Raw genomic sequence first — 95,546 nt, forward strand, 5'->3', positions numbered from 1 at the left:
ACTTTCCCAGCAACAGGAGCCGTAACTTCTACTTTTTCGTTGGGTAAAGTTTCAATTTGTCCTGTGGTTTTGATGCCAATATCTAGCCGCTGGCGAGCGGCAGGGGAGACTTTAATTCCTAATCGTTTTGCTGTTTCGGCATCGACAGAAATAGCAGTAGGAGTTTGAGTTGTTTCGCCGCTGTGGTGAAATTCATCTCCGTGTCCCGCGTGTGCCAAAACGACAGCCGGAGAACTTAGCAAAATTAGGCTGAACAAAGTTCCAGAAAAGCTGCTAATAATTGCCGGACATTGAGCATATTTGTGGAATATCATCGTTGGCATTGTCCTTGAAATCAGGTTGAGTGCCACAGGTTTAGCAGTTGGTATTTTGCCAAGATAAGTCAGTCATACCCATTAAGTAAAGTTACTTATTAGCATTTTCCAAGAAGCGACCGCTAAGCAATGAGCAAGAGCTAGAAATGCTCTACTCAACCTAGTATTTCACGGTCAAATGAAATTAGGATGAAATTTCGCATCAGCAGCCCAGGTACCCACCGCCTGCTAAAATACCCATATAAGTTGCGCCTAATGACAAGCGATTGTGCTGTAGATTTTTTTCCGCTTTTTTTATCTCTGCTTGCGCTTCAATTTCGTTTGTCAATGCGCTCACTAGCTCATCTACGGCTGCATTTGATTTATAAGTGGTATTTAATTCCAAGCTATTCAATATCATAAACTACCCTCTCTATCTATATAGCTTTTTGCTGACTTATCTACTACTTTAGAGGTAGGGCTGAGCAATTGTCTACAGTATTCTTACGTAAGTTTCTACTACTTTAGAGGTAGGGTGGCTCAATTATCTACAGTATGTGTAGGTACTCTCAGGAAACTGAGGTGGAGTCAGACAAATTCTGACAGCCACAGTCGAGCTACATTACTTTGTCTACCAAGGTTGTCGCCACTTTTTCATTTGCTCAATTTGTTGTTTTGGTGAAGCAAGTATTTTCGGAACTCTTGAGCTACTGTGATTAATGTCACTCATTTTGGGGATTTATGTCACCTTTTGTTTAGGGTAGCTAAATTACTGTTTGTACCAAGCTTGCCGCCACTGTTTCATTTGCTCAATTTCTTGCTTTTGCGAAGTCAGAATTTCTTGAGACAATTTCTTCATTTCCGGGCGTTTTGACTTCTTCAAAGCATCTTCAGCCATCACTAAAGCTCCTTCGTGGTGAGGAATCATCGCATTGATAAATCGCAAGTCAAATTGGTCGTCAGCGGCCCCTAAATCCATGCTCATCATGCTTTGCATTTGTTCGGGAGTCATTGCCATCATGTGGCCCATTGAAGCGTGATAAGCCATCGGCGTACTGCTGGCTTTGGGATACCAAGCTTTTCGCCACTCTTTCATTTGATTGATTTCGCGGTTTTGAGCAGCAATTATCTCAGTGGCAAGTTTTTTCATTTCCGGGCGTTTGGATTGTTTAAGCACATCTTGAGCCATGTTTACAGCACCTTGATGGTGTACTGTCATGCCATCAATAAACCGCAAATCGTAGTCGGCATCCGCAGGGCCTAAATCCATTGACATATCGTGATTCATGCCATGATTCATGCCATGATTCATGCCACCGCCTTGGGCCACGTTTTGCTTGTTGTTTGCTTCGGTTGCAGCCGTAACATTTGGGGCGGGAGTTTCACTGGAAGGGGCTTTTGAACAAGCTGCAAGCACTCCACTGGTTAAAGCGGCTGTGGCGGTCAACGTCAGCGCTGCAAAGCCTGTTTTCAATGAAATTGATTTCATAGAGCTTATATCCTTAAAACTGCCATTTATTTTCAGTTTTTCATATATAAATGAAATTAGGATGAAATTTTTGCTGCGAACTTGTAAAGAATTATTGCTGTGCCGTCGATCGCACTCAAATTTAAGATTTACAGAACTCACTTGAACCTAATTATGTAGGGTACACAGTGCGCGCCTTACCCCTATGCGTAGGGTGTCAAACCACTTTTTTCATAATTCCTGATTTATTTTGCAATTCCCCTTGACTCTCCAGTTTACTGGAGACTTTACAATGGAGTTAATTCATTGATTGAGCAGAATAGTTTCTGCTGAAGTTCAAATTATGACTTTACAGCTAAAAGTTCCTAAAATGGCTTGTTCTGCTTGTGCGACTACAATCACAAAAGCAGTCCAAGCCATTGACTCAGCCTCAACTGTTGAGGCGGATCTCAAGACAAAATTGGTCACGATTCAAACCGCTAAGTCGGAAAGTGAAGTTAGGAAAGCGATCGCATCGGCGGGCTATCCAACTATTTAAAGACAAAGGGTAAAGTCTCATTGAGGATGGCATATATGGACAATCTCACACTTAAATTGCGGGGCATGAGTTGTGCTTCTTGTGCTTCCTCTATCGAACAAGCAATTCAATCTGTTCCCGGCGTACTTGAGTGTCATGTCAATTTTGGGATGGAACAAGCAACCATCCAATACGACTCCAAGCAAACCAACTTAGAAACAATTCAATCGGCGGTTGATGATGCGGGATACCAAGCTTTGCCACTTCAAGAAATGGCGGCGACAGAGGATGATTCCGAACAAGCCGATCGCAAATCTGAATCTCAAACCTTGCAGCGCAAACTCTGGACAGCAGGCATCATAAGCATCCTGCTAGTTGTGGGCGCTATTCCAGCGATGACCGGCTTGCACCTGCCATTTATTCCCGCATGGCTGCACGATTTTTGGCTGCAATTAGTCCTGACATCACCCGTACAATTTTGGTGTGGCAAATCGTTTTATGTAGGAGCTTGGAAATCTTTCAAACGGCGGGTAGCGACAATGGATACCTTGATTGCCTTGGGAACGAGTGCTGCTTACTTTTATTCTGTATTTGTGACATTTTTTCCCGGTTTCTTGACAGCCCAAGGTTTGACTCCTAGCGTTTACTATGAAGTAGCAGCCAGCGTTATCGCCTTAATTTTGTTGGGGAAAACCCTAGAAAATCGGGCGAAGGGAGAGACTTCCGAAGCCATTCGGAAACTCATGGGTTTGCAAGCAAAAACTGCTCGGATAGTTCGCAACGGGGAAGAGTTGGAAGTGCCGATCGCCCAAGTGGAAATTGGCGATGTCGTGCAGGTGCGGCCGGGAGAGCAAATCCCCGTAGATGGAGATGTTATTGAAGGCTTTTCCACAGTAGACGAAGCAATGGTTACGGGAGAAAGTTTGCCTGTTAAAAAGCAGCTTGGCGACGAAGTTATCGGAGCGACAATCAATAAAACTGGCAGCTTTCAGTTTCGGGCGACAAGAGTTGGTAAAGATACATTTTTAGCTCAAATTGTCAAGATGGTGCAGGATGCACAGGGTTCAAAAGCACCGATTCAAAAGTTAGCAGACCAAGTGACTGGTTGGTTTGTTCCTGTAGTAATTTCCGTCGCTTTAGCTACTTTTATTATCTGGTTTAACACGACGGGAAACTTCACTCTAGCGACCGTGACCATGGTGGGAGTCTTGATTATTGCTTGTCCCTGCGCTTTGGGTTTAGCGACTCCGACTGCTGTGATGGTTGGGACGGGTAAAGGTGCAGAAAACGGAATTTTAATTAAAGGAGCGGAGAGTTTAGAATTGGCTCACAAAATCCAAATTATTGTGTTAGATAAAACAGGAACTCTTACTGAAGGTAAGCCGACTGTAACTGATTTTGTGACAATTAAAGGAACGGAGAATAGCAATGAGTTAAAGTTGCTGCAATTGGCGGCGTCTGTCGAGCACAATTCCGAGCATCCTTTGGGGGAAGCTGTTGTTAGATACGCTCAATCTCAAGAGGTAAATTTGACGGATGTTAAGGATTTTGAGGCGATCGCAGGGAGTGGTGTGCGCGGGGTTGTAGGCGGAAAGTCGATCGCACTGGGAACGCTGAGGTGGATGCAGGAACTAGGCTGCGATACTGAATATCTGGAACTGCGCGGGAGAGCTTTGGAAGCTGCGAGAAAAACGGTTGTTTGGATGGCTGTAGAAGGCAAAATAGAGGCAATTCTGGGCATTGCGGATGCTCTCAAACCATCGTCCGCGCAGGCGGTGAAAGCACTTCAAAAGCTCGGTTTGGAGGTAGCGATGCTGACGGGGGACAACCGCGCGACTGCGGAGTCGATCGCCAAATCCGTGGGCATCACGCGCGTTTTTGCCGAAGTTCGACCCGACCAAAAAGCAGCTCAAATCCAAGCCCTGCAACGGGGAGGAAAAATTGTCGCGATGGTGGGAGACGGGATTAACGATGCACCGGCTTTGGCCTTAGCAGACGTGGGGATTGCGATCGGCACCGGCACCGATGTGGCGATCGCTGCCAGCGACATTACCTTAATTTCAGGCGATTTGCAAGGCATAGTTACAGCAATTAAACTTTCCCGCGCCACCATGCGGAACATACGGGAAAATTTGTTTTTTGCGTTTATTTACAACATCGCTGGAATACCGATCGCGGCGGGCATTTTGTTCCCTATTTTCGGCTGGCTGCTCAATCCAATTATCGCCGGTGCAGCAATGGCTTTCAGTTCAGTCTCTGTAGTTACTAATGCTTTGCGATTGCGGAATTTTAAACCAAAATCTATTGCCTAAATTTGGAGGAATTATAAAAATGTTACAGCCTAGTCAAATTTGGCGAAGTCTCGCGAGTTTAGGACTTGTGATGGGAATGACATCGGGAGTTCAAGCTTCCGAAATGTCCGTCCCGCATTCTACTTCTACGACTCAATTCCGCAGCATTGAACAGCCACTAGGTTTAAAAGTTGGCGTCACAATAGGGGGTTTAACATTAATTGGTTGGGAATTGTGGTGGTTTTTGTTCAGTAAAGCTAAAGGGCGGCAAGCTGAATCTATTCAGGGGATACAAGAGTTGACTATTACTGTAGACGGGGGTTATGAACCTGCCGCTGTAGTTGTGAAATCAGGTCAATTAGTCAGGCTCAATTTCTTGAGGCGCGACCCCAATAGTTGTCTTGAAAAAGTGTTGTTACCTGATTTTCACATTGTGCGAGAATTACCTCTAAATCAGGTAACGGCTGTTGAATTCACCCCTCAAAAACCTGGACGATACCTATTTACTTGTGGCATGAATATGTTTAGGGGTGTGGTGGAAGTACAAAGCTAAATCAAATAGACAGTTGTCAACCTGCGGCAATTTCGACGGTTGAGGCGCGAGTTTTTTCAGCAAGAAATCGCTAAAATAGATGAAAGCTTAAAAAATTTGGAGTGAGCTAAATGCAACTACTACACACGATGCTCCGAGTCGGCAACCTGGAAGAGTCCCTCAAATTTTACACCGAGGTTCTGGGCATGAAATTGCTACGAAAAAAGGACTATCCAGACGGTAAATTTACTCTGGCTTTTGTGGGCTACGGCGACGAATCAGACACTACAGTTTTGGAATTAACATACAACTGGGGCGTCACAGAGTATAATTTGGGGGATGCTTACGGTCATATTGCGATCGGCGTTGACGACATTTACGGTACTTGCGATGAAATTAAAGCTCGCGGCGGTAAAGTTAGTCGCGAACCCGGCCCGATGAAGCACGGTTCAACAGTCATCGCTTTTGTGCAAGACCCAGATGGATATAAAGTTGAATTAATTCAACTGGCAAATCAAGGTAGCAACACCCAGAAAGTAAGTGCGGCAACCGCATCTTAGAGATCGTCCTCCTAGTCCTGGTAGGGTGCGTCAGAAACAAACTTTTTGAGTTAGGTTGAAACTCTTTCTCTGACGCACCCTACTGAGGGGATTTAGGAAGTTTTCAACATTTTTAATGCGATCGCACCGACGGTACAAACTGCTGCAAGTAACTCTTTTGCCACAAAATAGCAAAACTGCTCCCTATTTGACTTAAACTATCAAATTTAGGAATTAATTTAGCTTCTCGGCGCTGGTCTAAAGAAGCGAGCGCCGAAAAGAATACAGCTAATACTAACAAAAATACCACCATCACACTAAAACAAATAGTCCAATAAACTAGAAATTCGCTTTGGTAGCTGACGGTGGATATCGAGTTAATTACTACATCAGATAAATATAAAAGCAGCCCTACTGAAAACCACACCCCGAATAATACCCACGTCCACTTAAACATATCTGTTGCAGTCTTGTTATTTTTGGACACAGAAAGTTCTAACTCTCTAATTTTGCTGTTAATATTTGAGGTGATTTCATACAAAGTATACTGCAAAGCATCTCTGATATAATTAAGTTCATTGTCTAGGTTAATGCACTGCTCGGAGGTGTTTTTGTATAAGCTCAGGTTTGTGAGTTGTTTGCGATGGGCAGCCAGTTTATTGTCGAGGGTGTAATCCCACTTTTCTAGCCGCTCTATAGTCAAATACAAAAGTTCCCTATTAGCATCTAACAAACTCTGGCAATATATGATTGATTTAACTAACTTGCTGAGATTGTTGATATGCTCGTCTAGAGTATTTTGGTATTTATTTTGTTTAGATGACAAGAAACTTGCGAGTTCGACATCCCGATCGCCGCACAGCGACAAAGCCTGACTATACATCTCGTCAATTTCTCTTTTACCTCGATACAGTGACGCTTTGTACTCCTCAATTTCGGGAATAGTCAGACATTCTAAGGGCTGATATCTTACATTAAATTTATATACGATCGCTGTCATAATCTGCGCCGCTTTTCGGTCTAGCTTGTCTTTGTAAGGTTCTAAAATAATAGCAGCTAGATTTTTGACTTTCGCTTCCGGGTGGTGCAGGAACTCAAAAATTTTGGCAAGTATTTTGGACAATTCCCAGTCATTAAAATTATTTTCGGCAACTTCCAAAAAATTTGTTACCGCTGCATCGTTTTCGACCCTCAATTTGTACGGACCCGTAACTGCGATCGCAGCAAATACTCGCTCGATCCAAAATAGATATTCTTCGCAATCCATTGACAGGCTCGGCAGCAGCCAATTCGGGCCGTACACCCAAAAATCGAGACAATTCTCATATTCCTTACTGCTGTCGCCCAAAGCAAATTTGTTGCTTGTTAACACTTTAATTTGCTCTTCTACAACCCGCCGCTCAATTTCCTCTGCATTGATTGTGATATTGACAGCACCTTCCTTGCCTTGCCCTGCTTCATCCAAACAAATTGACTTAATACTAACAGCCGCAGACCAGCGAATTAAAGGAGTCGATCCCCCTCGCGCTTCCACTTCTAACGCCGCCAGCAGATTTTTGCTAAAACCAGTGGCTCTAGCCGCTCTCTCACTTGATATCAGCCCCTCTCGCATCTTCCCAAAGGCCTGAATTGCCAAAGCGCGAAACAGCAAAGTCGGATGTGGTTTTCTGAGCGATTCCGGTATATTGGCCCTTAATATTCCGCTGTTCTGTACGCCCAAAACTTCAGCAAAAGGCTCGATCCCGCAATGTTGCAAAATTCGTTCAACTGTGTTTACTCTTTGCCAAGGTTGAGTATATTTAGTGAGAGCGATGATTAGCGCTGTACCACTGCATTCCATTGGCTCAGGGATGCTAGGGCGATCGAGTTTCCACATATTGCTCGTCATAATTTGTCCCCAGGACAATTACTAGATATGGACGCCGTTGTTTGATGCTAAATTCAGCATTACATTTACTGCTGCTTTTTGTCAATATTAGTCCTGGAGGCATAGGGAGTTATAAACCCGGTTTTACGGGTAAATTTCTCCTGACTAAACCCAGATTTTTTTGATAAACCGGGTTGAGCAATGCTAATGTGCGTCCCGAACTTAATATATAATTTTCCAGTAACCGGTGAAATGTCCAAATTTTAGGTTGGGTCAGGAAACAAAACCTATTATAGTCATTTGTTTGTGGGAATTTTTAAGATTTTGTCGCTCACCATTTGATCGACGATTAAGTCGCTAATAATTTGAGCGCCGTGGGAGGTAAAGTGCAAGCCATCATTATTTTTTACATAGCCTCGCTTCCCCGATTTATTAGCAACTACAGGTACAAATTTCCCGGCTTTTCCAAAAGTTTCCCACGTCGAAATATATTCAATTTTTGATGAAGATTTGCTGGCATTTTTATAAATATCGTTCATGACGGGAAAAGCTTGGAGATACGAAGATTTGTTAGGGATCGATTGACCGACCCAATACACTTTTCTCACCGATGACGCATCAAGTAAATTGGCATATCTTTCAACTCTTTCTTGATAAGCTTTTTGCCATTCTTTGGTCATAACAGCCCGACCTTTTCCTTGAGAATCAATGATATTTTGACGGTCATTTGCTCCAAACAAAACAATCACTACATCCGGCTGGTAATTATTAATAATTTGGCGAGTTCTAGCATACCAGTCATAATAATCTATCCGATTTAATCCAGTCGATACTTTGTAGTCAATTTTAGTATCGGCGATATTGTATTTTTTCTTAAGAGTGTACTGGAGTTGAATTCCTAAGTCGAACATTACGGAATCTCCAATAAATAAAAATTTGCGATAAGGTCGGGTTAGTTTTGGTTTAGCTGGGGTTGGTTTTTTAGCTGGGGTTGGTTTTTTAGCATTAGCAGGCTTTGGGGGTTCAACGGCCGCTTTTGTTTCGGTTTGGACAGGAGGAATTTCTGGTTCTTTGGGGAGGTTATCGAAGTTAATATCTTTAATTTTGCTCCAAAAATCTTGTTCGGATTTTCTGAAACCGTCTATTTCTATTTGGCGCGCGGCTTGTTTAATTTCTGCACTGGCGAAAGGAGTTGAAGCAAAGCTTTTCAGAAATAATGATAAGTTTGAAAATATTAAAGTGAGAATGACAGAAGTAACAATTAGCAAAAATTCCCGGTCTTTCATATTTCTTAGAAATTAAAGTAAATAAAAGGCGGAAGGGTACTCGGCCCCAACATCAAAATAGTATACACGAGCAGCGAAACTAAGACCACTCGAAAGAAAATGTTTTTTAATGACAATACTGTTTGCAATAGTTTCGAGATGCGATCGCCCCACAAGTTGAGCGCGCCGATGACTGCAATTACTAAATACAATTGCCAAAAGTTAAATTGAAAAGTTGCGACGGCAGGATGGACAATTCCTTCAAAAAAACTCACCGCAGTTTCCCAATTGGGAGTGCCAAAAAATACCCAGCTACAAGTAACAAAAGTAAATGTTAGCAGCCAACTGCAAAATTTAGCAAATCGGGGAAACGCATAGTCTAATTTAAAGTGTATAGCTTGGGGGATATCTTTACATAAATGGTTGACAATTAATCCTAAACCGTGAATTGCGCCCCAGAAAATAAAGTTTAAACCTGCGCCGTGCCAAAATCCACCGATCGCCATTGTCATCAGTAAATTTACGTACTTCCTCAACTTGCCGTATTTGTTGCCGCCCAAGGAAAAGTATAGGTAATCCCTCAGCCACTCGGAAAGACTGATGTGCCACCTTTTCCAAAATTCTTGCAGACTGAGCGATCGGTATGGCATATTAAAGTTGGCAATCGGTTTGAAACCCAGCAAACAGGAGATGCCGTTGGCTAAATCTGAATAGCCGCTGAAATCTACGTAAATTAAACAGGAATAGGAAATTGCCGCCAGGATTAAATCGATGCTGCTGTACTGCTGGGGGACTTTGAATGGCAAGTCAGTGAAGTTAAACAAAAAGCTCGATAAAGTATATTTTTTAAACAGTCCAGACAAAATCAAAACTATAACTTCTTCAATTTGATAGTCGTATTTTTTCCGTGAATTTAGCTGCAAATAAAATTCGCGAGATCGCGAGATTGGCCCAGAGGCAATTTGCGGAAAGTAGGTAATGTAGGCGGCATAGTCTATAAATTTTGGACAGGGTATTTTTTGCTGGTAGCAGTCGATTAAATGAGAAATCATTCTAAAAGTGTAGAAAGACACGCCGACGGGGGCGATTATTTGCAAAACTGGAAAGCTGGCTGGAATTTGTAGCTGGTTCAGTATCTCAAATAAAGAAGTTACAAAGAAGTTGCAATATTTAAAGATGCCGAGATAGGCAATGTTGAAAACTAAGCCGGAGATTAAAGCAATTTTTTTATACTTATTGTTGCAGAGAACGCGGAGAATGATATAGTTAGAGGCTGTAGAGAAAATGAGGAGCAAGAGAAAGTCGAAACTCCAAAATGAATAAAATAATAAACTTGAAATTAACAAGACAATTTTATACAAATTGACTTGGGGTTTCACAGAGACTATCGCGCTAAAAATAATTAGAAAAAAAAATAGAAATTGGTAAGTGGGAAATAGCATAAGTCTCAGCCGATAAAAAATCTTGTTTCTGGCAATATTTTTATAAGTACGACCAGCGAAACTATCCCGAAGGGAATCGCCAGAGTCGGTCTGACCTCACCAAATTTCGGGGTGGATTGCGGACTGTAAGCTTTTGTAAGAGGCCAATTATGCCACAACTTCCGCCCTAGTTAACCGCACTCATAAATTCATAATCCTGTTTAAAGATTATGATGGTTGTGAGACGATGTATTAACGGATAACAACAGGAATCCCCTTGATTGCGAGGAACCAACGTGCAGCCAACAGACCCTAGCAAATTTACAGATCAAGCCTGGGAAGCCATTGTCAAATCCCAGGATGTCGCCCGCCGCTTTGCCAATCAGCAGCTAGAGGTTGAACATTTAGCCATCGCCCTTCTCGAACAGCAAGGTCAGGCCAACAGCATTCTCAGCAAAGCTGGAGTCGATGCCCCCCGCTTGGCCCAGCAGTTAGATGCTTTTGCCAAACGACAGCCCAGAGTTGCCAACGCTGACCAACTATACCTCGGTCGCGGCTTAGAAGTTATGTTAGATGTTGCCGAGGCCACCAGGGCGACTTGGCAAGATAATTTTATCGCCGTTGAACATTTATTAATTGGCTTAGTAGAAGACGAACGAGTCGGTCGCAGGTTGCTGACAAAAGGCGACGGCCCGCCGGGCCGCCCCGGTTACGATCGCAAACCCCCAGCCGGTACGATCGATCGACCAAAACTCGAAGAAGCAATCAAATCTTTCCGCGCCACTGCTAAAGCCCAAGAAAAAAATTCCGAAACGAAAGGCAGCCGCAGCAGCGCTAAAGCCCAAGATCAAGATGGCGAAGCTAACTCCGACGCCCTCAGCAAGTACGGCCGCGATTTGACAGAAGCCGCCAAAGCCGGCAAACTCGACCCAGTAATCGGCCGCGACGAGGAGATCCGCCGCGTGGTACAAGTTCTTTCCCGCCGGCAAAAAAACAATCCGGTGTTAATTGGCGATCCCGGAGTCGGAAAAACTGCGATCGCCGAAGGTTTAGCCCAGCGAATTGTCAACGGCGACGTACCGGAATCTTTGAAAAATCGCCAGCTATTTAGCCTCGACATGGGCAGTTTAATTGCTGGGGCAAAATTCCGGGGCGAATTTGAAGAACGATTGCGGTCTGTTCTGCGGGAAGTCATCGATTCCGACGGGCAAATTGTCCTATTTATTGACGAATTGCACACTGTTGTCGGCACCGGCGGCGGTGGCAGTTCCGGTTCGGGAATGGATGCCGGAAATTTGTTAAAACCCATGTTAGCCAGAGGCGAACTGCGCTGCATCGGCGCTACAACTCTCGACGAATTCCGCAAGAATATTGAAAAAGATCCTGCACTAGAACGCAGATTTCAACAAGTATTTGTCGGCGAGCCCAGCGTTGAAGATACTGTTTCGATTTTGCGCGGATTGAAAGACCGTTACGAACGCCACCACGGGGTAAAAATTACTGATTCGGCCCTGGTAGCTGCTGCAACTCTGTCTTTCCGCTATATTTCCGATCGATTTTTGCCGGACAAGGCGATCGACCTGGTAGATGAAGCGGCCGCCCACTTGAAAATGGAGATTACCTCTAAACCTGTGGAATTGGAAGGCATCGACCGCCGGGTGATGCAGTTGGAAATGGAAAAATTGTCGATCGAAGGCGAAGGAAAAGGTGCTCTCGCCCCTGGGCTCGGCTTCCGCGTCGAACGCATCACATCTGAGATTGACATCTTAAAAGTCAAGCAGGAAAAATTGTCCTCTCAGTGGTTGGGCGAAAAGCAGTTGTTGGATGCAATCAATAAATTGAAAGCAGAAGAAGACCAACTGCGAGTGCAAATCGAACAGGCAGAAAGGGCTTACGATTTGAATAAAGCCGCACAGTTAAAGTACGGCAAGTTGGAAACTGCGGTGCGCGATCGCGAAGCGAAAGAAGCGGAACTTTTGAAACAGCAAGCTCAAGGTTCTTCCCTGCTGCGGGAAAAAGTTACTGAGGGCGACATTGCGGAAATTGTCGCTAAATGGACGGGCATTCCGGTTAACCGATTGTTAGAATCCGAACGCCAAAAATTGCTGCAATTGGAAAAACACTTGCACCAAAAAGTCATCGGTCAAGAGGAAGCTGTAACAGCCGTGGCGGCGGCAATTCGGCGCGCTAGGGCGGGCATGAAAGACCCTGGAAGGCCGATCGGCTCTTTCTTGTTTATGGGCCCGACAGGCGTCGGCAAAACTGAGTTAGCGAGGGCGTTGGCGGAGTTTTTGTTTGACAGCGATGATGCGATCGTCCGCATCGATATGTCGGAATACATGGAGAAGCACAGCGTTTCCCGGTTGGTAGGAGCTCCTCCCGGATATGTCGGTTACGATGAAGGGGGACAACTTTCCGAAGCAGTGCGGAGACATCCTTATTCGGTAGTGCTGTTTGACGAAGTGGAAAAAGCGCACCCGGATGTATTTAACATTTTGCTGCAAGTGTTGGATGACGGCAGAATTACCGATTCTCAAGGTCGAGTGGTTGACTTTAGAAATACCGTAATTGTGATGACTAGCAATATCGGCAGCGACCACATTTTAGACGTGTTTACTAAGAAGGAAAAAACCGTCAAAAAACCTGCGAGTCGGAAGCAGGAAACGAAAGATTTGTCAAGTCAAAAGACAGATTATAAAGTGGCTGCCGATGGTACTGTTGAGGTGTCGGCCCAGCGAGTCGATGTTGATACTGTAACTAAGAGTGAAAACAAGACTGAAAACAAGAGCGAAAATGAAAATTTATTGACTCAAGAACGGGAGACAGACCAAGAGTACGAACAGATGTTAAAACGGGTAATGACAGCCCTGCGATCGCACTTTCGGCCCGAATTTCTCAATCGGGTGGACGAGATAATTTTGTTCCACACTTTGAGCAAGGTGGAACTGCGGCAAATAGTCAGCATTCAAGTGAAGCGGATCGAGCGTTTGTTGGCAGAGCAAAAAATCACTTTGGAACTGTCTGATGCGGCGAAAAACCATATCACAGATGTCGGTTACGACCCGGTTTACGGCGCTCGTCCCTTGAAACGCGCCATCCAGCGGGAGCTGGAAAACCCGCTGGCAAACAAGATTCTGGAAAATGCGTTTGTGGAGGGCGATACAATTGCGATCGACTGCGAAAATAACACTTTGCAATTTCGCAAAAAAGATTCTCGCCCAGCGCTGACAGGTAACAGTTTGTAGTTGCCGAATAGTTTGGAACAGGCAAGATGCCTGTTCCACAAACAATCAATTTTCTTGTGGAACAGGCATCCTGCCTGTTATTAAAAATGGTGAAATATGTCAAGAATTAGAGATGGTGCGGCTACCATAGGCATCCAGGCTGTAGGCTGGAACCCGAACGCTGTAATCCATCTCTGTTGCCGTGATTGCTACAGCCAATTTTTCAAAAGATTCATCGTTCCAATTCCGCTCGTGGATGGGCTTTGACTGTTCCCCGAGGAAATATGCTTGAGTGCCAATTACTGAGGCCGCGACCCAACCGACGATTAAAAGAGCGATTACAATAGCCATATTTGCTTTTTCCTTAACTTTTGTTGCTTTATGTAAACTAATGTAACAAAAATTAGTAATAAACGTCAAGGTACTGTACTGTCGTGGCAACCGCCCGGCAGGTAGTAAATACCGCACCTAATCCTGAGTCTGGAGGGTGCGCTTAGTGTCAACAAGGGCTCGATCCCCCCTAGCCCCCCTTAATAAAGGGGAGGACAAGAGTGTTCTCAAAGTCCCATCAAGGGGGAGCTAGACTGGGCTACCAGGGTGAGATTCAGGCTTAAGTTGACACGCCTTGGTAGGGTGTGCACCGCGGACCGGTCTTTCGGGTGTGCACCGCGCATATGTATCGGAATTGTGAACCGTATCCGAAATAGCAAAACAGCTTGTTGAGATTTTATAGTTAAGAAATTATAAGTTTTGCGTTAATAAATTACGATTAAAAGTCTGCCGCTGGCATGAGGAATAGCTGCTAAATTATGAGTTATGATTTATCGGTTTGGATGGGAACTAACAAATCCCAATTACCAAATTTTAAGTACAAATTACCAATTACCAATCATCGCTACAAATCATGCCAAACTCAATGTTAAATGACGACCCCTTGTGGTTCAAAGACGCAATTATTTACGAAGTACCAGTTCGGGCTTTTGCCGACAGCAATGCAGACGGCATCGGCGACTTTAGAGGACTGACAGAAAAACTGGATTACCTGCAAAACTTGGGAGTAACAGCAATTTGGGTACTGCCATTTTTTCCCTCGCCGCTCCGAGACGACGGCTACGATACATCTCACTATACTACCGTCAACCCGATTTACGGCACATTAGAGGATTTTAAAGACCTTTTAGAAGCAGCGCACCAGCGGGGAATTCGAGTCATTATTGAGTTAATTGTCAACCACACTTCTGACCAGCACGCTTGGTTTCAGCGAGCGCGCCGCGCCCCGAAAGGCAGTAACGAAAGAGATTTTTATGTGTGGAGCGACACGCCGGAAAAATATCAAGATGCTAGAATTATTTTCCAAGATTTTGAAACATCTAATTGGGCTTGGGATGCGGTAGCAAAAGCTTATTACTGGCACCGTTTTTATTCCCACCAACCCGATTTGAATTACGACAATCCCGCCGTGCGCCAAGCCATCTTAGATGTGGTAGATTTCTGGTTGGCACTGGGAGTAGACGGACTGCGGATGGATGCGGTGCCTTACCTGTACGAGCGGGAAGGTACTAACTGCGAAAACCTGCCAGAAACTCACCAATTCCTGAAGCAATTGCGGCAGCACGTAGATGAGAAATTCCCGAACCGGATGCTGCTGGCTGAGGCGAATCAGTGGCCGGAGGATGCGGTTGAATATTACGCTGCTGGCGATGAATGTCACATGAACTTTCATTTTCCGCTGATGCCGCGTTTATTTATGGCTTTGTACATGGAAGATAGCTTTCCAATTAGCGATATTCTCCAGCAAACTCCGCAGATTCCCAATAACTGTCAGTGGGCTTTATTTTTGCGGAATCACGATGAATTGACGCTGGAAATGGTCAGCGATGAAGACCGAGATTATATGTATCGGGTTTACGCTCAAGATACTCAGGCGAGAATTAATTTGGGCATCCGCCGCCGCTTGGCTCCTTTGATGGGAAATAACCGCCGCCGTATCGAGTTGATGAATGCTTTGCTGCTGTCTCTTCCGGGTACGCCGGTGCTTTACTACGGCGATGAAATTGGCATGGGAGACAATATCTATTTGGGCGATCGCAATGGGGTGAGAACTCCGATGCAGTGGAGTGGCGATCGCAATGCCGGTTTCAGCCGTGCTAACCCGCAGCGGCTTTACGCACCGCCAATTGTTGACCCTGAATATCACTACGAATCTGTTAACGTGGACGCGCAGCGGGCGAATCCGAGTTCTCTTTGGTGGTGGATGAAACGCCTGATTGCAATTAGGCAGCGCTTCCAAGCATTCGGCCGCGGAACTTGCGAGTTTCTATACCCGGAAAACCGCAAAGTTTTAGCTTTTGTACGCACTTATCAAGACGAACACATCCTCGTAGTGGCTAATTTGTCGCGCTTCGTCCAGACGGCAGAATTAGACCTTGCGCCCTTTAAAGGTGCTGTTCCGGTGGAGATTTTCGGCCGCACGGAGTTTCCTGCTGTTGGCGAAGATCCTTACTTTTTGTGCTTGAGTCCTCACACGTTTTACTGGTTTACTCTTACTGTTAAACATGAAGATTTGGCCCTGCACGGTGTTCCCACAGACTTGCCTACTTTGGCGGTGATAGGCAATTGGAAAACTGCTTTTGCTACAAGTCAGTTAAGCGATATGCTGCTTAATATTTTGCCGGGATACCTGCGGCGCCATCGCTGGTTTAGCGGTACAGCTCGGACAATTCAATCATTAGAAATAAGTGAGATTGTACCGATTGAATGTAAAGATAGTGCGGGGGAGCAATCTCAAGTTTACATTCTGTTTTTGCAGTTGAATTATACTGAAGGTATGCCGGAAACTTACGTTTTGCCTTTAGGTTGGGAAGAGATTAAAGGCGATGTGGACGATCGAGCGATCGCGCGCCTCCACTTCCCAGAAACCAACAAGGAAGTCGGCGTACTATTTGACGCTGCCGGGGACAAAGGTTTTCTGAGCGCGCTGCTAGGGGCGATCGCCACTTCTCGCAGTTACAGAGGTGCTGCAGGTCAACTGCTAGGAATTGCCGACAGCGCATTCAGCTCCGAACAAGATTTATCGCAGCTCGACCCTCACCTGTTCAAAAAAGAACAAAGCAATACATCCGCAGGTTACGGCGACCGCTTCGTCCTGAAAATATTGCGAAAAGTCGAGGAAGGAATCAACCCCGAATTAGAAATCGGACGCTTTTTAACCCATCTCAACTCGATTCAACACTACGCTCCAATTGCCGGAGCATTGGAATATCACACACCAGGAAAACAAGTCCTTACCGTCGGAATACTGCAAAAATTAATCCCCGACAGCATAGACGCTTGGTCTTATACATTAGACACACTGCGCGACTATTTCGAGCAAGTAATGACCGTAGAAGCAAAGCATTCCGGCGAGAATTTATCTACTGCCCCCGAAAATTATTTACCGAGCGCTTTGACCGGACAAATGCCGCGAAACTCAAACTCGCTAGTAGCGGATTTATCCCTAGAAATTCCTGCATTAGCTCGCGAACTCATCGGCTCTTACTTAGCATCAGCCGAACTTTTAGGTCAGCGGACAGCCGAACTTCACCTCGCTTTAGCTGGTGACACAGAAAATCCCGCTTTTGCCCCAGAAAGCTTCACCTCTTTTTACCAGCGTTCCATCTATCAACACATGAGAAATCTGGCAGGAAGAACTTTGCTGGATCTGAAAAAACGGATGTCCAAACTGCCGCCCGAAATACAAAAATCGGCGCAAAAGCTGCTCAACCGCGAAGATTTGCTCATGGAACGTTTCAAGTCTATTTTGAACTTGAGAATCACGACCGATAGAATTCGCTGTCACGGAGACTTTCATTTCGGGCAAGTTCTTTATACAGGCAAAGACTTCGTAATTATTGATTTCGGAGGAGAACGCGATCGACCATTAAACGAGCGGCGGATGAAGAGGTCGCCCCTGCGAGATGTTGCGGGAATGCTGCAATCTATAAGTTACGCTGTTACTTTGGCACTCCGCAATGAAGTAGAAAGTGGCATGATTCGCCCTGAAAATCTTCCGGAGATGCAGCAGTGGGCGAACGTTTGGCACCGCTGGGTCAGCCTAACTTTTGTTAAGAGCTATTTGGCAACAGCAGCCGATGCAGATTTCTTGCCCAAATCTATACCGGAACTACAAGTTTTGCTGGATGCTTACATTTTGGAAAAAGCGGTTGGCGAGCTAGCCTACGAACTTAATTACCGCTTGGATTGGGCGCACATTCCGCTTCAGCGGATTGTAGAATTGCTGAATTTATAAGGGCGGGTTTATCTATACTCGTTAGGGTGCGTGACTTTCTAGCCACTCAAGTGGCAGCGAGATGCTGGAAAGTCACGCACCTTACATGATACGAAATCTGCTTGAACAACCATTTCCAGCGGCGAATATTAGGTAAGAGTCACAACTGATTCACGTATCTTTGCGATCGCTTTGATAATTTCTTGTCGATTCTTACCTAATTGTATCCATTTTGGAAGTCGACAGAACAGATTCTGATTCGACCAGCCATAAATTTCATGAGGTTTTCGTTCCCTCAACTTTGCCCGAACAAAAGCCTCAATAAATTCTAAATGTCGAAGATTGTAAGCCCAAAGCGTCTTACCGCAACAGGAAGTTTGAAGCCACAGAGGATAGTGGAAGTAGTTATCCTGTGCCTTACTATACCAGCTTTCAATATTCTGTTCAGACCAATCTTTTGAGGAACCACAAGTTGTACAGGAAAATCTCCGAGGAGCAAAGCTATCGACCTTATCAGGATCTATACAACGCACGATCGCACATGAACCACAAAAAGGGCATCTCACCAGAAATTCATTCTGGAATGAGTAGATGTCTTCACGAGTATCTTTAAATCGCTCCATACTTACGATTTTAAATAAAGAGATGTTTGATATAAAACTTGTTCTTGATGCGTTAACAACGTGCAGTCAGAAAGCGGGTAAGCCACACAAGTAACAGCGTAGCCAGCTTGTAATTCTGACGGCTTCAAAAACTTTTGTTCGCTTTGGTCGATTTCACCGCTCAGCAGTTTGACAACGCAAGCAGAACACTCTCCTTGCTTGCATCCGTTCGGCAAGCGGATACCGGCATCTTCTGCCATATCTAAGATATACTGGTCGTCTGGTACTGCGATCGTGCGATCGAGCGCGAGAGCCTCATTCACCAACCGAACTTGATAAACAGCCATTTCCACCTCTTATATTTGGATTGCTTGTATTCAACCAAAATAGATGATTACAACTTACAGAAAAAATCAAAATGTAGGGTGCGGACGGAGGATATGCCGCTATACATGATAGCTAAAAAACCCAGTATTTTCAAAACACCGGGTTTTTGACAAACCACAACCTCGATCGCGATACTAGACAAGTGCTTCTTGATAATCGAGATTTTCATCTAGATAAATAGCCCGAATATCCTCCGGCAAATTTGATTCTAAAGTTTGATATCCTTTTTGCAGCAAAGCCTTTACCTGAGCAGGCGAAATAGCTTCGCCTTCTGCTTGCAAATAAGCTGCTATTCGAGTTTCGCTCCAGCGGAAAGTCTGAGCCATCAACACCACTAAACGCGGCAGCGGCGCTAACAATTCCAAGGCTTGTTTGACGTAACACCACAGGGGAGGCGGAGCCGATTGCAAAGAATAGTGAATCGACTCAACAGGGGGCAATTGGGCTTGATTTATGCAAACTGCGGTGACATTAATCAGCCAGTTTTGGAGACTGAGATTTTCGCCATCAGACTCTTGGGTTTCGCGGCGCAAATCGAGGCCTCGGAGTTCGTGATAGATGTGCAGCCAAGTGTGGGCAAACAGGTAATCGCCTTGTACGGGCGATCGCACGGAATGGCGAATCAGGGAGTGTACAATTTGAGCGTAGCGACAAAAAATCGCCGTGAAGAAGCGACCCTGATCGGGATGGTTTTGAAACAGAGTCAATAATTCCTGGTCGCTGTGATGGAACAGGGATTTGACCACAGGATGGTTGAGTTCTGAAAAATTAGGTGTTTGCACAATTGTTATGGAAAGGTTTGGAGAATAAATGCGGGTGCAGCCCGATTCTACAACACGATATACATTTGATGCAAGTGTTTAAAAAATATGTTGATAATAAAGTCAAATTAATTATATAATTAAGTTGTAGGTGACGGTGAATAAACCTCAATTAGTAGATCGAATTTTATTTTTTCACCGTCACCTACAAAGGTTGTTTAAATGGTAAATTATTTGTATGTCTAGCATTAATACTGGTATCGAATGGACTGACAGAACGTGGAATCCAACGACGGGCTGCGATAAAGTCAGTCCGGGCTGCACGCATTGTTATGCCGAAGCATTAACAAAAAGGTTTCACACTAATTTTCCTAACGGTTTTGATTTAACACTGCATCGCGAGCGGCTGCAAGAACCCAAACGCTGGCGAAAACCGAGCCGCATTTTCGTGAATTCGATGAGCGATTTATTTCACGAAGAAGTTCCTTTTTCATTCCTTCAAGAAGTTTTTGAAGTGATTCGAGAAACTCCTTGGCACGTATATCAAATTCTGACCAAAAGACACGAACGCCTTCGCGAACTAGCAGATAAATTAGACTGGCATGACAACATTTGGATGGGAGTTTCTGTGGAAAATCAAAAGTACGTTGACAGGATTGATTGTTTGCGAAAAGTACCTGCCAAGGTCAGATTTCTCTCGTGCGAACCGCTTTTAGGTGCTTTGGATATTGATTTAAAAGGCATTCATTGGGTAATAGTTGGGGGAGAATCTGGACAAAAACACCGTCCCATGCAAGCAGAATGGGTTGAGAGTATTCAACAGCAGTGTGAGGAGGCTGAAGTAGCGTTTTTCTTCAAGCAATGGGGAGGTAGAACACCTAAAGCTGGTGGGCGACTTCTGGATGATAAAATTTGGGATGAGATGCCGGAAGCATGGGATAAACATCAAAGGCAATTTAATGGCTACACTTCCAGGATGAGTCGTAACTCAAATAAAGTAGTAGCACCTACTTTGGTAAAAATGTAACTGTCACCTTCTCTCCAAATGTAATTTCTCCTTTGTACTTCCTTCGTTTACTGGCAGGTGGATCTGCTATTATTTTACCTTGTTGTTCGAGTTTCTTAAGAGCTTCTTTGTAATTTTTACTAATGTAGCGCTTGCCAACATGATGCTGATTGTAAATTTGTTCCATAGTCATCGTCTGAGCGGCAAATTCATCCAACAACAAATTTTCAAGCTCATCCAGAGGACGGTAAAGCTCATATAAGAGGGGATATCTAGGTGGAGCGGGATTGTATTCAAAAGAAGAAACACCTTGTTTAGCGCTAGAGCTTTCTCCAGCCATGATTTCTTTCATGATTGAATAACCCAAAACATTTTTTGATACAAAAATTAAATGATGGGTAGTCCGATTACCGCCTTCATTTTTAAAGCAAAATGGGAGTACATATGAGCCACCTATTTCTTTCAAAGCCTGAGAGATAGCCTCCACAATTATTAACTCTCGCTCCTCTGGTTGCTTCGATTCAAGCTGTCCCCTAAGATTGTCGGCTCGTTCTTTGCCGAAGAGAGAATTCATGTGCTTCTCTACGGCTGTATTATGCAATCCCATGTTGATCCGGTTGTAGTTAAAGAAAAATATACAATCACAACCCCAATCTTTGATGACCGATCCAATTAGCGCAAGTGACAAGCCTTTATAACCCCAAGGGTCGATAAAGAATAGTGTAGGAATCTTAGTGATTTGTTTAATTGCTTGAACAATTTCTTCTCCAACCTCCTTATTTAAAAGTATTGGCTTATGGGTTAACCTGCCTATATCTGGGATGGATTCTATAGCCTGCTGGAGAGACTGAGTATTATTTGAGTCCTTATCATTAAACAACGTTACTAGCATTTGTGACATATCTGGCTCGGCAATAGCACGTTCCAAGATAAGTAATGGAGTAGACTTAGAACCGTTTTTATAGCGACCGGGCCCAGAGAACAAATCAATATAGGCAATTTTATTACTCCATTTCTTTGCTGTGGGTATAATTACCTTTGCCCAGGCCCAAAAGTATTTAGCAACTATTTCTGATTTTACTAAAGAATTATCTCTGGACTCATCAAAGAAAGAACTGTCAGCCATCACAGTCACCTCTACACTTTAGTTAATTTTACTGTGGCTAAACAATAGTACCATAACCTCCGCCCCCAGGAGTCTCAATGACAAACACCTCCCCCGGCTGCATTTCCACACTCGCCGTACTCCCCAATTCCTCAACTTTACCCTCAACCTTTTCAACATAATTCCGCCCAACTTTCCCCGCTTCCCCCCCATTCAAACCGCAAGGAGAAATTACCCGCCGCCCCGATAAAATTCCCGCCGTCATCGCCTCCCGAAACCGCACTCGCCGCACCACTCCATTACCGCCGCGATGATATCCATTCCCCCCGCTATTAGCTCGAATTGCAAAACTTTCTAACAACACTGGGAACCGCCATTCTAATACTTCGGGATCGGTTAAACGCGAATTAGTCATGTGAGTTTGAACCGCATCCGTACCATCAAAACTTGCACCCGCACCCGCACCGCCGCAAATAGTTTCATAATATTGATAGCGCTGATTTCCAAAGGTAAAATTATTCATAGTTCCCTGAGAAGCAGCCATCACTCCCAAAGCACAATACAAAGCATCGGTAATATTCTGCGATGTTTCCACATTTCCGGCAACTACCGCCGCTGGATAGCGAGGATTCAGCATACAGCCTTCGGGATTGATGATTTCGAGAGGTTTCAAACAGCCCGCATTTAGAGGAATATCGTCATCTACCAAGGTGCGGAAAACATACAAAACAGCCGCTTTGCACACGGCTGCGGGAGCATTAAAATTGTTGGATTGTTGAGCAGAAGTGCCAGTAAAATCTATTTTTGCACTGCGCGCAGATTTGTCAATTGTAATCGCTACCTTAATTTGTCCGCCACTATCCATCGGATAAGTAAACTCGCCATCTTGCAAAACATCAATTACCCGCCGCACTGACTCCTCAGCATTGTCTTGCACAAAGCCCATATAAGCTTGCACAGTCTCTAATCCATAATGTTCTACCATCTTGAGAAGTTCTTCTGCGCCGCGCTTGTTAGCAGCAATTTGTGCTTGCAAATCGGCTATGTTTTGAGCGGAATTGCGAACAAAAAAATTCCCCGCTGTCAGAAGTTCTAGTAATTCTTTTTCTCGAAAATTGCCCTCGCTTACTAACAATAAATTGTCAAGCAATACACCTTCTTCAGTTACTGTTGTACTGTTAGGAGGCATGGAACCGGGAGTAATGCCGCCGATGTCAGCGTGGTGTCCCCGCGAGGCAACATAAAACAAAGGAAGGGAGGAATCACCATCAAATACTGGAGTAATAACGGTGATATCTGGTAAATGTGTGCCGCCGTTGTAGGGGTTGTTAGAAACATAAACATCGCCGGGTTGAAGCGCATTGCCTTGTGCTAAAATTAAAGCTTCCACGCTTTCGCTCATCGAACCCAGATGTACGGGAATGTGCGGCGCGTTGGCAACTAATTTCCCGTTTTTGTCGAAAATTGCACAGGAAAAGTCGAGACGTTCTTTGATGTTGACTGAGGAACTTGTGTTTTGCAATGTGACGCCCATTTGTTCCGCGATCGCCCGAAACAAATTATTAAAAATTTCCAGCAAAACCGGATCGGACTTAACCGCAGATAAACGCGAATGAACGCGGATATTATCTGCGTCCATCTGCGTGCATCTGCGGTTCAAAATTAAATCATTATTTTCGGTGATTTCCCCTTCCCAGCCCGGTTCTATGATATTAGTTCCCGTAGCTTCAACAATCATAGCAGGGCCTTCTATGCAGTCGCCCGATCGCAAATCATCTCTCTGATAAACAGGCGTTGCCCGCCACCCGCCAGCAACATAGGTTTGCACAGTTGAAATTGGTTGCACAGGCAAAATGCCCGTGCCACCAGAGGGGGAAATTGTCGATGCTTCCGGCACATCCATTCTTTCTACAACTTCCACCGAAACCGCTTCCACAATCAGCGGTTTTTCGGGCATAATAAAACTGTAACGCTGTCGGTGGGCAGCTTCAAATTCAGCCTGCATAACCTCAATAGTGTCAGCAAAATCAACCGCCAAAACAGAGTCACTTCCCTGATATTTTAAGCGCAGCTTCCTAACAACTAAAACCTCAGGCTCATTCTCTGTGTTCTCTGCGCCTCTGCGGTTCAATTCCCTCTTCCCCTCAGCCTCCAATTGGGTTAAAATATAATGCAAATCAGCTAATAATTCTGCATTTAATAGTTGCTCGATCGCCCTTTCGCGAATAGCCCGCACATCAGCCAAACCCATACCGTAAGCCGACAATACACCCGCATAAGGGTGAATAAATACCCGTTTCATCCCCAAAGCATCGGCGATCGCACAAGCGTGTTGGCCGCCCGCACCGCCGAAACAGCACAATGTATACTCCGAAACATCGTAACCGCGCTGAAGCGAGATTTTTTTGACAGCATTTGCCATCTTTTCCACGGCGATCACCAAAAAACCCTCCGCCACCTGTTCCGCCGTCCTCTCGCCCCTAATTTCCCCCGCTAGTTCCCCAAATTTTTGCTTTACTACGTCAGGGGCGATCGGCAAATCTCCATTCAATCCAAATACTTTCGGGAAAAAATCCGGTTGAATTTTCCCCAACATCACATTGCAATCAGTCACCGTCAAGGGGCCGCCTTTGCGGTAGCAAGCGGGCCCAGGATTGGCCCCTGCAGACTCCGGCCCGACGCGGTAGCGAGCCCCGCCAAAAAAGACAATTGAACCGCCGCCGGCTGCTACAGTGTGAATTGCCATCACGGGCGATCGCAATCTCACCCCAGCAATTTCCGTCTCAAATTCGCGTTCGTATTCGCCGTTAAAATGGGCAACATCTGTGGAAGTTCCGCCCATATCAAAGGTAATAATTTTATCAAAACCTGCCTTTTTGCTGGTTTGAACTGCACCGACAATTCCCCCAGCAGGCCCGGATAAAATACTATTTTTTCCTTGAAATTGTGCGGCGTCCACTAAGCCGCCGTTCGATTGCATAAACATTAATTTAGAGGACGGTGCCCCGGTGCCCGCCCCAACAGCCTCGTTCCCAGGCTGTGCCTGGGAACCCATATCCAGAGGCTCTGCCTCTCTTAATTGACTGGTTACTTGTTCGACATAACGCCGCAAAATCGGAGATAAATAAGCATCGACAACCGCAGTATCTCCCCGCGAAACTAATTTCATCAGCGGGCTAACTTCGTGAGATACTGAAATTTGAGTAAAGCCAATTTTTTTCGCTATTTTAGCAACTTTTTTTTCGTGTTCCGAGTAGCGGTAGCCGTGCATGAATACGATCGCACAACTGCGAATTCCCTCATCGTATGCTTGCTGCAAAGACGGGATAAACTCGGGATTGACAGCAGTTAACTCCTCACCTTGAGCGCTGTAGCGTTCCGCAACTTCAATAACTCGATCGTACAGCATCTGGGGCAAAACAATGTGACGCGCGAAAATATTCGGGCGGTTTTGATAGCCAATTCTCAGCGCATCGCTGAAACCTTTAGTAATTAACAGAATTGTGCGATCGCCCTTTCGTTCCAGCAAAGCATTTGTCGCCACCGTCGTCCCCATTTTAATCGCTTCAATTTGTGCAGCGGGTATGGGGACATCTGCGGCAATTCCCAAAATGTCGCGAATTCCTTGCACTGCTGCGTCTGTGTAGCGTTCCGGGTTTTCCGACAGCAATTTGTGAATGACTAATTTACCGTCGGGGCTGTTGGCGACAATATCGGTAAAAGTGCCACCGCGATCGATCCAAAATTGCCAGCGAGTGCGATCGGGATAAGTAGGACTCATATCTCTTTTTTTTGATATTTTTGCTTGATTAATTTACAATTATTGACCCAATTTCTGTTCGAGTCAATTCATAAAATTCATAACTTTGGCTCATAAAAGTCATAATTTCTGGTCGCTCAAACTAGCGGGCGCTCGATGGTGTTAATTATAGATGTCGAATGCCCTGGACTAACCCCTGACAAACACCAGCCAGAAAATCCAAATCCACAGTCTCAATCCTATCGCTTTCTCGATGATAATGCGGATTTCGCATATTAGCAGTATCAGTCACCATAATAGCCGGATAACCATTATCCCAAAAAGGAACATGATCGCTGCGGCGAGTATCCGGCACAATTAAACCTCGATTCGGCACCGGCAGCCACTCGCAGGGCTGACCAGATTTGCGAATTTTGCCGCTCAAATTAATCAAATCGGGAACCGTCCGCAAATTGCCAATTAAAGCAATAAAATTGCCACTATTTGGATAAAAATATTTCAAGCCAGCGGGATAGCTTTGAGAATTAGGATTGTGGTTGCAATAACCCAACATTTCTAAAGAAATCATTAACCGGATTGACTCTTGCTGTTGCTTGTATTTAGCTGCATGATGACTGCTTCCTAAACAACCGTATTCTTCCATATCGAAGGCGACTAATTGCACTGGATATTTGAGCGGCCCAGATGCGATATCCCTTGCGAGTTCCAGCAAAACAGCAACACCAGTAGCATTATCATCGGCCCCAGGCGATCCGGGTACAGTATCGTAATGAGCACCAATTACGATCGGCGGCAACCGCTTATTAATCTGCTTTTCAAGACCCAGATTGTCTTGCTTCCCCCCCGAAGCTTGGGGTGATTCTTCTTGCTTCCCCCCCGAAGCTTGGGGAGGACTGAGGGGGGGTAAATCCAAAATTAAATTCTGATGAATTCGGCCGCGAACCGAAAAATCGTCAATTTCTACAGTTCCCCACTGTGCCAACTGTTCGCGGATGTATTGCTGAGCATAAAAATGCCCTTCGGATGCGAGGTATGGGTTGCGATCGCGTACAATTTGAATCAGATGGCTGTGCAAGCGTTCTTGGAGATTCATGCGATCGGAGATACAATGAGTACACTAAGATTATATGGGATTGAATTATGATTGGAGAAGTCAGAATCGGAAATTATAAGTCCATTCAAAAGCTGAAGCTAGAATTAGGACGAGTAACTGTATTGATCGGTGAAAATGGCTGCGGCAAGAGCAATATCCTAGAGGCGATCGCCCTGGCTTCTGCGGCTGCTAATGATAAACTTGATAACGAGTTCTTAGCTGCACGGGGCATTCGAGTGACAGAACCTCAATTAATGCGATCGGCTTTTGAAAAGGAAAATTCAACTAAAGATATCGGCATTGAACTTAGTGGAAATAATGCTGATATAAAATTTGTTTTACAAAATAACAACCAACCATATTCTAAATGGAGAAAACGTGAGAACAATTATTATACGACTTCAGAAAACCCTGTGGATTTAGAAAAAGCCTTTCGCCAACCAGAAAATAGTCTTTTAGACTACAATATTTTTTTGTCCAATCAAAATCAACATTATGTATCTACCATAACAAATTTCAAAATACCTATACAAGAATTTATAATTTACTCTCCTGAAAACCAAGCATTACGAACTTTTGAAAAAGAAGGGCAAATTCAACCATTAGGGATTAATGGAGAAGGCTTGTTTAAACTATTAAAAGTTTTGAATTCAGATAGCCAAGAGCAGCTTAATGAAATCAACAAAAAACTGCAATTGATAGATTGGTTTCAAGATTTTGAAGCTCCTCCCAATTTATCAAGTATTCAAAACTCTCTCCAAATTAAAGATAGATACTTAGATCCAGATTTAGCTTACTTCGATCAAAGAAGTTCTAATGAAGGCTTTTTATTCTTACTTTTTTACTTCGCTTTATTTATTAGCGATATCACGCCTAAATTTTTGGCAATAGATAACATTGATGCTTCTCTCAACCCCAGATTGTGTCGCAGATTAATGCAAGAATTAGTCGAATTAGCAAAAAAACACGACAAACAAGTTATATTCACAACCCACAACCCTGCCGTTTTGGACGGTTTGGATTTACATGATGATGAACAGCGGCTGTTTGTGATATACCGCAACCAATTAGGGCATAGTAAAGCTAGACGCATTCTAAAACCTGAACCTCTAGAAGGACAAGAACCTGTAAAATTATCAGAGGCGTTTTTGAGGGGTTATATCGGCGGACTTCCTAAGAATTTTTAATATGATTAGTTTTGGATTGGTTACAGAGGGACTTACTGACCAGATAGTTATTGAGAATATTTTAGCTGGATATTTCAATAGTCCAGATTTAGATATCAGACAACTTCAACCAGAAAGAGATAAAGACAATGAGAATAAATCCACATACGGCGGCTGGACTCTAGTTTTTGATTATTGTACGTCAATCGATTTTAAACAAGCCTTCCAATTTATTGACTATATCATTATCCAAATAGATACGGATGTTTCAGAACTTTATAATATCCCCAAGCAAGATGAAAACGGTGAATTAACTCCTGAGGAGTTAATTGAAAAAGTTATTGAAAAGTTTAGATGTGCGATCGGCGATGATTTTTACAGCGAATATCAACAAAAAATTATATTTGCAATCTCCGTACATTCTATTGAGTGTTGGTTGCTTCCACTGTATTATACCGACAGTAGAAAAGCTAAAATTACAAACTGCCTCGACACGTTAAATCGGGAACTGGCGAAAAAACACAATTTTACGATCGACGCTAAGGCTAAAAATCCTGAATATTATCGAATAATTTCAAAACCATATCGCAAGCATAAAGTTTTGATGAAGCATTACGCAGAAAATCCCAGTTTAAAAAATTTTATAGAAGAGATTAAAAGCAGAGACATTAAGATTGGTGATGAAGAGGATTGGTAATGAAGCAAGTTATTATGTCATATAATAGAAACATAGTTATCGGAGATTACCATGCAAGCATACAAACTTAGAGGTAAAATCGATGCAACTGGCAACTTGGTAGTTGTGGAACCCGTGAATATGCCGCCGGGAGATGTAGAAATCATCGTCTTGCAGCTACCTGATACGGTTAAACAAGCCAGCGCGTCAGAAAATGCGATCGAACCTGAAGCACCTAAAAAAAAGTTTAAAACTAACGTGAAGGCATTTCAAGGTTTATTCGATCGAGATGGTGTACCGGAACCGCTGGATTTTGACGATCCAGACAAACAAGCAAAATGGGAATATTTAAAGGAAAAACATAACTTGTGAAAATCCTGATAGACACCAATATAATAGTAGATGTTGCGCTCGAACGAGAACCTTTCTTTGCTGAGAGCGATCGCATTTTAACTTTTGTTGAAGAAGCAAAAATTCAAGGCTATATTTCAGCCTCAACTTTTAGCGACCTTTACTATATTATCCGCAGAGACAGAGGCCGCGATTGGACGCTGGATTTTTTACGGCAGTTAGCCACATTTTGTCAAGTAGCAACAGTAGATAACTCTGTTATTTCAATGGCATTAACTTGCAACTTCAAGGATTTTGAAGATGCGATTCAGTACAGCACTGCTGTAATCAATCTAATTGATGCCATTGTCACCCGCAACCCGCGAGATTTTCCGGTTACTAATCCTAGGATTGTAACTCCAAATCAGTTAATTCAAGAATTAACTGATTCTCCCTAAATTTCTCAAATCGCTAAACTTCAGATTCCAATTCGCTTACCCGCACCTGCATCGGCAACTCTACAGAATTCACCTCAGACGACTCTAACAATCCTGTTGCTTCAACTTCTGCACTCCCTTCACCGTGTCGCACTTTTCGCAATTTCTCACCCAAAGTATCCCGCTGATTAATCAAATAAATACTCACCAAAGTCAGCCCAACTCCCATCGATTGCAGCGGATTGAGGACTTCGCCCAAAAACAAATTGCCGAATAGCAAAGCAAATACGGGCGTAAGAAAGGTAAGAGAACTTAAACTGGTTAGACTGCCGGTAGAAGCAAAATAAAAGAACAAACCGTAGGCGATCGCACTTCCGAACACGGTAGAATAACTTAACGCCATCCAGCCGGAAAAATCAATATTCACAAACTGTTCAGACTCCGTTGCAGCCGAAATTGCCAACAGCGGCAAACCGCCCAAAATCATGTGCCAACCAGTCGCCACAACCGGGTCAACATAACGGCAAACCCAGCGCACCAAAACCGTACCCACAGCCATCGACAAAGCAGCCAACAGCATCAACCATTCTCCACCCTGAAATAACTGTTCGATACCCGCAGAAACCTGCCTGTTTTCAGGATGAAAAAGCCCCACAATCCAGTCATCGGGCAACCCAATTAAACTGATGCCGACAACGCCAATCACTAATCCCAACCAGCCCCAAAAACCAATTTTTTCTTGAAACAGCCACAAACATAAAATCGCCACAGCTAGCGGTTGAGAGTCAATCATCACCGAACCCAAACCCGCACCGGTTCTCGCCAAACCTTCGGCTAAAAAGCCTTGAAACAAAGTAGCGTCAACCAAAGCAAACAGCGAAATCCACAGCCAAGCTTTCCAACCCTGCGGCTGTGGTTTTCCCATGAATGCGGCCGCCAGCAGCACCAACACGCCCGCAGGTATCAAACGCACGACAGCCACAAACAGTGGCGTTGTGTGTGGCATCACCCCCTTCATCGCTACCATCGCGGTTCCCCAAAGGAAAAACGGCGCAATGAGCAACAGCGGGGCAAAAGGTAGTTTTGAATCGGTAAGCTTTAGCTGCATGGCGGAGACTCCAAATAATTGATGAGAGTGGCTCTCACGAGAATGATGTAGTTTTGTTAAGCAATTTTTACAATTATATATCGCTGTTGAGTTAAATTCGATCGCACAAATCTCGATCGGCCATTAGGAACAGGCAAGATGCTTGTTCCACAAAATCAAGGTGGAACAAGCATCTTGCCTGTTGCGAACAATCTGGAACGGGCTCTTCGGTCTGTTGCGAACACAGGCACAACATCTACCCCGATGAATAAGGCACACTATAAGAAGTTAGCTACAAAAATCCGTAACATTGCCTGTACACTGCCCATGATTTGGCCATTCAAGCCCCGCTACCGCAAACAAATCGCCCGTATCGAAATCACCGGAGCCATTGCCGGAGAAACCCGTAAACGAGTGCTAGAAGCTCTCAAAACCGTTGAAGAACGCAAATTTCCCGCCTTGCTGCTGCGGATAGACAGCCCCGGCGGCACTGTCGGCGATTCCCAGGAAATTTACAGCGCGCTCAAGCGTCTGCGCGAAAAAGTCAAAATTGTTGCCAGTTTTGGCAATATTTCAGCTTCTGGCGGAGTTTACATCGGCATGGGAGCCGAGCATATCATTGCTAATCCCGGTACAATTACCGGCAGCATTGGCGTGATTATCCGGGGTAACAATTTAGAACGGCTGTTAGAAAAAGTAGGCGTTTCTTTTCAGGTGATTAAATCGGGGCCGTATAAAGATATCTTGGCATTCGATCGAGAATTGACCGATCCGGAACAGCAAATTCTGCAAGACTTGATCGACACCAGCTACCAGCAATTCGTGGAAACCGTTGCTGAAGCCCGGAAATTGGCTGTTGAAAAAGTCAAAAGTTTTGCCGACGGTCGCGTTTTTACCGGTCAGCAAGCCTTAGAATTGGGTTTGGTCGATCGGCTCGGAACAGAAGAGGACGCTCGCCGCCTTGCCGCCGAACTCGCAGGCCTCGACCCGGAAAAAACCGAGTCTTGCACGCTAGAAAAACAAAAACCTTTCCTAAATCGCGTCTTGGGGAGTAGTCTGGATATATCTGGGCTTTCAGCTTACAATAATTTGCTGGAATTCGAGCTTTCTACTAGCGGTTTGCCGCTGTGGATGTATCGCCCGTGATTAAATAGTCAGTTGGCACTTGGCAGTAGTTAGTTGGCAGTGGTAATTGGTAATTAGTAATAGGTAATTGCAACTAGCAACTGACAACTAGCAACTGACAACTGACAACTGACAACTGACAACTGACTAAAATGGAGGAAATTTGCGTGGAGTGGCAAGTGCGGGGGATTCGTGGGGCAACTACTGCTAGCGAGAATTCGGTGGCAGCAATTCGAGAAGCGGTGAGAGAATTGTTAGATGAATTAGAAGCAAAAAATGATATAAATCCAGAATTAATTATTAGTGCTACGTTTTCTGCTACTCGCGATTTAGATGCTGTGTTTCCGGCCGCGATCGCCCGCGAACGTTCTCACTGGTGCAATGTTCCTTTGTTGGACGTACAGCAAATGCACGTTGAGGGTGCTTTGGAACGCTGCATTCGGTTTTTAATTCACGTCAATTGGCCGGCACATACTGAAATTTATCATCCTTATTTGCGGGGAGCTCAAAATTTGCGTCCCGATAGGAATTTAGCGGTGGCGGTGGCTGGGGAAAAATAAATAATAGATTCACTTTGGGATTGATTTAACAGTTAACTCACCATTACAGGTGGGTTTATTTTTTACGGCATTTGATACAGTACAAAACCTGCCCTGGGGATATACGGTTAAAAGCTTTTATTATAAAAAAACCCGGTTTCTTTGAGAAGCCGGGTTTTTTGTCAATCAGACGCTTTTTTGTGATGCAACCTAATCCCTAAAAAAATGTCATATATAAAACTCCAAAAGTCCTTTTTCCCTTCCAATATTCCCAAAGTTTGAGGAGAACCCTTTTCATCTAGCAGCGGCTTCACAGCTTCGTAAGCAGGCTTGTAATTGTACCAAGGAATTGAAGGCCACAAGTGATGGATAAGATGATAATTCTGCCCCAAAATTAAGATATTCAGAATAGGACTCGGATATACTCTGGCATTTTTCCAGCGATCGCGATCGTGAAACGGACGGTGCGGCAAATAATCAAAAAACAACCCCAAGGCCAACCCCACCACCAAAGCCGGAGAAAACCAAAAATTCAGCACGTAATCTAAATGACCGTATTGAATCGAGATATACACGATCGCGATCACAAACAAACGGCTGAGAAACCATTCCAATAATTCGTATTTCCGCCACAGTTTGCGCTTAAAAAAGAAAATCTCGTGGTAAAAAAACCTCGCAGCAATTAACCACAAAGGCCCGCCCGTAGAAACATAATGGTCTGGATCGTTATCTGGGTCATTGACATGGGCGTGATGCTGCATATGTACCCGTGTAAACACCGGAAAAGCAAAACCCAACATCAGGGCGCTACCGTGTCCCAAAATAGCATTAACTGTGCGATCGCGATGGGCTGCATTGTGAGACGCATCGTGAATCACAGTTCCCGCCATGTGCAAAGCCAACACGTTCAGTGTAAAACAGCACCACTGCGGCCATCCCCAACACCAGAAACCCAAGTTAGAAATCACGAGAATCGCTACTGCACTCAAAAATAGCAGCAGTGTCGGATTAAAGTCACCGGGAGGACTCAGAAACTCTTTCGGCACTGTCAGCGGCCGTCCTGCCTCCGACATCTTTGTTAAGACTCCTTAATATTTCACACTTGCGTAGTATAAGATACAAGCCGGACAATAGTAAAGTTTTATGAAAGAACTCTGTTCGATCGCCAGAAACTAGCCTCTGCACAACCAGGAAAGTATTGCTGTTGTGCAAGGATACCAGTGCTAGATTAGCCAAAAGAACTCTGCAGACCAAATAAAATCAATGGGTATCTCTGTATATATGTCAAGCCTGAGAGCAGATAAATTTGCAAAAAGCGCGCTGCCCAAGAAAAGATTACCGATGGGTAAAAAGTCAGATATTCTATATATTGTTCAATACCTGCTTTTTTGACGACTATCAAAATTTTTAAGACTTGAGACTAGCGTCATTGCTTGTAGTGAAAGATGAAACGTTAGCCGAAATTTAAACAAGAAATCCACCTGCCTCCCCAGAACACCGCTGATGCAATTGCCAAAAGCCCTACGCCGGACTAAAATCGTCGCCACCATTGGCCCAGCAACTTCGGACCCACAAGTGCTGCGCCAGCTCATAGAAGCCGGTGCCACAACTTTGCGACTCAACTTTTCCCACGGAACAGAAGAAGACCACCAGCGCAGCATTCGCTTAATCCGGCAAACATCCTTTGAACTCAACCAGCCGGTTGCCATCCTCCAAGACCTCCAAGGTCCGAAAATTCGTTTAGGGCGCTTTGAGACAGGCTCTATAGTTGTCAAAAACGGCGATCCTTTCATTCTCACTAGCCGCCAGGTTCCAGGTACCGAGCTCATTTCTTCCGTCACCTACGACCCCCTAGCAGACGAAGTTCCAGAGGGAGCAGTGATTCTGCTCGACGACGGGAAAGTAGAAATGCTGGTGGAAAAAGTAGACCGCGCAGCGCGGGAATTGTACTGCCGCGTCGTCGTCGGCGGGCCGCTTTCCAACAACAAAGGTGTGAATTTTCCGGGAGTTTACCTGTCAATTAAAGCCCTGACTGATAAAGACCGCAAAGATTTAATGTTCGGCCTCGACCAAGGTGTCGATTGGGTAGCCCTGAGCTTTGTGCGGAATCCCCAAGATGTGCTCGAAATTAAAGAACTGATTGCCAGTGCGGGCAAGCAAGTACCGGTGATTGCCAAGATCGAAAAGCACGAGGCGATCGAACAAATGGAGGAAATTCTCACCCTTTGCAACGGCGTGATGGTCGCCCGCGGCGATTTGGGAGTGGAACTACCCGCCGAAGACGTGCCGATTTTGCAAAAGCGCCTGATTGCTACCTCCAACCGCCTGGGTATTCCGGTAATTACCGCTACCCAGATGCTCGACAGCATGGTCAACAATCCCCGTCCCACCCGCGCCGAGATTTCCGACGTGGCCAACGCGATTCTGGACGGAACTGATGCAGTGATGCTGTCCAATGAAACTGCTGTCGGCAAGTTCCCCGTCGAAGCGGTGGCGACGATGGCGAGAATTGCGGTGCGGATGGAGAGGGAAGGAATTAAGCGGAATATTAGGAATGTAGAAGATATTGGTCGATCGATCCCCAACGGTATCAGCCAAGCAGTCAGCCAAATCTCCGAACAATTGAACGCCGCAGCCATCATGACGCTGACCAAAACCGGCGCCACAGCCCGAAATGTCTCGAAGTTCCGACCCAAAACTCCGATTTTGGCAGTTACTCCTCACGTAGACGTAGCCCGACAACTGCAATTGGTATGGGGAGTCAAACCCTTACTGGTGTTGGATTTGCCCTCCACCGGCCAGACATTTCACTCTGCCATGACAGTCGCCCAGGAAAAAGAGTTAGTGTGCGACGGAGATTTAGTGGTGATGACCGCCGGTACTCTGCAAGGGGTTGCCGGCTCAACGGATTTGATCAAAGTTGAAGTAGTGACAGCAGTTTTAGGCAAAGGCACCGGTGTCGGTTTGGGATCGGTGAGTGGCATGGCCAGGGTTGCTCGCACTGCTGCGGATGTAGGAAATTTCCACCCTGGAGAAATTTTGGTAGTGGAACACACCAGCGTCGCTTTTGTGGAGATGATTCGGAAAGCAGCCGGTGTGGTGACGGAGGAGGACAGTTTGACTTCTCACGCCGCGATTATCGGTTTGCGCTTGGGCGTGCCGGTGATGGTGGGCGTAAAGAATGCCACGCGGGTAATTCGGGACGGAACGATGCTGACGCTGGATATGCAGCGGGGTTTAGTTTATTCGGGGGCCAGAGGCGGCTCAACTGACGCGGAAGTGACCGTTTAACTGTTGGTGAGCTAGGAGTTGTGGAGTTTTGAATTAAATTCTACAACTCCTTGCTTTTTTCATTTAGGCTGTGCTACAATTCAAAATTGTCTGTGCCGATGTAGCTCAGGGGTAGAGTATTCGATTCGTAATCGAACGGTCGTGGGTTCAAATCCCACCATCGGCTTGCAATAAAATATATATTTTCAAGGGTTCTATAGCTTATTAATGCTGTAGAACCTTTGTTTTTTCCATGACTTGTCTATGGTTTGTCTATTTTAGTGAGGAATGCAAGTCGTCGGATTTTAATGGGGACTGAAGTCCTCACTAGGAACCTATTTCATCGCGGATTTTAATGAGGACTGAACTCTTCACTACGAAGCTATTTCATTACCAATTTTTATGGTTTTTAGTCAGGAGTAAAGTCCTCGGATTTTAATAAGGACTGAAGTCCGATGCTGCAAACCTCTGGCATTGCGGCTTTTGTCGATGGCAAAAATACCAGATAGGGGCTGGCTATTGCGTGTCAAATTGTTGCCAAAAATCAAGGCCCAATTGAGGTAAATTGCTAAAGAGGAAAGGGAACACAATTTGTAATTACTTTGCCGATCGCTAGTGTTTCTAAAACTTAACAGAAACTTAACAGAAATCGCTGTAAAAATGCGGTAAAATCAACCTTGAAGAGCGCAGACAGTTAAAAAAATAGCGAAAAATCTATGTGCCTGCAACCAGGAGATATCCTGCGCCAACGTTACCAAATTGTCAGTGAATTAGGTCGGGGAGGGTTTGCGAGGACATATACAGCTAGGGATTTAGACATACCGGATAACCGCCTGTGCGTTGTTAAGGAAATTAGGCAGCCAAGCGATCCGCAACTCTTGCCAGAAGCACAGCAGCGATTGGAAAGAGAAGTTCGAGCTTTGCGCCGATTGGGCGGACATTCGCGCATTCCACAGTTATTCGATAGCTTTCAAGAAAATGACAATTTTTATTTAATTCAAGAATACATTGAAGGACATCCGCTGAGGCAAGAATTCGCTCCAAATACTCAATGGACTCAAGAGCAAGTAGTTGAATTTTTGCAGGATATCTTGCCAGTTATCGCTTTTGTTCACGAACACAATATCATTCACCGCGATATCACTCCTTCTAACTTAATTCGGCGCGATTGCGATGGAAGAATAGTTCTGATTGATTTTGGGGCTGTCAAAGAAATCAGTTCCTTGGAAATAACTGATTCGGGAAACACTATCAGCAGAACTATTTATACGCAAGGATATTCGCCGGCAGAACAAATTGCTGGCAATCCTCAATTTTGTAGCGATATCTACTCTGTAGGTATTGTCGCTATTCAAGCCCTCACAGGCTTGTCTCCTGCTCAAGATTTCCTGACAGATTCCCGGCGGGGCGATATCGTTTGGCGCTACTCGACTCCCGATCGCCCTATGGTACAGATTAGCGCCGGCATGGAAACGATTTTAAACAGAATGGTGCGCTACAACTTCCCCGATCGCTACCAATCTGTTGCTGATGTTTTGCAGGCTTTGAATTCGATCGCAACCTTACACCCGTCGCCCCCTCTGTCACAGAATTTGAATGTACCGCAACAGTTGCAAGATAATCATTCAATCGTATCCCTATCGCCACCGCCGAAACGCGATCGGTTTTCGGGATTTTCTCGATCGCACTTTCGCCGATCGCTGTTGGCAATTGCGGCAATTATTGCCGGATGTGCGATCGCCCTTTTTTTTCACAACCTTTTTACCCCGAAAACTTGTCTTTTACTGCAAGGTGATGCTTTAAGCTGCGGCGAAGAATCTCTACTAAAATCCTCGACTCCTCGATTAAAGCAAGCAGGAGTTAATGAATTTGCCAAATCCAATTATCGGGAAGCATTTAATTACTTTAAAAGGTCGTGGCATGAAGAAGAACGCAAAGATCCCGAAACTTTAATTTACATGAATAATGCCTTATTAAAAGCCAAAAAAGCTGATTATTACACGCTTGCCGTAATCGTTCCCGTTAGTACCAACGAACAAGGTAGAGCCGATCTCGATTTGCCTAAAGAAATCTTGCGGGGAGTTGCTCAAGCGCAAACGGAAGTTAATTTAAAATTATTCAATTCTGAGATAGATCGCAACCTAAATGGTTTAGATTTTCAAGAGAACCAAGCTATTAAAGGTAAAGGTTTACAAGTCATAATTGCTGACGATGCCAATCTAAAAGAAGAGTCGATCGCCCGCGCTAATTCCCTAGTCAAACTGGGCGGTGTTTTGGGCGCTATCGGTCACTACACTAACGCAATGACAGTCCATACAGTCGATATTTACAACCAAAATCATTTAGTATTAATTTCCCCAGGCAGTACGACGGAAGAAGCCACAGAAAAACCCCGAAATTTTTTCTTTAGGACTGTGCCTCGGACTAAAGTTAGTGTTGAAGTATTCGCGAAATATCTGATTGAAAAAAAAGGTCAAACCAAAGTAGCAGGTTTCTACAGCACCAGCAGCGAAGCCACTTCCTCTTTTTGGGAAGAATTCAGAAAACAGTTTAGAGAACGGGGAGGAAATATTGCAAATATCACCGAATTCGATTTGTCACACAGCGACTTTAACGTGAAAAAAGCCATACAAGAAGTCAGGCAAACAGAGAAAACAACGATAGTTTTAAGTCCGAGTCACATCCCGATCGCTCTCAACAATGCGATGGCACTTTTGCAAGCCAATCTCGACCGCAATTGGGTTGTCGGCACAGGGGGAATATACAGTCAAAAAACTTTAGAAGCTGCTGCTCAGTTACCGTCTTTTGAGAAAATGGCGGCCGCAGTTTCTTGGCATCATTTAAAATCTCCCAACCGCAAATTCCTTGAGAATACTCGCAAGCTTTGGGAAGGAAATGTCAGTCACCGAACTGCATTAACCTACGATGCCGCTAAGGCGCTGATTCAAGCAATAGAAAAGCAGCAGCAACCCAGCCGCGAAGGGATGCAAAAAACCTTAGCCGATCCAAATTTTAGCGCCACAGGAGCCACCGGAACAATTCAGTTTGACAAAACGGGTTCGCGCAAAAATTTTAGTCCGATATTAGTGCATATTGTCAAGTGTTCTAAGGAGCAGTTTGGGGTGACTTTTGTGCCGATCGAATTTCCGACAGCAGCAGCGGCGGGTTTAAACTGCGATTGATATAGCCTTTCTCAGGTTTCTGGAGGTGCTCCTGGGCATAGGGCATAGGGCATAGGGAATGGGTGGTTCCTGTTCATGCAAAAGAATTGCTGGGCCGGCTCGCGTGCGTACCTCGCTTCAAGAAATAACCGCTATAGATAAGAAGGCATTCGGCAGAAGTTCTCATTTCTCATAGGTAATTACCGGGGGACTACTTGGGAGGCCGGGGGATGCGAAAACTCAGGGGACTGAGGATTTGATTGAGAGTTCGCAGTTGTTCAGCAGTTCCCAAACAAATCAGCATATCTCCTCCTTCGATCGCAGTTTCTCCAGTAGGCCCCACAATCAAAGTCCCGCCAGCACGCCGCACCGCTAAAACCAAAGCCCCCGATTGCGATCGCAACTTGGCATTTCTCAAAGTTTGCCCGACGTAGACACAACTATTGGGATCGACCAAAAATTCTTCCATGTAAAAAGAACTATCGGTGCCCGTCAAAACACCATCTAAAAAATCCATAACTTGAGGCCGCAAAGCCGCCGCCGCCATGCGTTTTCCCCCGGTGATGTAGGGGGATACGACTGCATCGGCGCCGCCCCGCTGCAACTTCTTTACCGCTTCTTCTGTAGTGGCGCGGGCGATCGCCCGTACCTTCGGATTCAGAGTTTTCGCTGACATGACAGTGTATAAATTCTCGGCATCCGAAGGCAAAGCTGCTACTATGCAAATTGCGCGATCGATCCCCACATTCACCAAAGTTTCGTCCAGAGTCGCGTCTCCTTGGACAGCCGTGTACCCCAGCGCCAAAGCTGCCTCAACCGACTGCACAGCCGAATCTATCACCACAAAAGAGATATATTCGGCCTGAAATTCCAAGGCAATTTGGCGGCCAGTGCGCCCAAAACCGCAGAGAATGTAATGCCCGATCAAAGAATCTACCAATCGCCGCTGCTGCCTAATTCTTGCTCCTTCTTGAAAATATCCTTCAATCAGCGCTTCTGTAAAGCGGTTGACGATGAAACCTATCACAATCACGCCCATCAAAATCAGGCATATAGTAAACATTCGCCCGCGTTGGCCGAGGGGGTGAAGTTCACCGTAGCCCACAGTTGCTAGGGTAAAGACTGTCATGTAAGCGGCATCTAGCAAAGGCCATTTTTCCATCTGCCAATACCACAGAGTACCCGTGCATACAATGCCCCCAAGGGCGATGACTCCGTTTCTTAAGTCTTTTTGCAAGCGCTGGTACTTTTGTTCTAGAGTTGAATACACCGATCGGGCTGACCTATTACCTATTAGCTGCTACCAATTTTAACCATATCAGCCCTAGACGCAGGGGCGGTCAAAAAGCCAGTTTCTGCCTAGATACTTTGCTACCAAACTCAACATTTTGACTCTTAACCCGGTTTTTTTTGCGTGAGTTCCGACTGATCTCCAATCCCGTCGCAGAGGTGGCGATTGTTTTGATTGGCGATCGGATTTGTCTGCAAATAATTGCGGACTCCATTACAACCCTGCTGCAATAAATCGTCAAGATTAAAATTCCACAGCATCACCGTACCGTCAGCACTCGCACTAGCGATCGCTTTGCCGTCTGGACTAAAACTCGCACTCCAAACAGCATCCTTGTTACCTTTTAAAGTTTTGAGCAATGTACCGTCAATGTTCCACAGCCTCACCATTTTGTCTGTGCTTGCAGATAGCAACATTTGGCTGTCGGGACTAAAGCTGATATTTGTCAATCCACTTGTATGCTTTAAAATAGTTAGCGGTGTGCCGTCTTTGCTCCAAATTCTCGCAGTTCCCCCAGCACTTGCAACCGCCAGCATTGCTCCATCGGGACTGAAAGTTACACTCATATTTTTATCACTTTCCATCTGTAAAGTTCGTAGCAATTTGATATCGGTGCTGGCTTCGATTGACTGCTGTTTTTGCAACTTTTCCGCAACCTTTCTTAAACTCCAAAGTTTAACAGTGCCATCATTACCAGCCGCAGCAATTATCTGACCGTCTGGGCTAAAACTCGCGCTGGTTATCCAACCTCGCTCCAATTTTAAACTTGACAATTCTTCACCGCTGATTTTCCAGAGTTTAACAGTTCCATCGGCACTTGCAGAAGCAATAATATTACCATCTGGACTCAAAGAGACGCTTGTTATTTGAGCGCTATGTCCTTTTAAATTGTGGATTAATTTGCCATTTTTTTGCCAAATTTTGACAGTTTTGTCGTTGCTTGCAGAGACAAGTATCTGACCGCTAGGACTAAAAATTGCCATCCTAATTTTATCAGTATGCCCGGTCAATGTTGCTTGCAAAGTTCCATTATTTTGCCAAATCTTGATATAATTATCATCGGTAGCAGTCACAATTGTTTGACTGTCGGGACTGAAACTCGCGAAAGCAAGGGTACTGGCTTGAGTCTGCAAGCGGCGGCGTTCCCGAAAGTTGTAAACTGCCTGTTCGAGGGCGATCGCCACTCGCATCTGAATATCTGAACTCACTCCGAGCGATCGTTTCATTTCTGTAACAGCTCTGATGCTTTCTAGCAGAGCTTCCTCTTTTTTATCCGCAGCAAATAGCGTTTCTGATAGCAAACTGAGAGTGAGAATTTTGTTGTTTCTTTCTTCGATTGACGGTTTAACCCAAAAAGCTACTATCAGGATTGATATTAATATGACTGCGGCTCCTGTAACTGTTTGCACTCTCAGTTGTTGCTCGCGCCAAAGTTTAACTGCAATCGCTTTTTTCTGGTTTTGTGCTTCGCTTAGTTCCTCTAGTAACTTTTTTTCGCGACGCAGTTGTTCTATTTCAGCTTGATGCTGTTTTTCTTGATAGCGAAATTTGGCAAATTCCGCTTCTTGACTCGCACCTAAAAATTGATAATCTTGGGTGCTCAAGCTTTTATTTGCAGCCCACTGTCGGGCATCTTCCAGTGCTTGACCGCGCAACAAGCGAGATTCGTCTTGACAATTGGTCGCTACCCATGCTGTTAGAGATTCGGCATAGGGGCGCAAGTCGCCGAGCGCTTTTTCTATCCAGTTATGGTTGAATATAGCTGCGTAAATGCGGTTGGATACTGTTAATTTGCCGGCTCGTTTTACTACTAACCCGCTCAGCCGCAATTCTGTTTGTTCGGGAGTATCATCCGCCCAAATTCCTCCTACCAGGGCGGGCACGGGGGCACCGCCCCTACAATCGGGGGGTTCTGAAAGTGGCAATATTTTTTGATATAGTCCTAATAACCTACTGGCGCGGTGCTGACTTCTGAGAAGGCGATCGCGAATTGTTTTTATGTGTACTGGTTCATCGGACGATTCCCAATTATCAATAATATGTGATTGCACTATCTCGCTAATTAATAATTGATTTGTAGTAATAATTTCTGTTTTGATTTCATCGTTTGAATCTGATCTAATAGAAGCCGAGACTAAGCTTTTTACATGGTGCAGAATCAGCTTGCAAAGCTTTTGAGTCAGAAATGGCTGCCCTCCCGTCCAGTCCAAAATCTCTTTTAAAACCTCTTGAGGATTGTCTACTTTTCCCTCAAATCCCTTGGCTAAAGGCAGAGCTTCCTGTAAGTTAAAACCGTTCAATTCAATAGCTAAGCCGATATTAAAGGGCGTGCGAGTTGCATCGCTAATTAAATCAGATGGCGTAGCTACTCCCAGCAAAGCAAATGTAATGCGCTGGTATTCTGAATTGTGAGCGCGTTTATTGTAGCAACATCTAATTAATGCAAAAAAATCGTCTAGCGGTTCTTGGAAACTCAGAACGCTATCAATTTCATCAATAAAAATGACCAGATTTTGAGAAATTTTGACCAGCAGCAACTCTTCAATTAACTCTCCTAAGCGCTGTACCGGGGGCATCAACTCTCTCTCCCGCCACCAAGTCATAAACTCGACTGGGTTAAACAGGTTGAAACTGCACAATAGCTTGTAAGCGACGCCGCCGTACCACTTATCTAGAGAGACTTGCTGGTTGCCAATGTCCGAAAGGTCGATCGTAGCACAGGCAATGCCATCAGCGGAGAGTTTTTGTACAGTTCGCACCAGCAAACTGGATTTGCCCATTTGTCGGGAATTGAGCACGTAACAAAACTCTCCTGCTTTGAGGGCTTGATAAAGTTCTGAGTCAGCTTGTCGCACTACATAAGTAGGTGCATTTTGCGGGAGACTGCCGCCAATTTGATATTGGTAATCGACTGTCATTATATTGCCTCTATTGATAACTTTGTCTCAGTTCTATGGTGCCTGTAGCACAAGCAATTTTACCATTTTGATAAGTTGGTTCTGGTGGTTTAATTGTACCAGCAGAATCAGCTCCGCACAATATAGATGTGGTCGTTATTTTATTTTTAGAAGCCTTTGACTCAACTTTTGGAGCAGGAATTACAAAAACTCCACCGACCACGCTTTTAAGATCTTTATGCTTTGAGACTCCATAATTAAATGTTGCTTTTTTTGTTGTATGGTGGGAATATTTGTAATTTTCTGTCTCGGTTTTAATAATGCCAATTCCTAAAGCCTTAACAGAAGTGCTAAAAGCACTTTTTTCGGCAAAATAGGCTTGCTGACGTTTGTTGATTAAGCTAATATAATCTCTGGGTTCCCATTGCTTGTTGTTCCTAAGCTTAACCTGAAATGATGGCACAGCTACAGAAGCCAATACTCCCATCACCGTTAAAATCACTAAGCATCCACGAACATTTGATGCAAGGCTAGCTGATTTATAATTTTGTTGACTCATGGTATTGTATCCTCTCTGTTTGTAGTAAAGACTTTAGTCCTTATTAGGTTATTTTGTTACCTCTGTTGTCCCAGTGGCGCAAACTAATTCACTATTTTGAAGTCTTGGAGGTAGGGGAGGTATTGTACCAGGTGTATCAGCGCGACACAGGATTCTTTGTGTTCTCATTTGCTCCTCGCCATTCTTTGACTTCATTCGTATTACAAAGACACCACCGACATAGCTTTTAAAGTCTTTTTGCTTTGACACTCCATAATTAAAGGCAGTTTCCTTTGTGGCGCGAACTGAATACTTGAAATTTGTTGTCTCCGTTTTAATTCCAAGCCCCAAAACATTAACAGAAGTGGCAAAAGCACTTTCTTCTTCAAAATAGGCTTGCTGACCTTTGTTCATCGAGTCAACATACTGTTTTGCTTCGGGAAACCTGGGTCTATTGCTAGTATTAAGAAATGAGGGCAGAGCGATCGCGCCAATTACTCCAATGCCCATTAAAAGCAATAAGCATCCGCAACCATTAGGTGAAATGCTAGCTGATTTAGAATCTTGTTGGCTCATAGTTTTGTATCCTCCCTGTTTGTAGTAAAGACTTTAGTCCGGTAAATCTCAATTGAAAGCCGATTTAATCTTGTAATCGACTGTCATTATATTGCGTATAGTTAGTTTGGTGAGACCATTGGTCTTGTGCCTTTACCGCAAGCAGTTTTACCATTTTCATAGGTGGGTTCCGCTGGTTGAATGCTACCGGGAAAATCAGCTTCGCAGAATATGAACGTTGTAGTTATTTCCTCTTTAGTAGCATTGGGAACAAAGTTTTTTGGCGGAACAAGAAAAACACCGCCGACATAACTTTTTAATTCGTTTTCCTTTGCTACTGCATAATTAAATGCTGCTTTCTTAGTGGCGCGAATTGAATACTTGAAAACTTTTGTCTCTGTTTTAAGGCCAATTCCCAAAGCCTTAACAGAACTGGAAAAAGCATTTTTTTCGGCAAAATAGGCTTGCTGACCTCGGCTCATCGATCTAACATACTGTATCCCTTCCATTTTCTTATATTTACATCCCTTGCAACCACCCAGAAATGATGGCAGAGCGATCGCGCCAATTACTACAATGCCCATTAAAAGCAATAAGCATCCGCAACCATTAGGTGAAAGGCTAGCTGATTTAGAATCTTGTTGACTCATAGTTTTGTCTCCTCCCTGTTTGTAGTAAAGACTTTACTCCGGTAAATCTCAATTGAAGGCCGATTTGATATTAGTAATCGACTGTCATTATATTGCGTATAGTTAGATTATCTAGTCACTTCTTTTGTGCCTTTACCACAAGCAACTTTACCATTTTCATAGGTGGGTTCCGCTGGTTTAATTGGACCGGGAGACTCAGCTTCGCACAATATGGACGTTGTAGTTCTTTCCTCTTTAGCAGCATTTGGCTCAAAGTTTTTAGCAGGAACCAGAAAAACACCACCGACATAGCTTTTAAGGTCTTTGTGCTTTGAGACTGCATAATTAAATGCTGCTTTCTTAGTGGCACGAATTGAATACTTGAAATGTGTTGTCTCTGTTTTAATGCCAAGTCCCAAAGCATTAACAGAAGTGGCAAAAGCACTTTTTTCTATAAATAGGGCTTGCTGGGCTTTGTTCATTGAGCCAACATACAGTTTCGCTTCCCTTGTCTTAGACTTACATTCCTGGCAACCACTCACCAGAAATGAGGGCAGAGCGATCGCGCCAATTACTACAAAGCCCATTAAAAGCAATAAGCATCCGCAACCGTTATAAGCTGAATTGCTAATACTTGATTCTTGATATTTAGTCATGGTATTTTCTCCTTAAATGGTATATACAAGGCGAATTAACGTCGCCGAGGCAGAGCCTCTGTATCTGCGTTACCAGGAAGAGCCTGGTAACGAGGAAAACGAGGGAATACTAATCCCTAAGCTCGCAGCTTTTGTACTTCTTTGCGATCGACGGATGTTGGCTGAATCACTTTACTGCCGATCGCAAAATCGCGCAATTCCACTCTCGTAAACTTCACACCCCAGGGATCTGTCGCTGTATCCAACTCCTCTACTAAAGCATTATTGATTTCATGGCGAGCCGTGTAAAGTTCCTCCCGAGATAATGTCGCAATGTGAGTCCGAATTGAAAGAATCAGCATATTTAACATCGCTTCCTTGAGATTCTGCACCTTGTAGGAAGCTTTTTCTAAGTCAATAATTCGCCAGTAAACAATAAATTCAACGGTAATGGCAAGGCGATCGCGCGTCGTGCATTCTTGCGGTGGCAAGTTTAAAATTTGCTCGCGCAGAGTTTGTTTATAGGCAACTGTTTCCACAAAGGGAATCAAAAAAGTCAAACCAGGTTCAAGTTTCTTGCGATCGTACTTTCCGAAAATTTCAACTAAGGCCTCATCTCCTTGACGGACGATTTTGACGCTGCTGGCTAAGGATACTCCGGTGATTGCAAACAACACCATCAAAAAATACTGATACATAATGAATCTCCTGGTAATTTTAAGCTGTGAACTAAAGAGGAATTGAGGTTGCGACTAAGGTTTAGCCGTTGATGTGAATTAATTTGTCAGGTACAACAATCAGCGTGTTTCCTTCGCGGCGCAAAACGTAAACTTTTTGTCGGGGTGCGATCGCACCTTGGGAATCTTCATTGCGAGCTTTCCACGAAGCCCCTTCATAAATCACCATTCCGGTTTCTCCGGGGAAAATTTCGGAGATAGTTGTCGCTTCGGTTGCTTCGGGAATCACAAACTTTTTGCGGACAATGAAAATTGGTCGAATCCAGATGCTCAGCGCGAGGGATATCCCCATCCAGTAGAAGATTTGCCAGTCAAAATCTTCATACATTATGTTCGCCCAACTAAACTGAAATGCTACAGATCCTCTCCACAAAATAAAGGATTCAATTAAAGCAGAAGCTCCCATCATTAGCACGTAAAACCTGTATTTCTGGGGCTGAGTTTTGATGATTAATAGCTCGCTCGCACTAAGCACAACTCCGATCAGCAGCCAGAATAGGGGCGGGGTGAAGGCGAAACCTGGTTGATTAGTGGCTGAGGCCAGCGACCAAATTAGGATAGAATACACAATGCTTTTACCTCGTTGCGATGGGATTCAACCTTGTTATTTCTAATCTAATCAGGTGGCTATTTGAGTTTGGGACTGAGTTATTTGAAAATTCATCGACTTTTCATCGACTTTTCATCGACTTGAGGCGCGGTTGGCATTTATGATGGTTTCAGTGTCTTGATTGTTATAAGCAATGCCACGATCGCTAAGGGTGCGCGAAGAGTGCATTCGCGCAGTTAAATCCTGTCTCCTGAGAAATGGCTTTCCGAGTCAGAAAATTCTGGCTGAGGATTTAGGGATGGCCCAATCTACTGTCAGCCATTTTCTGAATGGCAAACCTGTGGATTATGCCAATTTCATCGAAATTTGTCGCGGATTGGGCCAGGAATGGCGCGATATAGCGGATTTTGACGCGAATTCAGAGCCAGAGGAGGTAGTCCTGCTGAGGGCAAAAGTGGCGATCGTCTTCGAGGGCTTTCCTTCGGATCGCTTCGCTAACGCCAACCATCGATCGACCTCAAACACCACCCTTTCTCAGCAGTTACACCAAGCTTTGAGTGCGGGAGGCCACGAAGTCTTTTTTATTAACAACAGCAGCGACTCAGCCTCATATTTAAAGCGTTGCGATTATTTGCTGTTGCTGATTTCCCAAGAATCGGCCGCTAGCGAAATGATATTGGAACAAGTGCAGCTAGCCAAAGAATTGCACAACTTAACTGCTCATAAACCCGCAATTTTACCGATTTTACTTGAATTAAATACACCGCTTTCTTTTGATTTACTGAGCTATTTAGCAGGAATTCAGCCCTGGCTGTGGCGCGGTGTTGGCGACTCATTTAAGTTATTATCACAAATTTTAACGATTATCAAAGAAGGTCGCACATCGTTAACTGCCGACCATGAATTAGCTGTAGAATGGAAAGTAATTACTAGCACCAAACAGTCAATAATTCAACCCCTGCCAGCAGCGCCGCCAGAATTGCCGGGAGGACAAGTTGAAATAGCTTCTCGTTTTTATATCGATCGCCCTCCGATCGAATCCCGCTGTTACGAGACGATCGCCCAACCGGGAGCGCTAATCCGCATAAAAGCACCCAGACAAATGGGCAAAACTTCCTTGATGGCGAGGATTTTGCATCACGCAGAACAGCAAGGTTCTCGCACGGTAGCGCTGAGTTTTCAGCTAGCCAATAGGAAAATATTCGCTAATTCAGACACATTTTTGCAGTGGTTTTGTGCTAGCATCGGTCAAGAGTTAGGAATGCTGGAGCAGTTGCCCAAGTGTTGGGAATTAGCCGAGTTAATTGGCAGCAATCAGTGCTGCAAGGCTTATTTTGAACAGTATTTGCTGTCTGAATCCTCAAAACCTCTGACGTTAGGCTTGGATGAGAGCGATCGCCTGTTTGAATCGCCGGAAATTGCCGACGACTTTTTTGGGTTATTGCGAGCTTTACACGAAGAAGCAAAACGGCGAGATATTTGGAAAAAATTGCGTTTGATTGTGGTGCATTCTACGGAAGTATATATCCCGCTGGATGTGAATAAATCGCCGTTTAATGTGGGGTTGCCCATTGATTTGCCTGAGTTTAATTCGCAGCAAGTGCAAGACTTAGCAGCGCGACACGGAATCAATTGGAGTGCTACAGAAGTGGCAGAAATGATGGCGCTAGTGGGAGGACATCCCTACTTAGTGCGACTGGCTATGTATCGCATTGCCTGTCAAGATGTGACTTTAAATCAATTGCTGAAATCGGCGGCAACCGAGGCAGGAATTTACAGCGATCATTTGCGCCGACATTTGTGGAATTTAGAAAAATATCCAGAATTAATCGAGGCGATGAGAGAGGTTTCGAGTGTGTCAAAGCCAGTCCGATTAAGGCTAGAAGTGGCGTTTAAATTAAACAGTATGGGGTTGGTGAAACAGGAGGGCAATTATTGCAGTGCGAGATGCAATTTGTATGAAGAGTATTTTCGCGATCGCCTTGACTGCAAATAATCCCTATTTACCAGATCGCCAAATCCACACTAACTTCAAATTCTGGAAATGCCAGCGGCGAAACTCGATCGCCACGCCAAAACCTCAGCATTAAACTGTAACCGTTAACCGTTGGCTGGCGGTAAACTTCCAAGCAGTTTTCCTGTAAATTGACAATCCATACTTCCTGAATTCCTGATCGAGCGTAAATAGGAAGTTTCACGTCTCTGTCATAATCTACTGAAGTGTCAGCTACTTCTATTAACAGTAAAACTTCGGATGGGAGAGGATGGCCAGTTGAATAGTAATCGGCGCGAGGTTGCAGCAATACTAAATCGGGTTGCGGTTCCGTGCGATCGCTCAACAGCACGGGGTTCTGCACGTCGAAAATAACCAAATTTTCTGGAATTTGGCTGCACAGTCTGGCTAAGCGCCTCACAGACGAAGCGTGACGAGTTCCAATTGCGGCCATTTGAACAAGTTCTCCTTCTATCAATTCTACGCGATCGCCCTCTGAAAGAATACCAGCTTTACCCATCAGATGGTATTCTTCTACGGTGAAAAGTCTTTTGAGCAACTGCACTGCCATAACTTACCGTTCCTCTAATTATTTCTTCGATTATAGTCACACGCCCTATTAAATGCCAGTGATGTCTAAAGTCGATGAGAAGTCGATGAAAAGTCAGTCGAGTTCTCAAATAGCCTGGTGATTTAATAAAAATAGAGTAGAAGCAAGGCGCAGTAGGCGAGGTTTGCAAACCCCACCGCACTCAATGAACTGGGTGAAAACGACGCTAACAATAACTTGCTTGTTGTTCTTAACCTCGACTGTTCGATTAGGCGATATTAGACAAGCTACGCCTGCACTCGCTGTTTGACTCTAGAATCCCCCTGTTTTTACGCTGGGGAGTATGTCAATCACTTGAAAACTACTCTGCTAACACATTTGGACAACCACCATGCAGCTTAAAAAAAATCCTCAACTCGATGCACTCAACAAACAAGCAGTATCGAGAACAACCATGCAGCTTAAGACAAACCCTCAACTCGATGCACTTAACAAACAAGCGGCATCTTCAGAAAAAAACCTTCCCCCTGACAAAAAAAGTAAATCTTGGGTAGGAATCTTACTGAGGATCACTTTTATTTACTTTCCTCTGGGCAGCATAATAGTTGGTGGGCTCGCCCTCCCTTCTGTTGTCGGTTGTGGTGGCGCGAAGAAAGCGAAGCAATCAGAAGGTAAACAATATGTTAGCGCAATGAACAAAGGTCAACAAGCAATATACGTCGAGGAGGGCGCCTTTTCCAATTCCGTTAATGCTCTGCGCCTCGGCATTAAAACTCAGACAACCAACTATAACTATTCAACCATATCTACCAAAAATGCTGCGTTTAGTTATGGTGTAGCCCGCAGCAATAATCTTACTAGCTATGTCGGGGCTGTATTTTTAGTACCTGTTTCCAAAGCAGCTAACAAAGAGCTGACTACTGTATCCATTCTGTGTGCAGCAAATTCTCCTGGAAATACCCAACCGTCTGCTCCTATCCTTCATAAGGGTAATCCTGTCTGCGCTGCTGGTAGTAGCGACGTATTTAAGTAAATATCGACATTAATCAGAATCTCATGTTACCTGAAATTGTCAAAGGCTTCATCGTCTTAGCGGTCATCTTCATTCCCCTCGAAAGAATCTTTTCCTTGCACAAGCAAAAGATATTCCGTCTCGGATGGGCAACCGATGCCACATATTTTTTTACAGGTCACTTTATTGGCAGCTCCGGGGCTATTATTGTGACCGTAATTTTGTCGCTAATGACTAATTTACTAAACCCGGAATTGCAAAGCAAAGTAGCATCTAAACCTGTGTGGTTGCAGTTGGTAGAAGCAGTTATCGTTTCAGATATGGCATATTATATTGCTCACAGACTACTGCATGAAGTACCCTGGCTTTGGCAATTTCATGCAGTCCATCACAGCATTGAATACATGGATTGGTTAGCTGCAGTGCGGGTTCATCCCTGCGAGCAAATCTTTACTCAGATTTGCAAAATTATGCCTCTTTACTGGTTGGGATTTACTAAGGAGAGTTTGGTGGTTTATGCTCTTTATTCTGCGGCGCTCGCTTTTTTAATTCATTCTAATATTAAATTAAAATTTGGCATCCTAAAATGGTTCGTAGCGACCCCACAATTTCATCACTGGCATCACAGTAAAATTCCTGAAATCAACACCAAAAACTTTGCTGTTCAGTTGCCACTGTTAGATTTGCTATTTGGCACTATCTATATGCCAGCAAAAAAAATGCCTCATAAATATGGAATTTCTGATTCTATACCTGTTGGATATGTCGGACAAATATTCTTCCCATTTTCAAGGATGATGAAAAATGCTAGATGAAAATGCAAAACCAGGTATTAATCGCTATTCTCGCCTTTTGCGAGTAATTATGGGTTTTGGCTTGACGAGTGTTGCTTCTCTGAGTGCAGTTGCCCTATTTCATCACATGGATATCCTAACTTTTATCGCCAGTTTAAATACGAAACAAGTAACTGTCGATCAATTGCAGCAGGGTGAGTTGAAATCAGTGATTTTGATCGATGTGCGATCGCCCGAAGAATACGCGGAAGATCGCATCGGTGAAAGTCCCCTTGTTCCCATAATTGATATTGAGATGGGGTTCGGTGTCAACCAGATTCAATCCATTGTAAAAGCTAGGGTTAAATCCGAGCGGACTCAGCCAATAATTGTACTTTATTGTGCCAGAGGAGGGCGCTCGGTTAAAGCATACAAACAGTTAGAAAAAGTCGCTCGGTATTCCCAAGAATCTGGAGGAAATGAGACTAATAAGATTAAGGATATTAGCCTGAATGTTGTTGTCCTTTCAGGCGGTATCAAAGCGTGGCGGGAAGCAGTGCCGGCTGCAAAAGATGCCCAGATATTAGCCCCAATTACTTTGCACAGCTTCATAAAGTCTCCCTCAGTCACCCTGCTTTCGGAATGAATCGGGGCAGTTGTGACCAAATAGATTTCTGTCAAATCTCTATCAATAGAAAGGTGTATCCTGCTGACAGATTAGCTATCTTCAAGAAAAGTAGCCATTATCCTCAGCAATCTGCAACGGTTGGCTGTTTGGGCAGGCACCACAATAATTAGAGTTAGCATAACTTTATTCCATGCAAAACACCCTAGAGATACTTCCTTCTTCCGACTCGCCGAGTCTTCCCAAAAAGCAACCCGCACCCCCAAATTACGAAGCAGCCGATCGGCAATTTGTCAATTTGCTAGAAGTCGAGGATTTAGACAAGACGGTGGCGGCAAAACCGTTACTTGTCAGCGATTTTGAAAGCGCGATCGCCTATGCACTTCAAGCAGCTTATCAACAGGAACCGGGCGATGAGGCCGCTCACCGCTTCTTGCAGCGCGTACTTTACCGCATAAACCGCCTCAACTTGTTTTGGTACGACGATTTGCGCCGCTACAATAACGAACGATCGCACTATTTGCGTTCGGTGCGCGATCGCATTGAGGACCCTTGGCAGCAGTGGGAACTCGCCCAAATCGACGTTGCAGCGCTGCAAAAATTGCCGGATGTCAAGCAAGCCCTGCGCGATCGCGCGGCCGCCCATGTCGATCCTCCGCTAACTGAGCTCGATCGCTACCAGCGGGAAGAGATGACTGAAGAGGGATACAAACACCTGCTGGCGATCGCCTCCTTCGACGGTTTAGTGGAAGCCAGCCGCCTTTCTCGCATCCTCGGCGGTGCCGGCAACGAAATTCAGTGCACCCTGACGCGAGTGCTGATGGAAGAATACGGCGGCGGTCGCCTCCCCCGCAAGCACTCGACCTTTTTTGCTCAAATGCTGGCAGAATTCGGGATGAGTACGGAACCGGAAGCGTACTTCGATTTAGTGCCTTGGGAAGTGCTCGCAAGCATTAATCACAACTTTCTGCTGACGGAACGCAAGCGCCATTTTCTGCGCTACAACGGCGGACTCACTTATTTTGAGGTGGCGGGACCCGTCGCTTACCGCAATTATCTAGCCGCCGCCCAGCGTTTGGGCCTCTCGCAAGCTGCGATGGGTTATTGGGAACTGCACATCAAAGAAGATGAGCGTCACGGCCGCTGGATGTTGGATGAAGTGGCGATCCCGCTGGTTGACAGATACCCGCAGGAGGCTTGGGAGCTGGTGTTGGGGTACGATCAGGAGAAGTCGATCGGCGATCGGGCTGGGGCTGCTGTGGTGCGATCGATCCAAGCCACAGAACACAATTAACAGCTATATCGTAGGGTGGGTCAGAGACTGATGCACCCTAGATCTTGCACCGTTCTCAATAAGCTTTTGAGGAACAGGCAAGATGCCTGTTCCACAAAGAGTTTATTTCTTGTGGAACAGGCATCTTGCCTGTTGCTGACAATCTTGCCTGTTGCTGACAATGGTGCCACATCTCAGAGGCACCCTACCAGCGCTCTATTTTAAAATGCTGTCATTAACTGAATGAGCTCGATCGACAAATCTCTTTGCGACTTTTGGTGCTTCTTAAACAAAACTCCAGCCAACAGATAGATGTTTTCCGAATAAAAAGCCCTTCCCTGTTCTCTGAGAGTGGCGATCGCGCTTTTCACTTTGGGTTCCGAACTATAATAGCCAAAAGTTAAAGGTGCAATTTCAAAATTCGCAACCGAGTAGCCTCGATCCAAGGCATAATCTATCAAACCCACAGGATTAGAATAGCTAGAAACCATCAGCAAAACTTCATCGCAGCCCAAAGATAAAAGTTTCTTAGCAATTGTGGAACCATCACTCCCGCCGTGCAACAGCGGCTGGTAAATCTTATCATCCACCGCCGGCAAGTAAGGCGGATTTGAGATGACACAATCCGCCGACTCGTATAAAGGCGAATCAAAAAAAGAGCAATTGTTGACCGTGTATTTTTCGCTCAGTTGATATTCCTTAATTTGAGACTGAGCAATTTTCCAAGCTACATTATTTAGCTCAAATCCCTGTATTGTGCCATCAAAATCACTTCTCAGCAAAGACTTAATAACTGGACTTCCCTCTCCTGAACCAAACTCTACGATAAGTCGAGAATTGTCACTAGCATTTAACACTAAACTTTCCAAGCAGTGCGCGTAAAAATCCGATTCTTCCGGGCAGTGGAATACCTGTTTCAGAGGATGGGATGAAGTGAGCATAAATTCTGTAACAAAGTTGACTATTTTAAAAGTATCGAATAACTAATCTTCCAGCCATCTGTCGCAAGAGCTATTTTATCAACTTGTGCCATCTCTCTCTTCCTGTTTGATCTGGTGCGCTCGAATAACTATTACTGCCGACAGATTATCAAATTAACTAGATTAATCCGATTGACAGATTGCAATTATAGCGATTGCTGGTGAGATAGTACCTAAGCAAATAATTTTCAATTTTAATATTGTCAAACATGACATTTTTTAATTATTCAGTTCCGCCTCTGCGCCGCAAACAGATTAACATTGCCGTTCAGGATTTAGAAGGGCTTTGGCACGTTCAGTTTCCCATTGGCAAAGAGCGATTTTATTCAAAATTTTATACTTGTCTCGATCGAGCTTGCTTGCTGTGGAGCTTGCTGTTAATACCCATCTTCGGCACAGCACAATTTTTTTCTGTGAGTTGGATGCTGCAAGCTGGTTTGTGGTCAGCGCTCAGCCTCGTAGGTACAGCAGCAATGGTAATCATGACATACTCTTGGGTCAAAATAAAACGCCTGATTTGGGTGCTTTACGGTTGGGTAATACTAATGTTATTAGGATTGCTGCTGACCGATTTAGCAATTTTTTTCAAGTGGGGAAAAGTGTTGGCGAATCTCTGTCCCCTGTGGTTGGGAATGAGCGGAATAGGGTATATGGCGACTGGATTTGCAGTGCGCTCGCGCGCGCTTTTAGCAGCAAGTTTATTTCACCTGTTGGGGATTTTGATTGTGCCTTACACCGAGGGTTGGTCTTTCCTATTTACGGGAACCGTAATGGTATTTAGCTTGCTCGTTTTAGCCGAATTGCAATGGGATATGCACCAGCCGATTAACAAACTGCATTAACTTCTGTACCACCGCGATTCCAACAGGTATCAAGGTAAAGCATTAACCACAAGTGATGAGTACATTGCTAATGACTGATGATATCATGCCCGCTAGAATAACGTCACTGCAATTGGTTGATAGTGAGGATTCTTCGTTCTCATCAAAATTTGAGGAATGAAGGCCTCACTAAACAACGGATAGGGGTTATGTTAGCGGACACGATATTACTGATGGCTGATAACTAATTGCCACCAGACTGTACAGATTTGCGGGTTTGGTTAGTATCGTCGCCCTTGTGATGCCACGTGCCACCTTCGCCTTGAACGTATTCAGATTTTACGCTGTTCCAAGCAACGCTAGTAGCACCATCGGCGCTCATTCCATCTTCACTAGCGCTCTTAAAAGCCGCCTGAAAAATTTGTTTCGCCCCTTGGGGGAGTTCTTGTGCTTCTGAAGGTAAGGTATCAAATTGTTGTTCTGGCATAATGACCTCTAATTATTAAACATAAATTCAATCTTATATACTAGAAGCCACTACTTTCCTCTCTCTAAAAGCAAGTTTTAGAGCGCAGTTTTTTCATTCTGAGGACAGATGTAATATTAAATTTATTCTGATCCTAGAAGGCAATGGGCTTGGCGTTGCTGGTTGGGCAGGATTTGGGTAATTTACTTGCTCAAACAGCGATTAATCTGATTTCGGCTTTTTAACTTGCGAACTTAGAAAATACGTCAGCGCAGCGATTATTAAAGCGATACTCCCTCCCAGGGGCAGGATGTTGGTTCCGCCGTTCCACCTAACTACCTCTGAGAGAAACAATACACTCAACACGACTACAATCACGCTGGTGAGTTTGGTTTTCAGGTCGTCGATGGTGTGAATCTCCAGCCAGTGTGGTACTTTGATGCGCTCGTCAATAAACAGCTCGTAAAGTCCGAGTGCAGTAATGTAAAATACTGTGGCGAGGAGAAACAAATCTACAACTTCGATGCAAGACAGAATCAGTTGTTTCGAGTTTTCGCTGGAAACCGATACTGTAGCTGTGTGGCCGATGGTAATGATGGTTTCCAAGACCCCGTAGATCAAAAGCGTCACAGACGCTGCAAAAGAACCTAATACAGCGATTAACATTAGATAGCGACTTCTGGCAAGAATTCGATGCAGCATATTTGATCTTCCCTTGGAAAATGTGTTAGATAACAAGCGCTCTCTGGCATACCTTTGGCTTTACTATATCAGAGTTTGCCCGATCGCACTTACAAGCAATTCTGCCGAGTGTAGCCGCTGGTTAATTTCATGTCCCGCGACCACAACTCGTATAGCCCTCAGTTCGCCTTCGTGTTTGAGACAACTCCAATCCCAGTCAGAAGCCTTGGTGTTGCGGGGTAGCAGGCGCTTTTGAGACTTGGAGCGGTCGCTCGCGCGTTTTGAGATAATTTAGTTTCCTGGGAAAGTTTGAGCGGTATTCTGCCAGTGCCCAAATTGTCAGCCGCAAGTTAAGAAAAAATAGCGCTCAAAAAAAATTTAAACTAACTCATCTGGCGGAGTGCTAAACCAAAATTGACGGTGAGAAAATCAACAATTTCTGCCTCAAAGCACCTGCATCCGGGGAAAATTCATAGGAAGAAGCGGGCCCTTGTCTGAGAAAGCCGGTTAATTCGTAATATCTCTCGTTACTCCACCCAAAATTTTTTATATCAACCTGGTTTCTATCCCCCGCACACAAAATTTGATTAAGCTAGTCTGTCGCTCAATCAAATTTCATCCACCACCTGAAATAAAAAGCCATTTTGTCAAATATTCCTAAAGATGAATGGCGAACTTGAAGCATACGTAATAGCTTATAAACTGTTGACGCGGCGGTGTAATTAATCAGGGAAAAATCATCAAGGAAACGGGACTAAATTTGCTCCCTTACCTTCATTATTCCGCAGCGAAGGTTAGAAAATTTGCACGTTACGCTGTCAATTTGACCCTGCATTTTTGGCATCACAAGCGATCGCAAGACTATACGTAAAAGCAAGCATTACCATGAAATCTTCTAAATTGTTGAAAGCTGTTTTAGCAAGCGCTTGTACTTTAGGTTTAGCAACGGTTTCCTTCGCAGTGCCTGCTTCTGCCCAGTCGGGCGGTGCTGGAGGCGGTGCTGGAGGCGGTGCAGGCGGCGGTGCAGGCGGTAGCGTCGGCAGTGGCACAAGCGGTACGACTGGTACGGGTACAAGCGGTACAACTGGTACGGGTACAAGCGGTACAACTGGTACGGGTACAAGCGGTACAACCGGTACAAGTGGTACCACTGGTACGGGTACAAGCGGTACAACCGGTACGACTGGTACGGGTACAAGCGGTACAAGTGGTACGACTGGTACGGGTACAACCGGTACAACCGGTACAACCGATACCACTGGTACGGGTACAAGCGGTACAAGCGGTACAACCGATACCACTGGCACGGGTACAACGGGTACAAGCGGTACAACGGGTACAACGGGTACAAGCGGTACAAGCGGTACAACGGGTACAAGCGGTACAACGGGTACAAGCGGTACAACCGATACGACTGGCACGGGTACAACCGGTACAACCGGTACAAGCGGTACAACGGGTACAAGCGGTACAACGGGTACGACTGGTACGGGTACAAGCGGTACAACGGGTACGACTGGTACGGGTACAAGCGGTACAACCGATACGACTGGTACGACTGGCACGGGTACAACGGGTACAAGCGGTACGACTGGCACGACGGGTACAAGCGGTACAACCGATACGAGTGGTACGGGTACAACGGGTACAAGCGGTACGACTGGCACGACGGGTACAACCGGTACAACCGGTACGAGTGGCACCGGCACAACGGGTACAACCGGTACGACTGGCACCAGCACAACGGGTACAACCGGTACCACACCGACTTCGGCTGATACTAATTCAGGAGTTTTGAGTGCTCGGCGCGATAGCCCCAACAATTTCGGCTGGCTGGGTGCCCTGGGTGCGTTTGGTTTGATCAACTTGTTTAGGAAAGGCAATACACCCTCCCATCGGTAATTTCGGGCGATGCCCTACGGGATAGCTTCGCTTCACGTACTTTTGAAAACAACTTAGAGGCTTAGAAAATCATGACTTCACTCAATCGCAAAAGTTTGTTCAAAAAATTGGTAACAGTTGCCGGAATTGCCGGCGTTAGTTCCTTGATAGCTGTGCCGGGATTCGCAGAATTAAACCGCCAGACTCACGGCTTCAACCAGTCGGGCGATCGAGTTTTTGAGCTTGCTGATAGCGAATTAAACGATCCTAATTCTCCGGGACCTTCTGTTACAGATCCTAACAACAACAATCCTGGCGGTTCTCCCAACACTCCAAATACCCCCACCAACAACACTCCCGGCCGTTCTCCCAACACTCCAACTACCCCCAGCAACAACACTCCCGGCCGTTCTCCAAATAGCCCCATCAACAACACTCCCGGCCGTTCTCCCAACACTCCAACAGGTGGCCAAACTTCGCCTAATTCTCTCAGCAGCCAAGACAGAAACTTTGTCATGCAAGCAGGTCAACTTGGTATGCTCGAAGTGGAACTCGGCAGATTGGCAGTGCAGCGCGGTTCTAGTGCTGGTGTGAAACAATACGGGCAAGAAATGGTTGAGGAACACACCCAGGCTAATCAAGAACTGATGCAGGTAGCAATGCAAAAAGGCGTAAAACTGCCAACCGAAATGAGCAGCCAGAACACAGCTTTGATGGATCGACTTTCGGGACTCTCCGGTACAAGTTTTGATGCTGCTTACAAGCAGGCTATGATCGAGAGCCACAATCAGGCTATTTCTCTGTTTCAGGCTCAATCTCAACAGGGACAAGATGCCGACTTGAAGGCTTGGGCCACCCAGAAGTTGCCGAACCTTCAGGCGCACTTGCAAATGGTTAACCAAATGTTGGCAGATACCAGCCAGCCCAAATAGGAGGTAGAGGAGGTAGAGTGCGATCGGCTTTTAGGCGATCGCACTCTACCTTTGCCGATCGGAGACTTAGCCTAAATTAATCATTTTTTTACAGACAGGCGTTCGAGCGCCCGATCGCGGAAACGAGCAAGTGCGATCGGGCGATTTATTCAAACAACACAAAATTAATTAGTCCTCAGTTTCCACAAAAACACTCACAGCCGCCACAGCGATTAGCATTTCGTCATTTTTATCATTCAGAGAGGCGATCGCCCTTCCTGGCACAATCATGCCTCCTTGCTCCACAATCAGAGTTTTGCTGCCAAAAGGCAGCACCGCCAACACCTCCTGTTCCCGCACTTGTTCCGGGTAAGGAACAGCCACCTTTACCTCAACAATCATCTGATTCGGGTCAGTCAAACCCGCCACTTCCCAGACGCCTAGGAGAGCATTATGGGCGATCGCATTCCGTACAGCCCTTGCACAGGCTACAGTCGGTTCCTGCCCGTGCTGGTCTATCCCCATCCCCATTTCGATGATGAAACATTTACGTGCCATAGTTGCCCCTTGGTGGATTTTTGTTTGTAGTCTATCGCACTCTTTCCCCAAACAATTATCAACCTAATAGACGGCTTTTGATATTATTTTATCAATCGCTCTAACAGCAAAAGAATAATACCAGTCTAAAAAAAATCCAACTGTAAGCAAGCTTCAAACCCTTATCAAATCAGCCATTCTCAATCTCAAATCTCAAATGGTATAACTTATGGTAATATAACCAAATTCAGCTTTCCTAGCGGACTGCCAAACTCATCGCCAGCTTGAATCATGGATAGTTTTCTACCAATTGCCTACTTTCAAAACCAATTTCTCCCCTTTACCGACGCCAAAATTTCCATAGCCACCCACGCACTGCACTACGGAACCGGAGTCTTAGGCGGGTTGCGGGGAATTCCCGACCCCCAAAATGCCGATCGAATATTGCTATTTAGATTAGACCGCCACTGTCAAAGATTAAGTCAAAGTGCCAGCTTCCTTCACTGCGATTTACCCGCCAGCAAAATCCAACAAATAATCATTGATTTTGTCCAGAAAAACCAACCAACAAAATCATTTTATATCCGCCCTTTTATCTACACATCAAGTTTAGGAATTGCCCCGCGACTGCATAACGTAGAAACCGACTTTTTTGTCTACGGATTAGAACTATCAGACTATTTGCCCAAAGAAGGAGTCAACTGTAGAATTAGCTCTTGGTACCGCCAAGAAGACCGCAGCTTGCCCTTAAGAGGTAAAATTAGCGGCGCCTACATTACCTCAGCTTTAGCCAAAACAGAAGCAGTAGAATCCGGCTTCGACGAAGCTATTATGATGAATACTCAGGGAAAAGTCAGCGAAGCTTCAGGAATGAACATATTTGTCGCCAGAAACGGTAAATTAGTTACTCCAGGTTTCGAGCAAGATATTCTCGAAGGAATTACCAGAGACAGCGTTATAACTATTGCTAGAGACTTAGGAATTGAAATCACAGAAAGACCAGTTGATAAATCAGAATTGTTGATTGCAGACGAGATTTTCCTCTGCGGAACCGCAGCAAAAATTACCCCAATTAAGCGAGTGGAAAACTATCACTTGCCCAAAAATCGACCCATCACCGAAAAGATTTTGGACAAACTGACGGAGATTATCGAAAATCGCGACAGCAATTATAAAGAATGGGTATTTCCGATTAATCTTAATTAACCGAAAATACCTGTGTTCGTAGAAGCGAATTTACTCAGATTGTAGGGTGTGCAGTGCGCACCTTACCCCATAGATAGTGCAAAAATACTCGTTTGTATCATTCGGCTGTAACTGAAATGTTGCACCATTTTCAATAAGCCTTTTATGGGAGGACAGGATGCCCACCCCACAACAAATTCACTTTTTGTGGAACAGGCCGGAAAGCCTGTTATTGAGAATGGCGAAGATGTAAGATGTAACCGGATTTGATATTACTTACCCGCACAAAACAGCCGCGTGATGCCGAATGTGCTCCTCCATAAAACTCGCTATAAAATAATAGCTATGATCGTAACCTTCCTGCATCCTTAAAGTTAGTGGCTGTCCCGCTTTTGCACAAGCCTCGGCGAACACTTCCGGCAACAACTGCCCGTCAGCCAGATACGAATCAGCAGTGCCGCAGTCAATCAGAATCGGACGGTTGTATTGCGCCTCAAGCACCAACTCGCTAGCATCCCAAGCTTTCCACATCTCTTTGTCGCCACCGAGGTAGTGTCCGAATATTTTTTGCCCCCAAGGGCAGCGCATTGGCGCGGAAATAGGCGCAAAAGCGGAAACTGAAAGATAGCGATAGCCATTTTTTAAAGCGCAAATTAAAGCCCCGTGTCCGCCCATCGAATGACCGAAAATTCCCTGTTTTTCCGGTATCGCTGGAAAATTTTCGGCGATTAAATTGGGCAATTCATCTACCACATAACTGTACATCCGATAGTGAGCATTCCAAGGTGCGGCTGTCGCATCAACATAAAAACCCGCACCACTTCCTAAATCCCAATCGTCATCTTCGCCGGGGATGCCAGTATTGCGCGGGCTAGTGTCGGGCGCAACCAGCATTAACCCGTATTTTGCCGCAAATTGTTGCGCCCCCGCTTTTGCCATAAAGTTTTCTTCCGTGGAGGTTAAGCCTGATAGAAAATACAAAACTGGTACGCGGTGAGATAAAGCTTGTGGTGGCTGGTAAACAGCGAATTTCATCTCGCTGTTGCAAGCAGAGGATTGATGGGTGTAAAAGCCGAGTTGGCCACCGAAACTTTTCTGTTCTTTGTGCAGTTTTAGGGATTCTGATATCATATTAATTCTATTTCATTTGTGAATGAGATTTTTTTATTAACCGCAGAGGGCGCAGAGGAAGAGAGAAGAGAGAAGTTATTTAAGGTGCAGCCGTGCACGTTACCGCTATAACTAGCACCTAAAACTACTTTTTCCCTAAGTCCTACTTTCCTCCTTCCTTCAACAACTCAAAATGTCAACACTGTGCGAATTACTTCGCCTTTGTGCATTAAATCAAAGGCTTCATTGATCTTCTCGATCGGCATTACCTGAGTTACCAGACTGTCAATATCAATTTTACCGTCCATGTACCAATCAACAATCTTAGGAACATCAGTTCTGCCTTTCGCCCCGCCAAAAGCCGTCCCTTTCCAAACCCTACCAGTTACTAGCTGAAACGGGCGGGTACTAATTTCTTGACCTGCTGCTGCTACCCCGACAATTACGCTCACGCCCCAACCTTTGTGGCAGCATTCTAAAGCTTGGCGCATCACATTAATGTTGCCGATACATTCAAAACTGTAATCAGCTCCGCCTTTGGTTAAATCTACTAAATAAGGCACTAAATCGCCTTCCACTTCGCGGGGATTGACAAAGTGAGTCATGCCGAATTTTTCCGCCATCTCTCGTTTGTCGGGATTCAAGTCTACGCCAACAATCATGTTAGCTCCCACCAGACGAGCTGCTTGAATTACATTCAAACCCACGCCGCCCAAACCGAAAACTACCACATTAGAACCAGGCTCTACTTTCGCAGTATTAATGACAGCGCCGATGCCAGTTGTTACGCCGCAGCCGATCAAACAGACTTTATCAAAAGGAGCATCTTCGCGAATTTTTGCTACTGCAATTTCCGGCAATACTGTATAATTAGCGAACGTAGAAGTTCCCATGTAATGGTAAAGTTTTTGCCCGTCTATGGAAAACCTGCTCGTGCCGTCGGGCATCACTCCCTGGCCTTGAGTCACGCGAATTGCTTGACAGAGATTTGTTTTGCGGCTCAAACAATATTCGCAGTTGCGACATTCAGGAATGTAGAGAGGAATTACCCGATCGCCCACTTTGACACTCGTGACTCCCGGCCCAACTTCTGCGACAATCCCGGCTCCCTCGTGGCCTAAAATAGCCGGAAACAAACCTTCAGGATCGGCACCGGAAAGAGTGTAAGCATCAGTGTGACAAACACCCGTGGCTTTAATTTCCACCAGCACCTCTCCAGCCTGCGGTCCCTCCAGATCCACCGTTTCAATGCTCAAAGGTTGGCCGGCACTGCGAGCAACTGCTGCTTTTACTTTCATGCTTTCTCCCTGCGATCTATTTGTCAATTCACCAGTCAATATGTATTGTATTACTTAATGTCAAACTTGGAGCAAATCTATGACAAAATTAATTGTAATTACCGGAGTTAGTCGCGGTCTAGGTCTTGCCATGACCGAAAAGTTTATTGAATTGGGACATACAGTTGTGGGATGCGCCCGTTCTTCGGAAGCGGTGGAAAAACTCCAACAAAAATATAGTGCGCCACACCATTTTACTTGTTTGGATGTCACCAAAGACGATCGAGTTAAAGCTTGGGTAACAGAAATACTGGCCAAAAAACAGCCGCCAGATTTGCTAATTAATAATGCAGGTGTAGCTAATCATCTCGCCCCTCTTTGGAAGGTCAGTGACGAAGAATTTTCCCAGGTAATTGATGTTAATATTAAAGGTACAGCTAATGTAATTCGTCACTTTGTCCCGGCAATGATTGCTAGAAAAAGCGGCATAATTGTCAACTTTAGTTCTGGTTGGGGAAGGTCAACTTCGCCGGAAGTCGCGCCCTATTGCGCTTCCAAGTGGGCAATAGAAGGACTTACGCGATCGCTCGCTCAAGAATTGCCCGCAGGTATGGCAGCAGTTCCTTTGAATCCGGGGATAATTCACACGGATATGCTGGACATTTGTTTTGGCGAAGATGCAGCAAGTTACACATCAGCAAAAGCCTGGGTGCAAAAAGCAGTTCCTTTTTTACTCAAGTTAAAACCTTCCGATAACGGAATGCCGCTGACTGTTCCTGCATAATACAGCAACCCTTGCAGGATTTACGCACATCTCTGTTTTCTTTTCCTCTGCGCTCTCTGGGTTTTCTGCGGTTCATTAAAAAGTTCAAAAATGAAATAAAATTGCTATATTCCCCACTCAAAACTCTTTCCCCAAATAGCCACTGTGAACTCGCCTGTCAACTTACCGTTAACCCCGCCCTCGCAAACCGAAACCCGCAAAGCAGATCACCTGCGGATTTGCCTTGAAGAAGACGTACAATTTCGCGAAACTACCAGCGGCCTCGAACGCTACCGTTTTGAACACTGCTGTTTGCCAGAACTCGATCGCACTGAAATTGATTTAACCTCCACATTTCTCGGCAAAAAAATAGCCGTTCCCCTGCTCATTTCCTCGATGACCGGTGGCACAGAATTAGCCCAGACAATCAATTATCGCCTCGCCGATGTCGCTCAAGAATACAAACTAGCAATGGGAGTCGGTTCCCAGCGAATTGTTGTAGAAAATCCTCAACTAGCTCCTACATTTGCCGTCCGTCGCCGCGCTCCAGATATTCTGCTATTTGCCAACATCGGAGCCGTTCAATTAAACTATAATTACGGTTTGGAAGAGTGCCAAAAAATTGTTGATATTCTCGAAGCAGATGCTCTAATTTTGCACCTGAATCCGCTGCAAGAGTGCGTTCAAACAGAAGGCGATACTAACTTTAAAGGACTACTAGATAAAATTGCCAAATTATGCGATAAATTACCAGTACCAGTTATTGCGAAAGAAGTCGGCAACGGTATTTCAGGAAAAATGGCAAAGAAATTGCTCGCTGCGGGGGTAGGTGCGATCGACATTGCCGGGGCCGGAGGCACTTCTTGGGCGAAAATAGAAGGAGAGCGAGCTAAAGATGGCAAGCAGCACAGGTTGGGCGCAACCTTTGCCGACTGGGGAATACCGACAGCCGAGTGCATTGTCAGCACCCGCGCCGTAGCGCCGGATGTTCCTCTGATTGCCTCTGGAGGATTGCAGAATGGGTTGGATGCAGCGAAGGCGATCGCTCTTGGCGCGGATATTGCGGGACTGGCGCGGCCATTTCTGCAAGCTGCAGCGGAATCGGAATCAGCCGCAGCCCTTCTAGCTGAGGTGTTAATTGCAGAAATCGCTACCGTGATGTTCTGTACGGGCTGCGCTAGCTTGGATGAGTTAAAACATTCTGGGGTTTTGGAAAGGTTAAGATAAAAGTGAGTCAGCAGTCAGTTGACAGTTGAGAGTTGACAGCTTGTCAGCCAGCGACTTGTCCGAAGAGCGTAGCAGAAGCAAGTCGAAGGGTTGTCAGTTGTCATAAGAGCTTTTGCCTGAATCTTTGATTAATAGGTCAACCGCAGATGCTAGGCAGATAAACACAGATAAACGCATATAATTTCAAGACAATTTATTGTCTGAACTTTATTGATTAAGGGCAACTGTCAACTGTCAACTGAAAACTGAAAACTGAAAACTGTCAACTGTTAACTGACTAATTATCTAAATGAAAGATTTCCTAAAATATACCTGTGCAAGTTTACTGGGAACCTTCCTAGGACTGTTGCTGCTGGGCAGCATCGGATTGGGAGGACTGGTACTGCTAATTGCTCTGGCCGCATCGTCGTCTAAGGATTCGGGCCCGCAAGTTAAAGATAAGTCGGTATTGGTATTAGACCTTTCGTTAAATATTACCGACAGCAAACCGAGCCGTAGCACTGGCGCGGCGATTGAAGAAGTCCTTTCGGAAGATTCCGGGGATACAGTGACGCTGCGGACTGTTTTAGACACGATCGAATATGCAAAAAAAGACCCCAAAATCGTTGGCATTTATCTCGAAGGCAGCTCGGATTCGAGCAGCAGCGGGTTTGCCAACCTCAAAGAAGTTCGAGGAGCCTTGCAGCGTTTCCGAGATGCCAAAAAGCCCATTTTTGCTTACCAGATGGACTGGAATGAGCGAGATTATTACCTCGGTTCCGTTGCTAATACAATAGCAATCAATCCTTACGGCGCTTTGGAACTCAACGGTTTTAGCAGTCAGGCAATGTTTTTCACCGGTGCTTTGGAGAAATACGGCGTGGGAGTGCAAGTGACTCGCGTCGGCAAATACAAGTCAGCCGTTGAGCCGTTTTTGCTCACCAAAATGAGTCCTGAAAATCGCCAGCAAACTCAAAAGTTGCTCGGAGATATGTGGGGAGAATACCTGAAAACTGTCGCCCCGATCCGTAAAGTGACTGTTCCGCAACTGCAAGCGCTTGCAGATAAGGGCGGAACTTTGATGGCTGACGAAGCTCTAAAAAGCAAGTTAGTTGATAAAGTTGTTTACTTTGACGAAATATCGACTGAACTTAAAAAGCTCACAGGAACCGATGGCGAAAACAAATCTTTCAAGCAAATTAGTTTGAAAAACTACGCCAGAGTCGCTGAAGACAAAAACTCAACTCGCGCTGACAAGAAAAACCAAATTGCTATACTTTACGCCGAGGGAGAGATTGTAGACGGCGAAGGGGGCCCGACTCAAGTAGGAGGCGATCGCATCGCTAAAGAAATGCGGAAAATCCGAGAAGATGACGACGTAAAAGCAGTGGTTTTGCGCGTCAACAGTCCCGGAGGTAGCGCCACGGCGGCCGAAGTCATTGGACGCGAAGTTATGCTGACGGGAAAAAAGAAACCAGTTATCGTTTCGATGGGCAATTTAGCAGCATCCGGCGGCTATTGGATTTCGATGGGTTCCAGCCGCATTTTTGCCGAACCCAATACGATTACCGGTTCGATCGGCGTTTTTGGAATGTTGCTCAACGTCGAAAAGTTGGCTGCTAACAACGGCCTAACTTGGGACGTGGTGAAAACCGGCCGCTTTGCGGATACTAACACGGTTTCCCGCCCGAAAAATCCTCAAGAATTGGCGAATATTCAGAGGATAGTCGATCGCATTTACGATCGATTTATTACTAAAGTCGCCAACTCCCGCAAACTGCCGAAAAACAAGGTACAAGAAATTGCTCAAGGCAGGGTGTGGTCTGGTACGGCCGCGAAACAGTTGGGTTTAGTCGATGAAATTGGTGGCCTTGAAGATGCTGTCAGAGAGGCGGCGAAGCAAGCTAAACTCGGCGACGATTGGAAGTTGGAAGAATATCCAAAACGCCGCACTTTGGAGGAACGAATTTTGGAAAAAATTTCCGGCGTTCACGTTTTGAAACCAGCCGCCAAACTCGACCCGCTAACGGCCGAATTTAAGAAAATGCAAGATGAATTGGCTGTGATCGAGTCGATGAACGACCCGCAGGGGATTTATGTTCGCTTGCCTTTCAATTTGCGGATTGATTAATTAATATCAAGTCCGGGATTTTTACCCCTTTATTCTTCAGTCCCCCTCTGTTCCGACGAAAGTTTGGCTCTTGAACCGTTGCAAGCGCTGAGTCTGATAGGGGTTTTTAACCCGGATTTGGTAAAAGTAGGCTGACGCATCCTACCAACAACTGAAAAACCCGGTTTCTTGAAGAAACCGGGTTTATGAATACCCTAAAAGTCTATCGACTGGGAATTGGCAATATTTGTTATGCAGCACGCTGAGTTAACAATCCCCAGATGAAAAGTAGAACGATCGCACCTACAACTGCAAAAGCTATGCTGGGTAGAGTCAATGCTCCGAAGGATGCTCCCCCGCTCGTCCCCAGTAAGACTTGACCTAGATAACCTCCCACTAGGGCGCCCAAAATTCCTAAACCTGTTGTTGCCAGAAAACCACCGCCTTGAGTTCCCGGATAAATGGCTTTGGCGATCGCACCGGCAATCAGTCCTAAAACGATCCAAGCAATAATTCCCATTTCTTTTTCTCCTGAATACTTAAACTTTTCTCGTCCCTTGTCTTATGTTCTTAGAATAACAACCGCTATCGAGCCTTTACCTCTACCGTAGGGAGGAACCGAAAGTAGTAGGATTTCTCATCAATCGTCCTAGTTTGAGGCTTTTTAATATCTCAAAAGAGTTAACCCACTTTTTCTAGGGAACAAAAGCACTTATGCTCAAAGCAAAAGGGAAATAGGAGAATTTTTTCTGGAACTGTTTGTGTTTTACTGGTAAAAAAATTACAATAATTTTGTGAAACGAGGAAAGTTTGCGCCCGATGGATCTGACTCTGTGCATGATTGTGAAGAATGAAGAGGCAACACTGTCGCGGACTTTGGACAGCGTTAAGGGTGTTGTTGACGAAATGGTGGTAGTGGATACTGGATCGGGCGATCGCACCCGTGAAATTGCCCGAGAATGCGGGGCGAGGGTTTATGAGTTTGAATGGTGCGACGACTTCGCAGCGGCGCGCAATGAGTGTCTGAAGCACGCCCAGGGCGACTGGATTTTGGTGTTGGATGCCGATGAGGTTTTGGTACCGGAGGTTGTACCCCAAATAAAGCAGGCAATTGCGAGCGATCGGCTGCTGCTAATCAATCTCATCCGCCAAGAAATCGGTGCCTCTCAATCTCCCTATTCCCTAGTGTCGCGCTTGTTTCGCAATCGCCTCGATATCCGCTTTTCTCGCCCTTACCACGCAATGGTAGACGACAGCGTGGCTGAGATTTTGCAGAGGGAACCACAATGGAAAATAGCTTCTCTCCCCGATGTGGCGATTTGGCACTCTGGTTATCAAAAAGATGCGATCGCAGCAAAAAGTAAATTCCAAAAAGCTCAAGCAGCAATGGAACGCTATATCGCTTATTATCCAAACGATGCTTATGCTTGTAGCAAATTAGGTGCGCTGTATGTAGAAACCGGGCAAATCGGGCGGGGAATTAATTTATTAACCAAAGGCTTGACTGCCGAGGTCATAGATGATTCTATTCTTTACGAACTAAACTATCATTTGGGAATTGCGTATCGCCAGCAGCAGCAGTTTGCCAAAGCAAAAGAACACTATCAAGCCGCAATTAATACCAATGTGTTCCCGCCCCTCAAGTTGGGTGCTTACAATAATTTGGGCAATTTGCTCAAAGAGGAAGGAGATTTGAAATCTGCTGAAAAAGCTTACAAAGCAGCTTTAAAAATTGACCCCAATTTTGCAGCAGGTCACTACAATTTAGGGCTGACGCTGAAGGCAGCCGGAAATTTAGCACATGCGATCGCCTATTACCGACAAGCGATAAAAATCGATCCAGAACACGCGGAAGCTCATCAAAACTTGGCAGTAGCGCTGCTGAAAATTGGCAAAATGCCAGAGAGTTTAGCAGAATTCAAAAGAGCGATCGCCCTTCACGAACAGCGCCGCCCATTTGAAGCAGAACGCCTGCGCCGGGGACTGCAAGAAATGGGTTTAATGTAACTGAAATTATGGCTTGTATGGGCGGGCAGGATGCCCACCCCACAATCAAATTCTCGTGGAACAGGCCGAAAGCCTGTTCATTAAAAATATTCCAAGATATGAGATACAACCAGTAAAATCAAGCAATTATCTCCACTTTGCCGCTATCCAAATCGTAGCGACCCCCAACAACTTTAAGCTTGCCCGCTTTGACTGCTTCAGCTAAAATAGGCGACGAGGATTGTAACTGATTTACATTGATTTTCACATTAGCTCTGACTGCGTTATCCCACGCATCGCCTGTTTGACCTTTGGTCGAATCAACTGCTGGTTTAATCGCCGCCACCAAAGTGCTAATGTGACCAGGCACAGCTTTGCCATCTAAAGCTGCTTTAACAGCACCGCAGCGTTCGTGACCCAGAATTACTAATAGTGGCACGCCCAATTCTAAGGCCGCATATTCTATATTTCCGAGAACCACATCGTCGAGAAAATTGCCAGCTACTCGGATATCAAATAAATCCCCCAATCCTTGGTCGAAAATAATTTCGGGAGCAACGCGGGAATCAGAACAAGCCAGGATGGTTGCAAACGGATGTTGACCCTGTGCTACTTCTACAATCCGCGATCGAGCTTGGTCGGGAAATGTCCGTTTTTGCTCAATGTAGCGTTGATTACCCTCCATCAATTTCTTGAGAGCAGTGTTAGGAGTAATGTCAGTAGGAGTAATGTCAGAGATTGCCTCTGCCTTTGCTGCTTCGGCTTGTAAAAACGCTGGTGCAATGCTGGCCGCCAGCATCCCTGCACCAGCCCTCAGCATTAAATTCCGTCGCGAAATCATACCTGTTCTTTCGCTTTTAGTCATTGCTTGCAACTCGGTTCAATTGTTTGTATTTGTTAGCATAATATATACCACAAGCTCAGTCCGACTTCTTTGATTTTTCTTTACAAGCTGCTGCCGCACAATGTAAACTTCAAAAAAGTATCCCATTTTTATTTCATTCATATTTTATTTAGTAGAGTCAACGGCAGTCATCCTTCTGCGGACAGGGATGCTAGAATGTATCTAAAACGACTATTTTTTATCAATGGCTCGAAATGTCATACGTCGCCAGCATTCATATCTATCCGGTCAAGTCCCTTGACGGCATAGCAGTCAGTCAAGCAACTATTCTAGCCAGCGGAGCTCTAGAAGGCGATCGCTCTTTTGCAATCTGCGATGCAGCAGGAGAATTGGTTAACACTAAGCACAACAGCGGAGTCTGTTTTCTACGCTTATCCTTTGACATTAAAAAGAGAATTGCCGGCCTGAAAATTCAAGGCACCGAACAAGAAATATTTTTTCATGTAGATAGAGAACGCTTGGGAATAGAATCTTGGTTGAGCAATTACTTCGGTTTCTCCGTCAAGTTAATTGAAAACTTGCTGACTGGTTTTCCCGACAATCTTGCTGCACCAGGGCCAACCATTATCAGTACCGAAACAATTGCCGAAGTTGCATCTTGGTTTCCGAGAGTTTGCGTTAACGAGATGCGCCATCGCTTGCGAGCTAATATTGAAATAGGAGATGTCCCGGCTTTTTGGGAAGACCAACTTTTCTCACAATCTGATGAAATTGTTAGGTTTAAAATAGGAACAGTAATATTTGAAGCTATTAATCCCGGTCAGCCATGTATCCTATCTACGCGAAACTATGGGGAGAAAGCAGGCGATCTTAATTTAAAAAATATACTAACAGCCAAGCAGAAGGAAATCATGCCTGACTTGGTAAAAAAAGGGCATTTAAATCACTTTAGTCGGCTGATAGTTAACACGCGACTCGCACCTCAAGCAGCAGAAAAAATATTACACATAGGAGACGAAGTTCAAATTATTACCGTCACCAACTCTCTATTGAATACCATTTCTGATTAGTTGTAGGTTACGAGTCTGATCAAGCCGGCGGCAACTCCAAAGAAAGTTGACCCAAAACACCAGTTCTAAAATCGTTTAACATCTGTCGCGCCGTTCGTTCGACATCTCCTTTATACTTGTCTTTTGCGACCTCGTGCAAATAATCTTCACCATTACTAGATGCTGGATCTAATTTATACCTGGATTTGAAACCAGATAGTGATACCAACGTGTCATCAGTCGCCTCCAGCCCTTGCAGCAAATCTACCATCGCTGCTGCTACTACCTGATTGTCGTAAGCTGCTTCGCCAATATCTTCGCAAATAGCTAATTTTATGGCATTTTCTTGATTGTTAATTCGGGTTGGGATCACTCCAGGCGCGTCTAATAATTCTATTTCGTCGGAAATGCGAATCCATCGGAGCGATTTAGTTACTCCAGCTCTGCGGGCACTGTCTACCACTCTCCGCCCTAACAGCCGATTAATTAAAGCAGATTTTCCCACATTGGGAAATCCCATCACCACTGCACGGACTGGACGGGGCAGCATACCTCGATCGAACCTTCTTTTATTTAGCTGCACCCCAGCATCCTGCACGGCATCCGCCACAGCGTCTACTCCTTGACCGTGCTCGGCATTAGTAAAATACGCAGTTTCTCCCTGGGCCTCAAACCATGTTTCCCACGCCTCGCGCGATCGAGGCGTAATCATATCCATGCGGTTGATGACTAAGACTCGCGGCTTGCCGCCCACCCAGCTCGGCATTTGGGGGTGATAAGTAGCCAATGGAATGCGGGCATCTCGGACTTCGAGTACCACATCTACCCGCTTTAGCTGTTCTTTTAATGCCCGTTCAGCTTTGGCAATGTGGCCGGGATACCAGTGAATTTTCATTAGTTATTAGTTATTAGTTATTAGTTAGTTGTTAATTGTCAGTTGTGAGTTGTCAGTTGTTAGTTGTTATTGGTTGAATGACAACTAACAACTACCGATAACAACGGTCAAAAGTCAACTGCCAACTACCAACAGTCAACTGTCAACTGACAACTGCCAACGGACTAAGGCACAATCAAAACTGCACAAGGAGACAGATTGATCACCCGATTGGTAACGCTGTCAGACGCCCCATCATCGGTTAAACCCATCCCCCGACAGCCCATCACAATCAAATCGGCCCCAATTTCGTCAGCCACATCGCAAATCGTGAAAGCAGGTTTGCCTTCCCGTTCGATGATTTCAGCTTCAATTCCCTGCTGGGAAAACATCGATTGGGCCTCAGAAAGAAGTTTGGCGACTGCTTCGGGGGAAGTCATCACCTCTCGCGCGGGGGCGTCGGCCTCCTCGGCTGGGGGCTCGACTACCGAGAGAATAACTAAGCGAGAGGCGTAGGTTTTCACGATATTGACCACCTTTTCGGCAGCTTCGCGGGCTTCTCGGCTTTGATCTACAGGAAATAAGACAGTCTTGAACATACTGCGCATCTCCGGGACGCGGACTCCGATAAAATGTTTACGTTGAGCCAATCAGTGCCGTTTGTTTCATCTTCCGTTTTTTGTACGGACGCGGTTGAATGCGTCCGAGGCCCAAGTGCAAGTGACCAGTGCCGCCATTTCAACGGAATTCGACAAAAACACACATATTAGGAGGTTAATCCTGTGACAAAAAAAACTGTAGCAAATTTATCGGCATCGGACTTATCGGGCAAACGGGTATTGGTGCGGGCGGACTTTAACGTGCCGCTCGACAACGGCAATATCACCGATGATACTCGCATCCGGGCGGCTCTGCCGACAATTCAAGATTTAGCGTCCAAGGGCGCTAAGGTGATTTTGTGCAGCCACTTCGGCCGTCCCAAGGGTGTGACGGAGAAGTTGCGCTTGACGCCGGTTTCTGTGCGCCTGTCGGAATTGTTGGGTAAAGAAGTCAAAAAGACTGATGACTGCATCGGTGATGAAGTCGCTGCTACAGTCGCCGGGATGCAAGATGGCGATGTGCTGTTGCTGGAAAATGTTCGCTTCTATCCAGAGGAAGAGGCAAACGACCCGGAATTTGCTAAGAAGTTAGCTTCTGTGGCCGATTTGTATGTCAATGATGCTTTTGGTACGGCTCACCGGGCTCACGCTTCTACTGAGGGCGTTACTAAGTATCTGAGTCCTTCTGTGGCTGGGTTTTTGATGGAGAAGGAACTGCAATATCTCGGCAGTGCGATCGACAATCCTCAGCGTCCTTTAGCTGCTATAATCGGCGGTTCTAAGGTTTCCAGCAAGATTGGAGTCATCGAAAAACTGCTCGAAAAGTGCGACAAACTGCTGTTGGGCGGTGGCATGGTTTTCACGTTCTACAAAGCTCGCGGCTTGAACGTGGGCAAGTCTTTGGTGGAAGATGACAAGCTGGAACTGGCTAAGTCTTTGGAAGCTAAGGCGAAGGAACGGGGAGTTGCTTTTCTGTTACCTACTGATGTGGTAGTTGCTGACAAGTTTGCTGCTGATGCTAACACTCAAACTGTCTCTGTTGAAAGCATCCCCGACGGTTGGATGGGTTTGGATATCGGCCCGGATTCAGTAAAAACTTTCCAAGATGCTTTGGCCGATTGCAAAACTGTCATCTGGAACGGGCCGATGGGCGTCTTTGAGATGGAGAAGTTTGCTGTGGGAACTGAAGGTATCGCTCATTCTTTGGCTGGACTTACTAAAACTGGTACTACCACAATTATCGGTGGTGGTGACTCCGTGGCGGCTGTTGAACAGTTGAATTTAGGTGAACAAATGAGCCACATTTCTACTGGTGGCGGTGCTAGTTTGGAGCTGCTCGAAGGTAAGGAATTGCCTGGTGTTGCTGCTTTAGATGAAGCTTAATTAAGTTAAGTAGGGCGGGCTTTGCCCGCCTTGCTGTCAGCAGGTCTATATCCTTGGCTGCGAATCATTTTTTTGAAGATTTACCGCAGAGGGCGCAGAGAACGCAGAGCAAGAGAAAAGAGAGAAGGATATCGGTTTAAAGTCTAGAGTTTGCTAGTATAATTTGTTTGAAGTAGCAGTGAGGTTTGTTTGTGAAACTTAAACTCTTGGCAACTGTAACGGCAAGTTTAGCTTTGTTTGGGCTGGTAGCTCCCGTTAAAGCTCAAAATCCAGATCATGTTAGGCAATTGCTGGAAACTAAAGAGTGCGAGGGCTGTGACTTGAGAAATGCTGATTTGTTCAAGGCTAGCTTGTACAGAGCTAATTTAAGAGGAGCGGATTTAAGCGGAGCAAATCTCTATGAAGCTAATTTGCTAGAAGCGGATTTAAGTGATGCTAATTTGGCAAATGCTAACTTAGTTAATGCCGAGATGTACGGTGCTGAATTGAATGGTGCTAATCTGCGAAATGCGGATTTGTCTAATGCTTTTTTGGGGCGAGCGAATCTGACGAGTGCGGATTTGCGCGGTGCTAAACTTTTTAATGCGAACCTGGGGGAAGCTTATCTGCTGCAAGCTAATTTGTCGAATGCCGATTTGAGGCGTTCGCTGCTGTTTAGAGTTAATTTGAATCGTGCGAATTTAAGCGGAGCGGATATGTCTTTCGCGGATGTGCGCGATACTAATTTGCAGAATGCTATTTTGTCAAATACTAGGCTTCCTGGGGCTCAATTGACCGGGACAAATATTGATGCGGCGAATAATGTGCGGCAGGCTGATTTGGAACGTGCCAACTTGCGAGGTACGAATTTGGCGCCTGGGGTTTGCGTGATCACTACTTTTCCTTATTGTGTTTTGAATGTGGAATAATCTGCTTGCTGAGTGCGTCAGCCTCCATTTTTTTTGCAGCAGCAGGAATTTTTGCTCCAGCCCAAAAACCGATAGAAGTATCCGACTTAAGTCGTGGAAAGATCAAAATTTTAGACTAAAGTTGTAGCTCTCAGATGAATCTGTGGAATAAATCTAAAATCTAAAATCTAAAATCGACTGACCCGGCCCAAAAACCGATAGAAGTCTCCGACTTAAGTCGTGGAAAGATCAAAATTTTAGACTAAAGTTGTAGCTCCCAGATGAATCTGTGGAATAAATCTAAAATCTAAAATCTAAAATCTAAAATCGACTGACTGGCTGGCTGGCGCACCCTAGGTTGAGATCCGAGTTAAGTTTGAGGCGGTTTGTATCCTCTTTCTAGGGCAAATCTCACAAGCTGTGCCCGATTTTCTAGCTGTAATTTGCTGAAAATGCTGCCTAAATGAGCTTGCACAGTCCGGGGGCTAATAAACAGCCGATCGCTAATTTGTTTGTTAGTATAACCCTGGATAACCTCCCAAAAAACTCTTTCCTCGGCTGGTGTTAAAGGCAAAGGTGCAGGTGCTGGCAATACTGCCACAAATTGTGGTTCCACCGCCCTACCGCTAGAAGTTTGAAGCAGTCGGACAATCTCGGCGTGAATCCGGTGAGAGCGCTCTAACTGCGCCTTTACCTTAGCTAAGATTTCTTCAGACTGAAAAGGTTTTACCAGATAATCGTCAGCGCCGATCGAATGACCTTCAACTTTTGACTCAATCTCCCCTTGACCAGACAAAAATATAAACGGGACTAACTGTCCCAAACGGGTAGTTCGCAAACGGCGACAAAACTCAAACCCGTCCATTTCCGGCATCATCACATCTGAAATTACCAAATCAGGGGGGGCATTTTCAAACATTGAGAGCGCCTCCACCCCTGAATTAGCGCATTCCACCCGATATCCCTGACTTTCCAAGTACATTGCTAAGACTGTTTGACAGTCTGCTTCGTCGTCAACCACTAATATTCTTTCCATGACAGGCTTGCACCAATTCCAGTTGGACAGTTCTTGAAACTGCCAGTCCCAAAGTAGGAACTTAAATGAGTTTACCTCCTGCAACTGGATAAAGACTCACAATTTCAAGACGCCACACTTTCTCAAATAGTCCAATTAGGGGCGCCTAGCGCATAAAGGCGGAAGCAGTAGAGCAATATGGGGAATATCCTTCTTTGATTCGCATATCATCAAAAGCTACAACTTTTTATGAGGAAGCCTCAACTTTTATGCAGAAAATAGAAGGTAAAAGAAAGAATTTAACCCTATAAAACTGAAATCTGGGTGACACTTATACTATTCCTAGACCCGACATTGAAAGGTTTTTAGATTTTTCAGGTTCGGACACAGGTACAAAAGGGACAGCGCGAGCAGGTCCTGCTGCTGGGGGCGGCGCGAACCAACTCGGGTCGGCAACCAACATACTTTCAATTATCGGTGCGGGTTCGGGGCGGCTGAACAGATACCCCTGCATGATATCGCACTGATGTTGTTTCAAAAAATCTAGTTCTGCTTCTGTTTCTACTCCCTCAGCAATTACTGTCATATTCAAACTGTGACCAAGTAAAATTACTGCTGTAGTAATAGCAGCATTTTGAGTATCTTCGCTGGCATTGCGGACGAAAATTCGATCAATTTTTAAAGTGTCAAAAGCAAATTGCTTAAGATATCCTAAAGTAGCGTAACCGGTGCCGAAGTCGTCAATAGCAATCCGAATTCCTAGAGCTTTTAGTTGGTTTAAAGTAGCGCCTGCTACTGTCGCATTTTCCACCAAAGCGCTTTCGGTCATTTCTAATTCTAAATTAGCAGGCTCTAAACCTGTAGTTTCCAATATTTGGACGATTCGCGCTTTTAGTTCCGGGTCCGACAACTGCCGGGCCGACAAGTTTACTGATATTGTAAAGGGCGAAAACCCCGCCGCCAGCCAACTAGCGGCTTGAGCGCAAGCTGAAAGCAGTACCCACTCGCCAATCTGAATAATTAAACCTGTTTCTTCTGCTAATGGAATAAATTCGCAGGGAGAAATTATACCTCGATCGGGATTTTGCCAGCGCACTAAAGCTTCAGCGCCGATAACTTTGCCGGTAGCAATATTCACTTGTGGCTGATAGTATACCTGAAACTCACCTTGTGCCAAAGCGTGGCGCAACAAAGCTTCGAGAGCAAACTTTTCAGGAGAGAGGGTCGTAACCTTAGTGGAGTCGTTAACTAAATCTTTGAGTCTGGCTTCTGCTTGGTGAAGCGCGACTGTCAGCGGTTGAGTAATAGTTTGCCGTTTCAAGACGCGAGAAGCAATGGCTCCTAGCAATTCAGCTTTGGTAAACGGCTTTGTCAAGTAATCGTCTGCGCCCAATTCCATCCCCCGACGAAAATCGGTTTTGTCACTTTGAGCCGTGAGGAAAATAAATGGAATTGTTGCAGCTAGCGAGTTTTGCCGCAGAGTCCGCAACACATCATAACCGTCGAGTTCCGGCATCTGCACGTCGCACAAAATTAAATCAGGTATCTCCGAAAGTGCCATCTGCACCCCAGCTCGACCGTTTTCAGCCGCAATGACCCGGTAGCTGTGAGATTCCAGGAGTTGCAGAAGAGTTTCCCGGATTAATTCGTCGTCCTCAATTACCAAAATTTTGAGCATGATACTTAGATAACAGATGGCACTCTATATCAACCTGACTAACTCTAGCATATTCAAACTAACGAATTACCGAGTCGGCCAATTAGCCAATAAACCATTAGCCAAATGGCTGAATATTTTACTTCGGTTCTTAAGTCACAATAAAAGCACGGCTAAAATAGGGAAGAGTTCGATCTCTTTCAAGAGCAGAAAACTTCTGGGCCAGACTCGTTTGATAAATTTTTATTACAAAATACCCGCCGTTTCTCATTAAAAAAAATTCAGCCAACAGTTTCAGTGCGCGGCTGGCGGAAATTACTCAGGCAATCACTTATATGATGTCCGGTTAATTGTTCATAATTAGCCCGTGTTTGTACTTAGAATTTTTGTTTTCTCTTGATGGATGAATCAGTACGGTACCTCCTGACCCAGCCCAAAAATGGATACCTGCGAAGTATAACAGTCGGGGAGAGATAACAATTTGAGACTAAGGTTCAAGCTTCCAGATTCATCCGTAAAGTAAATCTCCAATCTCAAATCTCAAATCGACTGAAGAATAATTTAATTATGGTTGTATAACCAGACATCATATTATCCACTTTATTAATTCACTGGCTTAGTGGAATTCGCGCAAAACTTTTCATCTACAATTGCCGAAGTAATACTGACAGGGTGCATTGATGATGACGGAATAATCAGGTCTTGCGGAACTACCACTGTCTTTTTACAAACCAGGTCGCTACTGCCTACAGAGGCAAAGTTCCAAGCATAAAATTCGGGAGTGCTGACTGTCGCATTGGCCGGATGTAAACCTAGTGCAGTCACTAATACTAATCCCAAAGTCACTAAAGCTACGATCGCGAATCTCAGCATATTCTTTGTTTGAACCCGACAACTTGTCTGATTGGTATTACCTTATTATTGCCTGGGTGGATCGAGAGCGTCAATAGCAGTTATTCGGCCGTCAGGTTCAACTCGTAAGCGATCGGCTCAGATGCTTGAGAAACTACCACGAATTCATAATAACCAGCATCATCCAGCAATCCAGACCAACTAAGCCCCTCTGCATCTTCCAGCAAAGCTCGCGCGCCCTTTGTCCGCCCCGGAGTATAAATTGACAGTAGAGTAGATTTGGGCGGTGCTTGCAAATTCACGCGCAAAGTTTGATTTTGAGCGAACCTGGCAATGTAAGCTTTCCCTTCTCCGGGTTTGAGATTGCCTGTGAGGCGTTTGCTCTTCGATAGGCGGTCAAATTCAACGCTTTCGACAGTTGCTCCAGCTTGTAAGGCTTCGAGTTCGTCGGCGGTAATTGCTTGCCAAATTTGTCCGATCGGCAAACCGATGATATTGCGATCGCGCGGCTGTTCTGGAAACCAATAAAAGAACCTAGCATCAGCCAAATCGTACAAAGCCCGACTGCTCAAATTCAGCTTGTTAACCTCAGTTTTCCAGCGATCGATATCGGCGGTGTCGTAACTGCCCAACCGCGCTCTAGCATTGCTGCTGAGGTTTTCCAGCTTGTCGAGCAACTCGTCGCCGATTTTTTGCCATTTTTCGCGCCACTGGCGATCGTCCTGGCCTTCTTTTAACAATCGTCCCCCCAATTCCGGGTATTTGGCATAAAAAGTCTCGTCCACAAGGTTGACGTAACCGCTATAGAATCGATCGTCAATTTTCAGCTTTACAAAGCGATCTTGCAAAGCATCTTCTTGCTGCTGCTTCGGGTTTGGAGGCTGGGGAACTTTCTGTACTTTTGATTGCAGATTTAACAAAGAATTGCCCGCAAACCAGCCAACTCCCCCCATAGTTGATAGCACCGCCACCACAAACAAAACCATTTTCCAAGCAGGCATTTTTTGCTGATTGCCAATAGCAGCAATTCGCACCGGAGTTCCCGGCAGTTTTGGCGCGGGGGCGGGCACGGGTATAGGCGAGAGATCCGGCGGCTGCGTGAGCCCAAAATCCGGGGCTGGCGGCAAAGGTGGCTGTAAAGGCGGATTGCCGGAAAGAGCAAGCATTACCTCGCGAGCCGAGGAGTAACGCTGGCTCGGCTGTTGAGCAAGCATTTTATCCAGCACCAGGGACAAATTCGGAGACACAGAACATTCCGCCCGCCAGTTCCAATTGAGCGTCTGGCTGTCGAGCAACTGATGCGGTTCCTTTCCAGTCAGCAACACCAAAACCGTGGCCGCCAGAGCGTACAAATCGCTGTGGGGAGAGACGATGCCCATCTGCATCTGTTCGACGGGAGCATAGCCGAGCTTGCCGATGCGAGTCGCGGGGGCGAGAGTGCCGTTAGCCTCAGCGAACAGAGACTCTACGGTGGCGGCGACTTGTTTTACTCCGCCGAAGTCGATCAGCACGGGCATCCCGTCAGAACTCCGCAGAATCAGGTTGTCCGGGGAGATGTCGCGGTGAATCACTCCCAAAGAGTGAATGTATTCGAGCAGGGGCAAAATCTGCAGCAGCAATTGATTGATTTCTGCTTCTATAAACCGCAAACCCTGACGCTTGCGGGCGTCGAGCAAAAAGCGGTAGGTTTGACCGGGAACGTAGTCTTGGACGAGAAATAGGTAGCCTCGATCGCTGATACTGACCCGGAAGAGTTCGCGAAAGCGGGGGATTTGATTGTGTTGCAGCTTGTAGAGCACTCCTGCTTCCCGCTCGAACAGTTCCTCGGATTTTTGTAAAGCGTAACTTCCATGTACTTGGGGCGCAAATTCTTTTAAAACGCAGGGTTCGTTAAATCGGTGAGCATCTTCTGCTAGGTAGGTGCGCCCGAAGCCTCCGTGTCCCAATTCGCGGACGATGCGGTAGTGGTTGTTGAGAGTTATGCCGGGGTAGATGGGATTGTTCATTGGAACTTGCTGCGTCGGATTTTCACGCTTGACTGAGACTGGGAGTTTTGGGCGATCGCTGAATTAATCTTGACATAGTGTGTGAGTGTTTATTAGTCGATCGGCAGCTTCGCTATCCCCTATGGTTATTGTGAAAACAGCGATTTCGTGCTATGGAAGTTTATCTACTGCGCCATATTTTCGATCGACCTCAAAATGTGTTCAAATTTTTAGTGTCCAGCCCAATGTGCGATCGGGTCGCGCCGCGCTACTAATTGAATCTTGAGCGATCGAGGTGCAAAATACCCATTTTAAGGAGCCAATCATGCAGCCAGAACAGCGTCAGCGAGCAATTGGGGCGTTTGAAGAGTTTTTGAGGGCGCCGCTTGAGGAACGATTGCAACACCAGCAGAATCGAGTTGCCGAATCCGGGGCGATCGCGCTTTTTCAAAAAGTCGCGGCCACAGTACCAGCTTACCAGACTTTCCTAGCTGCACTTAACATCAATCCCGCCTCAATTCAAACCTTTGAAGACTTCCAAAAATTGCCGCTAATTACCAAAGAGAATTATTTACGCTGTCACCCGCTACCTCAGTTGTGTCACCAGGGGAAATTAGAAACTTGCGATTTCATTGCTGTTTCATCTGGTTCGACAGGAAACCCGACATTTTGGCCGCGTTTTATCAGCGACGAGTTGCAAATTGCTGCTCGTTTTGAACAAATATTTCACGACAGTTTTTACGCCGACACTCGCTCAACTTTAGCTGTCATTTGCTTTCCGTTGGGAACTTGGGTAGGCGGAATGTACACGGCCAATTGCTGCCGCTATCTAGCGAGTAAGGGCTATCCAGTTACAGTTGTGACGCCTGGGAATAATAAGACTGAAATATTTCGAGTTGTGCAGGAACTTGGGGAGCATTTCGATCAAGTAGTTTTGTTGGGATATCCGCCATTTATCAAGGATGTGATTGATAGCGGAATTGCTGGGGGTGTAGAGTGGCAAAAATATCGAATTAAGATGGTGTTTGCGGGGGAAGTATTTAGCGAAGAATGGCGGGGTTTGGTGAGCGATCGCACTAATTCTGAGAATCTATATTACAACTCTGCGAGCCTTTATGGTACTGCGGATGCCGGCGTTTTGGGCAACGAGACACCGCTGAGCATTTGCATCCGCCGCTTTTTAGCAAACAATCCCGAAGCAGCACGCAATTTATTCGGGGAATCGCGCTTGCCAACGCTGGTGCAATACGATCCGAAAAGTCGCTTTTTTGAAGTGAATAATGACGGCACGCTGTTATTTTCTGGCGACAACGGCATCCCGCTAATACGCTATCACATCTCGGATAACGGCGGTTTAATTTGTTACGAAGCAATGCTCAATTTTTTGGCAGAATGGGGATTTAACCCTGTGGCACGTTTGCAGCAAGCAGCAGGTATGAAAGTTTCTGATTTCCCCAGAGGAATTCGCTGCTTGCCCTTTGTCTATGTATTCGGGCGATCGCACTTTACCGTTTCCTACTTCGGTGCCAACATTTACCCGGAAAATGTCACCGTAGGTTTAGAAGTTCCCACCATTCGGGAATGGGTGACTGGAAAATTTGTGCTGCAAGTCAAGGAAAATACGGAGCAAAATCGGTTTTTATCGGTGGTTGTGGAATTAGCACCGGGGGTGGATGGCAACGAGGAGATGCAGCAGGCGATCGCATCTTCAATTCTCACGCAATTGCGGCGGCTAAACAGCGAATTTGCTAATTACGTTCCGCCAGAATATCAGTTACCTGTGGTGACATTAACTGCGACGGGCGATGCGGAGTATTTTCCGATTGGGGTGAAGCACCGATACACGCGGCAGTAAGTAGTTTGAATTGATGAGCTATCAGTTTTCAAAAGTATTGTATTATTATAATATAATTAGGGTGAAAGTTGATGGTTCAGCTTAAAATATGCCAGCAAAAGACATCTACCACAATACTGTCAGAACAGCTCTAGAAAAAGACGGGTGGACGATAACAAACGATCCGCTACCCTTAAAAGTTGGTAAACGTACTCTCAGTGTTGATTTAGGTGCCGAAAAACTATTTGCTGCCGAAAAGCAAGGTCGCAAAATTGCTGTAGAAGTTAAAAGTTTTGTGAGTGCTTCACCAGTTCATGACTTAGAAGAAGCTGTTGGACAGTATATTGTTTACGAAGATATTCTACAGCGAGCGGAACCTGAACGGATAATATATCTGGCAATTCGTGCAGAAGTTTATGCAGAAATCTTTTCTGAACCTATCGGGCAGATTTTGTTAGAGAACAAGAGATTTAAACTAATAGTTTTTGATTCATTAAAGGAGACAATTGTCAGATGGATAGACTAGATGAATATCGCCAAATTGTTCGCAATGTTTTAGATAGTTATGCCCAGATTTCTTACGGACACGGAGAAATTAAAAGCAGCGTTATTGTTGACAGCGAACAAAACAATTTTTTACTGATGCACGAAGGCTGGCAAGGGCCTAAAAGAATTCACGATTGTATCGTTCATGTGGAAATTATCGACGGCAAAATTTGGATTCAACAAGATGGCATAGAAACGGGAATTACCGCAGAACTTGTAGAATTAGGAGTGCCTAAAGACCAGATAGTTTTAGGGTTTCATCCGTATCATGTTCGGCAACATACGGGATATGCGATCGCCTAAACGCGCTTACAATACAGAAACTTAGAATAAAAAGGACGATCGCTAAACTGTATCGGGATCAATATTTAATTCTCGCAGTTTCGCGGCCAGGCGATGGGTTCGTTTCTGCGCGCAGGACTATTCTGAAAGCCCGATCGCGCTTTTTGCCGAAACACGCGATCGAACACCGAATAATTAGTTTTTAACTATTAGCAATTAGCGTTTTATTGACCGTCAGTTTGTCTGAGAGCCGCCAGAATTTCCGGTCGCTTCATGCGCGCGTAGCCCCGCACTTTCCTGTCTTTGCCGATCGCCTTCAACCGCCTCAGCGAAAGACTTTCGTAGTCTTCTTCTGGGGACGGAGACGGAAACGGCAACTCCAACTGCAACTGCGGTAACTGAGGTTTCTGCTGTGCTTTCGACTGCTTCTTCGGCGGCGTTTTTGGCTGCTTCTTCGGCTGTGCCTCGGGCTGTCTTTCTGAGTGAGTCCCTGCGGCTCCCAGTTGGTGGCGGAGCGTTTCAATTTGATTTTTTAGGTCATTTTCTACCTCTTCAATGGTCTCGGAAACAAACTGATTAATTGTTTGAACTGTGCGTTCTAATTTGATTGACAGCAGTTTTTCCAGTTCATCCAACTGTCTCAAAGCACCTTCAAGATTTACCTCAGAAATAACAGCCGATGTTGGCGGACGGTTGCTGCTCGATTGTTCAATTTTTTTAGCCATTTTATCTACCTTTTCCTGAAATACTTTTTCCACTTGTTCGAGCAAATGCTTAATCTGTTCTATTTGGTTACGCTCAAAGTTCTGCTCAGTTAGAGCTTTTACGTGCTTTTTTAGCAAGTCTTCATTTTTTTTAACAGATTGTTCTATTTGTTTTGTTAGACTATCTACCTTTTTTTGAAATGATAGCTCAAATTGTTGCAGTAGAGTCTCAATTTGTGCTGTTTTAGGAGTCGGTTGCGGAGCTAAATGTTCCATTTCTGCTTGAGCAACAGCTACCTCGTCGTCGGTCATTTCAAATACCCACGCCCACATTTGCTCGGTGCCGAGTTCTTTAGCAACAATACACCAATCTGAGCCGCAGACCACTTCATATTCTTCTTCGTTGCTGTAAGCTTCGGTAGGGCGTACAATTAAAGGAATTAAGTTGCTGCCTTGCTCGATCAGACTTCTCCTGAGAGCTTCGCGGCGTTCGCGAGGAATTTCGCCCCGATGAGGCTCTGGTATGGCAATTTGGGAAGTGTAAATCTGAGTGTGACTAATTGGCTTAATCCGCAAATATTCAACTATTTGGTTTTGATCGGACGATCGATCCATCTTGTTACAAGTCCCCTTTTGTCATGAAAATCTGATGTGTAGGTATTTATGTATGTTTGCACTTTACAGCCGGCGTTTTAAGGGATGCAGGACTAACCCAAGAACTCAAATTGTAAGGTGCGAGACAAACACCTTACCCCGACTTTGGTAAGTTAAAGGGTTTCTTGGCCTGAGTCTTCCAAGTCTGCGATCGAACTCAGTTATCTGGAGGAGATATGGCGTTGCTGCTGTACCTGTGCGAGGGGCTGTGCGGTGACAGCCCGGGCGATGGCGTCCCGCCCCGCAAGCTACGACAAAAGTTACTGCAATTCCTAAAAAAAGCGACTGTGAAGAGTTTAACTGGCTGCGGGACACCAATGATCCACTGCTTTACTCATCTTTACTTATTTTGGCGTCTGGGCGATCGGGCTGGCGTTGCGAGTTGCCACAGGAGTTGCGAGTTATGAGTATTTTTGCCACTTATCAATTATTTTAATCATTGTTTTGTCGGTTAACCCTTCAATACGTTTCACCGCACTTGTAAATGACACAAACGGCTGCACATCTCGTTCTTTGATTATTCGGTCGATTATCTGAGACTTCAAGCCAGCATCTTTAAAATTAGCCAACAATTCAGATTTAGTTAGAGTATTGAGTGCTTCCAACGCCGACATTGATTCGGAAGCTACGTTTTCAACTTCTGGTCTCTTCTCTACCACCACTTGTTTTGCGGGTGGCGACTCTGATTTCAACTCATTAATTCTGTTTGCTAACCCAGTTTCAACTAACAGAGGTACTTGTTGTAAGATTCGGTTTTCAAGTTCTTGTATACTCTGGGCTAAAACTTTTTTGTCGCGGGCGTACTCGGCTTTTAATTCATTAATTTGACTGGCAAACTGGGCTTCAATATTTGTTAGTCGCTGTTCTAAACTAGATGAATCTTGGGGAGTTTCATTTTCACATAAATTAGGGACTTCGACCAAAGAAACCGGGTTTTTTATTGAATCGGCAGGCTGCGACGAAGTATTTTCGTACAAAAACCCGGTTTCTGGGTTTTCAACTAAATTCTCAGTGATTGGGGTTTTTCTGAGAATTTCAAGTTGTTCGAGGAGAAGCTCTTCATTTTCTTCTTCCAGGATGAATGCTCCGATTGTCTCGCCTTTAAGAGATTCTATTTCCTTTGCTCTCACCGCCGCGTAGTATTCAAAATCTCCGTCTACTATCTCGTAGGCATCCATACCGTTGCGGCGGACAATTATCGGATTAATCAACCCTCCTGAATCTAAAATTAGTCTCGCTAATTTCTCCAACTCAGGCTCGGCAAAATTGGAACGGGGAACTGTGGATGTAATTCTTTTCACTGCAACCAGTGACGGAAATAATTTTTTCATGAGTTTTTACTTACCTATTTTTTCCAAAACTTCTATTGCTAGCATTTCAAATTCTTGGGAGGCGATGGAATCTGGCTTAAAGTCCAGCACTGAAATCGGATCTGCGATTTCCATATTTCCCACGATTTGCATTTGTTCTGCACACTTTGCTAAATCGTCTCTCTCGTAAATTACGCTGTCCATGATTTCCAGGCCGTAGCGTTTGGGAATTGCATCCCTCCGCTTGGGCAAACTATACTGTACAAATTTAGTATTAGTTGAGATTTTGCAGGGGAGTACGCCTAAAATTGCGATCGGCTGTTTGCCGATTATTTTCCTGAATGCGTTAACTTTTTTGATAAAATCCTTGACATTAACCAATCCTTGATTGGCAAAAGGTTTTAAGTCAGAAGGAATAATTAAATAATCCGCCGTAATTAGGGCAACTCTGGCGTAAAAATTCAAAGAGGGCGGCGTATCGATCAGTACAATATCATATTTATCCTGTGCTACTGCTAGTTTCTGAATTAAAATCAGGCGACTGTAATCTAGTTGATTGAATTCGGTTTCTTCGTGCATCAAATTGATGTGGGAAGGAATCACATCAATTTCTGGATGGCAAAAACTTGACTTGCGAGCTACTTCTTCGATCGAGAAAAAGTCTTCTGATTGCAAAACTTGAAGAATATTATTATCTTTCAAATCATCTTGTTCTTCATCCTCAAATTTGACTAATCCTGTGGCAAAGGTTGTATTAGCCTGACTGTCTAAGTCTATCACCAAGACTCTCTTACCTTTCTTGCTCAGCGCAGCAGCTAAATTGACTACTGTTGTAGTTTTGCCAACGCCGCCTTTATTGTGGTAAACTGCAATAATTTTCATACTATTTTGAGTTTTTAGGGGAACGGTTACATCGGATTTAAATTGAGGCTTAACTGGATAATTTTCAGGTATTTGTTCCGGTTCTGAGATTTGACTTGGCTCAGGTTCTGCGGTGGCGGGATTATTGGGCTGTACTGGGACTTCGCTAATTAATTCAGGACTAACCAAATTAATTTTACTATCCTCCAGTTCGAGTTTATCGGGATTTTTTATAAAATTTAAACTATCTCTGCCAATTAAAGCGATAATTTCATCAATTCTAGTTTCAAGGTTTTGTCCAGCACACTTAAAGACTAGCTGAATATCATCGGCAACTCTTTGATAAATTCTAATTTCTTTACCATTAGTTATGAGACCGTAGCGGATCCTCAAACTTGTTAAATAGCGATGGAGTTTTCGCAGGTGGCGGTCCAAATTTTCTTTCGGATGTTTAGCCTCCATAACTACACTCATCGGCGAGTCTGCATCGACAACTATGGGGATAACTTGGGTGGCAAATGAGAGGAAGTCTAGACGAATATTCCCAAATGCGATTTCTTGGTGCCAAGTGTCGGGCGTATAGCCTAACTTTGGTAGCAGATAGCTGACAATCAGTTTGCTTTCTACTTCGCTTTCGTTGCGACAGTTATTGGGATTGAAAGTCATTCGATTTTATATTTTAGATTTTAGATGGGGAATGACTGATTTAATAATGGTACGGATTGTGATATTGACAGTAGGGCGCGCATTCCGCCCCTTACAAAAGCTAAGGATTGTAATATCGAAAAACCCGGTTGTGTTTGACAAACCGGGTTTTTTGGGGATTAATCACGCTTCAAAACTACTTTGTTTGAGCGTTAAATTCCTGCAATGTCTGATAGCCGCCAGCCGGATCGTATAGGTGACAGTTGTCGGCAATCCGCTTCATTAAAGACCAAGAAAATTCTGTTTCGTACAGATGATCTTGCCAATTTTCCTTTAAGCTGCTGTGGGCGAGGCGCAAATTGTACCAGGGAATAGCAGTTGAAAGGTGGTGGGGAACGTGCACGTTAATGTCGTGGCACAGAAACTCTACCCAGCGGGGATAATCGCAGTGAACAGTTCCCGATAGTTGCGCTTGGGCTTCGTTCCATTCTTCGGGTTCTTTAAATGAAATGTCTGGTGCTGTGTGGTGGACGATCGTAAAAGTGCTCATCCAGAAATGGTAAACCAGCCAGGGCATCAACCAAAATTTGACAAATCCCCAAATGCCTGTGGTTGCAATTAAAATCGGGAATCCGATCGCAGCACCGATTAAAACTACAAAAACTGAAAACCGCACTTGTTCCCGCTGTTTGCCTTTGAAGCGCCACCACATAAAGTGCACTTTTGCCCAGTGGGCGATCGAGCCGATCCACCACATCCGACCAAAAATTAAACTATAAGCTATTTGTAAAGCCTTGGGAGCAGCAGCGTAGTCTTCTGCTGTCATCGGTTGCCAAGCATTATCTTCACCAATTTTATTGGTGTGCTTGTGGTGATAATTGTGTCCGTGCCGCCATGCGTGAAACGGATAAATTAACGGCAGAAATGCGATATGTCCGACTAAATCGTTTACCCAGCGGCGGTTAGCAAATGACCGATGACCGCAGTCGTGACCGATCACAAAAAAACCGGTTAATCCGGTTCCTGTGAAAATCCACATTAGGGGTAGTAGAAACCAAGGAGAGACTGCTATGCCCCAGTAACCGACAGCAACTAAAAGAACGTTGACGATTACTTTTGTCCAAGCTTTGCGGGGGTTTTTGGCGAATACTTCCCGCGGCAGGGTTTTGAGAATATCTTTCAGGCGCAGGTTGGAAGTGTCACTTGCGGATGTCAAATTTAGTGGTTTTTCGATCGATGCTGTCATAAACTGATTTCGATTCTCCGTATGCCATGAGGATGGCTTAACAAATTAGCGCAATAAAAAAGCGCCGTAAAATGTCAGCTCGTTGCCAGCAAGCAGCAGACGAGTTGAGCTGTAGGCAAGCGCGTTTTAGCAAAAGCTAGCGATCGCTATCCGCAGTTAGGAATTTCTAGCACTTTTGGCAAAAAACACTGCGGGTAGCAAAACATTCGTTTTTATAACACAGGGCCAGGACAATTAGCATTAGCGACTGTTGTCTGCTAATTGCTGTTCCTGCCAGAAATGGGGTCGCTCTCCCGCAAGCCAGCGATCGAGCGTTGCTGTTTGAGGCTTTGCACTTCCAGCAGCAAGGATTCGATTTCCGCTTGCAAGTGCAGGAACTTAACTTGCTGATCGGCTTGGTAGGGGCACTTCACTGAATTTACTTTGCGGGCAAAACTGGTCGATAGCGTAGAAGAACTAGCCATTTCGGGATTGCTCGCGGTAACTTGAGGCCGGGAAAGAGTCGATGAATTATTTGACATTAGTAATTGGGTAGACATATCTACACATTCACACCATTAAGTTACTTTAACCTGAACCGATCGTATTAAACATCAAATTAACCGATCGAGCTAAAATTAGTGTAAATTCTTCGGCCATTGCCTAAAACCATTGACACCGTGACCCTGATTCTACCTGCTACTGACTCTGCTGCTAACTCTGCTGCCCGCGCCGCCGAGCCGAAACGCTACGGCTGGCCCGGCTTGATCGAAGCTTATCGCCCCTACCTGCCGGTGACAGAAACCACGCCGGTAGTGACCCTCCAAGAAGGCAATACTCCCCTGATTCCAGCACCTGCGATCGCCTCTCTCATCGGTAGAGACGTGCGCGTCCTAGTGAAATACGACGGCCTCAACCCCACTGGTAGTTTCAAAGACCGGGGGATGACAATGGCGATTTCCAAGGCGAAGGAAGCTGGTGCCGAAGCAGTAATTTGCGCCAGTACCGGCAATACTTCGGCCGCCGCCGCCGCCTACGCCCGACGCGGGGGGATGCGAGCTTTCGTGTTGATTCCCGAGGGTTACGTGGCTTTGGGCAAGTTGGCGCAAGCTTTGCTTTACGGTGCGGAAGTCATTTCGATTGGCGGAAATTTCGATCGAGCCCTAGAAATTGTCCGCGAAATGGCCGTTAACTACCCCGTGACTTTGGTAAATTCGGTGAATCCTTACCGATTGGAAGGTCAGAAAACCGGAGCTTTTGAAGTGGTGGACGCTTTAGGCGACGCCCCCGACTGGCTGTGCATTCCCGTAGGAAATGCGGGAAATATCACAGCATACTGGATGGGTTTCTGTCAATACCACCAAGCTAAAAAATGTTCGCGCTTGCCGCAGATGATGGGATTTCAAGCCGCCGGGGCTGCACCGTTGGTAACGGGCTCACCGGTATCGCACCCAGAAACCCTGGCGACAGCAATTCGGATCGGCAACCCTGCTAGCTGGAAACAGGCGATCGCAGCTTCCGAAGCCAGCCGCGGCAGTTTTGCCGCAGTCACCGACGCCGAAATTCTCGACGCTTACCGTTTGTTAGCATCACAGGAAGGAATTTTCTGCGAACCTGCGAGTGCAGCTTCTGTGGCCGGCTTGCTGAAGGTAAAAGACCAAGTTCCGACTGGGGCGACGGTAGTTTGCGTTTTGACTGGTAACGGTTTGAAAGACCCGGATACCGCAATTAATCACAGCAACAATCTATTTAAAAGCGGCATTGCTCCGACTTTGGATGCAGTAGCTGGAGCGATGGGATTTTAAAAGAAGGAAGAGGGAACAGGGAAATATGAAAACTCTTTGTCATCTTCTCTCTCTTCTCTTCCTCTGCGTCCTCTGCGTCCTCTGCGGTTAGTTAAAAAAATTCTTAATTCATCACCAGGAGCAAACAGAATGGTTCAATCACCTGCCAAACTTCTAAGTGTTGATGAATTTATTGCCAACTTTGGCGACAGCGAGCGTTACGAACTAATCGATGGTGAATTAACCGAAAAGGAACCAACGGGGCCGCACGAACAAGTATCCGCCTTCCTCGGGCGAAAACTCAATGTAGAAATCGATCGTGTGGATCTACCCTACTTTATTCCCCCTCGCTGTCTCATCAAACTATTAGGAACAGCAACAGCGTTTCGCCCCGACGTACTTGTAGTAGATCGAACTCAACTAATTAATGAACCTTTGTGGCAACAAGAACCTGTAATTACATCGGGAAACTCAATTAAACTAATCGCTGAAGTCGTCAGCACCAATTGGCAGAACGACTCCGCCCGCAAAGTTGAAGATTACGCACTGCTGGGAGTGCCTGAGTATTGGATTGTGGATTATCTGGGCATTGGCGGCAGAGAATATATTGGCAAACCCAAACAGCCGACAATTACGATTTGTATGCTGCGAGAAGATGAGTATCAAAAACAGTTGTTTCAAAAGAGCGATCGACTGATTTCTTCACTCTTCCCAGACTTGCAGTTAACCGCAGAACAAATCTTCGGAGCAAGCAGTATTTTAAATTCCTGATTACCAAACGGCGGTAGTTCGAGTAACAGTAAGCTGCGTAGCGTACACCCTACAGAATAACTTCAAAGAGCTTGTATGGTGCGGGGCATCAATAAAACTTTAGCGATTATACAATGACCAAGCCTACTGCAACCCTTTTAATTGCCTGTCCCGATCGCAAAGGACTCGTCGCCTTACTTGCCAATTTTATCACCTCCCACAACGGCAATATCATCCACGCAGATCACCATACAGATTTTACCGCCGGATTATTTCTAAGCCGACTCGAATGGCAATTAGATGATTTTGACTTAACCACCGAACAAATAACACCTGCTTTTAGTGAAATTGCCAAGGACTTACAAGCCAATTGGCAACTGCATTTCTCCCAAAAACTTCGACGGCTTGCGATCTGGGTCAGCCGTCAAGATCATTGTTTATTAGACTTGATTTGGCGACAGCGAGCGCAAGAAATCACAGGTGAAATTCCGCTGATAATCAGCAACCATGAAAATTTAAAGGATCTTGCCGCACAATACGGTATCGACTTTGAGTATATTCCCATTACTAAAGACAATAAAGCGATTCAAGAAGCACAACAGTTAGAACTTCTTAAAAAATATAAAATTGATTTAGTGGTTTTGGCTAAATATATGCAAATTTTGAGTCAAGACTTTATCAGAAATTTCCCCAATGTAATTAATATTCACCATTCATTTTTACCCGCCTTTGTGGGCGCCAATCCCTACGAAAGGGCTTATGAAAGAGGGGTAAAAATTATCGGTGCAACAGCCCACTATGTTACACCCGATTTAGATGCGGGCCCGATTATCGAACAAGATGTTGTGCGCGTCAGTCACCGCGATGAAGTGTCGGATTTGGTTCGCAAAGGTAAAGATTTAGAAAGGGTTGTTTTAGCAAGGGCGGTGCGATATCATTTACAAAATCGTGTTTTAGTTTACGGCAATCGGACTGTGGTTTTTGCTTGAAAATTAGGCATCATATTAATCCTGGTTTGTTACTCATTTAATCCCTCGGCGAGTGATATCAATTCCGGTTGCACGATCGAAGTACAGCGAATCCTAAAGTTTGCTCAGCTTGACATTTTGCATGACTGGTTATGCGGTTAAGATTGTCCGTTGCCGTCTTGTTGCGATCGCCCAAGGGCCTGTTTTCCGAAAGAGTCGCCAATACGGCGAGGTTTCGGAACTTTACTTTTACCAGCGGGCCATCCTTCGCGCTGCTGGGAGCGATCGCCATCGGTTTCTTCGGTTTGGTCGTGAAACAAAATTTGTCGCGTGGGATAAGGCAAATCGATGCCGTTTTCCACAAGCTTTTTTTTAACAGCACAAATTACCTTGTCGCGCGATCGCATATCGTCAATTCGGCGCGGCGGAGCAATCCACCACCGAACGCGGATCTTGACGGTACTTTCTGCTAGCTCAAGCACCAGCACATCGGGTGCAGGATCTTTCAACACCTCCTTTACGCTGTACAATGCTTCCAGCATTAACTGCTTGGCGCAATCAATATCGTCGCCGTAACCAATACTAAAATCGTATTCCGTGCGGCGTTTATCGAAAGCGGTATTTACTGTCACCGAATTCGTAAACAATTCGGCATTTGGAATGACAATCCGCCGGCCATCATAGGTGAGGATTGTTGTAGCGCGGGTCTCAATATTTTCTACCGTTCCCTCAAAGTTTTTAAACACAATCTGGTCATCGATTCGGAACGGTTCCGTCAACAGAATTAGGATACCGGCTAAGAAGTTTTGCAAGATATCGCGAAAGGCAAAACCAATCGCCACCCCGCTAATTCCCAGCAGTTGCACCAAATCGCCAGCTTTCAATGTGGGAATTACAATCGAAAGAGAAATAAATAGACCAACTAGAACGATCGCACTCTGGGCTAACCGTCCTAACACCAGCCCCAAATTTCGAGCTTGGTGGTGGTGGCGGGTAACTCGCCTGACCACTCTCTTAATTTGCCTACCCACAAAGTAAAAAATTGCAAAGACAATTAACGCCAGCACAATATTAGGCAGCATGATCATAAAGCTGTCGATCATGCTCTGAATCTTTTTCCAGACTATGGATATCTCTGCCTTCATCAAGTTTCCTCGCGCATCAGTCGTTGTCGATAGTAGTAAAATTTAGCTCGATTAAGTTCTATCTAAAGACTGTAGATTGGTACGACGCGAGGCAGATGTTTTGGCAGTTTTCAAAATTTTGAATGCAGATTATATGTTGGGTTATAGTACAGTTACATCGATTAGTAAACCCTCTGTAGGTGCGAAATAATAAAGAAGCCGATGAATTAATGCCGCTTAATTGCAGGAAAAACGAAAACAAGAAGTTGCTGACTAAATCCCACCTGCCGATGGTAATCGCCATGCCGACACTTCCTGAATTTTTAACTCCTAATTCCCAAAGGGCGGTAAATCGAGTAATTGATTTTTAGAAGGTGGAAGCTGGGCGGGATTTTTGCCTGGGGCGGAAGTTTGGCGGATTTCCAGAGCAGTTTCGCCAGGATTTGCAGTGCGAGTAGGTACTATTTCCAAAGAATATACTGTCTCGGTTTTTGCAGGGGCAGGATTTTGGGCTTTCGTGAGCAAGTCAACGGCATCTCCGAGGGCGCTAGTTAAATTTTTGCTAGTTTCGGCGTGACGGGCTTCTTCTTGTTTGAGGGCTTGAGTGAGTTGTTTAACTTGTTCGATCGCCCGATCGCGCTCTTCGAGAACTTCTGCTAACTTAGCTTTAAGTTCGCCTACTGTTTGCAGTTGTGCGATTTCCTGCTGGCGAGCCACCCCAGCATCATCACCTTGGGGCACAATGGGGGAAAAATTTTGTAACTGCTCTATTTGTGCTTCCAGAGAAGCGATGATTTGCTGAGTTAATTTGGCATCATTCCGCCGCTGCTCGGCTTCGGTATTGTAGAGTTGGCGCCACTGAGCGGCACTTTCACCGGCCTCATCTCGATCGCGCGAAACTTCTGTTAACTGCTGTTGCAGCCGCTTGATTTCATCTAACCACTGTCTGACATCCTGAGCCATATTGATTTTAGATTTTAGATTTTAGATTTTAGATTTTAGATTTTAAATTAGCAATGGCTTAATTAAGTAACGCTCCTTATTTCCAGTTGCGCGATCGTCCTGCATCCATTTTCCAGTTTCTAGTTCCCCCTCTCCTGTGCGCTATGAACATTTTTTACTGGTTGCGCTACCTGATTTTAGCTTTGTTTAAGACATTTTTGAGGCTGCTTCGAGCTCTCAAACGGAAATTTGGGGGTTTTTTGCTGTTTTGTCGGTGTTTGACTTGGGGCACGCTCAAGGAAGTCGGCGCGAAGGCGGGAGAACAGCGTTTGCCGGGGCTATCTGCAGAAATGGCCTACAATTCTATGCTGGCGCTGTTTCCGGGGCTGTTGGCTATCTTATCTGCGATCGCCCTCTTTGAACCTTTGCAGTCAACACTTTATCAAATCGCCCGTCTTTTGGGCGAAGTTATACCCGATGACGTGCGGAAGTTGATTGGTGGCTTAATCAAAGAAATTCTGTTAACTCGCAGTAAAGGGCTGTTTTCGGTGAGCTTTCTTGGGGCGATTTGGGCGTTTTCTGGAGTAATGAGCGCGGCGATGGCTGCACTCGATCGCATCCATGAAACCCCGCTCGCTCGAACTCGACCATTTTGGAAAGCAAAACTTATTTCTCTGGCGCTGAGTGTCGGCACAATTATACTATTGATTCTGGCATCGGGAGTAGTATTTGTCAGCGACTTAATTGTACAAGCTATTGCCCGCCAGAGTTGCCTGCTGGAGTCCGTCGCCAATTGCGATTTAAAAGATGTCCAAAATTGCTTGCTCCTCGCCGGCAATTGCCCTTTAGAGTCGCAACTGTTAGGTGCTTGGCGGCTGTGGAGGTGGCCGATTTCTTTGGGAATTGTATCACTGGCTTTTGCATTTATTTACCGCTACGGGCCTAGTCGCCGTCAACCAGATATTCCTATTGTATCAGGAGCTGTTTTTGCTGCTATTTTGTGGGCGCTATTTTCAGCTTTATTTCGGTTTTATGTTTTGCATTTGGGCAATTACACTTGGACTTACGGCACAATCGGAAGTTTTATTGTGCTGCTGCTGTGGCTGGATATTTCTTCTTTGGTAATGCTGATAGGCGCTCAGTTGAATGTGACGGTGGGAAAGGCTATAAAACAATCAAAATTAAAATGATTTGTTAATTTTGAATTGTTAATTGTTATTTGCCGGATGCTGTCTTACCTACGGAGTACAGTGCTGAGGATGCCCGCAACAAAAGACAGAAAAATCAGTATCCAAATGACACCACCGGGAATGAATGTCAAGAGGCCAACACCTCTGAGAATCCAAACTAGGAGGGTGAGGCCCAGGATGGTCAAAAAGATGCGGGTAGATAGTCGCATTTGAAATCTAGGAGAATTAGTCATGTTGAATGTTAAAGTTTTGTCTGGATCAATGATAGCTGCTTTGCTGGCGATCGGCAGTTACCTCACCTTAATTTCCACTCCCGGTTCCACTGTTGCGCTTAGGGCTACAAATGTGCTGGGAGGAGCGGCAAATGCTGCTCAAAAAACACCTTCTGCCAGTTTAACAATTTCCGATCGCACAATTGGAGCGGCGAAGGTGGGGATGACTTTCGGAGGATTGAAAAAGGCTCTGGGTTCCACGGCGCAGTTTAAAGTTCAGTCTCCTTTTATGGTAGACTTTGATGCTGTGGCTGTCAGCCAGTCGGGAAAAGTGCAATATCGGATTATTTATGCTGCGGGTACAAAGCTAAAAGATACGGATGTCATTGAACTTTTGATGACTGAAAATGCTAATTATAAAACAGTTCAGGGCGTCGGGCCGGGAATGACTTTGAAACAAGCAGAGGCAATTTACGGTAAGGCTACTTTATCTTATAACGTAGATAATGAAATGAGAGAAGGGGTTGTATTTGCCAAGCAACCAACTAGAAACATTATGTTTGTTCCCAAGGCTGAAGGGAAACAATTTGCGGGAGTTTATGGTGCTGGTCAAGGGGGATTTTATCAGACTAATAAGTATCAGCCAAATGCTGTGATTCGATCTGTGATGGTGCGAAAGTAAGTTAGTAGAGACAGCCCAACAGATAACTCGGCGATTGAAATCGCTTCTACAGAAACTATCGTCCCAGCAGAGGGGGACTCAAGAAAGGAAAGACGATCGCACTTATCAAAAAAGTGCGATCGCCAATGTTTAGTTAACTGAAACCGCTGCGAAAATTACCATTTATAACGCGCTGGCGACGGGATTGGAAGGGCGGCCCAACGCCGATAAACGGTGACTGTCCCCACTGCGATCGAACACAACCTCAAACTTAACGTGAGGTATAGTTTGTCGTAAAAACTGAAAATGCCCGTCTGCATCTGAACGACTGCGGAAGCGGGCAACAATAATCCATTGCTGAGTGGGTAACAGACGGGCGATCGCCCAACAACACAAGCGTTGTTTGTATGTCATCATAGAATTCGTCTCCATTGAATGTTGGAGCCAGAGCCAGCCCGGAACCTTGGACAGTAATACCAGTTTCCTAAAATCCTGCTACAGATATGGCATCTAAAATAAATTGCCATCCTGTTAAAGAAGCAATAACT

Annotated in this window: 83 protein-coding genes, 1 tRNA gene and 1 pseudogene; 40 read left to right on the forward strand and 45 right to left on the reverse strand. The window is 45.2% G+C overall.

The genetic code is table 11. The features are described from left to right. From QUA23_RS17515 to QUA23_RS17525, 3 genes and pseudogenes are all read right to left on the reverse strand, one after another. A pseudogene (locus QUA23_RS17515) lies at positions 1-314 on the reverse strand (efflux RND transporter periplasmic adaptor subunit); the annotation flags it as partial. Between the two features lie 202 nt (positions 315-516). Next, positions 517-714 carry a hypothetical protein gene (locus QUA23_RS17520; RefSeq protein ID WP_333072952.1) on the reverse strand — a complete coding sequence of 66 codons (198 nt, stop codon included), beginning with the start codon at positions 712-714 and terminating at the stop codon, positions 517-519. A 348-nt stretch (positions 715-1,062) separates the two neighbouring features. Then, positions 1,063-1,782: a DUF305 domain-containing protein gene (locus tag QUA23_RS17525; protein WP_333072951.1), complete on the reverse strand. Its 720-nt coding sequence runs from the start codon at positions 1,780-1,782 to the stop codon at positions 1,063-1,065. A gap of 322 nt (positions 1,783-2,104) precedes the next feature. Between QUA23_RS17525 and QUA23_RS17530 the strand changes: the two genes are divergently transcribed. The 4 genes from QUA23_RS17530 to gloA all read left to right on the forward strand — a co-directional run bounded on the left by QUA23_RS17530 (position 2,105) and on the right by gloA (position 5,661). Next, entirely contained in the window at positions 2,105-2,299 is a 195-nt protein-coding gene (locus tag QUA23_RS17530; RefSeq protein ID WP_333072949.1) for a heavy-metal-associated domain-containing protein, read from the forward strand. 35 nt (positions 2,300-2,334) lie between these two features. After that, positions 2,335-4,590: a heavy metal translocating P-type ATPase gene (locus QUA23_RS17535; protein WP_333072948.1), complete on the forward strand. Its 2,256-nt coding sequence runs from the start codon at positions 2,335-2,337 to the stop codon at positions 4,588-4,590. Positions 4,591-4,609: 19 nt separating this feature from the next. Further along, the gene (locus QUA23_RS17540; protein WP_333072947.1) at positions 4,610-5,122 is read left to right on the forward strand and encodes a cupredoxin domain-containing protein; all 513 of its coding nucleotides are present in this window, start codon (positions 4,610-4,612) and stop codon (positions 5,120-5,122) included. A gap of 110 nt (positions 5,123-5,232) precedes the next feature. After that, positions 5,233-5,661, forward strand: coding sequence for a lactoylglutathione lyase (gloA, locus tag QUA23_RS17545; protein ID WP_333072946.1), 429 nt, complete (start codon positions 5,233-5,235; stop codon positions 5,659-5,661). Between the two features lie 112 nt (positions 5,662-5,773). Here the strand turns inward: gloA and QUA23_RS17550 are convergent, their stop codons facing one another. The 3 genes from QUA23_RS17550 to QUA23_RS17560 form a co-directional block, all read right to left on the reverse strand. Next, positions 5,774-7,528, reverse strand: a complete 1,755-nt coding sequence (locus QUA23_RS17550) for a hypothetical protein (RefSeq protein WP_333072945.1) — start codon at positions 7,526-7,528, stop codon at positions 5,774-5,776. Positions 7,529-7,803: 275 nt separating this feature from the next. Then, positions 7,804-8,793, reverse strand: a complete 990-nt coding sequence (locus tag QUA23_RS17555; RefSeq protein ID WP_333072944.1) for a DUF459 domain-containing protein — start codon at positions 8,791-8,793, stop codon at positions 7,804-7,806. 5 nt (positions 8,794-8,798) lie between these two features. Continuing rightward, positions 8,799-10,151, reverse strand: coding sequence for an MBOAT family O-acyltransferase (locus QUA23_RS17560; RefSeq protein WP_333072943.1), 1,353 nt, complete (start codon positions 10,149-10,151; stop codon positions 8,799-8,801). Positions 10,152-10,489: 338 nt separating this feature from the next. On the opposite strand from QUA23_RS17560, the gene QUA23_RS17565 reads away from it, so the two are divergent. Further along, positions 10,490-13,438 carry an AAA family ATPase gene (locus QUA23_RS17565; protein WP_333073151.1) on the forward strand — a complete coding sequence of 983 codons (2,949 nt, stop codon included), beginning with the start codon at positions 10,490-10,492 and terminating at the stop codon, positions 13,436-13,438. Between the two features lie 99 nt (positions 13,439-13,537). Here QUA23_RS17565 and QUA23_RS17570 read toward each other — a convergent pair whose 3' ends face one another. Continuing rightward, positions 13,538-13,768 (reverse strand): photosystem II protein, Psb35-related, encoded by a 231-nt coding sequence (locus QUA23_RS17570; RefSeq protein ID WP_333072942.1) that lies wholly within the window; start codon positions 13,766-13,768, stop codon positions 13,538-13,540. 553 nt (positions 13,769-14,321) lie between these two features. Between QUA23_RS17570 and treS the strand changes: the two genes are divergently transcribed. Continuing rightward, on the forward strand, positions 14,322-17,705 hold the full coding sequence (gene treS / locus QUA23_RS17575) for a maltose alpha-D-glucosyltransferase (protein ID WP_333093778.1): 3,384 nt from the start codon (positions 14,322-14,324) through the stop codon (positions 17,703-17,705). Positions 17,706-18,309: 604 nt separating this feature from the next. Here treS and QUA23_RS17580 read toward each other — a convergent pair. Beyond that, entirely contained in the window at positions 18,310-18,633 is a 324-nt protein-coding gene (locus QUA23_RS17580) for a 2Fe-2S iron-sulfur cluster-binding protein (RefSeq protein ID WP_333072940.1), read from the reverse strand. Positions 18,634-18,807: 174 nt separating this feature from the next. Continuing rightward, positions 18,808-19,455, reverse strand: coding sequence for a sigma-70 family RNA polymerase sigma factor (locus QUA23_RS17585; protein ID WP_333072939.1), 648 nt, complete (start codon positions 19,453-19,455; stop codon positions 18,808-18,810). 217 nt (positions 19,456-19,672) lie between these two features. Between QUA23_RS17585 and QUA23_RS17590 the strand changes: the two genes are divergently transcribed. Further along, entirely contained in the window at positions 19,673-20,461 is a 789-nt protein-coding gene (locus tag QUA23_RS17590) for a phage Gp37/Gp68 family protein (protein ID WP_333072938.1), read from the forward strand. On the opposite strand, the gene QUA23_RS17595 is transcribed toward QUA23_RS17590, so the two are convergent. The 3 genes from QUA23_RS17595 to QUA23_RS17605 form a co-directional block, all read right to left on the reverse strand. Continuing rightward, positions 20,442-21,566 carry a three-Cys-motif partner protein TcmP gene (locus QUA23_RS17595; RefSeq protein ID WP_333072937.1) on the reverse strand — a complete coding sequence of 375 codons (1,125 nt, stop codon included), beginning with the start codon at positions 21,564-21,566 and terminating at the stop codon, positions 20,442-20,444. The genes QUA23_RS17590 and QUA23_RS17595 overlap by 20 nt on opposite strands. A gap of 37 nt (positions 21,567-21,603) precedes the next feature. Then, complete coding sequence (locus QUA23_RS17600; RefSeq protein ID WP_333072936.1) at positions 21,604-25,326, reverse strand: hydantoinase B/oxoprolinase family protein; 3,723 nt, start codon at positions 25,324-25,326, stop codon at positions 21,604-21,606. A gap of 145 nt (positions 25,327-25,471) precedes the next feature. Continuing rightward, positions 25,472-26,398: a M28 family peptidase gene (locus QUA23_RS17605; protein ID WP_333072934.1), complete on the reverse strand. Its 927-nt coding sequence runs from the start codon at positions 26,396-26,398 to the stop codon at positions 25,472-25,474. 47 nt (positions 26,399-26,445) lie between these two features. Here QUA23_RS17605 and QUA23_RS17610 point away from each other — a divergent pair, with 47 nt between their 5' ends. The 4 genes from QUA23_RS17610 to QUA23_RS17625 are packed head-to-tail and all read left to right on the forward strand — an operon-like array spanning position 26,446 to position 29,028. After that, positions 26,446-27,585, forward strand: coding sequence for an AAA family ATPase (locus tag QUA23_RS17610; RefSeq protein ID WP_333072932.1), 1,140 nt, complete (start codon positions 26,446-26,448; stop codon positions 27,583-27,585). Position 27,586: 1 nt separating this feature from the next. Beyond that, positions 27,587-28,261, forward strand: coding sequence for a phage tail protein (locus QUA23_RS17615; protein WP_333072931.1), 675 nt, complete (start codon positions 27,587-27,589; stop codon positions 28,259-28,261). 51 nt (positions 28,262-28,312) lie between these two features. Then, positions 28,313-28,612, forward strand: coding sequence for a hypothetical protein (locus QUA23_RS17620; RefSeq protein WP_333072930.1), 300 nt, complete (start codon positions 28,313-28,315; stop codon positions 28,610-28,612). Continuing rightward, positions 28,609-29,028 carry a PIN domain-containing protein gene (locus QUA23_RS17625; protein WP_333072928.1) on the forward strand — a complete coding sequence of 140 codons (420 nt, stop codon included), beginning with the start codon at positions 28,609-28,611 and terminating at the stop codon, positions 29,026-29,028. Before QUA23_RS17620 ends, QUA23_RS17625 begins: the two co-directional genes overlap by 4 nt. A 13-nt stretch (positions 29,029-29,041) precedes the next feature. Here the strand turns inward: QUA23_RS17625 and QUA23_RS17630 are convergent, their stop codons facing one another. Beyond that, positions 29,042-30,115: a DMT family transporter gene (locus QUA23_RS17630; protein ID WP_333072927.1), complete on the reverse strand. Its 1,074-nt coding sequence runs from the start codon at positions 30,113-30,115 to the stop codon at positions 29,042-29,044. A gap of 306 nt (positions 30,116-30,421) precedes the next feature. Here QUA23_RS17630 and sppA (QUA23_RS17635) point away from each other — a divergent pair, with 306 nt between their 5' ends. Further along, on the forward strand, positions 30,422-31,240 hold the full coding sequence (sppA, locus tag QUA23_RS17635) for a signal peptide peptidase SppA (protein ID WP_333073150.1): 819 nt from the start codon (positions 30,422-30,424) through the stop codon (positions 31,238-31,240). 131 nt (positions 31,241-31,371) lie between these two features. After that, entirely contained in the window at positions 31,372-31,779 is a 408-nt protein-coding gene (aroH, locus tag QUA23_RS17640) for a chorismate mutase (RefSeq protein WP_333072926.1), read from the forward strand. A 161-nt stretch (positions 31,780-31,940) separates the two neighbouring features. Here aroH and crtR read toward each other — a convergent pair whose 3' ends face one another. Beyond that, positions 31,941-32,831, reverse strand: coding sequence for a beta-carotene hydroxylase (gene crtR / locus QUA23_RS17645; RefSeq protein ID WP_333072925.1), 891 nt, complete (start codon positions 32,829-32,831; stop codon positions 31,941-31,943). 430 nt (positions 32,832-33,261) lie between these two features. Between crtR and pyk the strand changes: the two genes are divergently transcribed. The 3 genes from pyk to QUA23_RS17660 all read left to right on the forward strand — a co-directional run bounded on the left by pyk (position 33,262) and on the right by QUA23_RS17660 (position 38,210). After that, positions 33,262-35,049, forward strand: coding sequence for a pyruvate kinase (pyk, locus tag QUA23_RS17650; protein WP_190663311.1), 1,788 nt, complete (start codon positions 33,262-33,264; stop codon positions 35,047-35,049). A gap of 94 nt (positions 35,050-35,143) precedes the next feature. Further along, a tRNA-Thr gene (locus tag QUA23_RS17655) sits at positions 35,144-35,215 on the forward strand. Between the two features lie 529 nt (positions 35,216-35,744). Beyond that, a complete protein-coding gene (locus QUA23_RS17660; RefSeq protein WP_333072924.1) occupies positions 35,745-38,210 on the forward strand; it encodes a protein kinase domain-containing protein in 2,466 nt (821 codons plus the stop codon). A gap of 190 nt (positions 38,211-38,400) precedes the next feature. On the opposite strand, the gene QUA23_RS17665 is transcribed toward QUA23_RS17660, so the two are convergent. The 8 genes from QUA23_RS17665 to QUA23_RS17700 all read right to left on the reverse strand — a co-directional run bounded on the left by QUA23_RS17665 (position 38,401) and on the right by QUA23_RS17700 (position 46,039). Then, the gene (locus QUA23_RS17665) at positions 38,401-39,459 is read right to left on the reverse strand and encodes a potassium channel protein (RefSeq protein WP_333072923.1); all 1,059 of its coding nucleotides are present in this window, start codon (positions 39,457-39,459) and stop codon (positions 38,401-38,403) included. A 125-nt stretch (positions 39,460-39,584) separates the two neighbouring features. Further along, the gene (locus QUA23_RS17670) at positions 39,585-42,398 is read right to left on the reverse strand and encodes an AAA-like domain-containing protein (protein WP_333072922.1); all 2,814 of its coding nucleotides are present in this window, start codon (positions 42,396-42,398) and stop codon (positions 39,585-39,587) included. 10 nt (positions 42,399-42,408) lie between these two features. Continuing rightward, positions 42,409-42,936 carry a type IV pilin-like G/H family protein gene (locus QUA23_RS17675; protein ID WP_333072921.1) on the reverse strand — a complete coding sequence of 176 codons (528 nt, stop codon included), beginning with the start codon at positions 42,934-42,936 and terminating at the stop codon, positions 42,409-42,411. Between the two features lie 48 nt (positions 42,937-42,984). Next, on the reverse strand, positions 42,985-43,491 hold the full coding sequence (locus tag QUA23_RS17680) for a type IV pilin-like G/H family protein (protein WP_333072920.1): 507 nt from the start codon (positions 43,489-43,491) through the stop codon (positions 42,985-42,987). Between the two features lie 101 nt (positions 43,492-43,592). Beyond that, positions 43,593-44,120, reverse strand: a complete 528-nt coding sequence (locus tag QUA23_RS17685) for a type IV pilin-like G/H family protein (protein ID WP_333072919.1) — start codon at positions 44,118-44,120, stop codon at positions 43,593-43,595. Positions 44,121-44,227: 107 nt separating this feature from the next. After that, complete coding sequence (locus tag QUA23_RS17690) at positions 44,228-44,755, reverse strand: type IV pilin-like G/H family protein (protein WP_333072918.1); 528 nt, start codon at positions 44,753-44,755, stop codon at positions 44,228-44,230. A 116-nt stretch (positions 44,756-44,871) separates the two neighbouring features. Further along, complete coding sequence (locus QUA23_RS17695) at positions 44,872-45,432, reverse strand: SPFH domain-containing protein (RefSeq protein ID WP_333072917.1); 561 nt, start codon at positions 45,430-45,432, stop codon at positions 44,872-44,874. Between the two features lie 61 nt (positions 45,433-45,493). Next, the gene (locus tag QUA23_RS17700) at positions 45,494-46,039 is read right to left on the reverse strand and encodes an NfeD family protein (protein WP_333072916.1); all 546 of its coding nucleotides are present in this window, start codon (positions 46,037-46,039) and stop codon (positions 45,494-45,496) included. Positions 46,040-46,214: 175 nt separating this feature from the next. Here QUA23_RS17700 and QUA23_RS17705 point away from each other — a divergent pair, with 175 nt between their 5' ends. Further along, positions 46,215-48,017 carry an AAA-like domain-containing protein gene (locus QUA23_RS17705; protein ID WP_333072915.1) on the forward strand — a complete coding sequence of 601 codons (1,803 nt, stop codon included), beginning with the start codon at positions 46,215-46,217 and terminating at the stop codon, positions 48,015-48,017. A gap of 7 nt (positions 48,018-48,024) precedes the next feature. On the opposite strand, the gene QUA23_RS17710 is transcribed toward QUA23_RS17705, so the two are convergent. Then, positions 48,025-48,585, reverse strand: coding sequence for a Uma2 family endonuclease (locus tag QUA23_RS17710; protein ID WP_333072914.1), 561 nt, complete (start codon positions 48,583-48,585; stop codon positions 48,025-48,027). A 370-nt stretch (positions 48,586-48,955) separates the two neighbouring features. Between QUA23_RS17710 and QUA23_RS17715 the strand changes: the two genes are divergently transcribed. The 4 genes from QUA23_RS17715 (at position 48,956) to QUA23_RS17730 (ending at position 52,268) form a co-directional block, all read left to right on the forward strand. Continuing rightward, positions 48,956-49,597, forward strand: coding sequence for a type IV pilin-like G/H family protein (locus QUA23_RS17715; RefSeq protein ID WP_333072913.1), 642 nt, complete (start codon positions 48,956-48,958; stop codon positions 49,595-49,597). A 95-nt stretch (positions 49,598-49,692) separates the two neighbouring features. After that, a complete protein-coding gene (locus QUA23_RS17720; RefSeq protein ID WP_333072912.1) occupies positions 49,693-50,391 on the forward strand; it encodes a sterol desaturase family protein in 699 nt (232 codons plus the stop codon). Next, positions 50,381-50,995: a rhodanese-like domain-containing protein gene (locus QUA23_RS17725; protein ID WP_333072911.1), complete on the forward strand. Its 615-nt coding sequence runs from the start codon at positions 50,381-50,383 to the stop codon at positions 50,993-50,995. Before QUA23_RS17720 ends, QUA23_RS17725 begins: the two co-directional genes overlap by 11 nt. Positions 50,996-51,167: 172 nt before the next feature. Then, complete coding sequence (locus QUA23_RS17730; protein ID WP_333072910.1) at positions 51,168-52,268, forward strand: iron-containing redox enzyme family protein; 1,101 nt, start codon at positions 51,168-51,170, stop codon at positions 52,266-52,268. Positions 52,269-52,468: 200 nt separating this feature from the next. Here the strand turns inward: QUA23_RS17730 and QUA23_RS17735 are convergent, their stop codons facing one another. After that, positions 52,469-53,188 carry an SAM-dependent methyltransferase gene (locus tag QUA23_RS17735; protein ID WP_333072909.1) on the reverse strand — a complete coding sequence of 240 codons (720 nt, stop codon included), beginning with the start codon at positions 53,186-53,188 and terminating at the stop codon, positions 52,469-52,471. 248 nt (positions 53,189-53,436) lie between these two features. Here QUA23_RS17735 and QUA23_RS17740 point away from each other — a divergent pair, with 248 nt between their 5' ends. Next, a complete protein-coding gene (locus QUA23_RS17740; RefSeq protein WP_333072908.1) occupies positions 53,437-54,069 on the forward strand; it encodes a hypothetical protein in 633 nt (210 codons plus the stop codon). 223 nt (positions 54,070-54,292) lie between these two features. Here the strand turns inward: QUA23_RS17740 and QUA23_RS17745 are convergent, their stop codons facing one another. Then, complete coding sequence (locus QUA23_RS17745) at positions 54,293-54,535, reverse strand: ChaB family protein (protein ID WP_190662935.1); 243 nt, start codon at positions 54,533-54,535, stop codon at positions 54,293-54,295. Between the two features lie 201 nt (positions 54,536-54,736). Continuing rightward, on the reverse strand, positions 54,737-55,216 hold the full coding sequence (locus QUA23_RS17750) for a YqhA family protein (protein WP_333072906.1): 480 nt from the start codon (positions 55,214-55,216) through the stop codon (positions 54,737-54,739). An 864-nt stretch (positions 55,217-56,080) separates the two neighbouring features. On the opposite strand from QUA23_RS17750, the gene QUA23_RS17755 reads away from it, so the two are divergent. Then, the gene (locus QUA23_RS17755; RefSeq protein WP_333110445.1) at positions 56,081-57,097 is read left to right on the forward strand and encodes a hypothetical protein; all 1,017 of its coding nucleotides are present in this window, start codon (positions 56,081-56,083) and stop codon (positions 57,095-57,097) included. A 71-nt stretch (positions 57,098-57,168) separates the two neighbouring features. Next, the gene (locus tag QUA23_RS17760; protein ID WP_333072905.1) at positions 57,169-58,008 is read left to right on the forward strand and encodes a DUF4142 domain-containing protein; all 840 of its coding nucleotides are present in this window, start codon (positions 57,169-57,171) and stop codon (positions 58,006-58,008) included. Positions 58,009-58,176: 168 nt separating this feature from the next. On the opposite strand, the gene QUA23_RS17765 is transcribed toward QUA23_RS17760, so the two are convergent. Next, positions 58,177-58,545 carry a Lin0512 family protein gene (locus QUA23_RS17765; protein WP_333072904.1) on the reverse strand — a complete coding sequence of 123 codons (369 nt, stop codon included), beginning with the start codon at positions 58,543-58,545 and terminating at the stop codon, positions 58,177-58,179. 270 nt (positions 58,546-58,815) lie between these two features. Here QUA23_RS17765 and QUA23_RS17770 point away from each other — a divergent pair, with 270 nt between their 5' ends. Beyond that, complete coding sequence (locus tag QUA23_RS17770) at positions 58,816-59,730, forward strand: branched-chain amino acid transaminase (RefSeq protein WP_333072903.1); 915 nt, start codon at positions 58,816-58,818, stop codon at positions 59,728-59,730. A gap of 255 nt (positions 59,731-59,985) precedes the next feature. Here the strand turns inward: QUA23_RS17770 and fghA are convergent, their stop codons facing one another. Together fghA and QUA23_RS17780 are read right to left on the reverse strand one after the other, a co-directional pair. Continuing rightward, entirely contained in the window at positions 59,986-60,840 is an 855-nt protein-coding gene (gene fghA, locus QUA23_RS17775) for an S-formylglutathione hydrolase (RefSeq protein ID WP_333072902.1), read from the reverse strand. Between the two features lie 167 nt (positions 60,841-61,007). Continuing rightward, positions 61,008-62,117 (reverse strand): S-(hydroxymethyl)glutathione dehydrogenase/class III alcohol dehydrogenase, encoded by a 1,110-nt coding sequence (locus tag QUA23_RS17780; RefSeq protein WP_333072901.1) that lies wholly within the window; start codon positions 62,115-62,117, stop codon positions 61,008-61,010. A gap of 79 nt (positions 62,118-62,196) precedes the next feature. Here QUA23_RS17780 and QUA23_RS17785 point away from each other — a divergent pair, with 79 nt between their 5' ends. The 3 genes from QUA23_RS17785 (at position 62,197) to sppA (QUA23_RS17795) (ending at position 66,196) form a co-directional block, all read left to right on the forward strand. Continuing rightward, on the forward strand, positions 62,197-62,880 hold the full coding sequence (locus tag QUA23_RS17785) for an SDR family NAD(P)-dependent oxidoreductase (protein WP_333072900.1): 684 nt from the start codon (positions 62,197-62,199) through the stop codon (positions 62,878-62,880). A gap of 144 nt (positions 62,881-63,024) precedes the next feature. Then, complete coding sequence (gene fni, locus QUA23_RS17790) at positions 63,025-64,086, forward strand: type 2 isopentenyl-diphosphate Delta-isomerase (protein WP_333072899.1); 1,062 nt, start codon at positions 63,025-63,027, stop codon at positions 64,084-64,086. A 289-nt stretch (positions 64,087-64,375) separates the two neighbouring features. Next, positions 64,376-66,196, forward strand: a complete 1,821-nt coding sequence (gene sppA / locus QUA23_RS17795) for a signal peptide peptidase SppA (RefSeq protein ID WP_333072898.1) — start codon at positions 64,376-64,378, stop codon at positions 66,194-66,196. 229 nt (positions 66,197-66,425) lie between these two features. On the opposite strand, the gene QUA23_RS17800 is transcribed toward sppA (QUA23_RS17795), so the two are convergent. After that, positions 66,426-66,695 (reverse strand): GlsB/YeaQ/YmgE family stress response membrane protein, encoded by a 270-nt coding sequence (locus QUA23_RS17800; protein WP_333037423.1) that lies wholly within the window; start codon positions 66,693-66,695, stop codon positions 66,426-66,428. 299 nt (positions 66,696-66,994) lie between these two features. On the opposite strand from QUA23_RS17800, the gene QUA23_RS17805 reads away from it, so the two are divergent. Next, complete coding sequence (locus QUA23_RS17805; RefSeq protein WP_333072897.1) at positions 66,995-68,182, forward strand: tetratricopeptide repeat protein; 1,188 nt, start codon at positions 66,995-66,997, stop codon at positions 68,180-68,182. Positions 68,183-68,300: 118 nt separating this feature from the next. Here QUA23_RS17805 and QUA23_RS17810 read toward each other — a convergent pair whose 3' ends face one another. After that, entirely contained in the window at positions 68,301-69,026 is a 726-nt protein-coding gene (locus tag QUA23_RS17810) for a carbonic anhydrase (protein WP_333072896.1), read from the reverse strand. 233 nt (positions 69,027-69,259) lie between these two features. On the opposite strand from QUA23_RS17810, the gene QUA23_RS17815 reads away from it, so the two are divergent. Beyond that, on the forward strand, positions 69,260-70,075 hold the full coding sequence (locus QUA23_RS17815) for an MOSC N-terminal beta barrel domain-containing protein (protein WP_333072895.1): 816 nt from the start codon (positions 69,260-69,262) through the stop codon (positions 70,073-70,075). Positions 70,076-70,094: 19 nt separating this feature from the next. Here QUA23_RS17815 and ylqF read toward each other — a convergent pair whose 3' ends face one another. Together ylqF and QUA23_RS17825 are read right to left on the reverse strand one after the other, a co-directional pair. Further along, a complete protein-coding gene (gene ylqF, locus QUA23_RS17820; protein ID WP_333060647.1) occupies positions 70,095-70,949 on the reverse strand; it encodes a ribosome biogenesis GTPase YlqF in 855 nt (284 codons plus the stop codon). 164 nt (positions 70,950-71,113) lie between these two features. Further along, positions 71,114-71,527: a universal stress protein gene (locus QUA23_RS17825; RefSeq protein ID WP_333045478.1), complete on the reverse strand. Its 414-nt coding sequence runs from the start codon at positions 71,525-71,527 to the stop codon at positions 71,114-71,116. A 183-nt stretch (positions 71,528-71,710) separates the two neighbouring features. Here QUA23_RS17825 and QUA23_RS17830 point away from each other — a divergent pair, with 183 nt between their 5' ends. Continuing rightward, positions 71,711-72,910 carry a phosphoglycerate kinase gene (locus tag QUA23_RS17830; RefSeq protein WP_333072894.1) on the forward strand — a complete coding sequence of 400 codons (1,200 nt, stop codon included), beginning with the start codon at positions 71,711-71,713 and terminating at the stop codon, positions 72,908-72,910. 191 nt (positions 72,911-73,101) lie between these two features. After that, positions 73,102-73,818, forward strand: coding sequence for a pentapeptide repeat-containing protein (locus QUA23_RS17835; protein WP_333072893.1), 717 nt, complete (start codon positions 73,102-73,104; stop codon positions 73,816-73,818). Between the two features lie 349 nt (positions 73,819-74,167). Here QUA23_RS17835 and QUA23_RS17840 read toward each other — a convergent pair whose 3' ends face one another. The 4 genes from QUA23_RS17840 to QUA23_RS17855 form a co-directional block, all read right to left on the reverse strand. Continuing rightward, positions 74,168-74,833, reverse strand: coding sequence for a response regulator (locus QUA23_RS17840; protein WP_333072892.1), 666 nt, complete (start codon positions 74,831-74,833; stop codon positions 74,168-74,170). A 310-nt stretch (positions 74,834-75,143) separates the two neighbouring features. After that, the gene (locus tag QUA23_RS17845) at positions 75,144-76,490 is read right to left on the reverse strand and encodes an EAL domain-containing response regulator (RefSeq protein ID WP_333072891.1); all 1,347 of its coding nucleotides are present in this window, start codon (positions 76,488-76,490) and stop codon (positions 75,144-75,146) included. A 582-nt stretch (positions 76,491-77,072) separates the two neighbouring features. Further along, positions 77,073-77,342: a hypothetical protein gene (locus QUA23_RS17850; protein WP_333072890.1), complete on the reverse strand. Its 270-nt coding sequence runs from the start codon at positions 77,340-77,342 to the stop codon at positions 77,073-77,075. A gap of 80 nt (positions 77,343-77,422) precedes the next feature. After that, positions 77,423-79,327, reverse strand: coding sequence for a serine/threonine-protein kinase (locus QUA23_RS17855; RefSeq protein ID WP_333072889.1), 1,905 nt, complete (start codon positions 79,325-79,327; stop codon positions 77,423-77,425). A gap of 304 nt (positions 79,328-79,631) precedes the next feature. On the opposite strand from QUA23_RS17855, the gene QUA23_RS17860 reads away from it, so the two are divergent. The 3 genes from QUA23_RS17860 to QUA23_RS17870 all read left to right on the forward strand — a co-directional run bounded on the left by QUA23_RS17860 (position 79,632) and on the right by QUA23_RS17870 (position 81,989). After that, on the forward strand, positions 79,632-81,161 hold the full coding sequence (locus QUA23_RS17860; RefSeq protein WP_333072888.1) for a phenylacetate--CoA ligase family protein: 1,530 nt from the start codon (positions 79,632-79,634) through the stop codon (positions 81,159-81,161). 88 nt (positions 81,162-81,249) lie between these two features. Further along, positions 81,250-81,666 carry an element excision factor XisH family protein gene (locus QUA23_RS17865; RefSeq protein WP_333072887.1) on the forward strand — a complete coding sequence of 139 codons (417 nt, stop codon included), beginning with the start codon at positions 81,250-81,252 and terminating at the stop codon, positions 81,664-81,666. Then, a complete protein-coding gene (locus tag QUA23_RS17870; RefSeq protein ID WP_333072886.1) occupies positions 81,654-81,989 on the forward strand; it encodes a XisI protein in 336 nt (111 codons plus the stop codon). Before QUA23_RS17865 ends, QUA23_RS17870 begins: the two co-directional genes overlap by 13 nt. A 203-nt stretch (positions 81,990-82,192) precedes the next feature. On the opposite strand, the gene QUA23_RS17875 is transcribed toward QUA23_RS17870, so the two are convergent. The 5 genes from QUA23_RS17875 to QUA23_RS17895 all read right to left on the reverse strand — a co-directional run bounded on the left by QUA23_RS17875 (position 82,193) and on the right by QUA23_RS17895 (position 87,852). Then, the gene (locus QUA23_RS17875; protein ID WP_333072885.1) at positions 82,193-83,287 is read right to left on the reverse strand and encodes a Rho termination factor (modular protein); all 1,095 of its coding nucleotides are present in this window, start codon (positions 83,285-83,287) and stop codon (positions 82,193-82,195) included. Positions 83,288-83,727: 440 nt separating this feature from the next. After that, positions 83,728-84,657 (reverse strand): ParB N-terminal domain-containing protein, encoded by a 930-nt coding sequence (locus tag QUA23_RS17880; protein WP_333072884.1) that lies wholly within the window; start codon positions 84,655-84,657, stop codon positions 83,728-83,730. Between the two features lie 6 nt (positions 84,658-84,663). Further along, positions 84,664-86,163 (reverse strand): AAA family ATPase, encoded by a 1,500-nt coding sequence (locus QUA23_RS17885; RefSeq protein ID WP_333072883.1) that lies wholly within the window; start codon positions 86,161-86,163, stop codon positions 84,664-84,666. A gap of 175 nt (positions 86,164-86,338) precedes the next feature. Continuing rightward, entirely contained in the window at positions 86,339-87,388 is a 1,050-nt protein-coding gene (locus QUA23_RS17890; protein WP_333072882.1) for a fatty acid desaturase, read from the reverse strand. A gap of 257 nt (positions 87,389-87,645) precedes the next feature. Beyond that, positions 87,646-87,852 carry a hypothetical protein gene (locus QUA23_RS17895; protein WP_333110447.1) on the reverse strand — a complete coding sequence of 69 codons (207 nt, stop codon included), beginning with the start codon at positions 87,850-87,852 and terminating at the stop codon, positions 87,646-87,648. Between the two features lie 195 nt (positions 87,853-88,047). Here QUA23_RS17895 and thrC point away from each other — a divergent pair, with 195 nt between their 5' ends. The 3 genes from thrC to purU all read left to right on the forward strand — a co-directional run bounded on the left by thrC (position 88,048) and on the right by purU (position 90,890). Next, positions 88,048-89,172, forward strand: a complete 1,125-nt coding sequence (thrC, locus tag QUA23_RS17900) for a threonine synthase (protein ID WP_333110449.1) — start codon at positions 88,048-88,050, stop codon at positions 89,170-89,172. Positions 89,173-89,301: 129 nt separating this feature from the next. After that, the gene (locus tag QUA23_RS17905; protein WP_333072880.1) at positions 89,302-89,922 is read left to right on the forward strand and encodes a Uma2 family endonuclease; all 621 of its coding nucleotides are present in this window, start codon (positions 89,302-89,304) and stop codon (positions 89,920-89,922) included. Between the two features lie 113 nt (positions 89,923-90,035). Next, on the forward strand, positions 90,036-90,890 hold the full coding sequence (gene purU / locus QUA23_RS17910) for a formyltetrahydrofolate deformylase (RefSeq protein WP_333072879.1): 855 nt from the start codon (positions 90,036-90,038) through the stop codon (positions 90,888-90,890). Positions 90,891-91,027: 137 nt separating this feature from the next. Here purU and QUA23_RS17915 read toward each other — a convergent pair whose 3' ends face one another. Further along, on the reverse strand, positions 91,028-92,014 hold the full coding sequence (locus QUA23_RS17915; protein WP_333093774.1) for a mechanosensitive ion channel family protein: 987 nt from the start codon (positions 92,012-92,014) through the stop codon (positions 91,028-91,030). Positions 92,015-92,323: 309 nt separating this feature from the next. Next, complete coding sequence (locus QUA23_RS17920; protein WP_333037460.1) at positions 92,324-92,956, reverse strand: hypothetical protein; 633 nt, start codon at positions 92,954-92,956, stop codon at positions 92,324-92,326. 143 nt (positions 92,957-93,099) lie between these two features. Between QUA23_RS17920 and QUA23_RS17925 the strand changes: the two genes are divergently transcribed. Together QUA23_RS17925 and QUA23_RS17930 are read left to right on the forward strand one after the other, a co-directional pair. After that, positions 93,100-94,125 (forward strand): YihY/virulence factor BrkB family protein, encoded by a 1,026-nt coding sequence (locus QUA23_RS17925; RefSeq protein ID WP_333072877.1) that lies wholly within the window; start codon positions 93,100-93,102, stop codon positions 94,123-94,125. A 231-nt stretch (positions 94,126-94,356) separates the two neighbouring features. Next, positions 94,357-95,019: a hypothetical protein gene (locus QUA23_RS17930; protein ID WP_333072875.1), complete on the forward strand. Its 663-nt coding sequence runs from the start codon at positions 94,357-94,359 to the stop codon at positions 95,017-95,019. Between the two features lie 162 nt (positions 95,020-95,181). On the opposite strand, the gene QUA23_RS17935 is transcribed toward QUA23_RS17930, so the two are convergent. Next, positions 95,182-95,415 (reverse strand): hypothetical protein, encoded by a 234-nt coding sequence (locus tag QUA23_RS17935; RefSeq protein WP_333072874.1) that lies wholly within the window; start codon positions 95,413-95,415, stop codon positions 95,182-95,184. Positions 95,416-95,546 lie beyond the last annotated feature (131 nt).

This window comes from Microcoleus sp. Pol1C5 (assembly GCF_036701115.1).
Lineage (GTDB): Bacteria > Cyanobacteriota > Cyanobacteriia > Cyanobacteriales > Microcoleaceae > Microcoleus.

Excerpts from the sequence above, each read along its gene's own strand:
- QUA23_RS17750 (WP_333072906.1), bottom strand. The coding sequence starts at position 55,216 with ATGCTGCATCGAATTCTTGCCAGAAGTCGCTATCTAATGTTAATCGCT.
- QUA23_RS17855 (WP_333072889.1), bottom strand. The coding sequence starts at position 79,327 with ATGAACAATCCCATCTACCCCGGCATAACTCTCAACAACCACTACCGC.
- QUA23_RS17680 (WP_333072920.1), bottom strand. The coding sequence starts at position 43,491 with ATGAGCCAACAAGATTCTAAATCAGCTAGCATTTCACCTAATGGTTGC.
- crtR (WP_333072925.1), bottom strand. The coding sequence starts at position 32,831 with ATGTCGGAGGCAGGACGGCCGCTGACAGTGCCGAAAGAGTTTCTGAGT.
- QUA23_RS17550 (WP_333072945.1), bottom strand. The coding sequence starts at position 7,528 with ATGACGAGCAATATGTGGAAACTCGATCGCCCTAGCATCCCTGAGCCA.
- QUA23_RS17810 (WP_333072896.1), bottom strand. The coding sequence starts at position 69,026 with ATGACTAAAAGCGAAAGAACAGGTATGATTTCGCGACGGAATTTAATG.
- QUA23_RS17895 (WP_333110447.1), bottom strand. The coding sequence starts at position 87,852 with ATGGCTAGTTCTTCTACGCTATCGACCAGTTTTGCCCGCAAAGTAAAT.
- QUA23_RS17730 (WP_333072910.1), top strand. The coding sequence starts at position 51,168 with ATGCAAAACACCCTAGAGATACTTCCTTCTTCCGACTCGCCGAGTCTT.
- fghA (WP_333072902.1), bottom strand. The coding sequence starts at position 60,840 with ATGATATCAGAATCCCTAAAACTGCACAAAGAACAGAAAAGTTTCGGT.
- QUA23_RS17745 (WP_190662935.1), bottom strand. The coding sequence starts at position 54,535 with ATGCCAGAACAACAATTTGATACCTTACCTTCAGAAGCACAAGAACTC.
- QUA23_RS17875 (WP_333072885.1), bottom strand. The coding sequence starts at position 83,287 with ATGGATCGATCGTCCGATCAAAACCAAATAGTTGAATATTTGCGGATT.
- QUA23_RS17845 (WP_333072891.1), bottom strand. The coding sequence starts at position 76,490 with ATGCTCAAAATTTTGGTAATTGAGGACGACGAATTAATCCGGGAAACT.
- QUA23_RS17850 (WP_333072890.1), bottom strand. The coding sequence starts at position 77,342 with ATGCTGAGATTCGCGATCGTAGCTTTAGTGACTTTGGGATTAGTATTA.
- QUA23_RS17685 (WP_333072919.1), bottom strand. The coding sequence starts at position 44,120 with ATGAGTCAACAAGATTCTAAATCAGCTAGCCTTTCACCTAATGGTTGC.
- QUA23_RS17930 (WP_333072875.1), top strand. The coding sequence starts at position 94,357 with ATGTTGAATGTTAAAGTTTTGTCTGGATCAATGATAGCTGCTTTGCTG.
- QUA23_RS17815 (WP_333072895.1), top strand. The coding sequence starts at position 69,260 with ATGTCATACGTCGCCAGCATTCATATCTATCCGGTCAAGTCCCTTGAC.
- sppA (WP_333073150.1), top strand. The coding sequence starts at position 30,422 with ATGATTTGGCCATTCAAGCCCCGCTACCGCAAACAAATCGCCCGTATC.
- QUA23_RS17530 (WP_333072949.1), top strand. The coding sequence starts at position 2,105 with ATGACTTTACAGCTAAAAGTTCCTAAAATGGCTTGTTCTGCTTGTGCG.
- QUA23_RS17580 (WP_333072940.1), bottom strand. The coding sequence starts at position 18,633 with ATGGCTGTTTATCAAGTTCGGTTGGTGAATGAGGCTCTCGCGCTCGAT.
- QUA23_RS17710 (WP_333072914.1), bottom strand. The coding sequence starts at position 48,585 with ATGGCAGTGCAGTTGCTCAAAAGACTTTTCACCGTAGAAGAATACCAT.
- QUA23_RS17935 (WP_333072874.1), bottom strand. The coding sequence starts at position 95,415 with ATGATGACATACAAACAACGCTTGTGTTGTTGGGCGATCGCCCGTCTG.
- QUA23_RS17905 (WP_333072880.1), top strand. The coding sequence starts at position 89,302 with ATGGTTCAATCACCTGCCAAACTTCTAAGTGTTGATGAATTTATTGCC.
- QUA23_RS17525 (WP_333072951.1), bottom strand. The coding sequence starts at position 1,782 with ATGAAATCAATTTCATTGAAAACAGGCTTTGCAGCGCTGACGTTGACC.
- QUA23_RS17865 (WP_333072887.1), top strand. The coding sequence starts at position 81,250 with ATGCCAGCAAAAGACATCTACCACAATACTGTCAGAACAGCTCTAGAA.
- QUA23_RS17620 (WP_333072930.1), top strand. The coding sequence starts at position 28,313 with ATGCAAGCATACAAACTTAGAGGTAAAATCGATGCAACTGGCAACTTG.
- QUA23_RS17595 (WP_333072937.1), bottom strand. The coding sequence starts at position 21,566 with ATGGCTGACAGTTCTTTCTTTGATGAGTCCAGAGATAATTCTTTAGTA.
- QUA23_RS17725 (WP_333072911.1), top strand. The coding sequence starts at position 50,381 with ATGCTAGATGAAAATGCAAAACCAGGTATTAATCGCTATTCTCGCCTT.
- QUA23_RS17840 (WP_333072892.1), bottom strand. The coding sequence starts at position 74,833 with ATGGAAAGAATATTAGTGGTTGACGACGAAGCAGACTGTCAAACAGTC.
- QUA23_RS17705 (WP_333072915.1), top strand. The coding sequence starts at position 46,215 with ATGCCACGATCGCTAAGGGTGCGCGAAGAGTGCATTCGCGCAGTTAAA.
- QUA23_RS17615 (WP_333072931.1), top strand. The coding sequence starts at position 27,587 with ATGATTAGTTTTGGATTGGTTACAGAGGGACTTACTGACCAGATAGTT.
- QUA23_RS17765 (WP_333072904.1), bottom strand. The coding sequence starts at position 58,545 with ATGGCACGTAAATGTTTCATCATCGAAATGGGGATGGGGATAGACCAG.
- QUA23_RS17760 (WP_333072905.1), top strand. The coding sequence starts at position 57,169 with ATGACTTCACTCAATCGCAAAAGTTTGTTCAAAAAATTGGTAACAGTT.
- QUA23_RS17920 (WP_333037460.1), bottom strand. The coding sequence starts at position 92,956 with ATGGCTCAGGATGTCAGACAGTGGTTAGATGAAATCAAGCGGCTGCAA.
- pyk (WP_190663311.1), top strand. The coding sequence starts at position 33,262 with ATGCAATTGCCAAAAGCCCTACGCCGGACTAAAATCGTCGCCACCATT.
- QUA23_RS17520 (WP_333072952.1), bottom strand. The coding sequence starts at position 714 with ATGATATTGAATAGCTTGGAATTAAATACCACTTATAAATCAAATGCA.
- QUA23_RS17540 (WP_333072947.1), top strand. The coding sequence starts at position 4,610 with ATGTTACAGCCTAGTCAAATTTGGCGAAGTCTCGCGAGTTTAGGACTT.
- QUA23_RS17660 (WP_333072924.1), top strand. The coding sequence starts at position 35,745 with ATGTGCCTGCAACCAGGAGATATCCTGCGCCAACGTTACCAAATTGTC.
- QUA23_RS17555 (WP_333072944.1), bottom strand. The coding sequence starts at position 8,793 with ATGAAAGACCGGGAATTTTTGCTAATTGTTACTTCTGTCATTCTCACT.
- gloA (WP_333072946.1), top strand. The coding sequence starts at position 5,233 with ATGCAACTACTACACACGATGCTCCGAGTCGGCAACCTGGAAGAGTCC.
- QUA23_RS17860 (WP_333072888.1), top strand. The coding sequence starts at position 79,632 with ATGCAGCCAGAACAGCGTCAGCGAGCAATTGGGGCGTTTGAAGAGTTT.
- QUA23_RS17535 (WP_333072948.1), top strand. The coding sequence starts at position 2,335 with ATGGACAATCTCACACTTAAATTGCGGGGCATGAGTTGTGCTTCTTGT.
- QUA23_RS17780 (WP_333072901.1), bottom strand. The coding sequence starts at position 62,117 with ATGAAAGTAAAAGCAGCAGTTGCTCGCAGTGCCGGCCAACCTTTGAGC.
- QUA23_RS17670 (WP_333072922.1), bottom strand. The coding sequence starts at position 42,398 with ATGACAGTCGATTACCAATATCAAATTGGCGGCAGTCTCCCGCAAAAT.
- QUA23_RS17805 (WP_333072897.1), top strand. The coding sequence starts at position 66,995 with ATGGATCTGACTCTGTGCATGATTGTGAAGAATGAAGAGGCAACACTG.
- QUA23_RS17785 (WP_333072900.1), top strand. The coding sequence starts at position 62,197 with ATGACAAAATTAATTGTAATTACCGGAGTTAGTCGCGGTCTAGGTCTT.
- QUA23_RS17915 (WP_333093774.1), bottom strand. The coding sequence starts at position 92,014 with ATGAAGGCAGAGATATCCATAGTCTGGAAAAAGATTCAGAGCATGATC.
- QUA23_RS17610 (WP_333072932.1), top strand. The coding sequence starts at position 26,446 with ATGATTGGAGAAGTCAGAATCGGAAATTATAAGTCCATTCAAAAGCTG.
- QUA23_RS17600 (WP_333072936.1), bottom strand. The coding sequence starts at position 25,326 with ATGAGTCCTACTTATCCCGATCGCACTCGCTGGCAATTTTGGATCGAT.
- QUA23_RS17880 (WP_333072884.1), bottom strand. The coding sequence starts at position 84,657 with ATGAAAAAATTATTTCCGTCACTGGTTGCAGTGAAAAGAATTACATCC.
- QUA23_RS17800 (WP_333037423.1), bottom strand. The coding sequence starts at position 66,695 with ATGGGAATTATTGCTTGGATCGTTTTAGGACTGATTGCCGGTGCGATC.
- QUA23_RS17695 (WP_333072917.1), bottom strand. The coding sequence starts at position 45,432 with ATGTATCAGTATTTTTTGATGGTGTTGTTTGCAATCACCGGAGTATCC.
- QUA23_RS17675 (WP_333072921.1), bottom strand. The coding sequence starts at position 42,936 with ATGAGTCAACAAAATTATAAATCAGCTAGCCTTGCATCAAATGTTCGT.
- QUA23_RS17870 (WP_333072886.1), top strand. The coding sequence starts at position 81,654 with ATGGATAGACTAGATGAATATCGCCAAATTGTTCGCAATGTTTTAGAT.
- QUA23_RS17740 (WP_333072908.1), top strand. The coding sequence starts at position 53,437 with ATGACATTTTTTAATTATTCAGTTCCGCCTCTGCGCCGCAAACAGATT.
- QUA23_RS17715 (WP_333072913.1), top strand. The coding sequence starts at position 48,956 with ATGCAGCTTAAAAAAAATCCTCAACTCGATGCACTCAACAAACAAGCA.
- QUA23_RS17570 (WP_333072942.1), bottom strand. The coding sequence starts at position 13,768 with ATGGCTATTGTAATCGCTCTTTTAATCGTCGGTTGGGTCGCGGCCTCA.
- QUA23_RS17755 (WP_333110445.1), top strand. The coding sequence starts at position 56,081 with ATGAAATCTTCTAAATTGTTGAAAGCTGTTTTAGCAAGCGCTTGTACT.
- treS (WP_333093778.1), top strand. The coding sequence starts at position 14,322 with ATGCCAAACTCAATGTTAAATGACGACCCCTTGTGGTTCAAAGACGCA.
- aroH (WP_333072926.1), top strand. The coding sequence starts at position 31,372 with ATGGAGGAAATTTGCGTGGAGTGGCAAGTGCGGGGGATTCGTGGGGCA.
- QUA23_RS17890 (WP_333072882.1), bottom strand. The coding sequence starts at position 87,388 with ATGACAGCATCGATCGAAAAACCACTAAATTTGACATCCGCAAGTGAC.
- QUA23_RS17735 (WP_333072909.1), bottom strand. The coding sequence starts at position 53,188 with ATGCTCACTTCATCCCATCCTCTGAAACAGGTATTCCACTGCCCGGAA.
- QUA23_RS17925 (WP_333072877.1), top strand. The coding sequence starts at position 93,100 with ATGAACATTTTTTACTGGTTGCGCTACCTGATTTTAGCTTTGTTTAAG.
- QUA23_RS17885 (WP_333072883.1), bottom strand. The coding sequence starts at position 86,163 with ATGACTTTCAATCCCAATAACTGTCGCAACGAAAGCGAAGTAGAAAGC.
- QUA23_RS17690 (WP_333072918.1), bottom strand. The coding sequence starts at position 44,755 with ATGACTAAATATCAAGAATCAAGTATTAGCAATTCAGCTTATAACGGT.
- QUA23_RS17590 (WP_333072938.1), top strand. The coding sequence starts at position 19,673 with ATGTCTAGCATTAATACTGGTATCGAATGGACTGACAGAACGTGGAAT.
- QUA23_RS17825 (WP_333045478.1), bottom strand. The coding sequence starts at position 71,527 with ATGTTCAAGACTGTCTTATTTCCTGTAGATCAAAGCCGAGAAGCCCGC.
- QUA23_RS17770 (WP_333072903.1), top strand. The coding sequence starts at position 58,816 with ATGGATAGTTTTCTACCAATTGCCTACTTTCAAAACCAATTTCTCCCC.
- purU (WP_333072879.1), top strand. The coding sequence starts at position 90,036 with ATGACCAAGCCTACTGCAACCCTTTTAATTGCCTGTCCCGATCGCAAA.
- ylqF (WP_333060647.1), bottom strand. The coding sequence starts at position 70,949 with ATGAAAATTCACTGGTATCCCGGCCACATTGCCAAAGCTGAACGGGCA.
- sppA (WP_333072898.1), top strand. The coding sequence starts at position 64,376 with ATGAAAGATTTCCTAAAATATACCTGTGCAAGTTTACTGGGAACCTTC.
- QUA23_RS17605 (WP_333072934.1), bottom strand. The coding sequence starts at position 26,398 with ATGAATCTCCAAGAACGCTTGCACAGCCATCTGATTCAAATTGTACGC.
- QUA23_RS17630 (WP_333072927.1), bottom strand. The coding sequence starts at position 30,115 with ATGCAGCTAAAGCTTACCGATTCAAAACTACCTTTTGCCCCGCTGTTG.